112 protein-coding genes and 1 tRNA gene (1 of these 113 only partly in view) are annotated in these 109,859 nt (G+C 70.2%); 53 read left to right on the top strand and 60 right to left on the bottom strand.

Features of this window, described 5'->3' with window-relative positions:
- Positions 1-27, bottom strand: the start of a protein-coding gene (locus tag GN153_RS11015; protein ID WP_159902690.1) for an SLOG cluster 4 domain-containing protein. 441 nt of this gene lie to the left of the window's left edge; 27 of the gene's 468 nt are visible here — the first part of the coding sequence; its start codon is at positions 25-27; the stop codon falls past the left edge of the window.
- A gap of 74 nt (positions 28-101) precedes the next feature.
- Here GN153_RS11015 and GN153_RS11010 point away from each other — a divergent pair, with 74 nt between their 5' ends.
- Positions 102-1,400 carry an acyl-CoA dehydrogenase family protein gene (locus GN153_RS11010; RefSeq protein ID WP_159902688.1) on the top strand — a complete coding sequence of 433 codons (1,299 nt, stop codon included), beginning with the start codon at positions 102-104 and terminating at the stop codon, positions 1,398-1,400.
- Positions 1,401-1,412: 12 nt separating this feature from the next.
- On the opposite strand, the gene phaC is transcribed toward GN153_RS11010, so the two are convergent.
- Genes phaC through GN153_RS10990 form a run of 4 tightly spaced genes read right to left on the bottom strand, consistent with a single transcriptional unit; the run spans position 1,413 to position 4,281 of the window.
- Positions 1,413-2,864 (bottom strand): class III poly(R)-hydroxyalkanoic acid synthase subunit PhaC, encoded by a 1,452-nt coding sequence (gene phaC, locus GN153_RS11005; RefSeq protein WP_159902686.1) that lies wholly within the window; start codon positions 2,862-2,864, stop codon positions 1,413-1,415.
- Between the two features lie 2 nt (positions 2,865-2,866).
- The gene (locus GN153_RS11000) at positions 2,867-3,397 is read right to left on the bottom strand and encodes a poly(R)-hydroxyalkanoic acid synthase subunit PhaE (RefSeq protein WP_159902684.1); all 531 of its coding nucleotides are present in this window, start codon (positions 3,395-3,397) and stop codon (positions 2,867-2,869) included.
- Positions 3,398-3,434: 37 nt separating this feature from the next.
- Positions 3,435-3,983 carry a hypothetical protein gene (locus GN153_RS10995; protein WP_159902682.1) on the bottom strand — a complete coding sequence of 183 codons (549 nt, stop codon included), beginning with the start codon at positions 3,981-3,983 and terminating at the stop codon, positions 3,435-3,437.
- 1 nt (position 3,984) lies between these two features.
- A complete protein-coding gene (locus tag GN153_RS10990) occupies positions 3,985-4,281 on the bottom strand; it encodes an AbrB/MazE/SpoVT family DNA-binding domain-containing protein (protein WP_159902680.1) in 297 nt (98 codons plus the stop codon).
- A 239-nt stretch (positions 4,282-4,520) separates the two neighbouring features.
- On the opposite strand from GN153_RS10990, the gene GN153_RS10985 reads away from it, so the two are divergent.
- Positions 4,521-5,138, top strand: coding sequence for a MaoC family dehydratase (locus tag GN153_RS10985; RefSeq protein ID WP_159902678.1), 618 nt, complete (start codon positions 4,521-4,523; stop codon positions 5,136-5,138).
- Here GN153_RS10985 and GN153_RS10980 read toward each other — a convergent pair.
- The 3 genes from GN153_RS10980 to GN153_RS10970 are packed head-to-tail and all read right to left on the bottom strand — an operon-like array spanning position 5,135 to position 9,361.
- Positions 5,135-6,439: an oxidoreductase gene (locus GN153_RS10980; RefSeq protein ID WP_159902676.1), complete on the bottom strand. Its 1,305-nt coding sequence runs from the start codon at positions 6,437-6,439 to the stop codon at positions 5,135-5,137. The two genes, GN153_RS10985 and GN153_RS10980, sit on opposite strands and share 4 nt — an antisense overlap.
- 16 nt (positions 6,440-6,455) lie before the next feature.
- A complete protein-coding gene (gene cgi121, locus GN153_RS10975) occupies positions 6,456-6,944 on the bottom strand; it encodes a KEOPS complex subunit Cgi121 (protein WP_159902674.1) in 489 nt (162 codons plus the stop codon).
- Positions 6,944-9,361, bottom strand: coding sequence for an ATP-dependent DNA helicase (locus GN153_RS10970; protein WP_159902672.1), 2,418 nt, complete (start codon positions 9,359-9,361; stop codon positions 6,944-6,946). Before GN153_RS10970 ends, cgi121 begins: the two co-directional genes overlap by 1 nt.
- Before the next feature lie 460 nt (positions 9,362-9,821).
- Here GN153_RS10970 and GN153_RS10965 point away from each other — a divergent pair, with 460 nt between their 5' ends.
- Entirely contained in the window at positions 9,822-10,067 is a 246-nt protein-coding gene (locus GN153_RS10965) for a ferredoxin (RefSeq protein ID WP_159902670.1), read from the top strand.
- 10 nt (positions 10,068-10,077) lie between these two features.
- Here the strand turns inward: GN153_RS10965 and GN153_RS10960 are convergent, their stop codons facing one another.
- From GN153_RS10960 to hisB, 4 genes are all read right to left on the bottom strand, one after another.
- The gene (locus GN153_RS10960) at positions 10,078-10,449 is read right to left on the bottom strand and encodes a 2Fe-2S iron-sulfur cluster binding domain-containing protein (protein ID WP_159902668.1); all 372 of its coding nucleotides are present in this window, start codon (positions 10,447-10,449) and stop codon (positions 10,078-10,080) included.
- Positions 10,446-10,949 (bottom strand): amino acid-binding protein, encoded by a 504-nt coding sequence (locus GN153_RS10955; RefSeq protein WP_159902667.1) that lies wholly within the window; start codon positions 10,947-10,949, stop codon positions 10,446-10,448. The genes GN153_RS10960 and GN153_RS10955 overlap by 4 nt, the downstream gene beginning before the upstream one ends.
- 44 nt (positions 10,950-10,993) lie before the next feature.
- Entirely contained in the window at positions 10,994-11,461 is a 468-nt protein-coding gene (locus GN153_RS10950; protein WP_159902666.1) for a pyridoxamine 5'-phosphate oxidase family protein, read from the bottom strand.
- Positions 11,462-11,523: 62 nt separating this feature from the next.
- Entirely contained in the window at positions 11,524-12,108 is a 585-nt protein-coding gene (gene hisB, locus GN153_RS10945) for an imidazoleglycerol-phosphate dehydratase HisB (RefSeq protein WP_159902665.1), read from the bottom strand.
- Between the two features lie 430 nt (positions 12,109-12,538).
- On the opposite strand from hisB, the gene GN153_RS10940 reads away from it, so the two are divergent.
- Positions 12,539-14,221 carry an acyl-CoA carboxylase subunit beta gene (locus GN153_RS10940; RefSeq protein ID WP_159902664.1) on the top strand — a complete coding sequence of 561 codons (1,683 nt, stop codon included), beginning with the start codon at positions 12,539-12,541 and terminating at the stop codon, positions 14,219-14,221.
- 306 nt (positions 14,222-14,527) lie between these two features.
- Positions 14,528-15,853 carry a histidinol dehydrogenase gene (hisD, locus tag GN153_RS10935; protein ID WP_159902663.1) on the top strand — a complete coding sequence of 442 codons (1,326 nt, stop codon included), beginning with the start codon at positions 14,528-14,530 and terminating at the stop codon, positions 15,851-15,853.
- 39 nt (positions 15,854-15,892) lie between these two features.
- Here hisD and GN153_RS10930 read toward each other — a convergent pair whose 3' ends face one another.
- Both GN153_RS10930 and GN153_RS10925 read right to left on the bottom strand, forming a co-directional pair.
- Complete coding sequence (locus tag GN153_RS10930; RefSeq protein WP_201287877.1) at positions 15,893-18,013, bottom strand: PAS domain S-box protein; 2,121 nt, start codon at positions 18,011-18,013, stop codon at positions 15,893-15,895.
- A gap of 210 nt (positions 18,014-18,223) precedes the next feature.
- On the bottom strand, positions 18,224-18,832 hold the full coding sequence (locus tag GN153_RS10925) for a PaaI family thioesterase (RefSeq protein ID WP_159902661.1): 609 nt from the start codon (positions 18,830-18,832) through the stop codon (positions 18,224-18,226).
- Between the two features lie 144 nt (positions 18,833-18,976).
- Between GN153_RS10925 and GN153_RS10920 the strand changes: the two genes are divergently transcribed.
- The 4 genes from GN153_RS10920 to GN153_RS10905 all read left to right on the top strand — a co-directional run bounded on the left by GN153_RS10920 (position 18,977) and on the right by GN153_RS10905 (position 22,435).
- Positions 18,977-19,603 carry a class I SAM-dependent methyltransferase gene (locus GN153_RS10920; protein WP_159902660.1) on the top strand — a complete coding sequence of 209 codons (627 nt, stop codon included), beginning with the start codon at positions 18,977-18,979 and terminating at the stop codon, positions 19,601-19,603.
- A gap of 132 nt (positions 19,604-19,735) precedes the next feature.
- Complete coding sequence (locus tag GN153_RS10915) at positions 19,736-20,128, top strand: hypothetical protein (protein WP_159902659.1); 393 nt, start codon at positions 19,736-19,738, stop codon at positions 20,126-20,128.
- 133 nt (positions 20,129-20,261) lie between these two features.
- Positions 20,262-21,566 (top strand): MFS transporter, encoded by a 1,305-nt coding sequence (locus tag GN153_RS10910; protein ID WP_159902657.1) that lies wholly within the window; start codon positions 20,262-20,264, stop codon positions 21,564-21,566.
- Positions 21,563-22,435, top strand: coding sequence for a polymer-forming cytoskeletal protein (locus GN153_RS10905; RefSeq protein WP_159902655.1), 873 nt, complete (start codon positions 21,563-21,565; stop codon positions 22,433-22,435). Before GN153_RS10910 ends, GN153_RS10905 begins: the two co-directional genes overlap by 4 nt.
- 50 nt (positions 22,436-22,485) lie before the next feature.
- Here the strand turns inward: GN153_RS10905 and GN153_RS10900 are convergent.
- Both GN153_RS10900 and GN153_RS10895 read right to left on the bottom strand, forming a co-directional pair.
- Positions 22,486-22,591 (bottom strand) — tRNA-Gln (locus GN153_RS10900).
- Positions 22,592-22,616: 25 nt separating this feature from the next.
- On the bottom strand, positions 22,617-23,198 hold the full coding sequence (locus GN153_RS10895) for a homing endonuclease associated repeat-containing protein (RefSeq protein WP_159902653.1): 582 nt from the start codon (positions 23,196-23,198) through the stop codon (positions 22,617-22,619).
- A gap of 81 nt (positions 23,199-23,279) precedes the next feature.
- Here GN153_RS10895 and GN153_RS10890 point away from each other — a divergent pair, with 81 nt between their 5' ends.
- A complete protein-coding gene (locus GN153_RS10890) occupies positions 23,280-23,885 on the top strand; it encodes an IMP cyclohydrolase (protein WP_159902651.1) in 606 nt (201 codons plus the stop codon).
- A 43-nt stretch (positions 23,886-23,928) separates the two neighbouring features.
- Here GN153_RS10890 and GN153_RS10885 read toward each other — a convergent pair whose 3' ends face one another.
- Entirely contained in the window at positions 23,929-25,233 is a 1,305-nt protein-coding gene (locus GN153_RS10885) for an MFS transporter (RefSeq protein WP_201287876.1), read from the bottom strand.
- 162 nt (positions 25,234-25,395) lie between these two features.
- Here GN153_RS10885 and GN153_RS10880 point away from each other — a divergent pair, with 162 nt between their 5' ends.
- Together GN153_RS10880 and GN153_RS10875 are read left to right on the top strand one after the other, a co-directional pair.
- The gene (locus tag GN153_RS10880) at positions 25,396-25,602 is read left to right on the top strand and encodes a hypothetical protein (RefSeq protein WP_159902647.1); all 207 of its coding nucleotides are present in this window, start codon (positions 25,396-25,398) and stop codon (positions 25,600-25,602) included.
- 68 nt (positions 25,603-25,670) lie between these two features.
- On the top strand, positions 25,671-26,633 hold the full coding sequence (locus GN153_RS10875; RefSeq protein ID WP_159902645.1) for a D-2-hydroxyacid dehydrogenase: 963 nt from the start codon (positions 25,671-25,673) through the stop codon (positions 26,631-26,633).
- A gap of 53 nt (positions 26,634-26,686) precedes the next feature.
- Here GN153_RS10875 and GN153_RS10870 read toward each other — a convergent pair whose 3' ends face one another.
- Together GN153_RS10870 and GN153_RS17880 are read right to left on the bottom strand one after the other, a co-directional pair.
- Positions 26,687-27,307 carry a histidine phosphatase family protein gene (locus tag GN153_RS10870; RefSeq protein ID WP_236544794.1) on the bottom strand — a complete coding sequence of 207 codons (621 nt, stop codon included), beginning with the start codon at positions 27,305-27,307 and terminating at the stop codon, positions 26,687-26,689.
- Positions 27,308-27,382: 75 nt separating this feature from the next.
- Positions 27,383-28,963 carry a twin-arginine translocase subunit TatC gene (locus GN153_RS17880; RefSeq protein ID WP_159902643.1) on the bottom strand — a complete coding sequence of 527 codons (1,581 nt, stop codon included), beginning with the start codon at positions 28,961-28,963 and terminating at the stop codon, positions 27,383-27,385.
- A gap of 97 nt (positions 28,964-29,060) precedes the next feature.
- Here GN153_RS17880 and GN153_RS10860 point away from each other — a divergent pair, with 97 nt between their 5' ends.
- From GN153_RS10860 to GN153_RS10845, 4 genes are all read left to right on the top strand, one after another.
- Positions 29,061-31,295, top strand: coding sequence for a twin-arginine translocase subunit TatC (locus GN153_RS10860; protein WP_159902641.1), 2,235 nt, complete (start codon positions 29,061-29,063; stop codon positions 31,293-31,295).
- A 149-nt stretch (positions 31,296-31,444) separates the two neighbouring features.
- Positions 31,445-31,753: a putative quinol monooxygenase gene (locus GN153_RS10855; protein ID WP_159902639.1), complete on the top strand. Its 309-nt coding sequence runs from the start codon at positions 31,445-31,447 to the stop codon at positions 31,751-31,753.
- 149 nt (positions 31,754-31,902) lie between these two features.
- The gene (locus GN153_RS10850; RefSeq protein WP_159902637.1) at positions 31,903-32,079 is read left to right on the top strand and encodes a ribbon-helix-helix domain-containing protein; all 177 of its coding nucleotides are present in this window, start codon (positions 31,903-31,905) and stop codon (positions 32,077-32,079) included.
- A complete protein-coding gene (locus tag GN153_RS10845) occupies positions 32,069-32,791 on the top strand; it encodes a queuosine precursor transporter (protein ID WP_159902635.1) in 723 nt (240 codons plus the stop codon). The genes GN153_RS10850 and GN153_RS10845 overlap by 11 nt, the downstream gene beginning before the upstream one ends.
- A 30-nt stretch (positions 32,792-32,821) precedes the next feature.
- Here the strand turns inward: GN153_RS10845 and GN153_RS10840 are convergent, their stop codons facing one another.
- The gene (locus GN153_RS10840) at positions 32,822-33,595 is read right to left on the bottom strand and encodes an RlmE family RNA methyltransferase (RefSeq protein WP_159902633.1); all 774 of its coding nucleotides are present in this window, start codon (positions 33,593-33,595) and stop codon (positions 32,822-32,824) included.
- Positions 33,596-33,793: 198 nt separating this feature from the next.
- Between GN153_RS10840 and GN153_RS10835 the strand changes: the two genes are divergently transcribed.
- Positions 33,794-34,087 (top strand): UPF0175 family protein, encoded by a 294-nt coding sequence (locus GN153_RS10835; RefSeq protein WP_159902631.1) that lies wholly within the window; start codon positions 33,794-33,796, stop codon positions 34,085-34,087.
- Entirely contained in the window at positions 34,088-34,576 is a 489-nt protein-coding gene (locus GN153_RS10830; protein ID WP_159902629.1) for a hypothetical protein, read from the top strand.
- A 32-nt stretch (positions 34,577-34,608) separates the two neighbouring features.
- Here the strand turns inward: GN153_RS10830 and GN153_RS10825 are convergent, their stop codons facing one another.
- Together GN153_RS10825 and GN153_RS10820 are read right to left on the bottom strand one after the other, a co-directional pair.
- Positions 34,609-36,969 (bottom strand): heavy metal translocating P-type ATPase, encoded by a 2,361-nt coding sequence (locus GN153_RS10825; RefSeq protein WP_159902627.1) that lies wholly within the window; start codon positions 36,967-36,969, stop codon positions 34,609-34,611.
- A 60-nt stretch (positions 36,970-37,029) separates the two neighbouring features.
- Entirely contained in the window at positions 37,030-37,776 is a 747-nt protein-coding gene (locus GN153_RS10820) for a helix-turn-helix domain-containing protein (protein ID WP_159902625.1), read from the bottom strand.
- Positions 37,777-37,983: 207 nt separating this feature from the next.
- Between GN153_RS10820 and GN153_RS10815 the strand changes: the two genes are divergently transcribed.
- The 7 genes from GN153_RS10815 (at position 37,984) to priL (ending at position 44,633) form a co-directional block, all read left to right on the top strand.
- The gene (locus GN153_RS10815) at positions 37,984-38,769 is read left to right on the top strand and encodes an ABC transporter ATP-binding protein (RefSeq protein WP_159902623.1); all 786 of its coding nucleotides are present in this window, start codon (positions 37,984-37,986) and stop codon (positions 38,767-38,769) included.
- Positions 38,762-40,213 carry a hypothetical protein gene (locus GN153_RS10810; protein WP_159902621.1) on the top strand — a complete coding sequence of 484 codons (1,452 nt, stop codon included), beginning with the start codon at positions 38,762-38,764 and terminating at the stop codon, positions 40,211-40,213. Before GN153_RS10815 ends, GN153_RS10810 begins: the two co-directional genes overlap by 8 nt.
- Positions 40,214-40,308: 95 nt before the next feature.
- Positions 40,309-41,235 (top strand): hypothetical protein, encoded by a 927-nt coding sequence (locus GN153_RS10805; RefSeq protein WP_159902619.1) that lies wholly within the window; start codon positions 40,309-40,311, stop codon positions 41,233-41,235.
- A 54-nt stretch (positions 41,236-41,289) separates the two neighbouring features.
- Entirely contained in the window at positions 41,290-41,940 is a 651-nt protein-coding gene (locus GN153_RS17815) for a helix-turn-helix domain-containing protein (RefSeq protein WP_159902617.1), read from the top strand.
- Positions 41,941-42,029: 89 nt separating this feature from the next.
- The gene (locus tag GN153_RS10795) at positions 42,030-42,773 is read left to right on the top strand and encodes a DNA polymerase sliding clamp (protein WP_159902615.1); all 744 of its coding nucleotides are present in this window, start codon (positions 42,030-42,032) and stop codon (positions 42,771-42,773) included.
- 160 nt (positions 42,774-42,933) lie between these two features.
- Entirely contained in the window at positions 42,934-43,503 is a 570-nt protein-coding gene (locus GN153_RS10790; RefSeq protein WP_159902613.1) for a DUF7139 domain-containing protein, read from the top strand.
- Between the two features lie 71 nt (positions 43,504-43,574).
- Positions 43,575-44,633, top strand: a complete 1,059-nt coding sequence (gene priL, locus GN153_RS10785; protein ID WP_159902611.1) for a DNA primase regulatory subunit PriL — start codon at positions 43,575-43,577, stop codon at positions 44,631-44,633.
- A gap of 261 nt (positions 44,634-44,894) precedes the next feature.
- On the opposite strand, the gene GN153_RS10780 is transcribed toward priL, so the two are convergent.
- Complete coding sequence (locus tag GN153_RS10780) at positions 44,895-45,392, bottom strand: DUF7472 family protein (RefSeq protein WP_159902609.1); 498 nt, start codon at positions 45,390-45,392, stop codon at positions 44,895-44,897.
- 211 nt (positions 45,393-45,603) lie between these two features.
- On the opposite strand from GN153_RS10780, the gene GN153_RS10775 reads away from it, so the two are divergent.
- Entirely contained in the window at positions 45,604-46,227 is a 624-nt protein-coding gene (locus GN153_RS10775) for an SWIM zinc finger family protein (protein WP_159902607.1), read from the top strand.
- Between the two features lie 38 nt (positions 46,228-46,265).
- On the opposite strand, the gene GN153_RS10770 is transcribed toward GN153_RS10775, so the two are convergent.
- Positions 46,266-47,000 (bottom strand): hypothetical protein, encoded by a 735-nt coding sequence (locus tag GN153_RS10770; protein ID WP_159902605.1) that lies wholly within the window; start codon positions 46,998-47,000, stop codon positions 46,266-46,268.
- A gap of 181 nt (positions 47,001-47,181) precedes the next feature.
- Positions 47,182-47,700, bottom strand: a complete 519-nt coding sequence (gene hjc / locus GN153_RS10765; RefSeq protein ID WP_159902603.1) for a Holliday junction resolvase Hjc — start codon at positions 47,698-47,700, stop codon at positions 47,182-47,184.
- Between the two features lie 117 nt (positions 47,701-47,817).
- Between hjc and GN153_RS10760 the strand changes: the two genes are divergently transcribed.
- Positions 47,818-48,660, top strand: a complete 843-nt coding sequence (locus GN153_RS10760) for an ArsR/SmtB family transcription factor (RefSeq protein ID WP_159902601.1) — start codon at positions 47,818-47,820, stop codon at positions 48,658-48,660.
- Positions 48,661-48,750: 90 nt separating this feature from the next.
- Here the strand turns inward: GN153_RS10760 and GN153_RS10755 are convergent, their stop codons facing one another.
- On the bottom strand, positions 48,751-49,332 hold the full coding sequence (locus GN153_RS10755; protein WP_159902599.1) for a metallophosphoesterase family protein: 582 nt from the start codon (positions 49,330-49,332) through the stop codon (positions 48,751-48,753).
- Positions 49,333-49,428: 96 nt separating this feature from the next.
- On the opposite strand from GN153_RS10755, the gene GN153_RS10750 reads away from it, so the two are divergent.
- The 6 genes from GN153_RS10750 to GN153_RS10725 all read left to right on the top strand — a co-directional run bounded on the left by GN153_RS10750 (position 49,429) and on the right by GN153_RS10725 (position 55,950).
- Positions 49,429-50,448 carry a cation diffusion facilitator family transporter gene (locus GN153_RS10750; protein ID WP_159902597.1) on the top strand — a complete coding sequence of 340 codons (1,020 nt, stop codon included), beginning with the start codon at positions 49,429-49,431 and terminating at the stop codon, positions 50,446-50,448.
- Between the two features lie 52 nt (positions 50,449-50,500).
- Positions 50,501-51,232 carry a fumarylacetoacetate hydrolase family protein gene (locus tag GN153_RS10745; protein ID WP_159902595.1) on the top strand — a complete coding sequence of 244 codons (732 nt, stop codon included), beginning with the start codon at positions 50,501-50,503 and terminating at the stop codon, positions 51,230-51,232.
- 11 nt (positions 51,233-51,243) lie between these two features.
- Entirely contained in the window at positions 51,244-52,530 is a 1,287-nt protein-coding gene (locus tag GN153_RS10740) for a CaiB/BaiF CoA transferase family protein (RefSeq protein WP_159902593.1), read from the top strand.
- A 90-nt stretch (positions 52,531-52,620) separates the two neighbouring features.
- Positions 52,621-53,397 carry an SDR family NAD(P)-dependent oxidoreductase gene (locus GN153_RS10735; RefSeq protein ID WP_159902591.1) on the top strand — a complete coding sequence of 259 codons (777 nt, stop codon included), beginning with the start codon at positions 52,621-52,623 and terminating at the stop codon, positions 53,395-53,397.
- Positions 53,398-53,592: 195 nt separating this feature from the next.
- A complete protein-coding gene (locus tag GN153_RS10730; protein ID WP_159902589.1) occupies positions 53,593-54,663 on the top strand; it encodes an isocitrate lyase/PEP mutase family protein in 1,071 nt (356 codons plus the stop codon).
- A gap of 162 nt (positions 54,664-54,825) precedes the next feature.
- A complete protein-coding gene (locus tag GN153_RS10725; protein ID WP_159902587.1) occupies positions 54,826-55,950 on the top strand; it encodes a PAS domain S-box protein in 1,125 nt (374 codons plus the stop codon).
- Here the strand turns inward: GN153_RS10725 and GN153_RS17525 are convergent.
- Positions 55,947-56,123 (bottom strand): hypothetical protein, encoded by a 177-nt coding sequence (locus GN153_RS17525; RefSeq protein WP_201287875.1) that lies wholly within the window; start codon positions 56,121-56,123, stop codon positions 55,947-55,949. The genes GN153_RS10725 and GN153_RS17525 overlap by 4 nt on opposite strands.
- A 340-nt stretch (positions 56,124-56,463) precedes the next feature.
- Between GN153_RS17525 and GN153_RS10720 the strand changes: the two genes are divergently transcribed.
- The 3 genes from GN153_RS10720 (at position 56,464) to aceB (ending at position 58,945) form a co-directional block, all read left to right on the top strand.
- Positions 56,464-57,129 carry a helix-turn-helix domain-containing protein gene (locus GN153_RS10720; protein WP_159902585.1) on the top strand — a complete coding sequence of 222 codons (666 nt, stop codon included), beginning with the start codon at positions 56,464-56,466 and terminating at the stop codon, positions 57,127-57,129.
- Between the two features lie 74 nt (positions 57,130-57,203).
- Positions 57,204-57,551 (top strand): DUF7344 domain-containing protein, encoded by a 348-nt coding sequence (locus tag GN153_RS10715; RefSeq protein WP_159902583.1) that lies wholly within the window; start codon positions 57,204-57,206, stop codon positions 57,549-57,551.
- A gap of 83 nt (positions 57,552-57,634) precedes the next feature.
- On the top strand, positions 57,635-58,945 hold the full coding sequence (aceB, locus tag GN153_RS10710; RefSeq protein WP_159902581.1) for a malate synthase AceB: 1,311 nt from the start codon (positions 57,635-57,637) through the stop codon (positions 58,943-58,945).
- Positions 58,946-59,006: 61 nt separating this feature from the next.
- On the opposite strand, the gene GN153_RS10705 is transcribed toward aceB, so the two are convergent.
- From GN153_RS10705 to GN153_RS10695, 3 genes are read right to left on the bottom strand one after another with little or no spacing between them, the layout of a single operon-like run.
- On the bottom strand, positions 59,007-60,287 hold the full coding sequence (locus GN153_RS10705) for an oligopeptide/dipeptide ABC transporter ATP-binding protein (RefSeq protein ID WP_159902579.1): 1,281 nt from the start codon (positions 60,285-60,287) through the stop codon (positions 59,007-59,009).
- Positions 60,280-61,335: an ABC transporter ATP-binding protein gene (locus tag GN153_RS10700; protein ID WP_159902577.1), complete on the bottom strand. Its 1,056-nt coding sequence runs from the start codon at positions 61,333-61,335 to the stop codon at positions 60,280-60,282. Before GN153_RS10700 ends, GN153_RS10705 begins: the two co-directional genes overlap by 8 nt.
- Complete coding sequence (locus tag GN153_RS10695) at positions 61,332-62,543, bottom strand: ABC transporter permease (RefSeq protein ID WP_159902575.1); 1,212 nt, start codon at positions 62,541-62,543, stop codon at positions 61,332-61,334. The genes GN153_RS10700 and GN153_RS10695 overlap by 4 nt, the downstream gene beginning before the upstream one ends.
- 159 nt (positions 62,544-62,702) lie before the next feature.
- Between GN153_RS10695 and GN153_RS10690 the strand changes: the two genes are divergently transcribed.
- From GN153_RS10690 to GN153_RS10680, 3 genes are all read left to right on the top strand, one after another.
- A complete protein-coding gene (locus GN153_RS10690; protein ID WP_236544793.1) occupies positions 62,703-63,647 on the top strand; it encodes an ABC transporter permease in 945 nt (314 codons plus the stop codon).
- A 96-nt stretch (positions 63,648-63,743) separates the two neighbouring features.
- Entirely contained in the window at positions 63,744-66,053 is a 2,310-nt protein-coding gene (locus GN153_RS10685; RefSeq protein ID WP_268893126.1) for an ATP-dependent DNA helicase, read from the top strand.
- Between the two features lie 40 nt (positions 66,054-66,093).
- Positions 66,094-66,714: an HD domain-containing protein gene (locus tag GN153_RS10680; protein WP_159903781.1), complete on the top strand. Its 621-nt coding sequence runs from the start codon at positions 66,094-66,096 to the stop codon at positions 66,712-66,714.
- Positions 66,715-66,733: 19 nt separating this feature from the next.
- On the opposite strand, the gene GN153_RS10675 is transcribed toward GN153_RS10680, so the two are convergent.
- Positions 66,734-67,402, bottom strand: coding sequence for a helix-turn-helix domain-containing protein (locus GN153_RS10675; RefSeq protein ID WP_159902571.1), 669 nt, complete (start codon positions 67,400-67,402; stop codon positions 66,734-66,736).
- Positions 67,403-67,485: 83 nt separating this feature from the next.
- Between GN153_RS10675 and GN153_RS10670 the strand changes: the two genes are divergently transcribed.
- Complete coding sequence (locus GN153_RS10670) at positions 67,486-68,196, top strand: cupin domain-containing protein (protein WP_159902569.1); 711 nt, start codon at positions 67,486-67,488, stop codon at positions 68,194-68,196.
- Between the two features lie 87 nt (positions 68,197-68,283).
- Positions 68,284-68,910 carry a phosphoserine phosphatase SerB gene (gene serB / locus GN153_RS10665; RefSeq protein ID WP_159902567.1) on the top strand — a complete coding sequence of 209 codons (627 nt, stop codon included), beginning with the start codon at positions 68,284-68,286 and terminating at the stop codon, positions 68,908-68,910.
- On the opposite strand, the gene GN153_RS10660 is transcribed toward serB, so the two are convergent.
- Entirely contained in the window at positions 68,902-69,855 is a 954-nt protein-coding gene (locus GN153_RS10660; RefSeq protein ID WP_159902565.1) for an ArsR/SmtB family transcription factor, read from the bottom strand. The genes serB and GN153_RS10660 overlap by 9 nt on opposite strands.
- A 220-nt stretch (positions 69,856-70,075) precedes the next feature.
- Between GN153_RS10660 and GN153_RS10655 the strand changes: the two genes are divergently transcribed.
- Positions 70,076-70,375, top strand: a complete 300-nt coding sequence (locus tag GN153_RS10655; protein ID WP_159902563.1) for a hypothetical protein — start codon at positions 70,076-70,078, stop codon at positions 70,373-70,375.
- 33 nt (positions 70,376-70,408) lie between these two features.
- On the opposite strand, the gene GN153_RS10650 is transcribed toward GN153_RS10655, so the two are convergent.
- Positions 70,409-71,698: an O-acetylhomoserine aminocarboxypropyltransferase/cysteine synthase family protein gene (locus GN153_RS10650; RefSeq protein ID WP_159902561.1), complete on the bottom strand. Its 1,290-nt coding sequence runs from the start codon at positions 71,696-71,698 to the stop codon at positions 70,409-70,411.
- Positions 71,699-71,805: 107 nt separating this feature from the next.
- Positions 71,806-73,347, bottom strand: coding sequence for a DNA-directed DNA polymerase II small subunit (locus GN153_RS10645; RefSeq protein ID WP_159902559.1), 1,542 nt, complete (start codon positions 73,345-73,347; stop codon positions 71,806-71,808).
- A 79-nt stretch (positions 73,348-73,426) separates the two neighbouring features.
- On the opposite strand from GN153_RS10645, the gene GN153_RS10640 reads away from it, so the two are divergent.
- Positions 73,427-74,197: a S26 family signal peptidase gene (locus GN153_RS10640; protein WP_159902557.1), complete on the top strand. Its 771-nt coding sequence runs from the start codon at positions 73,427-73,429 to the stop codon at positions 74,195-74,197.
- Between the two features lie 37 nt (positions 74,198-74,234).
- On the opposite strand, the gene GN153_RS10635 is transcribed toward GN153_RS10640, so the two are convergent.
- On the bottom strand, positions 74,235-75,782 hold the full coding sequence (locus tag GN153_RS10635; RefSeq protein WP_159902555.1) for a Cdc6/Cdc18 family protein: 1,548 nt from the start codon (positions 75,780-75,782) through the stop codon (positions 74,235-74,237).
- 1,311 nt (positions 75,783-77,093) lie between these two features.
- Between GN153_RS10635 and GN153_RS10630 the strand changes: the two genes are divergently transcribed.
- The 4 genes from GN153_RS10630 to GN153_RS10615 all read left to right on the top strand — a co-directional run bounded on the left by GN153_RS10630 (position 77,094) and on the right by GN153_RS10615 (position 79,227).
- A complete protein-coding gene (locus GN153_RS10630) occupies positions 77,094-77,741 on the top strand; it encodes an Era-like GTP-binding protein (protein ID WP_159902553.1) in 648 nt (215 codons plus the stop codon).
- A gap of 2 nt (positions 77,742-77,743) precedes the next feature.
- On the top strand, positions 77,744-78,127 hold the full coding sequence (locus tag GN153_RS10625; protein WP_159902551.1) for a DUF2073 domain-containing protein: 384 nt from the start codon (positions 77,744-77,746) through the stop codon (positions 78,125-78,127).
- 2 nt (positions 78,128-78,129) lie between these two features.
- On the top strand, positions 78,130-78,870 hold the full coding sequence (locus GN153_RS10620) for an OapC/ArvC family zinc-ribbon domain-containing protein (protein WP_159902549.1): 741 nt from the start codon (positions 78,130-78,132) through the stop codon (positions 78,868-78,870).
- A gap of 87 nt (positions 78,871-78,957) precedes the next feature.
- The gene (locus GN153_RS10615) at positions 78,958-79,227 is read left to right on the top strand and encodes a hypothetical protein (RefSeq protein ID WP_201287873.1); all 270 of its coding nucleotides are present in this window, start codon (positions 78,958-78,960) and stop codon (positions 79,225-79,227) included.
- A gap of 107 nt (positions 79,228-79,334) precedes the next feature.
- On the opposite strand, the gene GN153_RS10610 is transcribed toward GN153_RS10615, so the two are convergent.
- The 3 genes from GN153_RS10610 to mdh all read right to left on the bottom strand — a co-directional run bounded on the left by GN153_RS10610 (position 79,335) and on the right by mdh (position 80,845).
- Positions 79,335-79,604: a DUF7123 family protein gene (locus tag GN153_RS10610; RefSeq protein ID WP_159902547.1), complete on the bottom strand. Its 270-nt coding sequence runs from the start codon at positions 79,602-79,604 to the stop codon at positions 79,335-79,337.
- Positions 79,601-79,828 carry a hypothetical protein gene (locus tag GN153_RS10605; protein ID WP_159902545.1) on the bottom strand — a complete coding sequence of 76 codons (228 nt, stop codon included), beginning with the start codon at positions 79,826-79,828 and terminating at the stop codon, positions 79,601-79,603. The genes GN153_RS10610 and GN153_RS10605 overlap by 4 nt, the downstream gene beginning before the upstream one ends.
- A gap of 102 nt (positions 79,829-79,930) precedes the next feature.
- Complete coding sequence (gene mdh / locus GN153_RS10600) at positions 79,931-80,845, bottom strand: malate dehydrogenase (protein ID WP_159902543.1); 915 nt, start codon at positions 80,843-80,845, stop codon at positions 79,931-79,933.
- Between the two features lie 94 nt (positions 80,846-80,939).
- On the opposite strand from mdh, the gene GN153_RS10595 reads away from it, so the two are divergent.
- Complete coding sequence (locus GN153_RS10595; protein ID WP_159902541.1) at positions 80,940-81,722, top strand: Sjogren's syndrome/scleroderma autoantigen 1 family protein; 783 nt, start codon at positions 80,940-80,942, stop codon at positions 81,720-81,722.
- A gap of 40 nt (positions 81,723-81,762) precedes the next feature.
- Here GN153_RS10595 and GN153_RS10590 read toward each other — a convergent pair whose 3' ends face one another.
- The 4 genes from GN153_RS10590 to GN153_RS10575 are packed head-to-tail and all read right to left on the bottom strand — an operon-like array spanning position 81,763 to position 87,602.
- Positions 81,763-84,315 carry a DEAD/DEAH box helicase gene (locus GN153_RS10590; RefSeq protein ID WP_159902539.1) on the bottom strand — a complete coding sequence of 851 codons (2,553 nt, stop codon included), beginning with the start codon at positions 84,313-84,315 and terminating at the stop codon, positions 81,763-81,765.
- Positions 84,316-84,372: 57 nt separating this feature from the next.
- Positions 84,373-84,945, bottom strand: a complete 573-nt coding sequence (locus GN153_RS10585; protein WP_159902537.1) for a dolichol kinase — start codon at positions 84,943-84,945, stop codon at positions 84,373-84,375.
- Positions 84,946-84,948: 3 nt separating this feature from the next.
- Complete coding sequence (gene glyS, locus GN153_RS10580) at positions 84,949-86,760, bottom strand: glycine--tRNA ligase (RefSeq protein WP_159902535.1); 1,812 nt, start codon at positions 86,758-86,760, stop codon at positions 84,949-84,951.
- On the bottom strand, positions 86,757-87,602 hold the full coding sequence (locus GN153_RS10575; protein WP_159902533.1) for a CBS domain-containing protein: 846 nt from the start codon (positions 87,600-87,602) through the stop codon (positions 86,757-86,759). The genes glyS and GN153_RS10575 overlap by 4 nt, the downstream gene beginning before the upstream one ends.
- Before the next feature lie 279 nt (positions 87,603-87,881).
- Between GN153_RS10575 and GN153_RS17520 the strand changes: the two genes are divergently transcribed.
- On the top strand, positions 87,882-88,049 hold the full coding sequence (locus tag GN153_RS17520; protein WP_201287872.1) for a DUF7556 family protein: 168 nt from the start codon (positions 87,882-87,884) through the stop codon (positions 88,047-88,049).
- A 99-nt stretch (positions 88,050-88,148) separates the two neighbouring features.
- Positions 88,149-89,738, top strand: coding sequence for a phosphoglycerate dehydrogenase (gene serA / locus GN153_RS10570; RefSeq protein WP_159902531.1), 1,590 nt, complete (start codon positions 88,149-88,151; stop codon positions 89,736-89,738).
- Between the two features lie 79 nt (positions 89,739-89,817).
- On the opposite strand, the gene GN153_RS10565 is transcribed toward serA, so the two are convergent.
- Positions 89,818-90,609, bottom strand: coding sequence for a hypothetical protein (locus GN153_RS10565; protein WP_159902529.1), 792 nt, complete (start codon positions 90,607-90,609; stop codon positions 89,818-89,820).
- Between the two features lie 107 nt (positions 90,610-90,716).
- Here GN153_RS10565 and GN153_RS10560 point away from each other — a divergent pair, with 107 nt between their 5' ends.
- Positions 90,717-90,917: a hypothetical protein gene (locus tag GN153_RS10560; protein WP_159902527.1), complete on the top strand. Its 201-nt coding sequence runs from the start codon at positions 90,717-90,719 to the stop codon at positions 90,915-90,917.
- A 36-nt stretch (positions 90,918-90,953) separates the two neighbouring features.
- Here GN153_RS10560 and GN153_RS10555 read toward each other — a convergent pair whose 3' ends face one another.
- The 4 genes from GN153_RS10555 to GN153_RS10540 all read right to left on the bottom strand — a co-directional run bounded on the left by GN153_RS10555 (position 90,954) and on the right by GN153_RS10540 (position 93,431).
- Positions 90,954-91,313 carry a hypothetical protein gene (locus GN153_RS10555; protein ID WP_159902525.1) on the bottom strand — a complete coding sequence of 120 codons (360 nt, stop codon included), beginning with the start codon at positions 91,311-91,313 and terminating at the stop codon, positions 90,954-90,956.
- 89 nt (positions 91,314-91,402) lie between these two features.
- On the bottom strand, positions 91,403-92,662 hold the full coding sequence (thrC, locus tag GN153_RS10550) for a threonine synthase (protein WP_159902523.1): 1,260 nt from the start codon (positions 92,660-92,662) through the stop codon (positions 91,403-91,405).
- Between the two features lie 77 nt (positions 92,663-92,739).
- The gene (locus tag GN153_RS10545; RefSeq protein WP_159902521.1) at positions 92,740-93,135 is read right to left on the bottom strand and encodes a helix-turn-helix domain-containing protein; all 396 of its coding nucleotides are present in this window, start codon (positions 93,133-93,135) and stop codon (positions 92,740-92,742) included.
- Between the two features lie 62 nt (positions 93,136-93,197).
- Positions 93,198-93,431: a hypothetical protein gene (locus GN153_RS10540; protein ID WP_159902519.1), complete on the bottom strand. Its 234-nt coding sequence runs from the start codon at positions 93,429-93,431 to the stop codon at positions 93,198-93,200.
- Between the two features lie 190 nt (positions 93,432-93,621).
- Between GN153_RS10540 and GN153_RS10535 the strand changes: the two genes are divergently transcribed.
- Positions 93,622-95,706, top strand: a complete 2,085-nt coding sequence (locus GN153_RS10535) for a halocyanin domain-containing protein (protein ID WP_159902517.1) — start codon at positions 93,622-93,624, stop codon at positions 95,704-95,706.
- 16 nt (positions 95,707-95,722) lie between these two features.
- On the opposite strand, the gene GN153_RS10530 is transcribed toward GN153_RS10535, so the two are convergent.
- Positions 95,723-97,324: a hypothetical protein gene (locus GN153_RS10530; protein ID WP_159902515.1), complete on the bottom strand. Its 1,602-nt coding sequence runs from the start codon at positions 97,322-97,324 to the stop codon at positions 95,723-95,725.
- A 145-nt stretch (positions 97,325-97,469) separates the two neighbouring features.
- Here GN153_RS10530 and GN153_RS10525 point away from each other — a divergent pair, with 145 nt between their 5' ends.
- Positions 97,470-98,231: a GTP cyclohydrolase III gene (locus GN153_RS10525; protein ID WP_159902513.1), complete on the top strand. Its 762-nt coding sequence runs from the start codon at positions 97,470-97,472 to the stop codon at positions 98,229-98,231.
- Between the two features lie 15 nt (positions 98,232-98,246).
- Here GN153_RS10525 and GN153_RS10520 read toward each other — a convergent pair whose 3' ends face one another.
- From GN153_RS10520 to GN153_RS10465, 12 genes are all read right to left on the bottom strand, one after another.
- Positions 98,247-98,765: an MOSC domain-containing protein gene (locus GN153_RS10520; RefSeq protein ID WP_159902511.1), complete on the bottom strand. Its 519-nt coding sequence runs from the start codon at positions 98,763-98,765 to the stop codon at positions 98,247-98,249.
- Between the two features lie 114 nt (positions 98,766-98,879).
- Positions 98,880-99,269, bottom strand: coding sequence for a hypothetical protein (locus tag GN153_RS10515; protein WP_159902509.1), 390 nt, complete (start codon positions 99,267-99,269; stop codon positions 98,880-98,882).
- A gap of 293 nt (positions 99,270-99,562) precedes the next feature.
- Complete coding sequence (gene argF / locus GN153_RS10510) at positions 99,563-100,462, bottom strand: ornithine carbamoyltransferase (protein WP_159902507.1); 900 nt, start codon at positions 100,460-100,462, stop codon at positions 99,563-99,565.
- Entirely contained in the window at positions 100,462-101,571 is a 1,110-nt protein-coding gene (locus tag GN153_RS10505) for a [LysW]-lysine hydrolase (protein WP_159902505.1), read from the bottom strand. Before GN153_RS10505 ends, argF begins: the two co-directional genes overlap by 1 nt.
- Positions 101,568-102,698, bottom strand: a complete 1,131-nt coding sequence (locus GN153_RS10500) for an aspartate aminotransferase family protein (RefSeq protein ID WP_159902503.1) — start codon at positions 102,696-102,698, stop codon at positions 101,568-101,570. The genes GN153_RS10505 and GN153_RS10500 overlap by 4 nt, the downstream gene beginning before the upstream one ends.
- Complete coding sequence (locus GN153_RS10495) at positions 102,695-103,555, bottom strand: acetylglutamate/acetylaminoadipate kinase (protein ID WP_159902501.1); 861 nt, start codon at positions 103,553-103,555, stop codon at positions 102,695-102,697. The genes GN153_RS10500 and GN153_RS10495 overlap by 4 nt, the downstream gene beginning before the upstream one ends.
- Complete coding sequence (gene argC, locus GN153_RS10490; protein WP_159902499.1) at positions 103,552-104,589, bottom strand: N-acetyl-gamma-glutamyl-phosphate reductase; 1,038 nt, start codon at positions 104,587-104,589, stop codon at positions 103,552-103,554. Before argC ends, GN153_RS10495 begins: the two co-directional genes overlap by 4 nt.
- The gene (lysX, locus tag GN153_RS10485; protein WP_159902497.1) at positions 104,586-105,461 is read right to left on the bottom strand and encodes a lysine biosynthesis protein LysX; all 876 of its coding nucleotides are present in this window, start codon (positions 105,459-105,461) and stop codon (positions 104,586-104,588) included. Before lysX ends, argC begins: the two co-directional genes overlap by 4 nt.
- Positions 105,462-105,492: 31 nt before the next feature.
- Positions 105,493-105,657: a lysine biosynthesis protein LysW gene (gene lysW / locus GN153_RS10480; protein ID WP_159902495.1), complete on the bottom strand. Its 165-nt coding sequence runs from the start codon at positions 105,655-105,657 to the stop codon at positions 105,493-105,495.
- A 228-nt stretch (positions 105,658-105,885) separates the two neighbouring features.
- Complete coding sequence (gene argH, locus GN153_RS10475; protein ID WP_159902493.1) at positions 105,886-107,382, bottom strand: argininosuccinate lyase; 1,497 nt, start codon at positions 107,380-107,382, stop codon at positions 105,886-105,888.
- Between the two features lies 1 nt (position 107,383).
- Positions 107,384-108,604 (bottom strand): argininosuccinate synthase, encoded by a 1,221-nt coding sequence (locus GN153_RS10470; RefSeq protein WP_159902491.1) that lies wholly within the window; start codon positions 108,602-108,604, stop codon positions 107,384-107,386.
- Positions 108,605-108,908: 304 nt separating this feature from the next.
- Complete coding sequence (locus GN153_RS10465; protein ID WP_201287871.1) at positions 108,909-109,754, bottom strand: hypothetical protein; 846 nt, start codon at positions 109,752-109,754, stop codon at positions 108,909-108,911.
- Between the last annotated feature and the right edge of the window lie 105 nt (positions 109,755-109,859).

Genomic DNA, 109,859 nt, shown 5'->3' with positions numbered 1-109,859 from the left:
CGACCCGCCGATGACGCTGACGCGCATACGCGGGGGTCGGGGCCGCCGGCAAAAACCCCACCGAGCGCGGGTTTATGTGCCCCTGTCACGTGGTCACAGGCATGATCGGCGCCGACACGTCACTGACGGCCGAGGAACGGACCTACCTCGAGGACTGCGTCGAGACGCTGCAGACGGAGGTCTTCACCGACGGGCTGGGACGGGAGCACTTCCAGGCGCTCGACGACAACGAGGAGTCGCGCGCGGACTGGGCGGAGTACGTCTCCCGGATGGGCGAGCGGGATTTCAACGGCGTCGCGGTCCCCGCCGACCACGGGGGCGGCGGGAAGGGCGTCGTCGAGACGGTGCTGACCGAGCAAGCGGTGGGCTACTGTGGCACCATCGTCCACGCCTGCCAGACCTCGCTCACCCAGCACATCGGGCGGACGCTGTACGACCACGGGAACGACCACCTCCACGAGCAGTACCTCGAACCGATGCTCGACGGCGAACTGGTGGTCTCACAGGCCTACACCGAACCCGGCAGCGGGACCGACCTCGCGAACCTGGAGACGACCGCCGAGAAGGCGGGCGACGAGTGGGTGATAAACGGCGAGAAGCGGTTCATCGACTTCGCGGCCTACGGCGACTTCTACTTCGTCCCCGTCCGCACCAGCGGCGCGGACGGCGACCGCGAGGGGGTCTCGCTGTTCGTCGTCGACGCCGACAGCGCGGGGGTCGACCTGCTGGAGGACCAGTCCGACTGGCACGGCTTCCGGGGGACCGGCGCCGCCTGGATGCGCTTCGACAACGTCCACGTCCCCGGCGCCAACCTCGTCGGCGAGGAGGGGGCGGCGTGGCCGTACATCACCGCAGAACTCAACCTCGAACACCTCACCGTCGCCCGCTACTGTCTGGGTGCCAGCCAGCGAGCCCTCGAGGTCGCGGCCAACTACACCATGGAGCGGGAGGTCGACGACCGACCGCTCTCGCGGCTCCAGGCGGTCAACCACGAGGTCGCCGACATGGCGACCCGCCTGGACGCGGCCTACCTGCTCAACACCCGCGCCGCACGGGTGCTGGACCGCGAGGGACTCGGTGCGGGGCGGATGGAGAGCGCGATGGCCAAGTGGTACGGCAACGACCTCGCCCACGAAATCGCCGACACCTGTATGCAGGTCGTCGGCGGGGTCGCGACCACCGACAAGTACCCCCTCGAGCGTCTCCAGCGCGACGTCCGTGTCGGGCGCTACCTCGGCGGGGCCAGCGAGGTGATGAAGAGTATCGTTCAGCACGACGCCTACGGCGAGCTCGCGGACGATTCCTTCGGGGGCAAGTACGTCGGGAACGAACTCGAGGGGCTCCCGTGGCTCGGAGGGGACGGGCGGACGGCGCCGGCCGCGAACGCGGACGACGACTGAAGCCGCAGGCAGTCAGACCTGTTCGAGCCAGTCGGCCGCGCGGGACTCGGTGGTCTCGGCGAGTTCCGCGAGTTCGGCGGCGTCGTAGTCGGCGAGGTCGCCGACCGTCTCGACGCCCGCCTCGCGGAGCCGCCCCGCGAAGGTCGGGCCGATCCCGTTGACGACCTCGACATCGGCAGCCCCGATACCGTCCTCGTCGACCCCTCCCTCGTCAGTTTCGTCGCTTCCGGCGTCCTCCGGGCTCTCGACCTCGATGTCGACGCCGTCGTCATCCTCGACATCGGCTCCGGTGTCGCTCTCGCCCTCGGCATGCTCCTCGCCCTCGGTCCCGAGGTCGGTCTCGACCATGTCGGTGTCGACCTCGGCGACCTCTTCGGGGGGCATGCGGTCGATGAACCACTGGGCGGCCTGCGGCCAGACCTCCTCGTGGGAGGCCGAGGAGACCGAGAGGCCGATGTGGCCCGTGGGGTACTCGATGGTGGTGGTGTCCGTGCTGGGGATCACGTCCAGAAACGGCTTCGAGGACTCGGAGGGGATGAGGTGGTCGTACTCGCCCATCAGCAGGAGGACGGGCATGTCGATCTTCGAGAGGTCGACGTGCTCCCCATCGAGTTCCATCTCGCCGTTGTACAGTTCGTTGTTCTGGTAGATCTTCTCGAGGAACTCGACGTAGGCCTCGCCGGCGACGTCGATCCCCTCGCCCAGCCACCGCTCCATCCGGGCGAAGTTCGCCGCGAAGTCGTCGTTGTCCATGTTGTCGTAGAAGCCGACGTACTTCGTGACGTAGTTGTCGACGGGGTCCATGACCGCGAAGCCGTCGTCGAGCATCTCCGCCGGGACGTTCCCCAGCGCGTCGGTGACATCGCTGGGGTCGTAGTAGTTGGCACTGCCCCAGTCTTCCAGCACCCCCCCGGTCTCGTCGAAGCAGAGGCCGGCGGCCATCAGCCCGAGATTCCTGACCTTCTCGGGGTACAGCGTGGTGTAGATCGCCATCATCGTCCCGCCCATGCAGTAGCCGAGGATGTTGATGCTGTCCTGGCCCGAGCGCTCGCGGACGACGTCGACACAGTTGTCGATGTAGCGGTTGATGTAATCCGAGAGGGTGAGGTGCTGGTCGAGCCGGGAGGGTTCGTTCCAGTCGACGAGATAGACGTCGTGGCCGGCCTCGAGCAGCCGGCGGACGACGCTTCGGTCTGGCTGCAAGTCCAGAATGAACGGCTTGTTGATCAGCGCGTAGGTGATGAGGATCGGAACCCCGTGTTGCTCGTCGGTCTGGGGCTCGTAGTGCAGCAGTTCGAGCTTGTTCTCCTCGTAGACCACCTCGGAGGGGGTCGTGCCGACCTCGATGGTCGCGATCTCCGAGAGCCGTTTCGGCAGCAGCTGACTCCGCTCGACGGCGTCGCCGGCCGCCTCGAGGGCTTCGGTCTGTGCGTCCAGCGCCGCGCTGAACAGGTTGTACGCCATGGCTACAGCTCCTCGAGGATCCGGTCGAGTTTCTTCTCGACGGCGTGCTGGCGCCGCTCGAGCTCGACCAGCCGCTCGCCGACCTCCTCGACGTCGTCGCGGGTGGCCAGCCCCGCCTGGGCCAGCGCGTCCTGGGTCGCCTCGTCGACGTCCCCGCGCATCTCCATCATCGACTCGACGAGCTGGCCGTTGGCCGCGGCGAAGGCCTCAGTCGAGAGCACTTCCTTGAACGCCTCGTTGGCCGACTGCAGCCAGATGTCCCGGAACTCCTCCGGGGCGACGTCCTCGCCCTCGGCGATGGCGGCGCTCCGGTCGGCCATCCGCTCGGCGGCGTCCATCCACACCTCGTAGGCGCGGTTGTACCCCTCGATGCCGTCGGCCACGACGTCCTCGTCGGGCACCGACCCCTCGACGGCCTCGGCCCACGACTCCACGAAGTCGGCCTGGGCGGCCATGTTCTGCTCGATCGACTCCGCGACCGCGTCGTTCATCTGCTCCATCATCTCGGTCCACTGCTCCTGTTGGTCGTTCATGGTCTGATAATATGTCCGGGTGTGGGAAAACGCTATCTCAGGCCTCGGCGGCTGCCGTGGCCTGGCTCTGCATCTCGCGGAGCTGTTCCTGCATCTCCTCGACGTCGTCCTGGAGCTTCTCGACCTGCGTGCCGAACCGGTCGGCGGCCTCGACGGACTGGGCCTCGAGTTCCTCGTGGGCCTCCACCAGGACCGAGACCTGCTCGTCGAGCGCGTCGAGGGCCCCGTCGACGTACTCGTCGGTGGCGTCGAGGCCGTTCTCGTACTCCGAGACGGCGCTGTCGAAGGCCTCGGCGTGGTTCTCCAGCAGCAGGTCGTAGCCCTCGTCGACAGTCCCGCGGAGCTCCGCGACGGCCTCTTCCATGCCGGGGAGGCCGGCCTCCACCGCGTCGAGGGTGTTGTGGGCGGCCTGCCGCGAGAGTTCGACCGTCCGGCGCTGGGCGGTCTCCGTGGTCTCCATGCCGTCGACGACGGCTTCGGCGAGCCGCCGCTGGGTCTCGACACCGCGCTCGAGGGCGCGGTGGCTGCTTTCGATCGTCTTGCGCTGCAGTTCGAACGTCGTCGTCACTGGGTTCGTGTAGTTCATGTTACTCCCTGTTGCGTTTGACTGGGATCACGACGGTCTGGACGATATCGCCCTCTTCGATGTCCAGCGCCTCGCGCTCGGCGTCGGGGATGCTGATGCGGCCGCCGCTCTGGACCCGCGTTTTGAACGTCGCGGTGTTGGTCATCGCGCCGAGGTCGTTCATGTCGACCCCGCCCGACATCCCCGCGAACATCCGCTTGAACAGCTCCTGCTGTTGCTCGACAGCCTGCTCTCCGGTCTCCTGAAACATCTCGAACATCGTCGGCGGCCACACCGGCCCGTCGCTATCCTCGGTCATCGGGCTGAGAGACGGGCCGTTGACAGATAAGCTTTACTTTGCATACCATCAGAAACCATCCAATACCGTCAAGTGGCTTGAGCGCGTACGGCCGGACAGAGTACCGATGGAGCAGCTGACTCTCGCCGGCCGGTGGCCAGTTGACCCGCCAGAATCCCCGGAGAACGGAGCCGTATCGCGGTTCATGTCTGATAACGACCCGCACAATTTAAGACGGGGTGCCGACAAGGGTGTTGGCGATGAGTTCTAAACAGACCGGCGCCACGCTGCTGGACACGTGGACGGAGACGTCCTCGTACGTGTTCGACAGCGTCATCGCCGCGAACCGGGCGGCCTTTGCGGCCTTCGGCGTCGAGCCGTCCGGCGACGAGGACGAGGAAGACGACGACGCCGGGGCGTCGACGGAGTCGGTCGAGGCCGCCGAAGACCTCGACAGCTGGGACGTGAGTCTGGCAGCGGAGGATGCCAACGACCTCGCCGTCGGCGACCGCTTCGAGTTCACGAAGACGATCTCCGAGGCGGACGTCGCCAGCTTCGCCGCTGCCAGCGGCGACACGAACCCGCTCCACCTCGACGACGAGTTCGCCGAGGAGACCCGGTTCCGGGGCCGGATCGCCCACGGCACCCTGGTCGGCGGCCTCATCAGCGCCGCGCTCGCGCGCGTGCCCGGACTGGTGATCTACCTCTCCCAGGACCTGGAGTTCCACAGCCCCGTCCGGATCGGCGACCGCGTCACCGCCGAGTGCGAGATCGTCGAGGACCTGGGCAACGACCAGTTCCGGCTCACTACCCGCGTCACGAACGGTGACGAAATCGCCATCGACGGCGAGGCCGTCATCATGGTCGACGACGCCTAATCCTTTCCTTCGTAGGCACCGTCGCGTTCGAGCCGACCACGCTCGCGGACGACCGCAGCCGTCCGACACCGGCCGGGCTCGCCGGTCACCTGCGGAACTGTGCAGTTGTTGCAACTCTCACACAGCGCCCGCTGCTCCCCGCCGTCGCCCTCCCGACCCCCACCACCGAGCAGTCGTGCCCCCAGCCGCGGCTCCGCGTAGAAGGGTCGACCCATCCCGGTCAGTTCGCAGGCCTCGCCGAGCAGGGACTCACACTGCCCTCGACCGCGGAGTCCACCCTCACAGAGCACGGGCACGTCCACCGCCTCGCGGACTTCCCGGCAGAAGCGGGCGTTCCATCCCGGCTCCGGCGGGTTCCGGTGTGCGTCCAGCCAGGTGAGCGCCTGCACCGTCCGCGCGCGCAGCCGGCCGCCGAAGGCCGCCGCGTAGTCGTCCTGCAGCCCCTCGGCGGCCCACGCCTGCGACGGATACCGCCCGCGGACGACGCTCGTGTCCCAGTAGACCGACACCTCCACCGGAACGACCGCGTCGAAACCCGCATCGGCGAGCCGGCGGGCGATGCGCCGCCCGTCCCGGCGGGACAGTGACCGCCCGACGAACGGCGGCGCGCGGGTCTCGGCCGGTACTTTGGTCACCAGCGGGACCGGCCCCGCCTGCGAGCGGACCGCGTCCCGCACTGCGAGGAGGAACTCGACGCCGTCGCCAAAGCGGTCCTCGCGGCGATTATAATGTGGGGAGAGGAACTGCTGGACGATCCCCATGTTCGCCCCCGAGAGGTGGACCCCGTCGTAGCCGGCGTCGGCGGCGTAACCCGCCGCCCGGCCGAAGGCCTCCGCGAGTTCCTCGACCTCCCGCGTCGAGAGCACGTCCGGCTTGAGGTCGACCAATCCTGTCCGGTCCGCCAGCCGGAGCTGCCAGGGCGGGCGCGAAACCGCCGGCTGCGGGCCGGCGTCGTGCTCGGCGTGCCACAGCCCCAGGCTCCGGATCCCGCCGTGGCCGAGCTGGATGAAGATCCGGCTGCCGTGGTCGTGTATCCGGTCGGTCAGCCGCTCGCAGCGCGCGACGAACTCGGGGTCGTGCACGCGGGTCATGTTCGGCGCGGCACAGCCACCCTCCGGCGTGACGATGCTTGCCCCCTGGAATATCAGGCCGACGCCCGAGGCGGCGGTCGGCTCCAGTTCCCGAATCAGCTGGTCGACCGCGCCGGGACCGTTGCCCGCACACTCAAGCAGCGGCGCGCGGTAGAGCCTGTTCGGCACCGTGACGCCTCCGATGTCGACGGGGTCGGTCAGCGCCGGCATCAGTCGCGCACCCCTCTCATCTGTTCACGACCAGCAGCGCCACTCGCTCCAGGACGACGTCGGCGAGGTCGCCCTCGGTGGCGGCCAGTTCGTCCTCGCTCACGCCGAAGAAGTCCCGGACGCGACCGGGGTCGTACGTCCCGAGCGTCTCCGCGGGCGCCAGCCACTCCCGGAGCGCGGCGGCCGCGCTCTCCTCGTCACCGCCGACGGCGACCGCGACCACGGGACACTCCCCTTCCGAGACGCCCATCTCCAGGGCGTCGGTGATCTGACGGCGGCCGGCAGCGTACAGGAGTATCTCGACGGCGGGGTCGTCGGCGACGGCCTCGCCGCGGTCGCGGGCCCGCCCGGCGAGCGCGACCGCCCGCTCGATGTGTTCGCGCCCGACGACGTAGCGGGCGTCGAAGGCCTGGACCGTCGACCCGTGCTCCTCGCCGACCGCCGCGAGCTCCTCGACGAAGGCGTCGACGTCCGCGACCGTCGCCTCCCCCTCGACGACCTCCATCAGAAGTCACCCAGGCTCGACTGGTCCTCGCCCGTCTCGTTCGCGTCGCGTCCGCTCCCGTCGCCCGTCTCGATACCCTCGAGGGAAACGCTCCCGTCAGGCTCTACACCGTCCATCGATGGGTCGCGGTGGCCGGCGTTCTCCAGGACGGTCTCGGCGGTCCGCCGGCGGCCACGGAGCGCCGCCAGGACGGTCGCCTTCTCGGCGTCCCGGAGGTCGGCTCGGCTCTCGATGCCCGCGTCGAACAGCCGGCGGGCACGCTTGCGGCCGACGCCGCGCACGCCCGCGAGGTCGACCAGCTCCGCCCGGACGCCGTGCTCGACCCGGGTCCGGGCCTCGCGGATGGCCGGCACGACCTCGAGCCCCTCCGAACCCGCCAGCGACTCGGCGGCCCCGAGCAGCCACTCCGCGGTCTCGACTTTCCCGCGGATGTCGCCGGGCCCCACGTCGTAGCGCTCGGTGATGGTGTCCTCGTCGACCTCGCCCGCCCAGTCCTCCAGCAGCCGGGCGGTCTTCAGCGCCGACAGCCAGTCCTCGAACTCCGCGGCGAACTCCGAGGGCGGCCGGCCCAGCAGCTCCTCCTCTCGCTCGGCGGCGAGCACGCTGTACTCCTCCTCGTCGCCCGACCGCAGGTAGAGTTCGTACATGTCGGGCGTGCGCGCGACGAGGTGGTACAGTCCAAGCGCCGAGACTTCCTCCGGGTCGACACCGGCGTCGCCGGCGCCCGCCCCGGCCGTCGGCTCGGCGCCGCCGGCCGTCCCGTCCCGGAGGTCACTCGCAGACTGGAAGGCGCCCTCGGCTGTCGGCTCCCCGTCCGTCTCCGTCGCGGCACCGGCACCGGCGCCGGACTCGCGGCCGGCCGCGCGCAGCCCGTCGAGGATCTCCGCGGCACTCATCGGGTCGAGGTAGAGCCGCGAGACGGTGTGGCCGAGGTCGGTCGCACTCAGTTCGCCGCCCTCGCGGTCGAGGAAGCCGTTCCGCTCCAGGTAGGTCAGGACGCGGTCGACGACCTCCGCGAGCCGGCCGCGCTCGGCGGTCTGGGTCGCGTAGAGCGTCCCCTCGAGGAAGTCGAGCAGCCCCTCCCGCGACCGGGCGAAGCCGGAGGCGACGGTCGCGAGGATGTGGGTCCGGAGGGCGGGCTCGGCGGCCAGCTTCGACTCGACGGGCTCGGGGTCGGCCCAGACGTAGCGCTCGAACAGCTCGTCGAGTTCGTCGTGGCTCTTGGCCGTGAGGACGGCCTCGCCGTACGGATCGCGCCCGGGGCGGCCGGCCCGCCCCATCATCTGGTGGACCTCCAGCACCGACAGGGGCTTCATCCCGCCGGCGGTACCGTCGTAGCGGCGCCAGTCCCGGACGACGACGCGCCGCGAGGGGGTGTTGACGCCCGCGGCCAGCGTCGGCGTGGCACAGACCACCTTGACCAGCCGGTCCCGGAAGGCCTCCTCGACCAGTGAGCGGTGGGTTCTTGCGAGCCCGGCGTGGTGAAAAGCCGCGCCGGACTCGACGGCGTCGGCCAGGTCGTCGCTGGTATCGGTGTCGCTGACCTCGCGGATATCGCTGGCGACCTCCGCCAGCCGCTCCCGTTCCTCGCTGTCGAGGAAGTCCGCTGTCGTCGATGCCAGCCGCCTGGCCGCCGCCTCGGCGTTGTTCCGGGAGTTGACGAACACCAGCGAGGAGCCGTCCTCCCCGAGCGTGTCGCGGACGACCCCCGCGGTCTGGTCCTCGCTGTTCCGCACTGCGACCCGCTTCTGGCTGCCGTCCTCAAGGTGGAGCGCGTCGCCGTAGTGCACTCCCTTTTTGAGTTCGATGGGACGCCAGTCCGAATCCACGAGCGAGGCATCGAGCCAGGTGGCGAGTTCGTCGGCGTTGCCGATGGTCGCCGAGAGCGCCACCGTCTGCAGGCCGGGGTTGATCTGGCGGAGTTTGGCGAGCGTGACTTCCAGCGTGGGTCCGCGCTCGCCGTCGTCGACGAGGTGGACCTCGTCGGACACCACACAGGAGAGGTCGTCCAGCCAGGGGGCGTCGTTGCGCACCAGCGAGTCGACCTTCTCGCTGGTGGCGACGATGATGTCCTTCCCCGCCAGCCACCCGCCCTCGGACTCGTAGTTCCCGGTGGAGACCCCCACGTCCAGCCCGTACTCCTCGAAGGCCTCGAACTCCCCGCGTTTCTCGCTGGCCAGCGCGCGCAACGGAACGATGTACAGGGCCTTCCCGCCGCGCTCGACGCTCGCGAGCATCGCCAGCGTGGCGACCAGCGTCTTCCCGCTGGCGGTCGGGACGGCGGCGACGAGGTTCTCGCCGCGCGTGACGCCGGCCTCGACGGCTTCGGCCTGTGGCGGGTACAGCGACTCGACGCCCTCCCCGCGGAGGTGGTCGGGGAGCCACTCCGGGACCGCCGGGATCTCCGCAACGTCCATTGGCGGTCCCTGGGGCGTCACCGGATTTAAACCCCCGCTCGCGGGTCGAGGTCAGCCTGTTCTCCTTCGTGTAGCGGATACCGGACTCTTCTCTGGCGCGCGCTGTCGCGGCCACGTGTCGCGACGATACTGTGCGAGGGATGAGCACCGCAGGAGCGAGCATCGCGAGCGACGAGGAGCGCAGTCGGCTGGGGGGGTGTGTGGCGTGCGTTGCGCGAGCGAAGCGAGCGCAACGGGGCAGCGAGCGGCGAAGCCGCGAGCACGGGTGGGACTGAAAGGGGCGAGGCGTTGCGGGAAGCACGCCGACGAAAGCACTGGACAGAGCGAACGCGGTGAGCGATGGAAGCGCGCAGCGAGGCGCGCGACCGCAACGCCTCGGGGCTTTCTATCCCTGCGAGACAATGACTCCCCGAACACCAGCGCCGCCAACACCATTACCCTCGCCGCCTCACACACAGCCATGCACGTCGAGTTCGACCGCGACACCTGTATCGGGATGTTCCAGTGCACCGCCGAGTGGGACGCCTTCGAGCGCGACGAGGACGACGGCAAGGCGGACCTGGTCGACAGCGAGGAGCGCGAGGAGGACATCTTCGTCCGCGAGGTCCCCGAGGGCGCCGAACTGGACGCGAAGTTCGCCGCCCGGACCTGCCCGGTCGACGCCATCGCTCTCTACGACGACGACGGCGAGCAACTGATCCCCTGACCGCAGCCGCTCATTTCTGGCTCCCGCCGGTCTCCCGCCCGCCCCAGACCAGTTTCTCGGGGACCTCGACCCGCATGTCGTCGGTCACGCGTATCTGACAGGAGAGCCGTGGGTAGCCGAAACGCGCCGCGAGGTCGTCGTGCCAGTGGTCGGGGACGGGCGCGTCCTCGACCCGGACCCCGCAGGTGGCACAGAGCCCGCGTCCGCCGCAGTTGAGCCGCCGACCCGCCCGGCTGTGCGGGGTCAGGTCCGCCGCGAACAGGGCGTCCCGGAGGACCGCTCCGTGGGGAACGGAGAGCCGCGTCTTCCCCTCCGGATGGGCGACGGTAACGGTGTGGGTGTCGTCTGGCGGGTCCCCGGACCCGCCCGCGTCGCGGCTCATTCGAGTTCGATCCGCCGGACGAACTCCAGTCCCTGGAGTTCGGTGATCAGGTCACCGGGAAGCGGCGCGTCGGTGATGACGTACAGCCGGGGCTCGTCGGTGAACTCGGGGTCCTCGCTGAGCACCTGCCGGACCGGGATCTCGCGGTCGGCGATCCGGCCGGTGACGGCGGCGACGATCCCGGACTCCTCGGCGTCCCGGACCGCCACCGTCAGTACGGTCATGTCGAGCACCGGCGCCAGGTCCATCAGGCTCGGGACCGCGGAGATGTTCCGGAAGATGGGGCGGAGTTCGTCGTCCGCGAGGATGGCGTCGGTGGTGGCGTTGACCACCCGCCGGTCGACGCCGGCCTCGCGGGCGATCCCCGTGTTCGGGATCTCGATCCCCCCCGAGACCACCCGCCCCTCCTCGTTGACGGAGAAGCCCCGCTCCAAAAGCAGCCGGATGACGCGCTGCTGGCTCGGGGAATCCGAGAACTTCTCCATGATCTCCTCGAACATACCACGACGTCGCCGGGCCAGGGGTATATGCCCGGCGGAGGATGTCACCGGTCCGGCCGGACCTCCATTCCGGTGACCCGGTCGGGCTCCAGCGCCCACCCCTGGACCCCACTGACTTCCTCGGCGGCGTCGAACGCCGGCGAGAACCAGTCGCTCCCCCCGAGGGCCGCGATGAGCGTCCCCCACCCCTCGCCGTCGCGGTCGACCGCCCGGACGGTCCCGGTGACGGCGACCGACCCCCAGTCGAACCTGGCGTTGACCCGGGTCGCGAGCAGGCGCGCCGGCTGGCCGTCACCGATGAACGCGAACTTCCTGTCGTCCGGACTCCGTCGCACCAGCAGGAAGTAGACCGCCTCGCCGTCGTAGCCGAAGGAGACGGGAATACTGTACGGCCGGTCGCCGTCGGCCAGCGCGAGGACGCCCCACCCGGCCGTCCGCAGCAGGTCGGCGGCGTCCGCGTCGGCCATCGCAGTCCCCGTCCAGGGGCCGAACGGGTCCGAGTTGTCTGGCATGTCTTGACATGACACCCCCGCGCTTTTCAATCCGGATGGCCGCTCCCAGCATGTGAGAACGCCTACAGCTCGCCTTTCGTGCTCGGAGCGTCCCCGCGGCGCTCGTCTATCCGGGTGGCGTCGTCCAGCGCCCGCGCCGTCGCCTTGAACAGCGCCTCGACCTCGTGGTGGGCGTTCTCCCCCCGGATCTCGGCGTGCAGGGTCAGCCCCGCGTTCGTCGCCAGCGAGCGCAGGAAGTGCCGGGCCATGTAGCTGGTCATCTTGCCGACCGACGCCTGGGAGAACTCGCCCTCGAAGGCAAAATAGGGGCGGCCGGAGACGTCGAGCACGACCTCGGCGCGGGCCTCGTCCATCGGGACCTGCCGGTCGGCAAAGCGGGCGATGCCGCGCTTGTCGCCCAGCGCCTCCGCGAGGGCCTCCCCGAGGGTGATGCCGACGTCCTCGACGGTGTGGTGGTCGTCGACCGCGAGGTCGCCGTCACACCGGACGGTCAGGTCGAAGAGGCCGTGAGTCCCGAAGGAATCGAGCATGTGGTCGAAAAAGCCCACGCCGGTCTCGACGGTCGTCTCGCCCTCGCCGTCGAGGTCGAGGGTCACCTCGACCTCGGTCTCGGCGGTCTCCCGCGCGACCGCGGCCGTTCGGTCCATACCTCCGGTGTGTGGGTCCCGCTATTTGGCGGTTGCGGGTGAAATTGGGGTGGTGCTTGGTTTCGCCGGTCAGGACTCGGGACAGAATGAAAGCCCCGAGGCGTTCGACTCGGGAGGCTCGCTGTGCTCCTCGCTCGCTTCGCTCACTGCGGTGCTTGCGTCGCCTTCCTTCGTCGAACGCCTCGCCCCTTTCAGACCCACCCGACACCACTCACCTCCCCAGCCGATTCGCTCACCCGGTCGCTTCGCTCCCGCGTTCGCTCATCCCTCGCACGGCGGCTGTCGCGCGAGAACACGCGCGACAGCGCGCGCCCGATGGTGAAGCCGGTCATCCACGCCGGTGGGACTGCCACGTTATTCCGGCCTCGGTCGACCGCTGCCGGTAGTGACGCCGAAGTGTTTTCGGGAGTCGCCGTCGAAGGCCCGGGAGATGGACCTGAGAGTCGACGGGGAGACCACCGCGGAGGAGGCAGAGAGCCTCGCCCGGGCCGTCGCCGAGTACGTCGACGCCGACGTCGACGAGGTCGCCGTCTACGGCGAGCACGGCGAGGAGCCCATCGCCGTCGTGGAGGTGCTCGGCCCGACCCACCGGGAGCGCCGGCTCCACGAGGAGATCGCCGAGATCATCGAGGGCGGCCCCGAGAAGTACAAGGAACGGCTGGCCGACCAGGGGAAGCTGTTCGTCCGCGACCGGATCGACCTCTGGTTCGGCGAGGTCACCTTCGAGGACGGTCGCTTCGCGGAGTTCGACGCCGACGACCGGCTACCCGCGGACGGACTGATCACCGGCGCGGCGAGCTTCGAGGGCCGGGACCTGCATTTCATGGCCAACGACTTCACCGTCAAAGCCGGCTCGATGGCCGAGAAGGGCGTCGAGAAGTTCCTCCGGATGCAACAGCGCGCGCTCAAGACCGGCCGGCCGGTGCTCTATCTGATGGACTCCTCCGGGGGGCGGATCGACCAGCAGACCGGCTTCTTCGCCAACCGCGAGGGGATCGGGAAGTACTACTACAACCACTCGATGCTCTCCGGCCGGGTCCCACAGGTCTGCGTCCTGTATGGCCCCTGCATCGCGGGCGCCGCGTACACCCCCGTCTTCGCCGACTTCACCGTGATGGTCCGCGGGATGTCCGCGATGGCGATCGCCTCCCCCCGGATGGTCGAGATGGTCACCGGCGAGGAGATCAGCCTCGAAGACCTCGGCGGGCCCGACGTGCACGCCCGCCACTCCGGCAGCGCCGACCTCGTGGCCGACGACGAGGACCACGCCCGCGAGCTGGTCGCCCAGCTGATAGGCTACCTGCCCGACAACGCCGACGAGCGCCCGCCCCGCCGCGATGGGAAAGCGCCCGCCCGCTCGCCCCGGGGCATCGACAGCGTCATTCCGGAGGGGCCGCGCCGGGGCTACGACATGCACCGGCTGGTCGAGCGGGTCGTCGACGCCGACTCCTTCCTGGAGCTCCAGCCGGAGTACGGCCCGGAGATCATCACCGGCTACGGCCGGGTCGACGGCCGGCCGGTGGGCGTGGTCGCCAACCAGCCCGCCCAGCGGGCCGGCGCCATCTTCCCCGACGCCGCCGAGAAGGCCGCCCAGTTCATCTGGAAGTCCGACGCGTTCAACATCCCCATCCTCTATCTCTGTGACACACCCGGCTTCATGGCCGGTTCGCAGGTCGAGAAGGAGGGGATTCTGGAGCAGGGCAAACGCTTCATCTACGCCACCTCCTCGGCGACGGTCCCCCAGCAGACCGTCGTCGTCCGGAAGGCCTACGGCGCGGGCATCTACGCGATGGGCGGACCGGCCTACGACCCCGAGAGCGTCATCGGTCTCCCCTCCGGCGAGATCGCGATCATGGGTCCCGAGGCAGCCATCCGGGCGGTCTACGCCAACGAACTCGACGCCATCGAGGACGAAGACGAGCGCGCGGCCCGCGAGCAGGAGCTGCGCGAGGAGTTCCGCGAGGACATCGACGTCCGCCGGATGGCGAGCGAGGTTGTCATCGACGAGGTCGTCCCGCCCTCCGAACTCCGGGCGGAACTGGAGGCTCGCTTCGCCTTCTACGAGGACGTCGAGAAGGAGCTACCGGAGAAGAAACACGGCACGGTGCTGTGAGTGGTGCCGTATTCGGGGAGAGCCCGAACCAGGCCTCCGGAGAGCATGAAGCCCCTGGTGGTCCCTCTTGGATCCCGCCCGGCCTGGCCAGCATCGGGCGCGCGCTGTCGCGGCTCCGGCCGCGACGAGCGCCGTGCGAGGTCCTCGGGAACGGCGAGGTCGTTCGAAAGACCGCGTAGCGGCCTCGGCGACAGCGAGCCGCGCGAGTGGGGCACGCGGAGGCGTTCCGAGTCCTGTAAGCCGGTTTGCCCACCCACAGAGCGAGCCGCGGTGACGTTTTGTCCCTCGGACGGGAACGGGTGTGGTATGGAGTACCTCAAATCGGCGGCCGACGCCTCACTGGAGATCCCCCAGGACGTGACGGAGTCGGTCAGGGAGATCGTCGACACCGTGCGCGCGGACGGCGACGCGGGCGTGCGGGAGCTGACCCGGCGGTTCGACGACGTCGAGCGCGAGGAGTTGCGCGTCTCGGAGGAGGAAATCGAGGCCGCCGCCGAAGAGCTGACCGAGGCGGAGCGCCGGACCATCGACAACACCATTCGAAATGTCCGCGAGTTCCACGAGGAGCAGTTCGCCCACCTGGAGGGGTTCGAGGAGGAGGTCGAGGACGGGGTCAGGCTGGGGACGCGGCTGGTCCCCGTCGAGCGCGCCGGGGTGTACGTCCCGGGCGGCCGGAAGCCACTGGTGGCGGCGCCGGCGATGACCATCGTCCCCGCGGTCATCGCGGGCGTGGACACCGTCGTCGCCTGCGCGCCCCCGCAGGCCGACGGGTCGGTCCAGCCCGCACAGCTGTACGCGATGGACCGAGCCGGCGCCGACGAAGTCTACGTCGCCGGCGGCGCACAGGCCATTGCGGCGATGGCCTACGGGACCGGGACCGTCCCCGGCGTCGACAAGGTCACCGGGCCGGGCAACGTCTTCGTCATCGAGGCCAAGCGCCAGGTCTACGGCCACGTCGGGATCGACTTTCTGGCTGGTCCCACCGAGGTCCTGATCATCGCCGACGGCTCCGCCGACCCCGAGCTGGTGGCGACGGACCTGCTCGCCCAGGCCGAACACGACCCGCGCTCGCGGGCGGCGCTCGTCTCGACCGACCGCGAGACGGCGGCGGCCGCGATGGAGGAACTCGGGAATCAGCTCCCAGACCTCCGCACCGAGGACGTCGCCCGCGAGGCCTGGCGCGAGAACGGGGAGGTGGTCGTCGTCGAGGGCCGCGACGAGGCCGCGGCGGTCGCCAACGACTGGGCGCCCGAGCACCTCCAGGTGATGGCCGACGAGCCCCGCGCGCTGATGGACGGGTTGCACAACTACGGGTCGCTATTTCTGGGGCATCACGCGCCGGTGGTCTTCGGGGACAAGGCCGTCGGCACCAACCACACACTCCCGACCCTGGAGGTCGCCCGCTACAGCGGCGGGGTCAACGTCAGCACCTATCTGAAGGTGCTGACCCACCAGGAGCTGACTGCGGGGGGTGCCGACGGCGTCGCGCCCTGGGCGGCCAAGGTCTGCGAGCTGGAGGGAACCCACGCCCACCAGATATCCGCCGAGAAGCGCATCGTCTCGGAGGCGGGCCGGGCCCTGGCCCGCGAGCTGGAACTCGATCCCGGCGGCGGTGTCGACCTCTCGGAGTAACTGCCCGCGGGAGAACCGTCCCGTCCCGGGGCGCTCGCCTCAGGCGACCTCGACGCCGGTGACCTCGAAGCGCGCGCCGCCGTCGGCGCTCTCGGTCACGGTGACCGTCCAGCCGTGGGCCAGGGCGACCTCGCGGACGATCGCCAGCCCGAGTCCGGTCCCGTCCTCCCGGGTCGAGTAGCCGCTCTGGAAGACCCGCTCGCGTGCCTCGAGCGGGACGCCGGGGCCGTCGTCGGCGACGTAGAACCCGTCGGGGAGGTCGCCGACCCGCACCGTCACGCCGTCGCCGCCGTGCTCGACGGCGTTCCGGAAGAGGTTCTCGAGAAGCTGCTGGAGCCGGATGGAGTCGGCTCTGACCACCCGACCGGTGTCGGTAATGAGCGTCGCCCGCGCCGTGTCGACGGTCCGCCAGCAGCCCTCGACGGCCCGACGGAGGTCGACCGGTTCGGTCCCCTCGACGGCGCCGTCCTCGCGTGCGAGCGTCAGGAGGTCGTCGACCAGCGCCTCCATCCGGTCGAGCGCGTGGACGACCGCGTCGAGGTGGACGCTGTCGGAGCCGTCCCGCGCCAGTTTGGCCCGGCCCTGTGCCACGTTGAGCGGGTTCCGGAGGTCGTGAGAGACCACGCTCGCCAGCTCCTCGAGGCGCTCGTTCTGGCGCTCCAGCCTCCGCTCGCGTTCCCTGGACTCGGTGACCTCCCGGGCGACGCCGACGACCCCCTCGGTCTCCCCCTCGACCGTCAGCGGCACGAGGCGGTAGGAGAGGGTCTCGGTCCCGCGTCCCAGAAACTCGCTCGTCACCCGGCCGCGGAACTGCTCGCGCTCGCCGGCGAGCAGCTCCGCATAGGGGTCACCGTCACTCTCCTCGCGAACCGCCGGAATGAGGTCGCTTTTCCGGCCACGGAGTGCCTCGCGCGTCGTTTCATAAAAGTCCGCCAGGTACTCGTTGACGACCACGAACCGGCCCTCCTCGTCGTAGATACAGGCAGCCTCCTGCATCGCGTTGACCATCCGCTCGTACCGGCGCAGGTCGCGCTCGCGGTCCCTGTGCTCGGTGATGTCGCGAACGACGCCGACCGTCCCACGGAACTCCCCGTCAGCCGAGGGGAGGAGGGCGAGGTGGTTCTCGACGACGACCTCCTCGCCCTCGGCGGTGACGTTCTCGAGCTCCCAGGTGACGCTCTGGCGGTCCTCGTCGGCGAGCAGCTCGCGGATGAGGTCGCTGCCGCGCTCGAAGGCCGGGTCGGGAATGATCAGCGAGGCGTGTTCCCCGAGCAGCTCCTCGCGCTCGTAGCCGAAGGTCTCGACGAGGGCGTCGTTGACGTACGTGTAGTACCCGTCGGCGTCGAGCACGTAGACCGGGTCGCCCATGGCCTCGGTCAGCCGTCGGTACCGGGTGAGCTCCTGTTCGCGCTCCTCGCGGCCCGAGACGTCCCGGACGGTGCAGACGAGTTCGCCGGCCTCGGTGGCCGACAGCACGTGGTCTTCGGGGAAGGTCGTGCCGTCGGCCCGGAGCCCGGTCGTCCGGCCGTGCCAGCGCCCCTCATCGCGGGCGGTCGGGACCACCTCCTCGCGGGCAAAGCCAACCTCGTCGTCCGGGTAGACCAGCTCCCAGTGCTCGCCGACGAGCTCCCCCGGCTCGTAGCCGTAGAGTGCGGCGTAGGTCTCGTTGACGTAGGTGAAGTGGCCGTCGGCGTCGAGGATGGCGATCCCCTCCTGGGCGGCCTCGATGGCCTCGAGCTGGCGACGGCGGGTCCGCTCGGCGCGGGCCCGGCCGACCGCGTTGACGACCCGGTTCGCCAGCAGCGCGTACTGGTCGGTCCCGCCGTCCTTCTGGAGGTAGTCGGTGACGCCCGCGGAGATGGCCTCGCCCGCGACCTCCTCGCTCCCCTTCCCGGTGAACAGGATGAACGGCAGGTCGGGGTACTCCTCGCGGACGGTCTCGAGGAACTCGATGCCGTTCTGGCCGGGCATGTCGTAGTCCGAGACGACGCAGTCGACCGTCCCGTCGGCGAGCACCTCGAGCCCCTCGGCGGCGCTGGTCGCGGTCTCGACGACCAGCGACGCCCGCTGGCGCTCCAGGATGTCGGCCGCCAGGTCGGCGAAGGCGGGGTCGTCGTCCACGTGGAGCACGCGGGTCTCCGGGTGGGCCGACGTGGCCATTGTCGCAGTATCGCGGATCGGTGGCATAACCGTTTGGGCCGGAGTATCAATCCTGGAACTGTCGGACAGGCGGCGTGTGCCCGGCCGGACGACTGCTGGACGGCAGTCCGACCGGCTCGGAGCCAGCGCCGCTCCCCGGATCCAGAACTGGGAAAGGGACCGGTCCCCGATACAGCGCAGGACGCAAAACGGTGTCCGGAGGCGAGGCTCTCACTCCCCCCCGCCCCGGTCGCCCCGCAACACCATGTAGGTGGTCGACAGCCGCGCGACCAGTTTCCCCGCCGAGTTGTGGACGTCACACTGGACCATCCCGATGGTCCGGCCGCGGTCGACGACCGTCGCCGTCGCCTCGAGGCGGTCCTCGAAGACCGGCCGCAGGAAGTTGATCTTCAGCTCGATGTTGGTGGTCGACTCCCCCTCGTCGAGGGTCGTCATGAACGCGAAGGCGGTGGTCGTGTCCGCGAGCGCGGTGATGACCCCGCCCTGGACCGGGCCGCCGCGGTTGGCGTGGCGGCTGCTCGCCTCCATCGAGAGGGTCGCCTCGCCGTCACCGACCGACTCCACCTCCCAGCCCAGCAGGCTGCCGACCGGGGAGTCCGACAGCGGCCCGAGCGGCGGCACGTCGATGGGTTCCTCGGCCTCGCCGGCCCGGCGCGTCTCGGCGGCGGCGGCCGCCTCCCGGACGCGCAACTCCCGCTCGAGCGCCCCCGCGAGCACCCCCTCGGGGTCGTCACCGAGCGCCTGCAGCCTGTCGTACTCGGCGTCGGAAAGCGACAGTTCCACCGTGTGTGTTCCGCCGTCCTCGTCGGTGTCGGCCATGCTCCCCCGCTACACCGGGTCGGCAGTTGTACGTTGGGACTCCGGCAGTCGTGCCGGACGGGACCACCGCGCCGGGACGGCACCGCCCGGTGGCGTCGAACGGGGATCCGTGACTTTAGCCGTGTGGGGGTCGTCGGGAGGAGTATGGACCCGGAGGAGACCCACCGCAGCTGGGCCGAGCGCTCGGGGGAGTTCTCCCCGACCTACTACGCCGAGATCGGGCCGAACGAAGTGAGCGAGACGCTCGCTGACGTGCTCTCGTACTACGCCGACGAGAGTGCGGCGGTCCTCGAAGTCGGCTGTAGCTCCGGGCGCCACCTCGCCCACCTTCTGGACAGCGGCTTCGAGAACCTCACCGGCGTCGACATCAACGACGAATCCTTCGAGGTGATGGCGGAGTACTACCCCGAGCTGGCCGAGACCGGTACCTTCCACACCGGTGCCCTCGAGGAGGTCGTCCCCGGGTTCGGGGACGGCCAGTTCGACGTCATCTACTCGGTGGAGACGCTCCAGCACGTCCACCCCGACAACGAGTGGGTGTTCGAGGAACTGGTGCGGGTCACGGACGACCTGCTCGTCACCGCCGAAAACGAGGGTAACAGCCCCGAGCGCGGCCGCCCGGGCAACGACGTGAGCTGCGTCCGCGACGACTTCCCGCTGTACTACCGTGACTGGGAGGCGGTGTTCTCCGGGCTGGGGCTCGCCCAGCTGGTCTGTGAACCCGGCAAGCGCGACACCGTCCGCGTCTTCCGGGCACCAACAGGCCACTGACGAACGCCCGGCGGTCCATGCTGGGAGATGTGCGACCGCACACGTGAGTGAACCTCAAGCGTCCCATCCCGCATTCCGACCGCCGCCGAGTGGGCCCGAACACATAATATCAATTGAAGTGAATACCTGGACATGAACGCCAAGACGCTCGGGCTGGCCCTGGCAGCCGGGACCGCCGCGTTCCTGCTCGTCGGCGTCGCCGTGACCGAGTTCGCCCAGCCGTGGGTCGAGTTCTCCCTGCTGCTCGGTATTCCGGCAGGGGTCGCTGCCGGCGCGTTCGCCGCGGCCGGGGTGTACCTGGGGCTGGCCGGCGAGGCGCCAGCCCGACGCCAGCGGGTCGCGGGAGCCTTCGGCGGATTCGGCGCCGTCTTTCTGTTCGCCCTCGTCGCCCTCGCCGGTCTGTTCAGGGTCGGGATCACCCTCGCGCTCGGGGTCGCCTTCGCTGTTGGGCTCGCCGCCGGAGTGGGCGCGTACCTCCGCGGACCGGCGGGCACCGAACCGGGCAGTGCTGCAGGCCCTCGCTGACCGGTGAACTCGAACCGCCAGGGGGAGCCCGGCACACGACCCGCGAGCCAGGATAGCGACGCCGTCCCGACCGGACACGCCCCCATCGCCTTTTATTACGTCTCGCTAACAAGAAGTGATACGGCGACCCCACATGGAGTTCGTCAGGCACGTCCGGGAGGGTCGGTGGACGACGGCGTTCGGGTACGTGCTGTTCGTCGCGCTGATGGTCGCCGGCTACTACTACAACATCACCTTCGTCCAGCTCGGGCTCATCGACCTCGGGACCCGCCTCGTCGGCCTCTCCGAGACGGCGGTGTCGGCGTGGATGGCCGTCCTCGCGCTGAGTACGCTCGTCGTCGCGGTCGCGACCGGCGTGGCGATGGACCGGGGCGGGTGGAACACCGCGCTCCGGACGAAACTCCGGGTGCTGTTCGGCGTCGTCTGTCTCCAGCTGGTGCTCACGCTCGTCGCCCCAAACGTTCGCTCGGTGTCCGCGTTCGGCGCCTGGGTCGTCGCCGCGTCGGTCGGGCTCGGGGTCGGCTTCCCCGTCTCGTTCTCGCTTGCTATCGACCTCGTCCCGGTCCCCGACCGCGGGTACGTCGCCGCCGCGGTCACGGCCATCGCCTACTTCGTCGCGAACGCGGTCCCGCTCTCGTGGTCGGTCGACGTCTTCAGCCGGGTGATGGTCGCCGCGATGGTCCCCGGTGCGCTCGTCCTCGGGGTGCTCTCGTTCGCCCGGGTCGACCGGCTGGACGCCCTGCTCGCCGAGCTGGGGACACAGCACCGCGCGTTCGGGACCGGCCGGTTCTGTCACCCCGAGATCCGGACACGGAGTCTCGCGTTCGTGGTACCCGTGGCCCTCATGTTCGGCGTGTTCTTCATCGACAGCCTGGGCTTTCTGCGGATCATCGACACCCCGTCGCTGCTCCTCAGTTCGTGGCAGTCCCCGGAGCTCTCGACGCGGCTGTTCATCGCCGTCGCGCACGTCGTCGGCGCGGTGATGGCCGGCGTCATCTACGTCAACTACTCGCTGTCCCGCGTGTTCCTCTGGACGTTCGCGCTGTTCGCGCTGACACACGTGCTTTACACCTCGGACCTGCGGCTCGCCGCGGTCTTCCCGTCGCTCGCGCAGGGGGGCGCGTCACCGCTCAACCCCGCCGTCTACGCGGTCGCGGTGAGCTTCTACACGACGCTGAACTTCGCCCTCTGGCCGGACCTCTCGACCGCGAGCACGGTCGGCACGCGGTCGGCGGTCGGCATCGGCGTCGCCGGCTGGCTGGCCACGTTCACGAGCACGGCGCTGGCGCTGTACTTCCAGGCGGCCGAGTTGACCCTCCTGTCACACCTCAACGTCGTCCAGGCGCTGTCCCTGCTGCTGCTGTTCGGCCTCGCGGTCGGGCTGTACGCCCACCGGATGGTCGAACTCGTTCGCGACGGGGGTGAGTCGGCGACGTGAGCCCGACCGACGCGATCCCGCTTCTGGTCGTCGTCCTGCTCATGATTTCGGTCGGTGGCGGCGAGGTCCAGCAGCTGTCGGTGACGTTCCAGGGGGACACCAGCCTCGAGACCCTCCAGGACGTGCACGTGGTCGCCGGCGGAACGACCACCGTGCCCGTCGGAAGCACTGTCAGCGGGGACGTCTACGCCATCGGCGGGACCACGCGGGTCGAGGGGGCGGTCGACGGCGACGTGACGCTGCTTGCCGGCAATCTCTCCGTCGCCGACGGGGCGACGGTGACCGGAACCGTCCAGACCATCGCCGGGGACTCGGTAGTCGCCGACGGCGCGACGGTCGGACGCGTCTCCGAGTTCGCGGCGCCGGTGCCGTCCGATTCCCCGGGCCAGCGGGTCGGCGGGTTCCTGCTGCAGTTTCTCGTGCTCGGAGCCATCGGGTGGTGGCTGGTCGGCCGCCACCCGGCCCTGCTCGAGAACGCCGGCAGCGCGGTCACGGACCACACGCTCGTCAGCGGCGTCGTCGGCGCTCTCGGGGCGGCGACGCTGCTGGTCCTGTTCGTGTACATGGCGTTCACCCTCGTGTTGATCCCGGTCGCTATCGTCGGGCTCGTCGCCGAATTCCTGGTCGTGGTCTACGGCCAGGTGGTCTTCGGCTACCTGGTCGGCACGCGCGTCCCGGTCGAGCGGGTGCAGGTCGCCACGGTTGCGGGGGTCGGGGTGTTCCTGGTCGCGCTGGAAGTTCTGGGGATGGTTCCCTACGTCGGGGGCCTCGTGCAGCTCGGGGTCGCTGCCGTCGGGTTCGGTGCCGTCCTGAACACCTACTTCGGCCTCAAGCGGTTCGAGCCCGTGACGATTCCAGAGGAGGGATGAGAGAGGGGCTCGAACGGTCCTGCCGGTCGGGGTTTCGGCGTCCAGAGTCATAGTCCCGGGAAGATTCGAACTTCCGTCGCGAGCCGTTTCCGCGCGGGAGAGGTGTTCTCGCCACGCTCCAGAAGCTCGCAGGATTGGCCGCTACCCCACGGGACTCTACATCACTCTTCGCGCTTTGCAACTAAACCCTGTCGCTTTCTGGCCGCGTCGGCGGTTCGTAGTGTTCCTTCCGGTGGCAATTCGCGCAGAGGACGACACATCGCTCCATCTCCGCACGGATGTTCTCCTTCGAGTGGCCACGGTTCGCGCGCCGGGAGACGCTGAACTCCTTGTCGGTCCCGTCGGGGTGATGAAACTCCAGACAGCCCGGGTGCTCCTCCCCGCACTCGCGACACTCGCAGTTGTCCCGTTTGTACTCGTAGACCCAGCGGACGAGTTCCCGTCGTCGCCGTCGCTTTCGCTCCCGCGAGTGGTCGAGGTTCTTCCGGTACCACCGCTGGTGTCCCGAGAGCGCTTCCCACTCCTCGTCGGTGAGGTCGACGTGGTCAGGCTTGGGACCCACCTCGGTTCCGCCGAACTGTCCGGCGTCGTACGTCTCCAGCCCGGCGCGCTCTTTGGCCTCGTTCCAGCCGCCACAGACACGGAGGATCGTCGACGCGGCGGGGGTCAGTCCCAGGTCCTCGTACTGCGCTTTGGTGGGCGACTCGCCCAGTTCCCGCGCGGCCGCCCGGAGCGCCGCCAGACAGTCTTCCTCGGTCGCCATGCCGACGCTGGGGCCGCCTCTGTACTTGAACGCTGTCCGGCAACCGACACCGATTTGCCCGCCGGCCGGCCAGTCGGGGGTATGTACGTCGGACGCTTCCTCGTGGTCGCGCCGGAGGTGGGCGCCTACCGCGTCTCCTCCCGGTCCTTCCCGAACCGCCGGGCCGTCGAACGCGACGGCGCCGTGACCGTCGAGCCGACGCCCGAGGCCCCGCCCAGTGACAACTCCTACATCTCCTACAACTGCCTGCGCCGGACCGACCGCGGGGTCGTGGTCGGCAACGGCTCCCACGTCGACCCCGTCGCCGAGAAACTCGCGCTCGGGACGCCGGCACGCGACGCCCTGGCGGGCCCGCTCGCGGCACTGGATTTCGAGAAGGACGACTACGACACCCCCCGGATCGCCGGTATCGTCGGGCTGACCGACGACCCCGCGGTCGACGAGGAGCCCGGTGCACTGGTGGGGACGGTCCGGCGGGACGCCCTGCTCGTCGAGCGGGTGACGGAGCCGACGCTCGTGGCGACCTACGAGCGTGACAGTCCGGAGCCGTTCGAGCTCGCGGCGACCGAGGCGGCGGGGGCGGCCCGGGAGCTGTACGAGCACCCCTTCGAGCACGCGGTCTGTGCGGCGGGTGTCTCCTTGACCGGCGAGGGGTTCGAGACCGCGGTCGTCAACGGCAGCGAGTAGCCGGCCGAGCGAGGCAGGCGCGGGGCCAGCAGACCGTCGACACTCAGGCGGTGTCGGAGACGACGTCGGTGACGTCGTACCGGAGCAGCGGGACCGCGACGATGGCCATGGTGGCGACGACGGCGGCCCCGTAGAGGTAGTAGCTGGTCCGGTAGCCCGGCCAGACCTCGACCATCGGCACCGCGAGCAGCGGGCCCAGCACCAGGCCGACGTCGCCCATCACATTGTAGACGCTGCCCATCCGGCCGATCTCGCTGCCGGGGGTGATGTCCCCGAGGATGGCGAGCAGGGCGGGGCCGGAGCCGCCGGTGCCGATGCCGACGAGCGCGACGCCGAGAAACAGCGCCTCGAGCGTGGGAAAGAGCCCGAGCAATGCGAGGCCGGCTGCCATGGCGACGAAGGCGGGGACGGTGATGACGACGCGGTTGTCAAGCCGGTCCGAGACCCGACCGGCGAGGACCATCGTCACCGAGGAGGAGAAGACGCCGGTCGCCAGCACCACGCCGCTGATGCCGCCCCCGGAGAGGCCGTACAGTTGCATGTTCGAGGCGGTGGCGTAGGAGGCGACCGTCGAGAGCAACACCCCACCGAACATGAAGCGGATGGTCATGTTGCCGACCCCGAGCGGGAAGATGCGGGGCTCGCGCCGGAGCATCGCCGGGATGTCCCGCAGCCGGGCCTGCTGGTCGGTCTCGGCTTTCACCTCGGGGAGGACGAGCGAGGCGACGACCCCGGCGACGAAGGCGAGCACGCCGGCGATCAGGAAGGCGGCCTCGGCGCTGTAGATGTCGGCGACCAGCCCCCCGAGCACGAGCCCGGTCGGGAAGCCGAGCGACTGGCCGCCGCGCAGGTAGCCCAGCCACCGGCCGCGGTTGTCGCTGGTGGTGACGTGGGTGATCGTCGCGAACGCCCCGAGGAAGACGAAGGCGCTCCCGATCCCCCACATCGCCCGTGCGAGCACGAAGACGACCCCGGGGTAGGAGACCGGCCCCAGCCCCGGGACCGTGAACACGCCCGGCGGGGTGTAGAGCCCGAGCACGTACCCGAACGGACCCAGCGCCTGGACGAACAGGCCGACGATCATCGGCCGGCGGGCGCCGTACCTGTCGATGATGTTGCCCGCGGGCGTGTTCATCAGCAGCCGGGAGATCCGGTTGGCGCTGAGGATGATCCCCAGCATCAGCGACGAGATACCCAGGATCCGGTCCAGAAGCGGGAGGGTGGGGAAGGCGACGCCGGTCGCGACCCCGCCGAACAGGACCCCGGCGATGATCGCCAGCGCGATCGTCCGGATCTCGCCCTCGGTGTACGTCGTCTCGTCGGTCGCCGTCGAGTCTGTACCTGACACCGTGTGTGCTCCCCCGGGGAGGGTCGAGTCCGGCTTCACGCACGACGACATTAACTGTTGTCTCTCGCTCCCGTCTCGCTGCCTTCCGGCACGTATCGGTCACCCCCGGACCGGTGCTGCCGGAACCTGACGACTGATATGCGAGGCCTCCGAAGACGCGGTATGGAGCAGACGAGCTTCCAGTGTGAGCGGTGCGGGACGGAGTTCCCGATGGCCACCGACCACACGGAGATCGTCCGCCGGGACTTCGTCGACCGACCCCGGCCCTCCCGCGTCGAGCGGCTCTGTCCGGACTGCTGGGAGACCTACGTCGAGGACTTCCTCGACGAGGACTTCGGTGCGGTGCTCGCGGGCTACCGACGCGAGTGAGCGGCGGCCCGCGGCGGACTACCCGTCCCGTCACAAGCGCTTTCCGGCCGTCGGTCGTGGAGCCGGACATGGCGGACCCGACCGTACTCGTCTCCCACACCGTCGACGCCGGCTACTGGTCCGACGTCGATGACTTCCGCACCGAGATCGAGGCCCGGGTCCCGGCGGTCGACCTCCGGGTCGCTCGCACACCCCCGGAGACGCGCGACCTCGCCGGCGAGGCCGACGCCCTGCTCGCCACCTACGTGTCGACGGACCTGCTCGATGCCGCGCCGGACCTGCGGTGGATCCAGGCGCTGTCCTCGGGCGTCGATTTCCTTGACCTGGAGGCCATCGAGGAGCAGGGGATCGCGCTGACCAACGCCGCGGGGGTCCACGCCGAGCCCATCGCCGAGCAGGTGCTGGGCTACCTGCTGACCTTCGAACGGGGGATCCACACGGGGATCCGGCAACAGGAGGAGGGGGTCTGGCAGCGCTACAGCGGCGGCGAGATCCGGGGGAAGACGCTCGGTATCGTCGGCCTGGGGGCCATCGGGAGCCGCGCGGCGGAGTACGCGGGGGCGTTCGGGATGACCGTGGTCGGGACGAAACGCGACCCCGACACAGTGCCGGAGGCCGTCGACGAGGTCTACCCACCCGACGGCCTGTTCGAGGTGCTCGGGCGGTCGGACTACGTGGTGCTGTCCTGTCCGCTGACGCCGGAGACCCGCGGGCTGGTCGGCCGCGAGGAGCTGGGCGCGATGCAGGGTGATGCGGTGCTGGTCAACGTCGCCCGCGGCGAGGTCGTCGACGAGGACGCCCTGGTCTATGCGCTCCAGCAGGGCGGCATCCGGGGCGCTGCGCTGGACGTCTTCGAGGAGGAGCCCCTGCCCCCGGAGTCGCCGCTGTGGGACCTGCCGAACGTCGTGGTCACGCCGCACATGGCCGGCTCGACCCCCCACAAGTTCGAGCGGATCGCCGGGATATTCGCGGCAAACTACGAGGCCTTCGCCGACGGCCGGCTGGAGGAGTTGAGAAACCGGGTCGTCTGAGCGGACGGCGTCGGCCACAGCCGCCCGCGAGGACCTCGCGAGTCGCGTCCCCGCTAGTCGGCGACGACGGTCTCGTTGTCCCGTGCGACGCGCATCTCCGCGGGCGTCGGGCCGCGGAACTCCGTGACGCTACAGTTCGAGAGCGAGCGGGTCTTGCTCGCCAGCAGGTCCGTCCCGGTGACGGCGCTGTAGACCATCTGGACGGGGCCGCCGTGGGTCACCACGAGAACGGTCTCGCCGGCGGCGTCGACACAGAGCCGGCCGAAGGCGTCGAGCACCCGCTCGCGCAGGTCGACGATGCTCTCCCCGCCCTCCGGGCGCGCCTCCAGCGAGAGAAAGCCGTTTGCGTAGTCGAACTCGGGGTGGCGCGCGAACAGTTCCTCGCGGGTGAAGCCCTGGTAGCGGCCCAGCCCCCGCTCGCGCCAGCCGGGGTCGAAGGTCGGCTCGGGTGCGACGCCGGCATCGCGGATGTGGGCGGTCGTCTCCCGGACCCGCTGGATGTCCGAGGAGACGACCCGGTCGAAGTCGTACTCGCTGGCGAGGTGCGTGCCGACCCGGCGGGCCTGTCCGCGACCCCGCTCGTTCAGGGAGACGTGTGCCCACCCCTGCATCCGGCTCGTCCGGTTCCACTCCGTCTCGCCGTGCCGGACGGCGACGACTGTGGTTTCGCTCACGTCCCCCCGGTGGCGGGCGGAGGATATCTACCTTGTCCCTGGCCTCCCGGAGGGTAGCTCCGGGCCGGGGTCGGGTCACCGCCCGGTCCACCGCAGCAACAGCAGCGTCCCCTCGAAGAGGAGGACCATGGTGAGCGCGACGATGAAGGGGGCCATCCCGGTCGGGTCGGGGCTGAAGATGAAGGCGATACCGGCGAAGGCCGCCCAGAAGTAGAGTCGCCGCGACTCCAGCCACCGGCGGCTGGTCACGCCCAGCAGGATAGCGAGCATCACGAACAGCGGGATCTGGAAGATCAGCGCGAACATCCCCAGCATCAGGATGATCAGGTTGAACGTCTCGGCGAGCCCGAAGGCGATGTTGGCGACGGGTTCGGAGTAGCCCAGGAAGTAGGTGAAGATGACGGGCAGGACGAGGAAGTACGCGAAGCCGATCCCGACCGCCGCCAGCACGAGGCTGGTCGGCACCGACGAGAGGTAGTAGCGGCGCTCGTTGGGGAACAGTCCGGGACGCATGAACAGGTAGGTCTGGTAGACGAACACGGGCAGGCCGACGACGAAGCCGGCCAGCGAGGCCATCTTCAGCCGCGCGAGCACGAGCGCGAGCGGCTGATAGATCCGGGGACAGGCCGCGTCGGTCGCCGCGGGACCCGGGGCCCCGGCAGTCAGGGTCGCGTTCCGGACCGTCCCGTTGGGGAAGGTGGCCTGGATGACGGTCCCGTTGGGGTAGCTGCGGTTCAGAAGCGTCGGGTCCGGCACGACTCCGCGGAGGGCCGTCCCGTTGGGGAAGGTGGCCTGGAGGGCGGTCCAGTCCGGCGCGTTCGCGAAGGTACCGGTGGCGTTGACTGTCCCGTTGCTCGCGTTGGCCGCCGCGGCCGCGAGCGGCCGGCAGGCCTCGACCGACCCCGGCAGGAAGGAGTACCACAGGAAGTTGATCAGCCGGTCGGCGAAGGGGAAGGCGACGGCGCTGACCAGCGCCATCACCACGATGACGACCGCAAGCCGGCGGACCATCTCCTCGATGTGGGCCGCGAGCGGCATCTCCTCGTCGTCGGGGGCCCCGCCGCCGCCACCGAGGACGCCACCGCCGTCGTCGCCGCCGGACCCGCCGGCGGCACCCACGCCGGCGCCGGCGGCACCGGCGGCGGGAACCTCCGCACCGACGCCCTCCTCCGGGTCCACGTCCTCCGGAGCCGGCGCGTCGCTGGGGCGTGCCCCGCCCGGGGCGTCCGGCACGTCGTCCGGACTCGGGCTCGCGATAGGTTGGTCGTCTGCCGTTCGGTCCCCGTCGTCCGCCTCCGGAACCTCGGGTGGGCCCGGCGTCTCGCCGGTCACCGACCCCGGGTCCTCGGCCCCCTCGGGCATCTCCCACCCGTTCCACTCGGTCGGGGTGTCGTCCTCGCCGTCGCTGGCGTCAGCCCCCGGTTCGTCGTCCGCTCCGGGGCCGCCGTCGTCTCCGGACTCCCCGTCGTCTTCGGGGCTCGTCTCGTCGGAGTCCCGTTCCCGTGACTGCTCGCCTTCCTCGTCGTGGTCGTCGGGATCGGGGTCGTGTGTCGGCTCCCCGTCCGACGTGGGACCCTCGTCGTCGTCGTGTCCGTCCGGGTCCCCGGCCGGTCCGTCGGGCGAACCGGCGTCCTCGTCGGGGTCCCCCTCGGTCATCGGGCGGCGGTTTGCGAGCGCCGCTTGTAAGCCTTCTCTTGCGCCCCGGGCGCGACGCAATAGATTGATAACGCACAGCCGGCAAGCCAGGACGAGAATGTCGGGTGCGCTCGACGAGGACACGGTCCGCACGGTCAATCGCGGTCGCGAGACCGTCGGTGCGGTGCTGTCCTCGGCACAGAGCCACCTCAAGAAAGTCTTCATCCTCTTCGTGCTCGTGCTCGTCGGGACCATCTGGGCGCTCCAGACGTTCGTCTGGGACCTGCTCAAGCAGGACCTGCTCTACGAGCAGATGGACCTGACGACCGCCGAGGCCACCGAGATCGTCGCGGTCACACCCTTCGACGTCATCCTGCTGCAGGTCAAAGTCGGGATCATCATCGGCGCAGTCGTCTCCCTGCCGGTGCTTCTGTACTACTCGCGGGGCGCGCTGCAGCGGCGGGGCTTCTGGCCGGACGAGCCGGTCGCCCGCTGGAAGCTCGTCGCGGCCGGCGGGCTCGCGCTGGCGCTGTTCGCCGGCGGGCTGGCCTACGGCTACGAGCTCTTTTTCCCGCTGATGTTCAACTTTCTGGCGGAGAACGCCGTTCAGGCGGGCTTCAGCCCCACCTACTCCATCGTCAAGTGGACGGAGTTCATCCTCTTTCTGACCCTCTCCTTCGGCCTGGCGGCACAGCTCCCCCTCGCGATGAGCGGCCTGGCCCTGCTCGGGGTGGTCCGCTACGAGACGTTCCGCGACAAGTGGCGCTACGCCATCCTGGGCATCTTCGTCATGGGAGCGCTGTTCTCCCCGCCGGACCCCTTCACCCAGATCATGTGGGCGGTCCCGCTGGTGACGCTGTACGCCTTCAGCCTCGGCGTGACAAAGTTCGTCGTGCTCACGGCCCGGGCAGGGGCGAACGTCCCGGTCCGGGCCGTGGTCCGCGACCGCTGGAACGTCCTCGCGGGCGTCCTCGTGCTCGCCGGCGGGGGGGCCTACGCGTACCTCACCCGGGGCGGGCTCGAGGCCACCAACGGCCTGCTCGCCCGGATCGGGTCGAACTACCGGTTCCCCACGGCGGGCGAACTCGGCGTCGCCGGGCTCTCGCCGGCCGCCAGTGCGGCCGCTCTCGCCGCCGTGGTCGCGCTGTTCGCCGGGCTGGTAACCCTCTTCTATCTCCGCATCAAGGCCCTGGAGTCTCACGCCGCCGGCGCGGACGCGCTCGGCCCCGGCGACGTTCCCGACGCCGAGGCGACCGCCGAGGAGACCGCCGCCAGCGTCGGCGAACCGGCGAACATCGACATCGACGCGCTGAGCGCACCGGCGGTTCGGGCGGCCCCGCCGGAGGCCTTCGCCGACCTCTCGGAGGGGGAGGCGCTGGAACACGCCGAGCGCGCGATGGAGGATGGCGACGCCGAGAAGGCCGAACTCATCCTCGAGCGGTTCGACGAGGCCGAGGAGCTCGAACCCGAGGCGGAGGCCGACGGGGAAGAGGAGGAGACGTCGAACCCCATCACCTCGACGGCGGCGGGGATGGCCGACGCGTTCACCGAAGACGAGACCACCGAGGACGACATCGGCGGCTACTACTACGACATCCGCTTCATCCTCGACTCGCTGACCTCGAAGGCTATCTGGATCGTCGCGGTGTTCATGGCCGTCCTGGGGGGTTCGTTCATCTACCTCTACTCCGGCGGGATCGGCGACATCAGGGACGCCTTCCTCAGCAGCATGCCCCCGGAGCTGGCAGCGGAGGTGGACATCGTCACCCTCCACCCCGTCGAGGCGCTCATCTTCGAGGTGAAGTTCTCGGCGCTTCTGGCCGTCGTGGCCGTTATCCCCCTCGTCGTCTACTTCGCGTGGCCGGCCATCGAACAGCGGGGGATCACGACCGGCAACCGCAGCATCCTGGGCGTCTGGGGCGGGACGATCATCCTCGCGCTGGTCGGCGGCACGCTGCTTGGGTTCTTCTACATCGCGCCCGCCATCATCGGCTTCCTGGCGACGGACGCGCTGACCTCCGCGATGGTGATCGCCTACCGGGTCAACAACTTCGGCTGGCTCGTCATCTTCACCACTGTCGGGGTCGGGGTCCTCGTCGAGATCCCCGTGACGATGATCCTCTTTCACCGCGGCCGGATCGTCTCCTACACCACGATGCGCAAACACTGGCGGGTGGTCGTGCTCGGCTTCTTCGCCGTCGGCGGCCTCGTCTCCCCGAAGGGCGTGTTCACGATGCTCATCCTCGCCATCCCCGCGTCCTTCGCCTACGGGATCGGGCTCGGGCTGCTGTGGCTGTACACCCGCATCACGGGCACCCGCACGCCCAAGGCCAAAGGCGAGGCCGCGGACTGACACCGGTGCCGCCAGCCGTCGCGACGGCCGGCAGTTCGCCCCGGCCCGTCGCGGCGGGCCGGACCGGGACGCGGGCCGGCGGACTGGCGGGTCGGGCGGCCGCTTGGACCCACGCCTTTTTCGTGGTGCCCCGCGACGGTCGGGACGCAATGCTCGTCATCCACGCCAGCATGCCGCTGGACCCCGAACACCGCGAAGAGGCACTCGAGCACATCCGTGACCTGGCCGAGACGGTCCGTGAGGAGGAACCGGGCGTCCTCGACTACCGCGCGACGACGGACGTCAACGACCCCAACGTCGTCCGCTTTTTCGAGCGCTACGAGGACGAACAGGCCCTGGCCGCCCACTCCCAGACCGACCACTACCAGGCCTTCGCGGAGGCGCTGCCGGGGTGGCTGGCCGGCGAGCCCGAGGTGGTGCGGTTCGACGTCGACGAGATGTCCGAACTGGACCTGTGACCGGCCCCACACCCCGGTAGCCCGAAAGCGGTGCTGTTTTGCCATCGGCCGGGATATTCTCCGGCGATGACTGTGCGAGCATCAGAGCCGAACGCCGGTGGCGTCGCCCGGAGAGCCTGCGACCGCGGTTCCCGGGGGAGGTGAGCCGAGTGCCCAAAATCAGCGTCGAGGTGCCACGCGAGCTGCTGGAGGACCTCGACGAGCACGTCGGCGAGGACGGGAAGTTCGTCAACCGCAGCGAGGCGGTCCGGGCCTCGGTCCGGAAGACCCTCGACATCCTCGACGAGGTCGACGCCCGCCACGGCCGGCTCGACGATGACGAGTGAGGAGTCGCCCACAAGCGGGGGACGGCTCCCGGTCCCGCAGCTGGGGCTGGTGGCGCTTTTCGTCACCGCGTTGGTCACCTCCCAGGTGACCGCCGCGAAGCTCGTCGGGGTGGAACTGCCAGTTGCGCTCCCGCTGGCGGGCGAGACGCTGCTCGTGCCGGCGGCCGCCTTCGCCTACGCGGTGACCTTCTTCGCCTCGGACTGTTATGCCGAACTCTACGGCCGGAAGGCGGCAACCAGGCTGGTGAACGTCGCCTTCCTGATGAACTTCGTCCTCTTGGGGCTGGTCTGGCTGGCCATCGCGGCCCCGGTGTTCGCACCGGCATCGCCGGTCGAACAGGCCCCCTTCGCGCGGGTGCTCGGCGCGAGTACGGGCATCGTGGCCGGGAGCCTGCTGGCCTACCTCGTCAGCCAGCACTGGGACGTGTTCGTCTTCCACCGGATCCGGGCGTACACCGGCGGCGAGCGGCTGTGGCTGCGCAACCTCGGCTCGACGCTCACGAGCCAGTTCATCGACACGGTCATCTTCATCACCGTCGCCTTCGTCGTCTTCCAGGGACTCCCGCCCGGGGAGGCGATCGGCCTGATCGTCGGCCAGTACGTCGTCAAGGTCGGGGTGGCCGTGCTCGACACCCCCTTCGTCTACGCCGTCGTGGCCGCGGTGCGCGCTCGCGAGGACGGGCCGGCCCCGGCGGCAGGGATAGGCGACTGACGGCGGTCACGACGCGGGGCCGGCGAGACGTTACTCCACCCGCTCGGCGAAGCCGTACCGCGGTTTCACGTCCGTCACTGCCACCTCGACGGTCTCGCCGGGGTCGGCGCCGGGGACAAAGAGCGTAAAGCCGTCGACCTTCGCGACGCCGTCGCCGTCCTCCCCCTCGTCGACCACGTCGACGGTCAGCCGGTCGCCGGTCCGGACGGGTGCGGTCAGGCGGTTCTTCGCGACGAGATACAGCTCCGAGGAGGAGTCCCGCGAGGCGTCGGGGCGGACCTGGCGGACGTACTCGAACTCCCCCTCCATGTCGGCCTGGAGGTCGTCGAGGTCGCGGCCGTCGAAGACCTTCACGGCGAGGTCCCCGCCCGCTTCCAGGAGGTCCTCGGCGATAGAGAAAGCCTGCCGGGCGAGGTGGACCGAGCGGGCGTGGTCGAGGTCGTACTCGCCGGTCATGTTCGGCGCCATGTCCGAGAGGACGACGTCGGCCTCGCCGCCGACGGCCTCGCGGACCCGCGCGACGGTCTCCTCGTCGGTGATGTCGCCGCGGACGTACTCGACCGTCGCTGCGGGCTCCTCCAGCGGGTCGATGGACTGGCGGTCGACGCCGACCACCCGGCCGCGTTCGCCCACCCGCTCGGCGGCGACCTGGAGCCACCCGCCCGGCGCGGCCCCGAGGTCGACCACCGTCCGGCCCTCCCCCAGCAGGCCGGCAGTCTCGTCGAGCTGCTGGAGCTTGTAGGCCGACCGGGCGCGGTAGCCCTGCTGTTTGGCCTTGTTGTAGTATTCGTCTTTTCCGGACATGGTCACCTCGCCGGAACTCTGAACGTGGGTCGGGCGGAGACGGTCACCGAACTCGGAGTCATACCGGAACGCACGCCACGGAACCGGAAAGGGACATCGAAGAGTGCCGGACCCGAACTCACCCCCTCTCGGTGCGACCACGGGCGTTCCCGACTGCCGTTACAGCTATGGCGTATCGTAACGTACTCGGTCGTAACGATGAAGACGGTGACCACGCGCATCCCGGAGGACGACGAGGAGGCACTCGCCGAACTCGAGGAGGAGATGAGTGCCGACCGGTCGGAGGTACTTCGGCGTCTCATCCGCCAGGGGCTGGACGATTGGCGCAAGGAACGGGCGCTCGACCAGCTCCGCGACCACAGCATCACGCTCCGGAGGGCGGCGGAACTCGCAGACGTCCCGTATGTCGAGATGCTGACCCTCGCCGCCGAGGAGGGCATCGACGTCGGATACACGACCGACGATCTCGAGCGCGACCTCGACCGCATGTAGATGGTTGTCGTCGACTCTTCCGCGCTGATTCCGCTCGCGTGGGTCGGCCGGCTCGACCTCATCCCGACCGCCTTCGACGAGATTCGAACGACTGAGGAGGTACGAGAGGAAGTCCTCGCCGAGGGAAAGCGTGGTACCGTGACACTCGAGAAGTTTCTGGCGGACGTTGCCGTTCACGACACGCCGGCCCGGGCCGCGGAGGTTGCGTCGATGGAGGGGATCGCGGTGGCCGACGCGTCCGTGATCCTGCTGGCGGAGGCCGACGAGGAGGTCCTCCTCGCCAACGACAGGGGACTGGTCGAGGTCGCCCGGAGCCACGGCGTCGACTGTTGGTGGGTGACGACGCTGTTGCTCAGTTGTACCAAGAACGGTGACCTGACGGCGGACGGGGCGACCGACCTCCTGTACGACCTCGTGGACGAGGGGATGAACCTGCATCCGAAGGTCTACTCGCAGGTGCAAAAGCGGCTCCGCGAGCTCGGGGACTGACCGGGAGAACCCGCTCCGTCATCCCGCCGGATTCAGGCACCGAAAAGCCGGTCGGGCTTCATCCGCGACAGCCGCATCGCGTTGCCGGTCACGCCGAGGCTCATCCCCATGTCGCCGACGACGACCGCGAGGGCGACGCTCACCAGTCCCAGCGGGACGCCGAGCGCGAGCAGTGCCTTCACGCCGAGGCTCCCCCAGATGTTCTGACGGATCACGCCGTTTGCCTTGTGCGACAGCGCGTAGAGGTACGGCAGCTTGCCGATGTCGTCGCCCATCAGCGCGATGTCGGCAGTCTCGAGGGCGGTGTCCGTCCCCGCGGCACCCATCGCGACCCCGACGTCGGCGGTCGCCAGCGCGGGCGCGTCGTTGATCCCGTCGCCGACCATCGCGACCTCGCCGTACTCCGCCTGCAGCGCCTCCACGGCGTCGACCTTCTCGTCGGGAAGCAGTTCGGCGCGGTACTCGTCGACGCCGACGCGCTCGGCGATGGCGCGGGCCGTCCCCTCGTTGTCGCCGGTCAGCATCACCACGTGCGCGACGCCGAGGTCGTGCAGCCGCTCGACCGCCCGCTCGGCGCCCGCTCGCACCTCGTCGGCGATGGCGACGATACCGACCAGTTCGGTGTCCGTCCCCACGAGGACGACCGTCTTCCCCTCGGCCTCGAACCGGGAGAGTGCGCCGCTCTCGATGTCGGCGCAGTCCTCGCGCTCGCACTCGTCGGCCACCTCGGCGGCCGCGCCACCGTCGGTACGGAGGTGGGCGTGAGACAGGTCAAAACCCAGTTCCTCGAAGAGGGCAGGTTTGCCCGCGTAGTACGTCTCGCCGTCGACAGCCGCGCGGATCCCCTTCCCGGTGATGCTCTCGAACGTCTCGACCGGCGGCAGGTCGCCGACGTCTTCGTCTTCGGCCCGGGCGAGGACCGCTTGGGCGATAGGGTGTTCGCTGCGCCGCTCGAGCGCGGCCGCGTACCGGAGTACCTCCTCGTCGCTCGCACCGTCGAGCGCCACCACGTCCGTGACGGCGAGTTCGCCCTTCGTGAGGGTGCCCGTCTTGTCGAGGGCGATAGCGTCCACGTCGCCCATCGCTTCGAGGTGGTTGCCGCCCTTGACCAGGACGCCGTTCCTGGCGGCGCTGGTGATCCCCGACACCACGGAGACGGGCGTCGAGATGACGAACGCACACGGGCAGGCGATCACCAGCAGGGTGAGTCCGCGGATGAACCACGTCTGCCAGCTCCCGGTGAAGGTGTGCGAGAGGCCGGCGAGACTGACGGTGGCTCCCCCGCTGATGAGCAGCGGCGGGAGCGCGGCGGTCAGGAGCGCCAGGACGACGACCGTCGGGGTGTAGTAGCCCGCGAACCGGTCGACGAACTGCTCTTTCTCCGTTTTCTTCTCCTGTGCGCCCTGCACCATCTCGATGACCTGCGAGAGCGTCGACTCCGAGGCGGGCGCGGTGACCTCGAACTCGAGATACCCTTCCTCGGTGATGCTGCCGGCGTACACCTCGTCGCCGACGGTCTTGTCGACGGGGACGCTCTCGCCGGTGATCGGCGATTCGTCGACGGCGCTCCCGCCCTCGACGACGGTGCCGTCGAGCGGTATCTCTTCGCCGGGGCGGACGACCACGGTCTCGCCGACCTCGACCTCGTCGGCGGGGACGGTCACCTCGTCCCCATCGCGGCGGACGGTGGCCTCGTCGGGCGACAGCTCCATCAGTTCGCGCAGGGAGTCACGCGCCCTGTCCATCGCGTAGTCCTCCAGCAACTCGGCGATGCTGAACAGGACCGCCAGCGTCGCGGCCTCGACGAAGTAGCCGATACCGGTCGCGGCGATGATCGCCGTCCCCATCAGCAGGTCGATGTCGAGGCTCAGGTTTCTCGCCGAGTAGTAGCCGCCGCGGACGACCGGGTAGCCGCTGACGGCAGTCGCGCCGAGAAACAGGACGTCGGCGAGGTGGAGGGGGTAGTCGAGAACGGTCGCCACGGAGACGTTCTGCCCGGTGAGGACGAACTCGAAGAGGAGGCCGAGTACGACCAACACCGCACCGGTCCACGTCTTGAGGGCGCGCGGACTCGTCCAGATCTCCGACGGGGGCGCGACCTCCGGACCGGCATCCGACGACGCGTCGTCCCCGCCGACGACCTCGTAGCCCGCGTTCTCGATGGCCCGGACGACGTCGGCCTCGGCGACGCGGTCGGAGTCGTAGGTGACGGTGGCCGTGCCGGTGGTCGGCTGGAGCGTGGCGTCGACGACGCCGTCGACGCGCTGGAGGCTCCTGTCGACCTTCTGTGCACACGAGGGACAGTCCATCTCGGGGACGGCGAGGCGGGCAGTCAGCTCCCGTCGCTGTCCGCCCCCGCCCGTCTGCCCCGCGGCGTCCGGGTTCTCTGTCATCACGTGGGGGTAGGAACGGGAGTTCGATATCTCTTTGTTGGAATATTCCAAACCGGGACCTCAGAGCGAGACCGGCGGCTCCTCGACCCCCTCGCCTGCGACGTGCTGTTTCGCCAGCTGCTCCTCCGCCCGCCGGAGTCGGTAGGTGAGCGTCGACCGCGGGACGCCGAGGTGCTCGGCCAGCTCGCCGACGTCGACCTCCCGCGGGGACTCGTAGTAGCCGTGCTCGACGGCGGCACGGAGCGCGGCCTCCTGTGCCGGGGACAGCCCGCTCGGGCCCCCCTCGCCCGCCCCTGCCGGTGCGCTCGTCTCCGCGGTTCGGAGCATCTCCATCCGGGCGCACTCCCCGACGGCCGCCTCGAGGTCGTCGAAAAACGCCGTCACGTCGCCCTCGCCGGAGTGGATGAGCCGCCACGTGTAGTGGCGGCCCTCGTGGCGGGTCTCGAACAGCACCCCGTCGCCGAGGTGGTCGCGGGCGATGTGGGGAACGGATTCGCAGGTGGGCGTCCGCTCCCAGTGGGAGTACAGGACGAGCGTGTCGTCGGTCCGGTCGAGGACGCGGGTCGTCTGGGTCGCGCCGCAGTCCTCGGCCGCGAGACAGTCCGCGTAGTAGTCGCTGTTGAGGAATGCATCTTCGACCGCTTCGAGGGACTCGGGGGTCCCGGTCGCGTGGTCGACGCGCCAGAGGCTGTCGGCAGTCGCGTGCAGCGAGAGCGAGCGGACCCGGACGGCCGGGTGGTCGGCGAGGGTGTCCGCCACCCGGTTACAGCCGGGGGTGTACTCGAGGGCGAAGACGAGTTCGCGCATGGGCGCTCTTGGCGCCGGCGAGGCATAACACGTCGGGCCGCCGAGGGCCGGCCCCTGTCGCCGTCAGCCCGCGACGCGAGCCAGGAGGGAGAGGCCACGGGTCGTTACGGCTGGTGGGCGACACGCGCTTCGGCGCCGCCGGCGACGCCGGCTCTGTGGAGACGCGTGTTTTTATATCGGCCCCGGCCCGACGCTACCGGAAGTACCGTGCCGGCGATCCAGACCGACTCCCTGCGGAAGGCGTACGGGGACGTGACCGCGCTCGACGGGCTCTCGCTCTCGGTGGCGGAGGGCGAGCTGTTCGGGCTGCTCGGCCCCAACGGCGCCGGCAAGACCACCACGATGGAGGTGCTGACCGGTCAGGTCGACCCCGACGGCGGAACGGCGAGCGTCCTGGGCGTCGACCCCGTCGCGGAGCCGACGGCGGCCCGCGAGGGAGTGGGGATCCTCCCCGAGAAGGAGTCCCCGCCCAGCTTCATGACGCCGCGGGAGTACTTCCGGTTCGTCGGCGCCGTCCGCGGGCTCCCCGACGAGACCGTCGACGAGCGGGTCGAAACCTGGGCCGACCGGCTCGACGTCGCCGGGAAGCTCGACACCCTCGCGACCGACCTCTCCCGGGGACAACAGCAGAAGGTGATGGTCGCCGCCGCCTTCCTCCACGAGCCCGCCCTCGTGTTCATCGACGAGCCGCTGGCGAACCTCGACCCCATCGCACAGGAGGGGGTCAAGCGGTTCCTGTCGGGCTACCGGGAGGCCGGCAACACGGTCGTCCTCTCGACACACGACGTGAGCGTGGCCGCGGAGCTGTGCACCCGGGTGGGGGTCGTCCACGGCGGCGACCTCGTCAGGGAGGTCCGACCCGCCGACCTCGATGACGGGACGACGCTGCTCGACGTGTTCATGGACGCCGTCGGAGTGGGGGCCGACGGTGCGGTTGAGGCGGGACGGGACGACATCGGGGCCAAGCGGACGGAGGACGCGACTCATGACTGACGGGCGGACCCGCCGGGTGTTCGTCGAGATGTTCCGCGAGGAGTGGCGCCTGCACAGCCGGCTGTTCGGCGGCGGCCGGTTCGCGGCGTTCCCGCTGCTCGTGGCCGCGCTCGTGGCGGCGACGACCGAACTGCTCGTCGTCACCGGCACCGCCCCCGACACCGTCTTCGCGGGGCTCCACGCACTGGCCTTGGTCTTCGGGCTCCACACCGGCTCTATCGGCCTCGTCGGCCGGGACGCGCTCCGGGGACTGCTGGGCGACCTGACGCTTCTGGTCTTCTCGGCCCGGACGCTGCCGCTCTCCCGGGGGCGGCTGCTCGGCGTCTTCGTCGTCAAGGACGTCGTCTACTACACGGCGCTGTTCCTGCTGCCGATGGCGCTCGGCACGCTGCCGGCCGTGCTCGCGGGGGAAGGTGGGGCGACTGCCGGCGCCGCCGGGGCTGGCGGGGTCGCGACATCGGTCCTGCTGGTGTGGGCGACGCTGACGCTGACCTTCGTGCTCGGCATCGGGGCGACGCTTGCCGGCTTGGGGCTGTCCCGGCTGGGGCTGCCGGGCTGGGCGGGCCTCGCGGCCGCCGGCGCCGCGGCCGGGGCCGCGTGGGTCGGCGGGGTCGACGTCGTCGCCTACACGCCCTACGGCGTCTTCCTCGCGCCGGCGCTCCCGCGGGCCGCCGGGGCGGCCGCCCTCGTCGCCGCGGTCTTTCTGGTCGGCGCGCTCACCTTCGGACCGACGACCCGGCCGGAGACCCGCACCGTCGGACCGGCCTTCCGGCGCTGGCTGGGGCGGGTCGGCGACCCCGTCGCGGCGAAAACCCTGCTCGACGTCCACCGCAGCGCCGGCGGGGTGGGAAAAGTGCTCTTCTCCGGCGCCATCCTCTTTGGCGTCACCGCCGCGCTCGTCGACCTCGCCGGCCGGATCACCGGCGTCTCCCCCTCGGTCGGCGTCTCCTTCGGGGCCGTCCTCGGCCTCTCGGGCTTCACGACCTACAACTGGCTGACGCAGGCCGAGGACGTCGACTCCTACCTCGCCCACCCCCTGGGCGTGGGCGACGTGTTCGCGGGGAAGCTCCGGGCGTTTCTCCTGCTCGGGCCGCTGGTCGGACTGGGCTTTTACGCGCTGGCGCTGGCCTGGCGCGGGGGCCCGCCCCTGGAGGCGGCCGTCGGTGCCGCCCTGCTCGTCGGCGTGGCCTGCTACATCTTCGGCGTGACCGTCTACCTGACCGGGCTCTCCCCCGACGAGTTCCTCTTCGACACCGCCCTCTACGCGGTCTTCGGGGCCGCCATGGTCGTCCCGCTGGTGCCCGTGCTCCTCGTGGGGTTTGCCGTCGACCTGTCCCCGCCGGTGCTGGCTGGGCTGGCCGCCGGGAGCCTGCTGCTGGGAGCGGTCGGCCTCGGACTGTTCCGGCGGTCGGTCCCGAGGTGGGAGCGCCGCTACCGGGAGTGAGCGGCGGCGCACGGTGACAGGCAGCGGTCGGTCGTACTTAAACGGGCGGAACCTGCCGCCTGAACGGTCTTACTCGGTCGGTCCAACTGGGCCACATGAGCGACGCGGCGACGGGAGCCACACACGACCCGGCCGACGCAGCCACCGACCGTCCCCGGGGCGGGATCGACGTCTTCGACTCGCTGCTGGTCCGCCAGCCGGTCCGGCCCGGCGAGACCGGGGCCGTCCGGGACCTGATCGCGGAGTGGGCACGGGAACACAGCGACGGCGACGCCCGGACGCTGCTGCCGGTCGCGGGCGTCAATCTGGTCACCCTCTTTCTGGACCGGGGCGGGTTCGGCGTCGGCGGGCCGGGCGGCGACGCCGGTAGCGGCGAAGACGCCCTCGTCTGGTACGTGGAGGTGGCGGACGACGACGACGGGCCGTGGACCGACCCCGGCGCGGCAGTGAGGGGATCGCCGCTGTTCGCCGCGGGGCTGGAGGGGCTGCTCGAGGATTCGGGCACCGTCTACGCCGATGGCCGGGACGGCTGCCGGCTGGTGACCCACGCCACGAACCCCCACCGGAGCGAGCGGTACGTGGAGGCCGTCGGACCCCCCCTGGTCGCGCCCGTCGCCGGCGAGGAGCTGCCGGTCCCGGTCGTCGTGGTGTCAGTTCCACTGAGACCGGGACTGCGGAGCCGGGTCGTCGCCCGCCTGGTCGACGTCGGGAACTGGCTGAAGCGGTTCGGCCGCGTCCACGCCTGGCTCCGCGACCAGACCGACACCCTGGAAGCGGAGGCGATGTACACCGAGTCGCTCCTGCTCGAGCCCGTCGGGAACCGGCTCGTCCTGCACTACTACATGGAGGCCGAGGACATGGACCGCCTCTACGAGGCCTACGAGGCCTCGGACAACTGGGAAGTGCGGTTCTCGGACTGGGCGATGCGGCGGGTCTTCGAGGACCCCGGGGAGGTTCTGACGCCGCCCCTGGAGTCCGACTGCGAGGTGCTGGTCCACGCCGTCGACCCCGACCGCCCCTGAACGCGAAGCTCCACCGGCCCTGAACGTGAAGGTCGCTCGCGCCCACCACGGCGTATGCACACGGCCCGCGTCGCGCTGGAGATCCCGGAGGAGTACCTCCACCCGATGCACGCCTTCGTCTGCGAGTCCCCGGCAGTCGACCGCGAGACGATCCTCGAACGCGACGCCCGGGGCGAGGTGACGACCCTGCTGCTGTACGTCGACGGCGACCGCGAGGCCTACGAGCGGCGCCTGCGTGCGGTCCCGCAGGTCGAGGAGTGGACCACGGAGGGCGACGGCGGCGAGGGCTTTTATCTCTACGTCCGGACGGACCTCCGCGAGCGCGAGGCGGGCTACCGGGAGGCGCTCGACCGGGACTCGGTGCTGGTCGTCCCGCCGGTCGAACTCCGAGCGGACCGGACAGTCCGGCAGACGATGGTCGGCCACAGCGACCAGCTCACCGCGGCCCTGGAGGGGCTCCCCGGGGAGGTCGGCGTCGAGGTCCTCCGGACGGGGTCCTACGAGCGCGAGGACGGCGCACCGCTGAGCGGGCGCCAGCGCGAGGCGGTCCGGGCGGCCTGGGCGGCTGGCTACTACGACTTGCCCCGGACCGGCGGGCTGGCCGACGTGGCCGACAGGCTGGGGTGTGGCACGTCGACCGCCTCGGACCTGCTCCGGCGGGCCGAGCGCCGGCTGGTCGCGGCGGCCCTCGGCGAGCGGGGCTGAGCCGATGACAGCACTGCCGTAGCGGCGCGCACGCCGGCGAAGACGAGACGGCGGGGTTTTTAATGGATGCGGGCGTACCTCGCGTCAAGATGTTCAACGCCATCGTGAGCGCGGACACGCTCCAGGCGACGCTGGGCTCCGTGGGCGTGCTGGTCGAGGAGTGCAAGATCCACCTCGAGGAGGACGGGCTGGAGATCCGGGCCGTCGACCCCGCCAACGTGGGGATGGTCGACCTCACCCTCGATTCGGCGGCCTTCGAGTCCTACGAGACCGACGGCGGGCTCATCGGCGTCAACCTCGCCCGGCTCCAGGACATCGCCGGGATGGCCGACGCCGGCCAGCTCGTCCACCTCGAACTCGACGAGGAGACCCGCAAACTGCATATCTCTATCGACGGCCTGGAGTACACGCTGGCGCTGATCGACCCCGAGTCGATCCGGGAGGAGCCCGACCTGCCGGACCTCGACCTGCCGGCGGAGATCGTCATCGAGGGCCGCGACATCGACCGCGCCGTGACTGCCGCGGACATGGTGAGCGACCACATCGAGCTCGGCGTCGACGAGGAGGCGGAGGTCTTCTACGTGAAAGCGGAGGGCGATACCGACGACGTCCACCTCGAACTCGACGAGGAGGACCTCATCGACCTGACCGTCGGCCCCGCCTCCTCGCTGTTCTCGCTCGACTACCTGGACGACATGAACTCCGCCATCCCCGGCGACGCCGAGGTGACCATGGAACTGGGCGAGGAGTTCCCCGTCAAGCTCCACTTCGACATCGCCGAGGGGCAGGGCACGGTCACCTACATGCTCGCCCCCCGGATCCAGAGCAACTGACCGCCCGCATACTCCCCAGCTCCCAGCCACGCCCGCGCCGCCGGGTCCGCGCTCGCGGCTTCTCCCCTTTTGTACCCCGTCCAGCCACGCACACGCCCGACGCGAGCCGTCGCACGCGCGTCTGACGCACCGTTTTGTACGTGGATGGTAACTGTCGGGTATGCAGCGTCTCGACGAGGCGTACAGCCGGACGCCGACCGACCGGGAGCCACACCGGGTGCTCGCCGGCGCCGCCCTCGGGGCCGCGGGCGCTCTCGCGGTGCTCGTCGCCATCCTGCTGGTGGCGGTCGCCGGCGAGTCCTACGCCGCCCGCCGGTACGCCGGGCTCTGTGCCGGGCTGGGCATCCCCGCGATGCTCCTGGCGGTGGTCGTCGTCCTCCCCGCGAGCACGCGGGCCCGGCTGGGCGTCGTCGCCGGCAGCGCCCTCACGCTGGCCGGCGTCGGGCTGTTCTGGACCGCCTACCCGGCGCGGTGGACCGGTCCCGGCGGAATGGCCTTCGAGACCACGGCCGTCTACGCGCTGGGCGGGGCGGTCGCACTCTCCTTCGTCTTCTCGGCGGTCGCCACCTTCCGGCGGCGCAACAGCCCCGCGGGGACGGTCACGCTGGAGGTGACTCGCGACGGCGGCACCGAAACGGTGGAGGTGAGCCGACGGGAGTACCGCCGCGTCCGCCAGGCCGTGGGCGACGGCGGGGAGAGCGAGGTCCTCGAGGACCTGCTCGAGGAGTAACCCGCCAGCCCCGCGGCATGCAGGCCGCTCACCGGGAGGTTTATTCGCCGCCGCGCGCAAGCAGGTGGCCGATGGAGCCGCTGCACGCGCGCTACCCGTTTCTGGGCGAGTCCCGCGCCGCCGTCGAGGAGGCGGGGGTCGACCTGGCGGCGCTGGTCACGGAGGGCGGCCCGCCCGTCGAGCGCGCCGTCGAGCGCGTCGAGTACGCCCTGGAGGAGGGGTCGGTCGGCGACACCCACCGCCGGCCGCGCGTGGAGCTGCTCTCCTATCCCGTCGCCCGGGTACTGGTCTCGCTGGTCGACGAGCACGTCCTCACGCGCAAGTACGCCCGCGCGGAGGCGCGGACGGCCCACGAGCGGTTCACCGCCGACTTCGCGACGGAGACGGAGTTGCGCTCGACCGCCGACACCAGCCTCACGCGGGCGGAGCTGCTCGCGGAGTTCGACCTGACCGGCTCCGTGCGGGCCGTCGGCGGGGAGTACCGGGTGTCGGTAGGCACGTACCTCCAGCTGGCGGCCGACCAGCGCGACGACGAGTGGCGGCTCGTCAACCGCGAACTCCGGGACGGCGAGGTCCCACTGGAGGAGGGTGAACTCGACGTGCTGCTCGAGGCGGCGGTCCGCGCTCGGGTCACCGAGGGGCTGCCGCTGTCGGTCCCGGAGCCCATCGCCGAGGAGCTGTCGGGACCGGTCGAGTATCTGGAGGAGCTGCTCGCGGACCTTGATTTCACCCGGGACATCGACACCGTCGTTCCCGAGCTGTTCCCGCCGTGTATGCGGGCGCTGCTCGACCGAGTCCAGAAGGGCGAGCACCTCGAACACCACTCCCGCTTTGCCATCGCCTCCTTCCTGACGAGCATCGGGATGTCGACCGACGACATCGTCGACCTCTTCGAGGTCAACCCCGGCTTCGGCGAGGAGGCCACCCGCTACCAGGTCAACCACATCCGCGGCCAGACCAGCCCCACCGAGTACTCCCCGCCCTCCTGTGCCACGATGCAGTCCTACGGCGACTGCGTCAACATGGACGACCGGTGTGAGACCATCGCCCACCCGATGGCCTACTACGAAGACGCGCTGGACGACGCCGACGAGGAGGAGGTCACCGACTGGCGAGAGGAGCGAGACTGAGTCGCGGCGCGACTCAGTCTCGGGAATGCGAGCGGCGATAGCCGCGAGCAGCGGGAGTGACAAGCGAACAAAGTGAGCGAGTCACTCCCGGAACAGCGAGCGGGGAGCGCGAGGCTCGAACGGAATGAGAGCCTCGGAACTCCGAGCGGCGACGGTCGGGAGCCGCGGGGAGGAACGACCCGTGAGCAGCGAGAGACGTGACCGCTGGTCACGTCAGTCTCGGAGAAGCGGAGCGGTAAAGCGGGTGGCCGGAAGGAGCGGTCAGTCGTCCTGCCGGGAGAGCCAGACGCCGCCGGCTGCCATCAGGAGGATGAAGCCGGCGATGAGCGCGACGATCAGGACGCCGCCGGTCTGTCCCAGGGAGACGGTGCTCGCGGTTCCGTTCACCCGGCCGTCGAAGCGACCCTCGAAGGTCCCGTTCGAGAGTGTGCCCGAGACCTGGCCCTCGATCTCGCCGGTCACTTCCCCGGAGATGTTGCCCGAGAGCTGGCCGTCGAAGTCGCCGGTCTCGTTGACCGCCCCGGAGAGCGTGCCGTCGACCGAGCCCGCGAGGGGGCCGTCGAACTCGCCGTCGAACTCCGCCTGAACGAGCCCGGGACCGGAGGCGTTGGCGGTTCCGGTCAGCTGACCGCTGACCTCCCGGTCGACCGCTGGAGGGGCCCCGAAGACGGTGCTGGCGGCCGACACCGCGAGAATGAAAAGGAGCACAGCGCCGACCGACAGCCCGACCTGTCTGACCGTCTCCGAGTCTACGTCCATGCCGCCGGCTTTCACAGGGAGTAGGAAAAGCGCTTCGAAGCGCCCGTTCCGGGAAATCGCCGGACTCGATGGCCCCAGAGCGATGACGACGGAGCGACGGGGCAGCAGACGTGCGGGCCGAACGGAGCCGACCAGCCCGAAGACTCATCACCGCCAAACACCTACGTTTCGACTGGACACAGCCCGAAAAACAAGCCGTGTCCGGACCGCTATGACCGATATCGAGCCTTCCGCAGCCGACCGCAAGACTGCACTCGCACCGGACCTCCGGGCGATGCCCGACCGTGCCGCCCGCGCCTGGGCCGAGCGCATGGCCGTCCGCCCGCTTCCGGACGGGAGATACGCCGTCGACAGCGAGAGCGGCGCGACCTACGTCGTCGACCCCGACGCGGGGAGCTGTACCTGCCCCGACAGTACCCTCCGCGGGGCGACCTGTAAACACCGCCGGCGGGTCGCGATCGAGGTGACGACCGGGCGGGTTCCGCCGCCGGGCCGGCGCCGCGGGACCTGTCCCGTCTGTGGCGAGGCGGGGTTCGTCCCCGCCGACGGACCGCCGCTGTGCCCGGCCTGCGAACTCGAACCCGGGGAGGTGGTCCGGGACCGCGAGACCGGCGACCGGCTGGTCGTCGAGCGGGTTCGCGACGAGCGGGCCGACGAGGTGGTCGTCCCCGACGCCGGGACGACCGTGGCCGGCTACCCCACGAACGAGGGCTACCCGGCCGGGGACCCGGTGGTCGAGGCGGTCTATCTGCGGGCCTGGCGCGAAGAGGAGCCCCGCGTCTACCGGTTTCCCCACTCCCGGCTGTCGGCGACCGGAACGGCGATGCTCGAGTGACACCGGCGGGCGTGTGAGGCGGGCGTTGCGGTGACTGGTCAGTCGGTGACCGCCTCGCCGACGAGCGCCCCCGCCCCGCCGAACACCAGCGGGTAGACGACGCCGACGAGGAGGTGTGCCCGGACCGGGTCCGGGACCGAGGCCCGGAGCGTGACGCCCGCTACGGCCGTCGAGAACGCGTCGGTGAGTGCGTCCGCGACGACGTTGTTGAACAGCCAGACCACCGGAAGGATGGTCAAAAGCGCCATCGCCGCGTAGCCGACGGCGACCGCTACGACGGCCTCGACGAGCCCCCCGCCCCGCCGACGGCGCGCGAACCCGGCGTACACCAGCAGCGCCGGCGGGAGCAGGTAAAACAGCTGGGCGAGGTCCGGCGGGAACAGCAACGCGGGGTCGACGGGAACGACCCCGCGGGCCGTCCCGGGGGCCACCGTGCCGGCCTGGCCCGTCACGAGCGAGGCCAGGTCGTCGTTCAGGGCCGCCGAGGACGTCACCACCACGCCGGTCCCGTGGACCGCGACGAACAGGAACGTCGCGTAGAACAGCCCGACGAAGAGAGCGAAGAGCGCGCCCACCGCCAGCAGGAGGAGGATGGCGCCGCTCGTCTCCGGGCGGTAGGCTCCCGTCTCCGAGGCCAGCCCGAGCGCCCGCGCCGCCGGCCCCAGCAGCCGCAGGAAAACGAAGAGCGCGTACAGCAAGAACACCACGCGCAGCCCGAGCCAGTAGACGCTGGCGCCGGTCGCGGTCCCGGTGTCGGTCGCGCTTGCTCCCATCAGCCGTCACCCCGGGACCGACTGTCGTTTCTCGCCGGAGGGTTGGTTCGTCCGTGGTACATGACAACATACCACTCCTCCAGTGGTTGAGATCGACGTTCCCCGGCTTAAGCGTTGTCGACCGGGAGGAACTCCGGGTGAACCGGCGCCCCGGCGGGTCGGCCTCACGAACGGGGCGCGGTCACTCCAGCATCGCCGCCGCGTCCTCGAGCGAGATGTCGCCGCGGTCGAAGGCCTCGAGCACCTCGCGGACGCCACCGTCGTCGTCCTCCTCCTCGCGTGCGGCCTCGGCGAGGGTCGTCCGCTCGGAGTGGCCGGTCAGCTCCGCGAAGTCGGTCCCCTCCGCGAGCGCCGTCTCCTTCTTGACGCGGTAGTTGCCGCCGTCGGTGGTGTGGCAGTCGTCGGGGTGAAAGAAGTACCAGTCCTCGCGGTCGAACCGGACGCCGATGCGGGGGGCGGCGCCGAAGCTCCGCGAGAAGTAGACCAGGGCCTCTACCTCCTCACCGGTGAGGTAGATGGGGTCGCCGGCGGAGGACTTGGCCTCGATGGCGTAGAAGGTCTCGCCGTCGCCGGCCAGCACGTCCGGGAGGTCCCGCTCGGTCGCGCTCCCGCTTGCGGGCGCGCGCATCACCGCGAAGCCGGCCCCGTCGAGCGCGTTGACGAGTTCCCGCTCGCGGCGGTCCCCTTTCGCGTTGGACATACCCCGACTGGGAAGTGGCCGGTCTTGAATCTGTGGCGTCTCCCGCGGCGGTCAGCGCCGGCGGTCCGCGGCGAACGGAGACAAAACTGATAGCGGTCGACGCGAAATGGGGGAGTGATGTCGCTGTTGCCCTCCGAACCCGACACCGAGCCCCCCGACGCGGGCCCCCGCGTCATCGGCGTCGACAGCGAGGACGCCGAGGACGTCCTCGCCGCGCTCTCCTCCGGTACCGCCCGCGAGTTGCTGTCGGTGCTCCACGAGGAGCCCGCCCCGCCCTCCCGGCTGGCCGACGAGGTCGACACCTCGCTGCAGAACGCCCAGTACCACCTCGAGAAACTCGAAACGGCGGGCGCGGTCGAGGTCGTCGACACCGCCTACTCCGAGAAGGGCCGGGAGATGGACGTCTACGCGCCGGCCGACCAGCCGCTCGTCATCTTCGCCGGTGACGAGGGGGAGTCGACGCTCCGGTCGGCGCTCTCGCGGCTGCTGGGTTCGGTGGGTGTGCTCGCGGTCGCGAGCCTCGCGGTCCAGGCGCTGGTCGGCGAGGGGGGGCTGCTCGACTCCCCGACGGGGGCCGGCGGCGCCGGGGCAGCGGGCGGAGGCAGCGGCGGCGACGGAGGCGCCGCCCCGAACGGCGGCGACGCCGCGGTCGCGGAGGACGCCGCCGGAGCGACCCCGACTCCGGAGCCGGCGACCACGGATGGCGCGGGGGGGTTCAACGCCCAGTCCATCGAGGAGACGACGACGGAGACGCCGGTCGAAGCCGTCGCGGACACCGCGGCGACCGCCGCGAGAAACGTCACGGAAACCGTCACCGAGACCGTCAGCGGGACCGCCCCGCCCGAGGAGGTCACCCGGACGGCCGCGGACGGCGTCGCGTCCCTCCCGCCGGGGCTGCTCTTTTTCGCCGGCGGGCTGGTCGCGGTCGGCGTCGTCGCCGTGGCGCTTTCGGTCAAGTAGCTCAAATCGGCGTTTGAGTTTCCGCCGTCTACTTTTTATCCCCCCGCATAGGAACGGATGCGTCGGCCCCGCGGACGCTTCGGCCCTCCCTCATCTCACCCCTCGGAGCACGTCGCCGGCCGGCGAGCGCAACTCGACGTCCACCGTTCCTGCCCGGCGGTGGACGCGCGCGTACGCCGGCTGGCCGCCCCGCGGGTCGGCGTGGCTGCCCGGATTGACGACCGTCAATCCACCCTGTTGTTCCCCACCCCCGTTTTCGGACCCTTCCCCACTCCGGTTCCCCTGCGCGACACCCGAGCCCCCGAGCCGCGTCACCCCGGGCTGGTGGGTGTGTCCCACCACGGCCAGGCCGGCCCCTTCCTGCCGTGCGAGCACGGACAGGCGCGTCCGGTCGTGCTCGTGGCCGTGGACGAGCAGGAACCGTTCGCCGAGTGCCTCGACCGTCCGGACCGCCGGCAGGTCGGCCCGGACGGCGGCGCTGTCGCTGTTGCCGTGGACCGCGGCGAACGCGAAGCCGTGGTCGTCGGCCAGGTCGCGAAACGCGGCGAGCGTCGCCGCCGCGGTGAAATCGCCGGCGTGGACCACGGCCTCGGCGTCCCGGAGCGTCGCCCGGAGGTGGTCGGTCAGCGGCGGGTCGCCGGTGGCATGGGTGTCCGCGAGCGCGACGAGCACGGGGCCGCGTACGCACCTGCGGGACAAAAGCGGATTGTGGTGTCACGGCGGTCACGGACCCCCGGCCTACTTGGGAGCGGCGGCCGAGAGCCCGGTATGGCCGGGAGCACGTCGGTCGTCGTCGCGGCGCTGATAGCGAACGGGGCCATCGCGGTCCTGAAGTTCGTCGGGTTCACGCTGACGGGGAGCCCGGCGATGCTCTCGGAGACCTACCACTCCATCTCCGACACCGGCAACCAGGTCTTCCTGCTGATCGGGATCCGGTACAGCGGACAGAGCGCCGACGACCGCCACCCCTTCGGCTACGGGAAAGCGCAGTTCTTCTACAGCTTCCTCGTGTCGGTCCTGCTGTTCGGGATCGCGGGCTGGGAGTCGACGAAACACGGGTTCCACGAGGTCCAGGTCGCGCTGGGCGGGGCGGCCGAACACGGCGGCGCCGAGTCGGTGACCCTGTTCGGGCAGACGTTTCCCCCGGTGTACGTCAACTACGCCGTCCTCCTCGGCGCGATCGTCTTCGAGACGTGGGCGCTCTGGAAGGCCCGCGCGGAGATGAAACGCCAGATGGCGGCGCACGACTGGTCGGGCTACCGGGAGGCTTTCCGGAAGACCGCCGACACCACCACGCTCACGGCGCTCACCGAGGACACCATCGCGCTGGCCGGGGCCGGGCTGGCGCTCGTCGGCGTCTTCCTCACCCGGACGCTCGGCGACCCCATCTACGACGCCGCCTCGGCGCTGCTGATCGGGTTCATGCTGATGGGCTTCGCGGTCGCGCTGGCCTGGGAGAACAAGCGGCTGCTGCTGGGGGAGAGTCTCCCCGACGACGTCGAGGCCGACCTTCGGGGGGCCGTCGCAGGGGTCGCCGACGTCGAGCGGGTGGTCGACCTCCGGACCGTCTACTTCGGGCCCCGGAGCGTCCTCGTCACGGTCGACGTGGCGTTCCGGACCGGTATGTCCGGCCGGGAGATCGACGACCGCATCGACGAGGTCGAGGCCGCAGTCAGGGAGGTCGAACCCGACGCCAAGACCGTCTACGTCGAGGTCGAGAAGGACGGCGAGCCGTCGGCCGGCGGGGCCGGTGGCGCCGCCGGCGGGAGCCCGTCCGGCGGGGCCTGAGCCGGGACCGGCGAGACGGAGCCTCTAAAGGGTCGCTCCCCGAACGCCGCGCATGAAACTCGCGCGCGCCGAGACTCCCGACGGAGTCCGTACCGGCGAGTACGACGACGGGGCCCTGCACACCGGGACCGGCAGCTACGAGGTCAGCCCGGAGGACCTGCTCGCGCCCTGCGAGCCGGGTACCTTCTACTGCGTCGGCCGGAACTTCGCCGAGAAGATCGACCAGATGGACTACGACGTGCCCGACCGGCCGGACTGGTTCATCAAGCCAGCGGTCTCGCTGCACCACCCCGGCGACCCCATCGTCTACCCGGAGTGGACCGAGGAACTGACCTACGCGGGCGAACTCGCCGCCGTCGTCGACGAGGAGTGTACGGACCTGGAGGGGGAGAGCGAGGTCAGGGATGTCCTCCGCGGGTGGACGGTGCTGAACGACCTGGACGCGCTCGACCAGGAGCGCCGGACCGCCCGGAAGGCCTTCGACGGGTCGGCGCCGCTGGGGCCGGTCATCGAGACCGACATCGACCCCCGCGGGATCGACATCGAGACCTACGTCGGCGGCGAACTCCGCCAGGACGCCACCACCGACTGGATGATCTTCGACCCCTACGAGACGGTGGCCTTCCTCTCCGAGCGGTACACCTTCCGGCCCGGCGACGTGATTTCGTTCGGGAGCCCCGCCAACCCCGGCCTGCTGGAGCCCGGCCAGGAGGTCGCCATCACCTACGAGGGGGTCGGGACCCTGCGCAACACCGTCGTCGCACCCGGAGACGGGGGCGAGTGAGGAGAGACGGTATGAGTGAGCGAGCGGAGACGGCACGGCGGGGCCGCGAGGCGGGGCCGCTTTCGGGCGTGACCGTCGTCGACGCCGCATCGCTGTACGCCGGGCCGCTGGCGGCCACCTACCTGGGCGACTTCGGCGCGGAGGTCGTGAAGGTCGAACACCCGGAGGGCGGGGACCCGCTCCGGCAGTTCGGCGGCGACGGCCGCTCGTGGGACTGGGTCGGGCGAAACAAGCAGTCGGTGCCGCTCGACCTCAACGACGAGGCGGGACGGGAGGCCTTCGCCGACCTCGTGGCGGAGGCGGACGTCCTCGTCGAGTCCTTCCGGCCCGGCACGCTGGAGGAGTGGGGGGTCGGCTGGGAGACGCTTTCCGAGCGGAACCCGGGCCTGGTGATGGTGCGGACGACCGGCTTCGGCCAGACCGGCCCCTACAGCGACCGGCCCGGTTTCGGTTCGCTTGTCGAGGCCATGTCCGGCTTCGCGTACTCGACGGGGCAGGCCGACGGGCCGCCGACGCTTCCCCCCATCGCGCTCGCCGACTCGGTGTGTGCGCTGCACTCCGCGTTCGCGGCGGTGGCCGCGCTGTACTGGCGCGACGCCGGCGGGACCGGCCAGTACATCGACGCCTCGATCCTGGAGTCGATGTTCGCGCTGATGGGCGACGTCGTCACGCGGTACCACGCCAGCGGCGACCGCTACCGGCGCAACGGCAACACCTCGCGGATGACCGTCCCGCGCAACACCTACGAGACCGCCGACGGCCGGTGGGTCGCACTGTCGGGGAGCACGGAGGCCGTCGCCCGCCGCATCCTCCGGATCGTCGGCGGCGACGACCTCGTCGAGCGGTACCCGGACATGGAGAGCCGGCTGGCAGCCACAGCGGAGATCGACGCCCGGATCGCGGAGTGGGTCGGCGAGCGCACCCGCGAGGAGGTCGTCGAGACCTTCGAGGCCCACGAGGCCGCGCTCGGCCCGGTCTACGACATGGCCGACATCTTCGAGGACGAGCACTTCGACGCCCGCGACGCCGTGGTGGTCGTCGAGCGCGAGCGCGCGGGCGGAAACGAGGGAGCGACGGAGGACAGCGGGGGAAGTGAAAGCGAGGAGGTGGCGATGCGCGGGGTCGTCCCGAAACTGAGCGAGACGCCGGGACGGGTCGACTATCCGGGGCCCGAACTGGGCGCCCACGCCCGCGCGGTCCTGCGCGAGCGGGCGGGGCTGAGCGACGGGGAGATAGACGCACTGGTCGAGGAGGGCGTGACGGCGGTCGCCGATGGCCGCGGTGGCGGGGGCGAGTAGCGACCCGGCAAACGGCCGGGGCGGAGGGGGTACCGCGTGGCGACCGAAACGGGGCGGTTTTATGTGGGCACCGGCCGGTGGTGTGGGCGTATGCGCGAACAAAGCGTCGGAGAAAAGGTCGACTTCACGGGAGACGCCGCCGTCGTCACGGGCGGCGCACAGGGTATCGGCAAGGCGATCTGCGAGTCCTTCGCGGCCAGCGGCGCGAACGTGGGCGTCGCGGACGTCCAGGCCGACGAGGCCGAAGAGACTGCCGCAGAGGTCGCCGAGGAGTACGGCGTCGACGCCGTCGGCATCGAGTGCGACGTCACCGAGTACGAGGACGCCGAGGCGATGGTCGAGACGGCCGTCGACGAGTTCGGCGCACTCGACTACCTCATCAACAACGCGGGCGTCGGCACCCCGGCCCCGAGTTTCATGGAGTCGGACCCCGAACAGTGGGACACCGCCGTCGGGGTCTGTTTCTACGGGACGATGAACTGTACCCACGCCGCCCTGCCGCACATGACCGAGCGCGGCGAGGGCGCCATCGTCAACTTCGCCAGCGACTCCTACAAGGGCAACGACCCCGGCCTCGCGGTCTACGGCGCCGCGAAGGCCGCAAACGTCTCCTTCACGGGCACGGTCTCCCAGGAGGTCGGCGAGGACGGCGTCCGGGTCAACTGCGTCTCGCCGGGGACCACCCGCACCCCCGCCACCGAGGAGTGGATCGAGGAGTACGAGGAGAAGATCCTCGAGAGCTACGCGATGGACCGGCTGGGCGAGCCCGAGGACATCGCCGACGCCGTCACCTTCCTCTGTAGCGACGCCGCCTCCTGGGTCACCGGCCGCGTGCTCAGCGTCAACGGCGGCTACAACCGCAGCTGACGGGCCGGGACCCCCGGACGCCGACCCACCCCGCCCGGCGGCCCACGCCACCGCGTCGCACGGGTGTGAACCACACTCAATTTAGGACCCTAAACCGATTAGAAAGAATATTATCATTATAGTTCATAACATTTTTCTACGACAGGGGATTCTCCCCGAGTGCATCAGACGCGACCCGATCGCGGTCTCTCAACCATGACACAGGACGATTCCGGAACCGACGAAGTTGCGAGCCGAGTCAAGAGCACGGACCCCTACATCCGCGACGTGGACAACGAAGCGGCACGGGAGTTCCGGGACATGCTGAACAACCAGGACTACGTCTTCGCGCCGGGCACCTACGACGCGCTGGACGCCCGGCTGGCCGAGATGGCCGACCTCGACGCCGTCTACATGTCCGGCTACTCGACGGTGCTGGGCCAGTTCGCCTTCCCGGACCTGGAGATGGTCGACATGCGCGAGATGGTCGAGAACGCAAAGCGCCAGGTCGAGGCGACGAACCTGCCGGTCATCGCCGACTGTGACACCGGCTACGGCGGCGTCCACAACGTCCGCCGCGCGGTGCGGGAGTACGAGAAGGCCGGCGTCGCCGCGGTCCACATCGAGGACCAGACCACGCCCAAGCGATGCGGTCACATCGCCGGCAAGAAGATCGTCTCCCGCGACGAGGCCGAGGCCCGCTTCCGTGCGGCCGTCGACGCCAAGCAGGACGAGGACACGGTCATCATCGCCCGGACCGACGCCTACGGCTCCGCGAACGGCGACTGGGAGGAACACCTCGAGCGCGGCCGGCTCTACGCCGACGCCGGCGTCGACCTGGTCTGGCCCGAGATGCCCGACCCCTCCCGCGAGGACGCCATCGAGTACGCCGAGACGCTGCACGAGACCCACCCCGACGTGAAGCTGGCCTTCAACTACTCCTCCAGTTTCGCCTGGAGCGAGGAGGAGGACCCGCTCACGTTCCAGGAGCTCGGCGACATGGGCTACAAGTACATCTTCATCACGCTGTACGCCCTGCACTCCGGCGCCCACGCCATCTACGAGGACTTCACCAACATCGCCGAGAACGACGAGCAGGCCCAGTTCGACCTCGAGGACCGCTACCTCGGCCACCCGACCGAGAGCCACCACGAGCTCTCCTTCGTCCCGCGGTTCCAGGAGATCGAGGCGAAGTTCGACCCCGAGGCCCAGGCCCGTCAGGAGGAGTCCGCCGGCTTCACCGAGGAAGGCGACTCCGTGCTGACCAGCGAGACCGACGACGACTGACGACGTCCTCGCCTTTTTTGCGGCGCGCGTGACCGGACAGCAGCGGCCGGACCGGCCCGGCTGCGGGACACAGGCCACAACGCCGCCACACGACGCCGTCGCCGGTCGCGCCCGACCCGATGTCCTGTCTTATTTATTACGCGGTGGCGTACGGCCGCCGAGATGGGAGAGCTACCGGCGGGCGAGCTGACGGCCGAGCAGTACCGGGCGCTGATCGGCCACACCTCGGACGTCGTCACCGTCGTCGACGAGGACGGGACCGTGCGCTACCAGTCCCCGAGCTCCGAACGCGTCAAGGGCTGGCGCCCGGAAGAGATGCGCGGGGAGAACATCCTGGAGTACGTCCACCCCGACGACCGGGACCGCGTGGCGGAGCGGTTCGGGGCCCTCGCCGAGGAGACCGGCCACATCGACGAGGAACTGGAGTTCCGGTTCGAGACGAAATCCGGGGAGTGGATCTGGCTGGCGGTGACGGGGGCGGCCGCGGACCCCGACGGTCCCCTGGAGGGGTACATCACCACGAGCCGGGACATCAGCGAGCGCGTCAGGTCCACCGAGCGCCTGGAGGAACAGCGGGACGGCCTGCGGCTGCTCAACGAGGTGGTGCGCCACGACATCCGCAACGACCTCCAGGTGGTCACCGCGTACGCGGAGCTTCTGGCCGACCGGGTCGACGAGGAGGGCCGCGGGTACGTCGAGACCCTGCGCGAGCGGGCCGACCACGCGGTCGACCTCACGCGGACCGCGCGGGACATGGCCGACGTGATGCTCTCGGCGGGCAGCCAGCGCCAGCCCGTCGACATCCGGGCCACCCTGGAGCGGGAACTCGACGAGGTCCGGTCGACCTACCCCGGGGCGCTGGTCACCGTCGACGGGGCAGTCCCCTCGGTGACGGTGCTGGCCGACGACATGCTCGACTCCGTCGTTCGCAATCTCCTGAAAAACGCCATCCAGCACAACGACGCGGACGTGCCGGAGGTGACTGTCTCGGTCGAGGCCGGCGAGGAATCCGTGGTCGTCCGGGTCGCGGACAACGGCCCCGGCGTCCCCGACGACCGGAAAGAGGAGGTCTTCGGGAAAGGCGAGAAGGGCCTGGAGAGCGAGGGGGCGGGACTGGGGCTGTATCTCGTCCGGACGCTGGTCGACAGCTACGGCGGGGACGTATGGGTCGAGGACCGCGAACCGGGGGCCGGCGACGACGGGGCGGTGTTCGTCCTCGAACTGCCGGTGGCCGAAGACGGGGACGAACCCGGAGAGGGGACACGCCAGGGCGCGAGCGGGGTCTAGTCGCCGCGCTCGACGACGGTCACGACCACGTCCCAGTCGGGGTGGCCGTCGTCGCCATCGACCTCCCAGCCGCCGTCGACGGCCATCCCGTTGGTGTGTGCAATCTTGACCAGCGCCGCGAGGACGCTCTCGAACGTCTCTTCGTCGGTCACGTCAGTAATATCAGGTGCCATAGATACTCCCGGAACGTGCAGCGACTCGCGTTACGTTGGAGACCGGCTGTCGCGGTGCCCGGGGCCGTAACGGCCAGTGTACAGGGTCCGTACGTAACGGTGGGCGTGAATACGTAAACCGGTACCGATACGCATGGTATGCCAGATATAAAACGTGCGTTCGTTGTGCTCCTCCTGTTTTGTACGTTCGGCAGACCTCTGTGAACAGACACGCGACTCTATGATCGTCTGTCAGTTCTGTCGGGTGAGCCGACGAAGGTTTGTGACACGGTAACATAGCTTTGTACACCAAGGCATCATGCTTTGTTCCTCGGTTCAGAATCGGGAGGCGTAGCCGTTTATGAGTGTCATCGTGGAACTGGAGGTCGCGGCCCACGAGTTCGACCTGGGCCGGATCCTGCAGGTGCCCGCGGGTACGCATATCGAGATGGAGGCCGTCGTGCCGGCTGCGGAACGGACGATTCCGCTGTTCTGGGTCTACAGTGCCGACATCGACAGCGACACCTTTGAGGCGTCCATACGGAGCCACAAGTCGGTCAACAGTATCACGGCGGTCGATATCTTCGAGGACCGGGCGCTGTACGCCATGGATTGGGCGGTCGGCTCGGACCAATTTTTCCAGGCCGTCGTGGGAAACGAGGGAAGCATCCTGAACGCGACCGGTTTCGCCCGGGAGTGGGACTTCGAGGTGCGGTTTGCTTCCCACGACGACTTGGGGTCGTTCCGGGCCGACCTCGACGACGACGGCGTGACCTTCGAGGTGATGCGGGTCTACAACCCCACCAGACCCGACGCCGGGCCGTGGTACGGGCTGACCCCGAGCCAGCGCGAGGCGCTCGTGCTGGCCGTCGAGGCCGGCTACTACGACATCCCGCGAACCTGCACCACCGTCGAACTCGCCGACAAACTGGGCATCTCCGACCAGGCGGTGACCGAGCGGCTCCGGCGGGCCATCGTCAACGTCGTCTCCAACACGCTGCTGGCCGCCGAGGACAAGAAAGACTGACCGCCGGCCGCAGCCTGGTGTATCAGGCGACATCGATTTTCCCGGACGCCTCGGACGGGAGACAAACAGCCAGGATGGAAGAACGCGAAAACGGGACGGGGGCGACGAAGCGGGGCCGAGCCGGCGGGCTCGGGGTCCGGCTGGCCCTGCTCGCGGACCCGGACGCCCGGCCGCTGGTCGACGAACTGGCCGGCACCCGCGGGGAGTCGCTGTCGGTGCGCGGGCTGGCCGAGCGGGTCGCGGGCCCGGACGGACGCACCCACGAGGTCGACGCGCTGCGCGTGAAGCTTCATCACGTCTTCCTCCCCAAGCTGGCGGAGATGGGGGCGGTCCACTACGACCCGGAGGACGGCCAGGTAGTCTACCGCGGCGACGACCTGCTGGAGCGGTGTCTGTCGGCCATCGAGGCCGTCGACCCCTGACCGGCGGTTCGGCCGGCAGGGCCGCGCTGGAGTCGATCCGGTGGGGTTTATTACTCGCCGGCCGCTCTCACCGAGTGACTCTCATGAGTGTCGACGAGCGCATCCACGACCGGAAGTTCGTTCGGTCCTTCTTCACCACGCCGACCGCCGTCGAGGGCGAGGAGGACACCGCGAAGATGCTGCGACAGGCCGCCGGACTCCGGGGGATGGAGGCCCCGGACGTCTGGGTCCCGGACAACGAGGACGCCACCGCGCCCAACATGCGCGACGAGGGCGCACAGAATATCATCGACGTGCTCGCCGAGGAGGGCGCCGACTTCCCCGGCGAGGTCCACCCCCGCGTGGTCTGGCACCGCGACAGCCCCGAGACCCGCTACCAGGGCTTCCAGCACATGCTCGAGATCGCCGACCCCGCTAACGGGGCCGTCGAGAACCTCGACGGCTTCGTCATCCCCGAGGTCGGCGACATCGACGACTGGAAGAAGGCCGACGAGTTCTTCACCATCGTCGAGAACGAGCACGGCCTCGAGGAGGGCAGCCTGAAGATGTCGGTCATCATCGAGAGCGGCTCCGCCGAACTCGCGATGGGCAAACTGCGCGACGAGATCGGCAAGCCCACCAACAACCTCCAGCGGATGTTCCTGCTCGTCGACGGCGAGGTCGACTACACCAAGGACATGCGCGCCATCACCCCCACGGGCGAGCTCCCGCCGTGGCCGGAACTCCGCCACAACACCTCCCGGGGAGCCAGCGCCGCCGGCCTCATCGCCGTCGACGGCCCCTACGACGACATCCGCGACATCGAGGGCTACCACGAGCGGATGACCGACAACCAGGCCAAGGGGATGCTGGGCATCTGGTCGCTCACCCCGGGCCAGGTCGTCGAGGCCAACAAGTCGCCGCTCCCGCCCGCGGAGGGGTACTGGACCATCGACGCCGACGGCCGCGAGGTCGAACTGGAAAGCGAGGACGGCGTCGAGGTCTACGCCGGCGACCGGATCGAACTCGAGGAACTCGGCGATGACCGCTACGAACTCGAGGTCGGCGGCGACGAGCGCGAGGTCACCGGCGAACAGCTCCAGGAGGAGCTGCTCGACCTGGTCTCCTACGTCCCGAGCATGGACGACATCGTCGACTCGATGGAGGAGTTCGAGGCCGCCAAGGAGGCCGGCAAGGGCGCCATCGCGATGACCCAGGCCGCCACCGTCCGGGTCGACGGCGTCGAGGTCGAGGTCAGCCGCGACCGGATGTGGGACGAGGCCACCTACCAGGCGCTGCAGACCCCGATCACGCTGTTCCAGGACGTCTACGAGAACCGCCCCGACCAGCACGACGACCTCGCCGACCTGTACGGCGCGGAAGTCGTCGAGCGGGCGACCGACGTCGGGCAGTAACCCCCCACCGCGGTCCGCTTTTTCGCGCCGCCCCCCGAACGCGGAGCGGCCGCGCTCCCCGTCACCGCGGCCGTGGCTCGCCGGCCATCTCCGGGTCGTAGCGGTGACAGGCGACCGGCCGGCCCTCCACCTCGACCTCCTCGGGGACGGCCTGCGCGCAGACCGTCGGGAGCGCCTCCGCCAGCCGGTCCGCGGCGGCCTCGCGGTCCCGCTCGCCGTCCTCGCGGTCGAGCGCGGCGAGCGCGTCGGCGACCGCCGCCTCGACGTCCCCGTCGGGGACCGGGTCGGGAAGGTCGAAGGCCGCCCGCAACGGTGCCGGCCCCTCCGCGGCGGGGAGGTCGCCGGCCGCGACCGAAAAGCGAAACGCCGCGAGCGAGCGCCACAGCGACTCCGGGAGGTCGAGGTCCTCGGGGGGGATCACCGCGGGACACCGGGTGTGGAACCGACAGCCGTCGGGCGGGTCGGCGGGCTCGGGCATCGTCTCGGTCAGCGGGCGCGCGACCGGGTCGGCCGCCGGGTCCAGGCTGGGCACGGAGTCGAGCAGCACCCGCGTGTAGGGGTGGGCGGGCTCCGCGAGGACGGCGTCGACGGGCCCTCTCTCGACGAACTCCCCGAGGTACATCACCGCCACCCGCTCGCAGAACTGCCGGACGACGTCGATGTCGTGGCTGACGACCAGCATCGCGACGCCGAAGTCCCGGCGGACCCGCTCCAGCAGGGCGAGGATGTCGGTCCGGGTGCGGCCGTCCAGCGCGCTCGTCGGCTCGTCGAGCACGAGCAGGTCCGGGTCGAGCACGAGCGCCCGCGCGATGGCGATCCGCTGTTGCTCGCCCGTGGAGAACTCGTGGGGGTACTGGCCGGCGTCCGCCGGGTCGAGCCCGACCCGTTCGAGCAGGTCCGCGACGATGGTCTCGCGGCGGTCGGCGTCGTCGACCCCGTGGACCGCGAGCGGCTCGGCGACGGCCTCGCCGACGCGCATCCGGGGGTTGAACGCGTCGGTGGGGTCCTGGACGACCAGCTGGGCGCGCCGGCGGAAGGTCCGCAGGGCCGCCCCCGAGCGCTCCCCGACCGCCTGACCGTCGAAGCGGACCTCGCCGGCGGTGGGCTCCTCCAGACCCAGCAGCGTGTGCGCGAGCGTCGTCTTGCCGCTCCCCGATTCGCCGACCAGCCCGAACGCTTCCCCGCGCCCGACCCGGAAGCTCACGCCGTCGACCGCCCGGACCCGGCCGACCTCGCGGCGGAGCCAGCCCTCGGTGACGGGGTAGTGGGTCTCCAGGTCCTCGACGGCGAGCAGCGGGTCGCCGTCCCCGTCGCGCCCGGCGCCGCTCGCGCCGTCAGTCATCCCCCTCACCCCCGGACAGCGAGGCGCTGTCCGCGAGGACCCGCGCGGGATCCCGATCAGGACCGTAGTAGACACACGAGGCGGCGTGGCCGTCGCGGTCGGCCGGAGCGGCGGCCCCGTCGACAGCGTGGAAGGACGGCTGGTCGCCGCCGGCACACGCCTCGACGGCGTGGGGGCACTCCCCGCGGAACCGGCAGCCGTCCGCGGGGAGGTCCTCCCGGGCGCGGGCGTCGCGGTCGGCCGCGGGTTCCGCCGGTGGGCCCCCGCCAGTCCGGAAGCTGTCGAACAGCGCCTGGGTGTAGGGGTGGGCGGGCGCCTCGAACACCCGTCCGACGGGGCCGCGCTCGACGACGGTGCCGCCGTACATCGCGAGCACGCGGTCGGCGAGGGCGGCCACCACCCGGAGGTCGTGGGTCACGAGCAGGAGGGCGGTCCCGTCGGCGGTCACGTCGCCGAGCAGTTCCAGCAAGCGGGCCTGGACGGTCACGTCGACCGCAGTGGTAGGCTCGTCGGCGACGACGAGGTCGGGGTCGGCCGCGAGTGCGACCGCGATGGCGACCCGCTGGCGCATCCCGCCGGAGAACTCGTGGGGGTAGTCGTCGACCCGGACGTCCGCCCGGGGGATCCCCACGCGGTCGAGCAGGTCGACCGCCCGCTCGCGGGCGGCCGCGTCACCGACGTCGCGGTGGACGGTCAGCGCCTCGGCGACCTGGGCGCCGACGGTGTAGACCGGGTCCAGCGCCTGCTGTGGGTTCTGGAAGACGTGGGCGACCCGGTCACCGCGGACCCGCCGCAGCGTCGCCGCGCCGGCGCCGACGAGTTCGGTCCCGTCGAACCGGACCGACCCCCCGGTGACCTCGACCGGCGGCCGGACCAGCCCCGTCAGCGACTGACAGGTCAGCGTCTTTCCGCTCCCCGATTCGCCCACCAGACAGACCGTCTCGCCGCGCCCGACGGTGAAGTCGACGCCGTCGACCGCCCGGACCGTCCCCCCGTCAGCCGGGACGGTCGTCTCCAGCCCCTCGACGGCGAGCAACGGGTCGGTCATTCCTCACCACCCCGCGGGTCCAGCGCGTCCCGGAGGGCGTCGCCGAGCAGCTTCAGCGAGAGCATCGTCGCCGCCAGCGCCAGCGCCGGGAACGTCGACACCCACCAGATCCGGTAGGCGGGCACCTGCGCCCGGTTCTGGACCTGGCCGGCCACCACGGCGTTGAGCCCCTCGCTTATCGTCGCGCCCCAGGAGTAGACCTGGATGTCGTGAAAGCCCAGAAAGGCCACGCCGGCCTCGACCAGCACCAGCAGGGCGAGCAGCTGGAACACCGCCGGGACGACCGTGCTGGTGACGTTCGGGAGGACGTGTCTGCGGGCGATGTAGGAGCGGGAGGCCCCCAGGCTCTCGGCGACGGTGACGTAGCCGCTCTCGCGGCGCTGGAGCACCTCGCTGCGGACCAGCCGGGCGATCCCGCCCCAGCTGAAGAGGCCGAAGGCGACCACGAGCAACAGCAGCGAGGGGCCCAGGTAGACGAAGCCGATGAAGTAGACCATGACCGCAGGGACAGAGATCTGGACGTCGACGTAGGCCATCAGGAGGTCGTCGACGAGGCCGCCGCGGGTGCCGGCGACGAGACCGGTGAGCACGGCCACGGGGACGACCAGCGCCGCCGTCACCAGGAGCACGTTCAGGGCGGTCCGGGCGCCGTTGACGAGCAGGTGACCCACCGGGTGGCCCCGGCGGTTGGTTCCAAGCGGAAACTCCATCGTGCCGTGACACCGCTGTTCGAACACCGAGCCGGTCGTCTCGCCGACACACTGGTAGACGTCGACCCCCGTCGAGAAGCCCACCGGCGGGTGGAAGGCATGCTGGAACTGGAGCCGGGGGCGGGAGAGGACGACCGGTCCGAGAAGCGCGACGAGCGCGAAGAGGGTCAGGAAGGCCGCGGCGGCGAGGGCGGCCGGCCGCGAGCGGAGCCGGCCGAGCACCCGCCGGAGCCCGGCCCGCCGGCGCAACACCGGGACCAGCCCGTAGGCGAGCAGGACGACCGCCGAGACCAGGACGCCCCACTCGATCTGCGAGACGTCCCAGCCGGCGGCGAGCGTCGGCGGTTCGACGGTCAGGTCGTACGCGAGCAGTGCCGCGACGGCGGCCAGGCCGGCGACGAGGACGGCCCGCTCGGCGGTGAGCAGCCGGCGGGGCGGCTCGACCTCGTCCCACGGGACCTGCTTGAACTCCGGAGGGTCGGCGGACGGGGAGGGCATGGAGGGATACACGGGGGGAGTGGCCAACACCCTAAACGTTTTTTGTCACCGTGGCTACCGGTATGGATGCATTTTTTTGAGCGTCGGGTGACAGACACGCGGTATGCCCTCCAGAGAGCGTGCACGCACGGATGTCCGTCCACGGCGTCGGTGGTCGCTGTGACCGTCGGGGGCGTGGTCGCGAAGCGGGTCGGTCTGGGACTGGTGGCCGTCTGGGGCGTGCTGACGACGGTGTTCGCCCTCTTCACGCTGACGGGCGACTGGGTGTTACAGGAAGAGGTCGGGCTGGCCAGGTGGAGTGGCGCCTCGGAGACGTCGGTCGAGACCCTCCGCCAGGAGTATCTGGCCTCCCGCGGGCTGGACCGCCCGCTGCTTGACCAGTATCTCGACTGGCTCGGCAACATGGTGACGCTGGACTGGGGACCGTCGTTTGCCACCGGCGAGCCCGCGTTCTCGCTCGTGGTCGACGCCGCGACCCGGACCGCGATGTACGTTCTCCCGGCGGTCGCGCTGGCGGTCGTGGCCGGCCTGCTCATCGGGCTTTACGCCGCGTTGCGCCCCGAGGGCCGGCTGGCGAGCACGGGGATGGGGACGGCCTACCTCGTCTTCGCGCTGCCGAACTTCTGGGTCGGGGGGATCGTCCTCTCGCTGGCGCTCGACGGCGTCGTCGGGGAGTCGGCGCTGGTCTTCGAGCACCTCCTGCCGGTGCTGCTGACGACGACGGCGCTGCTGGGCGGGTACGCGAGTTACACGCGGGCCTACGGCCGGGAGTACGCGACCGCGGAGTTCGTCGACCTGGTGCGCGCGAAGGGCGCGAGCGAGCGCCGGGTCGCGGTCCACGTGCTCCGCAACGCCGCCATCCCCGTGGTGTCGATGCTCTTCACCGAGGTGCTCACGCTGCTCGTGCTCGCGGTCTTCGTCATCGAGGCCCTGTTCGGCATCGAGGGGCTCGGGCTCGTGCTCGTCAGGGCCATCGAGAGCCGTGACCTCCCGGTCGTGCTCGGCGGAACGGTCGTCATCATCGGCGTCGGGGTCGTCGGAAGCGTCGTCCAGGACCTCTCCTACCGGGCGCTGGACCCGCGGGTCGACACCGGCTCGCGGTGACTCGGGAGAGCGAAGCCCCGGCCCGACACCCGCTCCGGGGGCGTCCACATCCGCCCCGGGGCCGGAGTTTATATCCGGGAGCGCACAACCCCCGGTGTGTCAGAGACCTCGGGGCCCCCGGCGGGCTCGTCGCCCTCCTACCTGCGCTTTTTCCCCTACGACGAGCCCTACGACCACCAGCGGGAGGCGATGGGGACCATCCACGAGGCGCTGGAGGCGGGGACGGACGTCCTCTTCGAGGGGGCGACCGGGACCGGGAAGACGCTGGCGGCGCTGGCTCCCGCCCTGGAACACGCCCGCGAGACCGACAAGACGGTCGTCATCACCACCAACGTCCACCAGCAGACCCGTCAGTTCCGCCGGGAGGCCTCGGCCATCGCCGACGCGACCGACCTCCGGGCGGTCGTCTTCCGCGGGAAGGCATCGATGTGTCACATCGACGTCGGCTACCAGGAGTGTCAGGCGCTGCGGGATACCACCCGCGAGCTGGTCGAGACCGAGCGCGACCAGGCCGAGCTCGAGCGCAAACAGCGCGAACTCCTGGAGGAGAGCCAGGCCGGGGACAGCGAGGCCGGCGAGGCCCGCGGCGCCGTGATGGACGAACTCGAGGCCGTCGAGGAGGAACTGGCGGACTTCGGCGACCGGGCGACCTGCGATCACTACTATCAAAACCTGACCGCCGACACCGACGACTTCTTCGCGTGGCTGTACGACGACGTCCGCACCCCCGACGAGATCTACGAGTACGCCGAGGGGGCGGGGATGTGCGGGTACGAACTCCTCAAGGAGGGCGTCGAGGGAGTCGACCTCGTCGTCTGCAACTACCACCACCTGCTGGACCCGGTCATCCGCGAGCAGTTCTTCCGGTGGCTGGGCCGGGACCCCGAGGACGTCATCGCGGTCTTCGACGAGGCCCACAACGTCGAGGACGCCGCCCGCGAGCACGCCCGGCGGACCCTGACCGAGACCACGCTGGAGGAGGCACTCGACGAGCTGACCGGCGTCGAGGACCCCCGCCGGGAGGCTGCCGAGAACGTCCTCTCGACGTTCCGGGACGCGCTCGCGACGGCCTACGGCGAGGCGCTCTCGGGGCCCGAGAGCCCGGCCGAGCGGACGGTCGGCGAGGACTGGGAGGACCTCGCGGTCGACAACGAGGAGGGCCGGGACGAGCTCACGCTGGCCTTCCTGCGGGCGTACACGGGGCCGGGCGTCGAGGGGGAACTCGACCGGGCGGTCGAACTCGGCCGGGAGCTCGACGAGCGCTACGAGGACGCCTACCGGTCGGGGGAGACGAGCGTCCGCAAGGAGTGTCAGACCCTCCAGGCCGCCCGGTTTCTGGCCGCGTGGCTGGAGGAGGGCGACGCCGCCGGGACGTATCCCGTGGTGAGCGTCCGGCGAGAGCAGGGCAGCAGGGGCGGAGACGCTGCCGGCACCGGCGGCGACGGCGGTGGGCCGGACGGGGCGGGAAGCGAGGGCGGCCGGAGTGGGGGGGAGGTCTACGGCCGCGCCGAACTCTACACCTGCATCCCGGAGGAGGTCACGAGTTCGCTGTTCGGGTCGCTGCACGCGAGCGTGCTGATGAGCGCGACGCTGCGGCCGTTCGCGGTGACCGAGGACGTGCTGGGGCTCGAGAGTCCCGAAACGCTGGCCTACGGCCCGCAGTTCCCCGAGGGTCGGCGGCGGACTTACGCGGTCGACGGGCCCGCCCTGTTCGCGAGCAGGCGCGACGACCGGCGCGTCCAGGAGACCGTCACGGAGGTCCTGGAGGACGCCGCCCGGATGACCCCCGGGAACACGCTCGCCTTCTTCCCCTCGTACGCGGAGGCGGCCCGCTACCACGAGCGGGTCTCCGTCGGGACCCGGTATCTCGACGAGGCGGGCACGCCCGCGCGCGAACTTCGCGAGCGCTTCGCCGGGGACGACGACGGAGTCCTCTTCACGTCGCTGTGGGGGACGCTGGGCGAGGGGGTCAGCTTCGACGGCGACGACGCCCGGACCGTCGTCGTCGTGGGCGTCCCCTACCCCCACCTCGACGAACGGATGGAGGCCGTCCAGGAGGCCTACGACGGGGCCTTCGAGGTCGGCGAGGACGAGGCGGTCGGCGCGACCGTCGCCGGCGAGGACGCCGGCTGGCACTACGCCGTCGAGGTCCCGACGGTCCGGAAGACCCGCCAGGCGCTGGGCCGGGTGGTCCGCTCGCCGGAGGACTTCGGGGTGCGGGTGCTGCTGGACGCCCGCTACACCGAGCGCGCGGAGGTGGAGATGGGCGAGTACGCCGTCCGCGGGGCCTTCCCGCCCGAGGAGCGCGCCGAAATGGTCGACCTCGACCCCGGGAAACTCAAGTTCGCGATGTTGAATTTCTACCAGGACATGGACGGCTACGAGGGGGATCCACCGGCACCATGACGCCGTCCGGGAGGTGCGCGCGGTGAGTCTCGTCGGCGACATGCGGGCAGTCGCGCGGTCGTACTTCGAGAGCGTGAGCCCGGCGCACGACTGGCACCACGTCCAGCGCGTCGAGGCGCTCGCGGAGCGGCTGCTGGCCGAGCACGAGGGAGACGCCGACCCGGAGACGGTCCGGCTGGCGGTCCTGCTGCACGACATCGGGCGGTCCCGGGAGGACCGCGGGGTCGTCGACGACCACGCCGAGTGGGGTGCACGGGAGGCCCGGCGGCTGCTCGAGAAACGGAGTGTCGACCCGGAGCGGGTCGACGCAGTCTGTCACGCGGTCCGGGTCCACCGGTACTCGAACGACCACGAGCCCGGGAGTCCGGAGGCGAAACTGGTCTGTGACGCCGACAACCTCGACGCGCTGGGGGCGGTCGGGCTCGCCCGGTGTTTCACCTACGGCGGGGAGCGCGGCGAAGTGATCCACGACCCCGACCGGCCACCGACGGACGACGACACCGCCGAGGGGGCGACCCAGTACAACCACGTCCACAAGAAGCTGCTCGACCTGCCCGACCGGATGTATACCGACGCGGGCCGCCGGATCGCCGCGGACCGGGCGGCGTTCCTGCGGGCGTTCGTGGCGCGGTTCGACCGCGAGGTCCGCGGCGAGCGGTAGCGCGGGCTCCGGTCGGTCACTAGCGCGGCCGCAGGTCGTCGAGAGCCGCGCGGACGAGTTTGGCCTCGGCTTTCTGGAGGTGGTCGCTGGCCGTCGCCGGCGCACATCCCAGCCGGTCTGCCACGTCCTCGTGAGTCGCGCCGCGTGGCTGGTCGTAGTAGCCGGCCGCCAGCGCCGCCTCGACGGCCTCGCGCTGGCGGTCGCTCAGGGCCGCCACGGGGGCGTCCGGCGCTCCGCGGAACCGGCCGACTGACTCCACCTCGACGTCGACTCCTCCGGGAGCCGCCTCGAGTGCCGCCTGCAGCGGCGCCGGGTCGCCGACCACCCGGAAGTGCATGGCCCCCTCGCGGTAGACGATGGGCTTGCGGACGACCAACCCCGGCCGGCTCCGGGCCCGGCGGACGGCGTCGAAGGTCTCGGTCTCGGCGGTTCGGACCTCCACGAGCGCGTGGGTCCACTCGGGCCCCGCTGTGGCGGTCTCGACGGACGCGACAGCGGGCGCCTCGGGGGCCGCCTCGGTGAACGGCGTCGCGTCGCCACGGATGGCGTAGAGGACGGTGTCCCGGTCGGCAGCGGTGTTCCAGTCCAGCAGCCGGGTCTCCGTGATCCCGGGCGAGTTCGCCAGCAGGTCGAAAAACGCCGGCGCCCGGTCGGGGTCGACGCTGGCGGTCACCCGGAGCTGTTTCACGGGCGGGCTATCGCCGGGACCCTTGTAAATCCCCCTCCCATACCCCACAGAAGCGTCTCCCGAACGGTGGTCGTAGCCCGGGTATGAGTCAGACGCGGACGCACGAGCGAAACGGGGAGGCGGCCACGGTGCGGACCGGGCGGCCACTCGACGGCGACGGCGAACCGGTCGCGGGGCCAGTGCTGAACCTGGACCCCGAGGGCCGGGCTGCCGCCCTCTTCCGGCGCTCGTCGGCCCCGCTGGTCTCGGACCCCGCCGGGCGGAGCTGGGCCACCCTGCTGGAGCGTGGCGAGCGTCCGGAGCTGCTCCAGTGGCTCGCGCCCGACGCGGCCCGGCCACCCGCCCACGTCCACCCGACGGCGGAGACGTTCACCGCCGTCGAGGGGGAGCTGACCGTGGTCGTCGAGGGGGAGCCGACCCGCCTCGCTTCCGGCGAGACGGCGACGGTCGAGCCCGGCCGCGAACACACCTTCCGCAACGACACCGACGGGGTCGTCGCGTTCCGGGCCGAGGTCCCGTCGATGCTGATGGTCGAGGGGCTGTACACGGCGTGGGGAGCTACCCACGAGCGCGGCGGTGACGGGGAGTACGGCAGCCCGGGCGCGCTCCGGGCGCTGCTGGTCGGCGCGGATATGCACGACGAGACGACGATGACGGCTGCGCCGGTCGGGCTCCAGCGGGCGCTGTGGGCGACGGTCGGACGCGTCGCGCGCCTGCTCGGGCGGGACGGCGTCGAGAAACGGTATCTGGAAGGGTCGTTCTGGCGGCGCCACGTCGAGCAGCCCGGGCTGTAGAGCCGGGCCGCGAGCGACGGGACGCGACGGTCCGCGGACCCCGCCGGGAACCGCCGGCTTTGAATCCCCTGGCCGCGAACCCGGCCCATGATCGTCGCCTTCGACTTCGACGGGACGCTCTCCGATTCCGAGATGACCGTGTTGCTCGGCCAGCGGTGTGGCGTCGCCGACGAGATGGAGCAGATCACGGAGCGGGCGATGAACGACGAGATCGCTTATGCCGAGAGCCTCCGGGAGCGGTGTGCGCTGCTGGAGGGGCTGGACGACGCCGACGCGGAGGCCGCCTTCGAGGAAGTCCGCCTGCGCCCCGGCGCGGCCGAGGTCATCGAGGCGTTCCGTGAGGCGGGGGTCTACGTCGCCATCCTCACCGGGGGATTCGAGCGCGGGGTCGAGGCGGCACTCGCCCGCGAGGGCGTCGAGGTGGACGCGGTCGTGGCGAACCGGCTGCCGGTCGCGGACGGCGCACTCACGGGCGAAGTCGAGGGGCCGCTGATCGAGGGGACCAAAGACGACGCCCTGGAGGTGTTGCGGGCGGTCGTCGGCGACGACGAGACGGTCGCGGTCGGCGACGGCGCCAACGACCTCCCGATGCTGGAGGTCGCGGGCCTGGCGGTGGGGTTCGAGCCCAAGCCCAACGTCGAGCCCGCCTGCGACGTGGTCGTCGGCTCGATGGACGAGCTGCTGGCGCTGTTCGAGAGCCGGGGCCTACTCTGAGCGTTCGGCCTCGACGACCTCGAGGTCGTCGTCGACGACGAGGCCGAGCGTGTCGCCGTCGACGTCGAAGGTGAAGCGGGCGCGGAAGGGGTCCCGGGAGAGCAGTTCCTCCTCGTAGTCCCCGTGTATCTCGTTGACCTGCCGGATCGAGTCGGGGACGACGGGGTTGAGGCCGTGGTCGGTGAGCAGGTCCAGCAGGTGCGTGTTCGAGACCAGGTTGATACTGAAGATGCCGCCGCTCCCGAAGATGCAGTTGGTACAGGAGACCGTGAGCCGGACCGCCTGCCGGCCGCGACACTCCGCGCAGAGCCCGTCGCTGGCGTCGTGGTCCTCACAGACCCGCAGCGTATGGTCGACAGTGGCCGAACACCGCGGGCAGATCCCGGCCGAGATGGCGAGGATCTCCAGGTTGCCCCACGTCCAGGCCGCGCGCAGCACTTCCGTCGGCGTGCGGTCCCGGAGCCCCGCCGGCGGCAGGGGGAGCCGGCCGAGATACCCCTCGTCCGCCCTGCGGCCGGTCCGGTCCTCCCCGTAGGCGTGGCTGTAGCGGCCGGCACACTCCGTGCAGTACATGGCGATGCTCCCCCCGTCGCGGGCCACCTCGATGGGGGCGCCACAGAGCTCGCAGGTCTCCTCGACCCGCGTCCGGTCCAGGTCGGGGGCATCGGTCACCGCACCCGAGAGCACCGCCTCCACGACCCGCCGGCCGGCCCGCCGGAGCTGGTAGCCCTCGTCGGTCTTCCGGACGAAGTGCCCGACCAGCTGCTCCAGGTGGTAGTTGAACTGCCCCGAATCCGCAACGCCGACCCGGTCGCGAAGCTCCGAGAAAGAGAGGTCCTCCCCCGCCCGCCCGAGCGCCTGGAGGATCCCCAGCCGGGTCTCGTTGCCCAGCGTGGCGAAGGCGTCGTCGGGGGAGAGCCGCTCGCTGTCACCGTCGCCTGACATGCATCCCGATATGCCGACCGGCTACCTAAACCCGGCGGCGGTATCAGTTCCACGAGAGGAATATCGCCCGGGCGTCGAAGGAACTGCCACACGTCCCAGCCAGCGGTCGAACCGAGTCCGTCGAGCAGTCATAACTCTTACAGAAAGACGTTTCAGAAAACGCGCTTACAGAAATGTTCTTCAGATTATGATTAAGTGGGTCGGGACGCTCCGTGTAGATATGCAGAAAGACCTCTCGAACGCAGCCCGGACCCGCGGGCCCGGCCGACCCTCCCTCGCGGGGAGCCTCGCCGTGCTCGCCATCCTGCTGGCGACCCTCGCGGTCGCGAGCTACCCCCGCGTCGCCGTAGGCGCCGCGGCCGGCGCCGCCGTGACGGTGTTGCTCCGGGGATGGTACACTCGGGCCGGCGCTCCGGACGCGCCCGCGAGCCGGCGAGCGCCGCGCGCCCGCAGCAGCCCCGGTGGCGAGCGCACGGGAACCGAACAGCAGGACGCCCGGCTGGCGAACGGCCAGGGGTGAGTCGCTGACCCGGTCTCCTGTCGTCGACCGGTTTCAGGTCGCGGACTCGATGGCCTGGTCGAGGTCGGCGAGGATGTCAGCGGGTGACTCCAGCCCGACCGAGAGCCGGACCATGTCGGGGGTGACGCCCGCGGCGCGCTGTTCGTCCTCGGTGAGCTGCTGGTGGGTGGTCGAGGCCGGGTGGATGACGAGCGTCTTCGCGTCCCCGACGTTCGCGAGCAGCGAGGCGAGTTCGGTGTTCTCGACGGTGGCCTGCGCGGCGTCGTATCCGGCTTCCAGCCCGAAAGTGATCATCCCGCCGTAGCCACCCTCCAGGTATTCGCTGGCGAGGTCGTGGGTCTCGTGGTCGTCGAGGCCGGGATAGGTGACCCAGGCGACTTCCGGGTGGTCCTGGAGGTGCTCCGCGACGGCCATCGCGTTCTCGCAGTGCCGTTCCATCCGCATCGGCAGGGACTCGACACCCTGCATCGTCTGCCAGGCGTCGAAGGGGGACTGCTGGTTGCCCAGGTCCCGGCAGCCGCGGGCGACCGCGGCGTAGGTAAAGGCGGCCTCGCCAAAGCGCTCCCGGAAGTTGACGCCGTGGTAGGCGGGGTTGTCGGCGGCGACCTCGGGGAACCGGTCGGCGTGCTCGTCCCATGGGAACGACCCCCCGTCGACCAGCGCGCCGCCGACCGTCGTCCCGGAGCCGTGGAGCCACTTCGTGGTGGACTCCCAGACGAGGTCCGCGCCCCGCTCCAGGGGCCGGCAGAGGTAGGGCGTGGCGAAGGTGTTGTCCACGAACAGCGGGACGCCGTGGTCGTGGGCGATGTCCGCAATGCGCTCGATGTCGGGGGTCACCAGCGCGGGGTTGCCGATTGTCTCCAGGTGGACGTAGGCGGTGTCGTCGTCGATGTTCTCGGCGTAGGCGTCGTAATCGAGCGTGTCGACAAAGCGGGCCTCCACGCCCTGCCGGGGGGCGGTGTGGGTGTAGTATGTGTAGGTCCCCCCATAGAGTGAGGAGGCGGTGACGACGTTGTCGCCGGCGTCCGCGAGCAGGAAGGTCGCGAGGTTAAGCGCGGCCATCCCGGAGGCGGTGGCGACGGCCCCCACACCACCCTCGAGGGCCGCGAGCCGCTCCTCGAGCATCGCGTTCGTGGGGTTCATCAGCCGCGAGTAGATGTGCCCCGGCTTCTCGAGGGCGAACTGGGCGGCGGCGTCCTCCGCGTCCTCGAAGACGTAGGAGGTGGTCTGGTAGATGGGCGGCGCGCGCGCGCCGGTGGCGGGGTCGGGCTCTTCCTGGCCAACGTGGAGTGCGCTCGTCGCGAAGTCGTAGTCGTCGGACATACACGCCCCTGGCGGCGCCGCCCGAAAAGTCTTCACTCGGGCGGCACGCTCTGCCGGCATCTCGGACGGCGCTCGCGGCCGGGGCTGCAGGCGCCGGTGTAACCGGCTCAGACGAACTTCCGTACTGTGAGGTCGAGCGTCTGGAGGTCGACGATGGGGGCGTAGCCGACGTCGGGGTCGAGGTTGACGCTCTCCTGGAAAGCGGTCTGGGACTGCCAGCACGCGGAGTTGACGGTGAGCACGCCGTGATACTTGCCGTAGCCCAGCTTGTGGACGTGGCCGGCGTGGAAGACGTCGGGCACCTCCTCGATGACGAGGTGGTCCTCCTCCTCCGGGGCCAGGCGGGTCCGGCCGCCGTACTGCGGTGCGACGTGGCGTTTCCGCAGGAGCTGGTACATCGCCTCGTGGGGCCGGTCGTAGCTCGCGGCCTCGTCGGGGAGTTCGGCGATCACCTCGTCCAGCGAGACGCCGTGGTACATCAGCACGGTCACCCCTTCGACGGTGACGGTGGCAGGGTTTGCCGCTATCTCGGCGTCGTGAGCCGACATGATAGAGCGGAGTTCCTCGTCGAAGGCCGGCTGGGGCTCGGCCAGCCGGACGGCGTCGTGGTTGCCGGGGATCATGACCACCTCGAGGTCGCCGGGCACCGACTTGAGGTGCTCGCTGAACCGCTCGTACTGGTCGTAGATGTCCACGATGTCCAGCTCCTCGTCCTGGTCGGGGTAGACGCCGACGCCCTCGACCATGTCCCCCCCGACGAGGAGGTACTCGACGTCTTCGGCCTCTTCGGTGTGGAGCCAGTCGGCAAAGCGCTCCCAGGCGTCGGCCCGGAACTCCTGGCTGCCGACGTGGACGTCCGAGACCAGCGCGGCCCGGACCGGGCGGTCGGCCGTCGAGGGGGTGTGGGTCCGGGGGATATCGGGGAAGTAGAGGTCGTCGACGAAGAGGATCCCGCCGTCGTCGGCCAGCGTCCCCTCGACGGCGACGACCTCGTCGTACAGCAGTTCCCGGACGTCGTCGGCGAAGTCGCGGTCGCTCATCACCAGGCAGGGGAAGGTACCGGTGGTATCCTCCAGTTCGACCAGCCAGTGGCCCCCGGCCGTCGAGCGGATGTCCGAGACCAGTCCGACCAGGGCGGCGTCGCTACTGGGACTCATGTCGGCGATGGTGGCCGCGGGCCGGTGGTTGACCCGACTCCGGAGGTGCGCGGAGAGTTTCTCGTAGCGGTCCCGGAAGACCGCGAGGAAGTCGCGGTACTCCCCGGTGCCCGTACTCGCGATGTCCCCGCTGGTCTCGACGACCGCCGACCCCTTCGTTTCGACTGGAACACCCCGCCCACCGTCGCGCGTGTTTTCTCGGTCGGTTCCAGTCGAAATGGAGGGGGTCGAGTCCGGGTCGGCAGCGCCCGTCGGCCCCTCACTGGCGTCGGCCGGCGTGGGCGGAGAACCGGAGGACTGCGCGCCGTCGAGCGCCTCGCGGACGTGGTCGGTCGAGAGTTTGAGCGCGTCGTCGGGGGCCTGTTCGACTGCGCGCTCGAGGGCGGTTTCGGGGTCCGGAGCGTTCGCCAGCAAGGTGACGGCCTCGCGGTCGGCGTTGTACCCCCGGCTGGCGAGTTCGCTGACGACCCTGGCGGCCCCCTCGAGTGACACACCGGTAGGTCGGGGCAGGCGGTCAAAAGGGTATCGCGTTCCAGAAGATTGATTCGACGCTGCCCCGGACGGGGCTGTGATGAGAGGCCCCGGCGAGGGAGACGGGCGAGGCGGGGGGAGAGACGGTTCCCCGGCCGGAGGACCCCGGTCCGGCCCCGCCGACTCCGGGGAGCGAGCGCCGGAGAACGTCGAGTCCGGGGACCGGGCCCGTCGGCCGGTCGGGGACCGGCGGGGTGGCCCCGACCCGCCGGACCCCGAGCCGGGTACGAACGGCGGCGGGAACGGCGGCTGGCGGCTGTTCGTCCGCGACGTCGCGAGCAGCGTGTTCGCGGTGGTGCTCGTCGGCTTTTTCCTGTTCGCGGTGAGCGGCGTCTGGCCGCCGCTGGTCGCCGTCGAGAGCGGGAGCATGCTCCCGAACATGGAGCGCAACGACCTCGTGTTCGTGATGGAGGAAGAGCGGTTCCCCGGGGAACGCGCGGAGTACGGAGTCGTCACCGCGCGCGTGGGCGCGGAGACCGGTTACACGAAGTTCGGCAACCCGGGTGACGTGATCGTCTTTGCGGCCGACGGCGACCGGGGCGGGACACCGATCATCCACCGGGCGATGTTCTGGGTCGAAGAGGGTGAAAACTGGTGTACGGCCGCCGATTCGGCGTATCTCGGCGCGCTGAGTCCGAACGACCCCCGGTGTGTCGCCGACCACGCCGGCTTCATCACGAAGGGTGACAACAACCCCAGCTACGACCAGGCCACGGGGCTGACCGGGCCGGTCAGACCCGCGTGGGTCGTCGGGACCGCGGAGTTCAAGATCCCGGGGCTGGGCTGGATCCGGCTGCAGTCCGCAGGATAGGGGAGCGCGGGGAGGCCGCCCTCCTCCCGTCGCGAGTTCAGCTGTCGAAGCGGGCCTGGACGAACGGCTGGACGTCCTCGATGTCGCCGAGCCGGGAGTCGGAGAGGAGCACGGCCTCGGTCTCCTCCAGGGGTACCGAGAGGCTGATCTCCTTCGTGCGGCCGTACCGGCCCTTCGAGACGACGACAGCGTTGACGATCCCGAGCATGTCGAGCTCGGAGATGAGGTCGGTCACCCGGCGCTGGGTGAGCACGTCGGTGTCGATCTCCTCGCAGAGCCGCTTGTAGATGTTGTACACCTCGCCGGTGTTGATGTTGTGGACCCCCTGTTTCTCGAGCAGGATGATCGAGAAAAGCACCAGTTTGGACTGCTGGGGGAGCGTCCGGACGACCTCGACCACCCGGTCGAGTTCGATCTTCTCCTGGGCCTTGCGGACGTGGGCCTCCTCGACGCCGTCGGTCTGGTCGCGCTCGGCGAGTTCGCCGGCGGTCCGCAGCAGGTCGAGCGCCCGGCGGGCGTCGCCGTGTTCCTGGGCGGCGAAGGCCGCACACAGCGGAATGACGTCGTCGGTGAGCGCGTCCGGCTCGAAGGCCTCCTCCGCGCGGTGCTCGAGGATGTCCCGAAGCTGGTTCGCGTCGTAGGGCGGGAAGACGATCTCCTCCTCGCCGAGGCTGGATTTGACACGCGGGTCGAGGAAGTCGGTGAACTTGAGGTCGTTGGAGATCCCCATGATCGACACCCGGGAGTTCTCGAGTTCGGAGTTCATCCGGGAGAGGTTGTAGAGGGTGTCGTCGCCGGACTTCTCGACGAGTTTGTCGATCTCGTCGAGCATGATCACCACCACGCGCTCGCGGTAGTCGACCGCGTCGAAGAAGGAACTGTAGACCCGGTCGGTCGGCCACCCGGTCATCGGCACCTCCTCGAAGCGGTCGCGGGCGTCCTCGAGTTCCCCGATGCGCTGCTCGACAGCTTGGGGGGAGTCGTAGCTCGACCCCGCGAGGTCGCCGCCCTCCTCGCGAAGCGTCTCGAGGTCGGCGAGTTCGTCGTCGATGGACTCGCGGTTTTTCTCGATGAACTTGTTCGCGAGCTGGGCGAGCACGCGGTACTGAGTGTCGGTCACCTCGCAGTTGATGTACTCGACCTCGCAGGGGACCTCGTACTTCTCGGAAGTGGACTCGAGTTCGTCGGAGACGAACTTCGCGCTCGCGGTCTTTCCGGTCCCCGTCTTCCCGTAGATGAGGATGTTCGAGGGCGTGTCCCCGCGCAGGGCCGTCACGAGGATCGTCGCCATGTTGTTGATCTGCTCCTCTCGGTGGGGGAGCTTCCGGGGGGTGTAGGACGGGCGGAGTACCTCCTTGTTCTCGAAGATGGGCTGGCCGCTCAGCAGGTCGTCGAACAGCCCCTGGGAGGCCTCGTCGGCGGACTCCTCTTCGGCGAGGACGTCGTCGAGCGTCGCTTCGGGTGGAGTCGACTCCGAGGAGGGTGAGGCGACAGAGTCGGCAACTCCTTCCGATACACCGGTGAATTCGGGGTCGTCACTGTCGACGTCGCCCGTGCCATCCCGCGGTTCGTCCGCGTCTGTCATGTCGTGGGAAACCCCTTCGTTTCGATTGGAGATGGGCGCTTCGCGCCCCGCGTACGGGTCCACATCGCCGAGAACGCCCCTGACGGCCCCGTTTCCCGTTCCGGCGTGTGTCCACCTGAACCACAAGAACCCCCGGTTGAGAATCTATTAAAGATTTCGGTTGTGAAAGGATACCACAGTACCCGTCGCAGTCGGGGGTCGGTGTGGCGCGCACTCGAAAGAGGGGGGCGGTCGTGGTGTGTCGGTAGAGGCGGGGTGCGCGGGATCGGGGTGCGCAGGGTGGACGGCTGGGCACGGCCGGAGGCGGAGGGCGGACCGAGCAAAACGCGAGGAGCGAGGAAGGGCAGAGGAGAGGAGAGAGGAGTAGATGAGGGAGGGATGAGAGAGGAGAAAAAGAGAAGAGAGATGAGAGGAAGAGACCTGAGAGGAAGAGACCGGGGAAGCAGAACAGATGAAGGGGGAGAAGGAGAGAAGAGGGGACGAAGGGGGATGGAGAGGAACTGTCGAGCGGGAGAGGGCACACCGGAAAAAAACAAGGGGAAAAGGAGAGGGGGAGGCGAGACAGAGAGAGGTCGCCCCGAACCCCCCCACCCCTTTGTTTCGGGTGGAACGACCAAGAGAGGGGCGGGGGGTCAGCCCTGGATCCGGCCTTCTAGTTGGAAGGATTTAAGTATGATAGATGATAACCGTATCCGCACTAGAAAGAGCTCATTCTTCTTTCGGGTAGGGTTTCGGGTAGACTAGTGGAGACAGCTAGTGTGAGGCTACTCGTCTAGTTTGATCGACTCCTCCGTTTACGACTCCTCGAGACGGCCGTTCGCCACACTCTTTCTCCACTTTCTCCGGGGTTTGGACTTCCGTGACCCCGGTCACCTCACTTTCCCCTGCCCGTTCCTCGCTGGTGTTGCAGTTGAAACGAAGGGGTGGGGGGGGACGAGAAGGATGGGAGAGGTGGAGGGGTGGGAGAGGATAGCAGGCGTAGGAGAGCGGTGGTGACAGGAGGGGACAACAGAGGCGGGAGAACGGTGGGGAAATCCGGCCCGGTCTTCGATGCCCGAGTCCCGGCCGCTCTCGTCCGTCTCCGTTCTCTTTCCTCCCGACTCCTGTTTCTCTCCCCCTGAAGACAGGTTCACTCCCCTCGAAATATCTGTATCTTTGCACTTATCTCGCGGAGAGCGGCAGGGATACCACGCTCTCCGGTCGTTCTGTCGGCCGTTCCGGAAATGTGGTTGAATTTATATATGTCTGACGCACAATTAAGTGAGTCGGGTCGGGTAGTTCTCCCAAGCCCTCACAGGGCCGGGAGATAGGATGGGACTACTCACAGACCTCAAATCCAGCATTTCACGCGCAGCATCGACGCTGTTCTCGGCGGAGGATCCCAAACGGATCGGGATCTACGGGCCGCCCAACGCCGGGAAGACGACCCTCGCGAACCGCATTGCGCGGGACTGGACCGAACACGGCGACGCGGTGGGACCGGAGAGCCACGTTCCCCACGAGACCCGCCGCGCCCGCCGCAAGGAGAACGTCGAGATCGAGCGCGACGGCAAGACGGTCACCATCGACATCGTGGACACGCCCGGCGTGACCACGAAGGTCGACTACACGGAGTTCCTCGAACACGACATGGAGAAGGAGGACGCCGTCCGGCGCTCCCGGGAGGCCACGGAGGGCGTCGCCGAGGCGATGCACTGGCTCCGGGAGGACGTCGACGGGGTCGTCTACGTCCTCGACTCCGCCTCGGACCCCTTTACCCAGGTCAACACGATGCTCATCGGCATCATCGAGAGCCAGGACCTCCCGGTCCTGATCCTCGCGAACAAGATCGACCTCGAGGAGTCGAGCGTCCAGCGGATCCGCAACGCCTTCCCGCAGCACGAGACCGTCGCGGTCTCGGCGCTCGAGGGGGACAACATGGACGAAGTGTACGACAAGATCGCGGAGTACTTCGGATAACCATGGCAGAAGTCAAGGACCCCCAGGACGGCGTGCAGATCGACCTCATCAGCGGCGAACGGCTCGCCAGCCAGACCTCGATGGAGAAGATCCGGATGATCCTCGACGGCGTCCGGGAGGGCAACATCGTCATCCTCGAGGAGGGACTCTCGCCCGACGAGGAGTCCCGCCTGATCGAGGTGACGATGACCGAGATCAGCCCCGACGAGTTCAACGGCATCGAGATCGAGACCTACCCGCGCTCGGAGACCGCCGACGCGAGCTTCCTCGACCGGCTGATGGGCCGGGAGTCGACCAAGAAGCTCACCGTCATCGGCCCGGCAAACCAGATCGAGACCCTCCACAAGGACGAGACGCTGATCCAGACCCTCGTCTCCCGCAAGTAAGGATGCCCCACCAGTGCACGGACTGTGGCCGCACGTTCGCCGACGGCTCCAAGGAGATGCTCTCGGGCTGTCCCGACTGTGGCGGCAACAAGTTCCAGTTCCGGCCCGACGGCGTCGACAGTCCGGACCCGGACCCGGACGCAGAACCCCCGGAGCCGCCGGAACCGGCCGCCGACGGCGTGACGCGTGCCGTCGGCTCGGCCGCGACCGCGGTCCGCGACCTGGTTAGCTCTGACCCGCCCGAGCCCGAGACAGAGGCCGGGTCCGATCCGACCGGATCCGCTCCCGGTGTGACCCGTCCAGACCCCGCGCCGGCGTCCGACCCGCAGGGCCGAACCCCGAAGGACGCGAGCCCCGGAGACGCCACCGAGGCGACCACGGAAGACGCCGCGCAGGCAAGCGCCCGCACGGACGTCGTCCCGATGGAGGACCTGCCGAGCGGCACGTCCAGTCCCGCCGAGGGCGAGGACCACCCCACACCGGTGCTCGACGACCACAGCGAGACCGCGAAACACGGCGAGAGCCCGACGACCGCCGAGCGGACCCGCCAGGACCGGCCCGACCTCGCCGACCTCCGCGAGGAGCTCAACGACCAGTTCGAGTCCATCCGCGTCCTCGAGCCCGGCCAGTACGAGCTGAACCTGATGGAGCTGTACGACCGCGAGGAGTATATCATCGCGCTCCAGGAAGACGGCAAGTACACCATCCAGGTGCCGGAGCGCTGGAAGGGCGGCGAGGAGTGACGCTGCGGTCCGTGCGCCGCCCCGTCCGGGTCCCGTGACCACACTCTTTTTGCGGCACGGGTCTTCTCCCTTCGCAGGCACCCGCTCATGGAACGGCCGAAACTCATCGTCGTCGGGCTGGTCATCCTCCTCCTTCCGGCACTGGTTCTCGCGTTCGTGCTCGCGTTCCTGCAGTTCACCGAGGCACTCGTGGCGGCCGAACTCTCGACGCTCGAACTCGTCGAACTCTACATCATCGAGCTGGTCGTCTTCGCTGTCGCCATCTACCTGCTGTACCGGGCCGGGCTGGGGGTCCTCGGTCCGCCACCCGAGGAGCGGAATGGCGACGAACCGGGCCGTTCAGACGGGGAGCACTGACGGGAAGCGGGCGGGTCAGAACCGGGACACTGGACCTCTCACGACCGCGCGGAAGTCCGTCCCCGGTAGCCTGTCCCGAGTGCAGCGCCGACCCACACCTCGCGCTGCTACTCCCTCGCCGAGACGTACCACGTCGTCCCGTTCGTGTAGGCCCACGCCTCGACTGCAGGCCCCTCTTCGCACTCCTGCAGCCGGCGCATGAACGCCCCCACCTCCTTCGCCGAGAGGTCGAGGTCCTCCGCGACGAACCGGCTTTTCACGTAGAACGCGCCCTCCTCGCGAACCCGCGAGCGGAGGTACCCCACAAGCGGCTGGGCTTTCGCCGGCAGGCGTCTCACCTCCGGGGTCGGGTCCGAGGGGGCGGTCTCCGGACTCATCGGTCGGGGGAGTGACCGTGGCCGGCCAGCAGACAGACGGCGTTCAGCGCCAGCAGGCCAGCGACGAGCAGCGGCCGGTCGCCGGCCACCCCGGAAAGCAGAGGGACGTACGCGAACGGCAACAGGACCGACCCCCAGAAGGCCAGACGCCGGACCTGGCTGGCGACCGCGGGGGCGGGGGTGTCCTCGACGCTGCTCGGGAGGGGGACCGGTCGGGAACTCATGGCTGTTTGGACCGTCGTTCGCCTCGATAAAGACACTCCCGGAGACTCAAATGACGGTTTGACCACCCGGAGACGGTACGGCGGGCCGCGGACTACCCGGATTCAGCTGATCGTCTCGTACTGCTCGCCCAGCTTGTCGGCGGCCTCCTGCATCTGTTCGCGCTCGAACTCGTCCAGGTCCCACTCGACGACCTCCTCGACGCCGTCGCTGCCGAGTTTGACGGGGACGCCGAAGGCGACGCCCTCGTGGCCGTACTCGCCCTCGAGCGTCACGGAGCCGGGGAGCACCTCGCCGGTGTCCCGGAGGACGGCCTCGACCATGTGGGCGACGCCGCGGGCGGGGCCCCACTCCGTCGCGCCCTTGCGCTCGATGACGTTCATCGCCGACTCCTGCAGGTCGGCGAGGATCTCCTCTTTCTCCTCGTCGGAGAAGGTCATGTCCTTCCCGTCGACGCGGACCTTCGAGAAGACGGGGACCTGGGCGTCGCCGTGCTCGCCGAGGATGGTCGCGTCGACGTTCTGGACGGGGACGTCGAAGCGCTCGGAGAGGACGTAGCGAAAGCGCGCCGAGTCCAGGCGGCCGCCGAAGCCGACGACCTTCCCGCGGTCGCGGTCGCCGGTCTCGTAGAGGTGGCGGTTCAGGAGGTCGACGGGGTTGGAGGTGGTGATCGAGACGAAGTCGTCGTTGTGCTCGGCCAGTGACGCCCGGATGTCCTCCATGATCGGGGCGTTGTCGTCGGCCAGGTCCAGCCGGGTGTCACCCGGCGACCGGGGCAGGCCGGCGGTGATGACGACGACGTCCGAGCCCTCGGTGGCGGCGTAGTCGCCCTGGTAGACCTCGGTGTTGGCGTCGTACGCGATCCCGTGGTTGGCGTCGGCGGCCTGCCCGACGGTGGTGTCCTCCTGTTCGGGGATGTCTACGAAGACGAGTTCGTCCGCGATGTCGCGGAGTGCGATGCTGTAACCCGCTGCGGCGCCGACGGTGCCCGCGGCGCCGACGATGCTTACCTTTGCCATGTCACATACGCCCTTCGGACCGACGTTAAACATGTCGGAACGCCCCGGGCAGGCTCCCGCAAACCCTTTTCCTCGCGCTCGCTTCCCTCCGTGTATGAGTGACTTCGACGAGGAAGCCGAACGCGAGCGCCTCCGCGAGAAGTACGAACAGGAACAGCAGGACCGCCAGGCCACGGAGAAGATGAGCGAACTCCTCCTGCAGGGGGCGACGATGACAAACGCCCACTGCTCGGACTGTGGGGACCCGGTCTTCCGGTACGAGGGCCAGGAGTTCTGTGCCACCTGCGAGAAGGCCATCGACCGCGGTGACGGCGCCAGCGGGGAGGACGACAGTGACAGCGAGGACGGGGACGCCGGCGACGACGGCGCCGCCGGGGAGCGCGACGGCGACGGAGCGGACCGGACGGACGGCGAGGCTGGGGGCCCGGACGACGAGCACATCCAGGTGACGTCCCCGGACGAGACCCGCGTCCAGTTCGGCAGCGGCGGCGCCGACGGCGAGACCACCCGGTCGGAGTCGCCGTCCCAGCCGGACCGAACCCCCGACGAGCCCGAGCACGACACCGGCCGTGACCCCCGGGACCGCTCGACGCAATCCGCTCGCGACGCCGACGGCCGGCAGCGGGAACCGGCCCCCGAGCGGGTGCCGAGTGTCGACCCGTCCCCGGCCGCCGGTACCGGCGGCGGTTCCCCCGACCGCGATGCCGGCACCACCGAGCGGCAGGGCAGCACGCTCCCCGAGGCCCGCGCCTCGCTCGAGCGGACGCTCGCGCGGCTGACCCGGCAGGCCGAGGCCGCCGAGGACCCCACGCAGGCCCGGGAGTATCTCGCTGCCGCGCGGGAGGCCGCGGAGACGCTGGCGGCGCTGCGGCAGTAGCGTCGCGTTCGGCGGCTGCTGTCCCGTCCTCTGACCCGCCCTATCCCTCGTAGTCGCTGCCGGTCACCTCGCGGACCCGCTCAGCGGTGACCTCGCCGACGCCCTCCGCCTCCCGCAGGGCCTCCTCGTCGGCGGTCATGACCGCCTCGACGCTGCCGAACTCCTCGAGCAGCGCCCGCGCGGTGACGGGGCCGACCTCCGCGATGGCGGCGACGACGTACTCCTGCTGTTCGGCCAGGGTGCGGGACTGCTTCTCGCCGTGGACGGAGACCTCACGGTCGCTTTCGACCTGTTCGCGCTCGGCGACGACCTCCAGCAGGTCGGCGGTCTCGCCCTCGTCGGCCGTCCGGAGCACGCTGGCGCCGAAGTCCACGGCCAGCGATGCCAGCGCCCCGTGGATGGCCTTCGGGTGGACGTTGCGCTCGCCGTACAGGCCCTCGCCCTCGATGACGACCACCGGCCGCTCGTAGTGGCGGGCGGCGTCCCCGACCTGCTCGAACAGCGAGCGGTCCCCGCCCGTGAGGGTGTCCAGGAAGTCGGCGACGGTCTTGCGCTCGACGACCACCCGGTCCGAAAGGACGTAGTCCCCGACCGCCAGCGTCTCCAGGCGGGTCTCGACGCCATCCCGGGTCGAGAGGTCCCGCGCGATGGTCGAGTCCAGTTCCCGCTGGTCGGCGACGACCTCGACCGCCTCCCCGTCGGGTTCGGCTGCCGCCACGACGCCCTCAGCGTCTGCTGTGTCGCCCGTTTCCGTGTCGCTGTCGTCGCCGGGACCGCCGCCGCCCGTCGTTTCGTCCGCGCCAGCCGCCGCTCGCTCGCCCGACTCGCCGGCGAACGCGCCCAGCCCCGCCTGGCCGTCGTCGTCACCGTCGGCAGTGCTCGACCCGGCGCTGTCGCCGCTGGTATCGCTGCTGGCGGTCTCGTCGCCGGAGCCGGCGTCCACCCCCACGCCGTCGGCGTCCGTACCGCCGGTGCCGTCGCCGTTGCTATCCGTCCCCTCGTTCGCGTAGGTGTCCAGCCCGGCCTGTTCGAGGCGGGCCTCGATAGTCCCGGCGGCGTCCTTGAGATTCCGGAGTTCCTGTTCCATCTCCTTCTGGTCATTTCGAGCCTTCCAGAAGTAGGCCTCGTCGCGGGTGTCCTCGGCGAGCAGCACCGTCACCGCGCCCTCGGTCTGGCGGCCGGTCCGACCCTTGCGCTGGATGGCGCGGATCGCGGTCGGGACGGGCTCGTAGAAGAGCACGAGGTCGACCTCGGGGACGTCGAGCCCCTCCTCGGCCACGGAGGTCGAGACCAGCACCTCGAACTCGCCGGCGCGGAACCGCTCGAGGGTGTCCTGTTGTTCGGTCTGGGTCATCCCGTCGCTGCCCTCGGTATCGGACTGGCCGACGAAACGTTCGGTGCTGAAGTGCTCGCCCAGAAAGTCCGTCAGCGTCTCCGCGGTATCCCTCGATTCGGTGAAGACGATGACGCGCTCGCCGCCCTGGATGCCCAGCGTCTCGGCGATCTTCATCCGCGCCCGGCGGAACTTCGGGTGGAGGTCGTCGTACTCCCGGGCCAGCCGGACTGCCTGCCTGACCTTGGGTTCGGAGACCAGCCGCTGGTCGGCCTTCGAGGCCCCCGAGGAGCGGGCGGCCTCCCGCTGACGTTCCATGTACTGGCGGAAGGACTCGACGCTCTGAGTCTCGACGTAGGTGACGGCCGTCCGCAGTTTGCGGACCTCCGCCAGGAGGCTCATCCCCTGGTACCCCTCCGACTGGTCGTTGTCCATCAGGTCACGGAGCCGGCCCTGGATCTTGTGGATCTCCCGCTCGGAGACGTCGGGCTGGGTCGTGGAGGTAACCCCGAGTTCCTTGAGCTGGGTCAGCCGGTCGCGGATGACTTCCTGGAGCGCGTCCCGGACCTCCTCGACGGTCTCGGGCAACTCGACGCGCTCCCACTCGACGCTGGTGTCGTGGGTGTACTCCGCGACGTCGGCGTCGTCCTCGGTCATCACCTCGACGCTGCCCAGGCCGAGGTTCTCACAGACCTGGAGGATGCTCTCCTCGTCGTCGCCGGGGGAGGCGCTCATCCCCGTCACCAGCGGGTCGTCGGCCTCGGCGTGGTAGCGCTCGGCGATGTAGTTGTAGGCGTAGTCGCCGGTCGCCCGGTGACACTCGTCGAAGGTGCAGTGGGTGACCGCCGACAGGGAGACCCGGTTGCCGACGAGGTCGTTCTCGACGACCTGCGGGGTGGCGACCACGACTTGAGCGTCCTCCCACAGCGTTGCCCGGTCGTCGGGGCTGACCTCGCCGGTGAACACCACCACGTCGTCGTCAGGAATATCGAGCGCCTCCCGGTAGAAGTCGGCGTGCTGGGTGACGAGCGGTTTCGTGGGGGCGAGCAGCAACGATTTGCCGCCGGCCTCGTGGAGCCGCCTGGCGGTCACGAGCAGGCTCACCGCCGTCTTCCCCAGCCCCGTTGGGAGACAGACCAGCGTGTGGCCGCGGGCGGCGGCCTCGGCCAGCCGGAGCTGGTAGGCCCGCCGCTCCAGGGCCCCGGGGACCACGAGCGGGCGGTCGACCGTCTCGGTGTCGCGCTCGGCACCGGTCGCCATTCGGGCCTCCGTAACCGGCCGGCGGGGTTAAGCGTGCGGGTAGCGGGGTGAAAGTGGTCAGACGAGCGGCGGGAGGTAGGTCGCGAGCAGCCACGCCGTCACGGCCGCGCCGACCGGGATCGAGAAGTTGTCGTCGATGACGAAGCCGTAGACCCGGGGTTTGAGCGCGTCGGCGGCCACGACGACGGCCGCCACAGGGAGGACGGCCCGCGGGGGGAGGAAGGGCAGGGCGATGAGGACACAGACCGCGAAGGTGACCATCATCACCCCGTACGATTTGCGGGTGTCGGGCCCCTCGGCTTCCGAGAGGACGCCCGCGAGCGGGTCGGCGATCGCCAGCAGGAGCATCGCGGCGACGGCGATGGCCGGCTCGAAGACCCACGCGACGATGGCCGCCGAGACGACCGCGAGCGCGTAGCCGGCGGGGTTGTCCTGCTCGTATTCGCGGGTGAGCCGGTCGTAGACCACCCAGTCCAGCCCGACGAACAGCCGGACGAACTCCAGGACGACCGCGACGGCCGCGCCCGCGGCGACCAGGTACCTTATCGTCCGCCACTCGACGAGACCGATCAGGTACAGCCCCGGCACGGCGACCCCGCTGACGTGTGCGAGCCGGCGGCCGTAGTCCATCCCTCAGCCGATCTCTCCGAACTCGAGGCTCCCGTCCCGGAGCGCCCGCAACGTCCCGGACAACTCCTCGACGGCGACCCGGTGTTGGGCGGTCGTGTCCCGCTCCCGGACGGTGACCGTCCCCTCGAGTTCGGGGCTGTCGCCCTCCCCGAGGGTGTCGTAGTCGACGGTCACACAGAAGGGGGTGCCGACCTCGTCCTGCCGGCGGTAGCGGCGACCGATCGCGCCGGAGTCGTCGTAGGTCACGGACAGCCCCGCCTCCCGCAGGTCCGCGGCGACCTCCCGGGCCCGTTCGCCCAGCCCGTCGCGGTCCATCAGCGGGAACACGCCCACCGTGGTCGGCGCCAGCGCGGGGGGCAAGGAGAGGTAGGTCCGCTGCTGCCCGTCGACCTCGTCGGTCTCGTAGGCGTGTGCGAGCACCGTGTAGACGAGCCGGCCCACGCCGAAGGAGGGCTCGACGACGTGTGGCGTCACCCGCTCGCCGGCCTCGGTCACCTCCTCGACCGCGAAGCCGGTCTGCTCGACGGGCACGGCGTACGCCTCGCCGTCGACCTCGACGGTCACCGTCCCGTCCTCAGTCCGGAAGGCGTCGGGGTCCCGTTCCGCGAGTTCTTCGAGCGCCGCCGCCACGGCCTCCGCCTCGCCGCCGAATTCGGGGCCGAGTTCGCTCATGTCGGGGTCGACGGTCGGGCGCTCGACGGTGACCGGCTCGTCGTACTGCTTGAAGACGTCGTAGTCCTCGCCGGAGTGGGCGGCGTGGTTCGTCAGGTCGTAGTCACCGCGGTAGGCGAAGCCGGTGACCTCGACCCAGTCGCCGTCGATCTCCGTCTCGGCGTCCCAGGTGTCCGAGGCGTAATGGGAGAGCTCGCCGGGGAGGTGCTGGCGGTACCGGAAGCGGTCCATGTCGACGCCGACCCGCTCGTACCACCCCTTGGCGAGCCCCAGGTAGAAGGCGACCCACTCGCTCTCGACGACGCCCTCGTCGACGGCCTCGCGGACGGTCATCTCGACCGGCTCGCCGGTGTCGTCGCCGTCCCCGCCCTCGCGTTGCTGTGCGTCGGCGGAGTACAGCGGGAGTTCGACGTCCGCGACCCGCTCCAGCGGCGGCTCGTCGGTCTCGGGGTCGACGAAGTGCTCGAGTTCGGCCTGGGTGAACTCCCTGACCCGGACCAGCGACTTCCGGGGGCTGATCTCGTTGCGGTAGGCCTTCCCGACCTGCGCGACGCCGAAGGGGAGCTGGTTGCGGGCGTACTCCGCCAGCTGGGGGAACTCCACGAAGATGCCCTGGGCGGTCTCGGGACGCAGGTAACCCGGCGCGGAGTCGCCCGGCCCGATGTTGGTCCCGAACATGAGGTTGAAGTTGTCGACGGGCTCGTCGGCCAGCGACTCGCCACAGGAGGGACAGCCGATGTCGTTGTCGGCGATGACTTCCATCGCCTCCGCGTTCGCCATCGACTCCGCCTCCTCGATGTCCGTGGCGTCCTCGATGAGGTGGTCGGCCCGGTGGGTCGCGCCACACGCCGGGCACTCGACGATCATGTCGTCGAAGGTGTCGAGGTGGCCGGAGGCCTCGAAGACGGCCTCGGGCATCACGTCCGGGGCGTCGACCTCCATGTGGCCCTCCCGGGTGACAAACCGGTCCCGCCAGGCCTCCTCGAGGTTGGTCTTCAGGGTCGCCCCCTGGGGGCCGTAGGTGTAGAAGCCGGCGACGCCGCCGTAGGCGGCGGAGCTCTGGAAGAAAAAGCCCCGCCGCTTTGCGAGTTCGGTCAGCCGCTGGCCCTCGCCGCCTGCGGTCTCGCCTTCGCCCTCGCTCATAGCGCCTCCAGGAGGTCGATGTCCCGGACGACGCCGTAGAGCTCGTCGCCGGTGACGACGGGGATCTGCTCGATGTCGTGTTCGAGCATGAGCTGGGCGGCGTCCCGGACCGTCCGCCGTTTCCCGACAGTCACCAGGTCGGGGGTCATGAACTCCTCGACGGACTCGGCCGGGAGCTCCACGTTCCGGGTGGGCATGTAGCGGTTGCCGACGGCCTTGATCCCCTCCCAGGCCCAGTCGTCGTCCTGGTTCGCGATCGACTCGCCGGTGTCGGCCTCGCCCTCGACGACCCGGGCGACCTCGAGCACGTCCACCTCGGTCAGCATTCCAGTCAGTTCCCCGTCCCCGTCGAGCACGACGGCGTAGGGGACCCGCGCGAAGGAGAGTTCGCGCTCGGCGACGGGCAGCGGCGTGCCGGCGTAGACGCAGTTGACCTCCCGGCCGGCGACGGCGTCGACGGTCGTGTCGCCGGGCAGGTCGTCGTTGGCGATCGCCCGGACGACGTCGGTGACGGTGACGATCCCCTCGAGCCCGCCGTCGACGACGGGGACCCGGCGGTCGCCGGTCTCGACCATCTGCCGGGCGACCTCCTCGATGGCGGTGTCGGCGGTCGTGGTCGTGACCTCCTCGGCGAGCAGGGCGAGCTGGTCCTCGTCGGGCCGGTCGATGAGGGCGTCCCGGGTGACCAGCCCCCGATACTCTTCGCCGTCCGCGCCGTCCTTGACGACGGGGACCGAGGAGAAGGAGCCATCCTGGAGGTACTCGAGCACGTCGTCGCGGGTACCCGGAACCTCCACCGTCACGGTGTCCTCCCGGGTCGTCATGACGTCTGCGACGTTCATATTGGCCACTACTCCACGCCGCACCCACTAAGTCCTTACACTTCGGCGAGCCGACTGCGAGTCGCCACAGCCGCCGCTGGCGCCCACCTTCGGGTCCGACACTCACAGACCAGTGGGGGTGACGACGGACTCCGGCGGACCGACCGGGCCGGGACCGGACTGACGGGGCGGCGTGTCGCAGTGGGCCGGCGCAGTCACGCGCGTGCGGGCACGCCCTCGGGCGGTCGAGCCCCGCCGCGTTCCGGAGGGTTTATGTATGGGTGTTACATGTTGACACACATGGAGCCGGACACCATCCCGGCGTCGGAGGCGACGACCGACGCGGAAGTTATGGCTGCCGTCGAGGACGGCCCCGTCCAGACGTTCGTGATCGCTGATGTCAGCAAAGACGACGCCTATCTGACACTGCCGCTTTCCGACGCCGCCTCGCTGCCGGCCTGGCGGTAGCCGCGTCCCGTCTTCTCCTCGTCCTGTCCGGAGTGCCGTCCCGCACAGCGGCGCCCTCCGAAAGACAACCGTTTTCACCGGCCGCTGACTCCCCCCGGTATGAAGGTACTCGTCACCGACCCCATCGCGGACGCGGGGATCGACCGGCTCCGGGCGGCCGGTCACGAGGTAGAGACGGCCTACGACGTCGAGGGTGAGGCGCTGCACGCGGCGGTCGCGGACGCCAACGCCCTGATCGTCCGCTCGGGGACGACTGTCGACGCCGCGCTGTTCGAGGCGGCTCCCGACCTGGTGATCGTCGGCCGGGCCGGCATCGGCGTCGACAACATCGACATCGACGCCGCCACCGAGCACGGCGTCATCGTCGCCAACGCCCCGGAGGGCAACGTCCGAGCGGCCGCGGAACACACCGTCGCGATGGCATTCGCGACCGCCCGGTCGATCCCCCAGGCCCACAACCGGCTGACCGGCGGCGAGTGGGCCAAAGGCGACTTCCTGGGGACGGAGGTCAACAACAAGACGCTGGGGATCGTCGGCTTCGGTCGCGTCGGCCAGGAGGTCGGCAAGCGGCTGGCCTCGCTGGGGACGGACCTGGTGATCTTCGACCCCTACATCAGCGAGGAGCGCGCCGAGCAGTTCGGCGCGGAGCTGGTCGACGACCTCGACGCCTGTCTCGAGCGGTCGGACTTTCTGACCATCCACACGCCGCTGACGAGCGAGACCGAGAACATGATCGGCGAGGCGGAGCTCGCAAAGCTCGAGGGCGGCTACGTGGTCAACTGCGCCCGCGGGGGGATCGTCGACGAGGCGGCGCTGGCCGCGGCCGTCGAGGACGGAGTGCTCAGGGGCGCAGCCGTCGACGTCTTCGCCGAGGAACCCGTCTCACCCGATAACCCCCTGCTTCACGTCGACGACGTCATCGTCACACCCCACCTCGGTGCGTCGACGGAGGCCGCCCAGGAGAACGTCGCCGTCTCGACGGCCGAGCAGGTGCTCGCCGCCTTCGAGGACGAGCCGGTCGTGAACGCCCTGAACGCCCCCTCGGTCGACGAGAGCGCCTTCCCCGCGATCGAGCCCTACATCGAACTCGCCGAGACGGCGGCGAAGGTCGCCGTCCAGATGTTCGACGACCGCGTCGAGCGGGTGGAGGTCACCTACGCCGGCGAGATCGCCGAGGAGGACGTCGACCTGGTCACGGCGTCGGCGCTGAAAGGCGTCTTCCAGCCCCTCGAGTGGCAGGCCAACGCCGTCAACGCTCCCGGCATCGCCGAGAAGCGGGGGATCGACGTCACCGAGTCAAAGACCCGCCAGTCCGAGGACTTCCAGTCGCTGGTCACGGTGACGGTCGGGGACGGGGACCGCGAGGTCAGCGTCTGTGGCACCCAGTTCGCCGGCGGCGACTCGCGGATCGTCCGGATCGACGACTACCGGATCGACGCCATCCCCCACGGCCACATGCTCGCGGTCCGTAACGAGGACAGCCCGGGCGTCATCGGCTTCATCGGCACCGTGCTCGGCGAGCACGACCTCAACATCGCCGGGATGTTCAACGGCCGCGAGACCATCGGCGGCGAGGCGCTGTCGGTCTACAACCTCGACCAGCCGGTCCCCGACGAGGTGCTCGCACAGCTCGAGGCCGACGAGCGGGTGATGAAGACCACCTACATCTCGCTGGACAACGGGGAGTGAGCCGACGCCGGGGGTTGTGACGCCGGCAGCGGGCCGGAACGTCCAGGCCGGAACGCTCGGACCGGCGGAACTCGCCTGCTCAGTCGCTGCGGTCCTCGACGCCTGCCTCCGTCTCGCTGCCGCGCGCGACCTCGGCGCTCCGCTCGCCGCTGCCCCGCCAGGTCGTCCAGTCGTACATCCGCTCGACCTCGCCGCCCTGCTGGCGGATGGCCACCGCCGTCGTGAACAGGAAGGTCCCGACGATGACAGTCCCCACCAGCCAGACGGCGTCGACGACCCCCGCGTAGCCGAGATACCGGCCGACGATGTCGGCGAAGACCACGCCGGCGGTGGCGATCACGGCCGGCAGGAGGTTTCGAACGAGCGCGGCGATGCTGGTCCCCTCGTGGGTCCGGACCGCGAGCAGGCTGTAGTACAGCGCCCACAGCGAGGCCCCGACCCAGCCGGCGACGACCACCAGCCTGGTCTCGCCGCTGAGCAGGAAGCCGAGCCACCACGAGCCGACGAAGACCGCGAGGACCGCGTAGTCGAGCCACTGGGGGAGGGCGGTCGTCGACCGGTCCCGGCGGGACAGCGCCAGCCCCCTGATACCGAGCGCGACGCCGAGGATGAAAAACAGCGTCGCGCCCTCGGCGAAGGGGCCGAGCCACGCGGCCGAGACGAGCGTGTCGGCGATGTTGGCCACGCCGTAGACGACGCCGGCGCCGATCCCCATCGCCAGCGGCCACATGTCACGCAGGTCGATCTCGACCACCACGTCCCGGGCGTAGACGTACAGGTACGCGAGCAACACCGCCGACCCGACCGTCACGACGCCCGAGGCGAGCAGGGTCGCGACCTCGACGGTTCCGGCGGCAGTCGACAGGAGCATACCTGCGGTAGGACCCCGGTGGATAAAATGCCCCCGGCCGTTCCTGCCGGTCGGGAACGTGGCCGACCGACCCGGGGACATATTCGTCCGGACCGCATAGGCCCGCTATGGGACTGCGCGACCGGATCCTCGACTACGTCGCGAAGGTGTTCATGCCGGTCCCGGACCACCCCGCACGCGGGGGAATGACTGGCGAGCCCGCCCCCGACGACGAGGACGACGCCGCGGAGGACGCCGAAGGCAGCCGCGGGACCGGGGGGACGGTCGGGGAAGAGACGGCCGGGGAAGGGACCGACGGAACCCGGTAGCCCGGCCGGCCGCCCGGCCACGCGCCGGAGCCCGAGCTACCGCCGGCCGTCCGTGACCGCGCTCTCCGCGCCGCGCTCCTGGAGGATGCTCTCGTACCGCGCGACCACTTCGTCGAGACGTTGCCGCTCGCGTTCGAGCTCGTCGCCGAGCCGGTCGACGGCCGCCTCGAGGGCGATACACCGGAGCCGGTAGTACGCGGCGAGTTCGCCGCCGGTTCGCGAGGCCGGCGGGACCCGCAGTGCGGTCGCGGCCGTCGACGCACACCCCGCGCTCTCCCCCCGGCGTGGCCCGCAGTCCCCGCGCTCCCGGACCACGGCCACGCCCGGTGGACACCCGTGCCCGCCGTCCGGCTGGCGGTCGATCGACTCGCGTGTCTGGCTGGCGTTGTCGGACATCAGACGGGATGGATAGTTGTCGGTGGATACACATAACCACCCGTCAGACGGGCGTCTGTCGCCCGGCGCCCGGGCCGCGGCGACCCCGTTCAGCCCTGCAGGTGGGCGAGTACGCCCTCGGTGTCGCCGGGGACGGGCTCGGGCTCGCTACCGGCCTCGACGGCCGCGTCGGGGTCTTTCAGCAGGTGGCCGGTCGTGAGACAGACCACCCGCTCGTCGGCAGTCACGACGCCCCGCTGGCGGAGCGTCCGCAGGCCGGCAATCGAGGCGGCGGAGGCCGGCTCCACGCCGACGCCCTCCTCCGCGAGGTCGCGCTGGGCGGTCTGGATGGCGTCGTCGGAGACGGCCACGGCGGTCCCGCCGGTCGCCCGGATCCCCGGCAGCGCCTTCGGGGCGTTGACGGGGTTGCCGATCCGGATCGCCGTCGCCTTCGTCTCCACGTTCTCCCACCGTTCGGTGTGGTCCCAGCCGTGCTCGATGGCCTCGACCATCGGGGCCGACCCCTCGGCCTGGACGCCGGTCAGCGCCGGGACCTCCTCCTCGGGGAGCGCGCCGCTGCGGACGAGTTCGCGGAAACACTTGTACAGCGCCGCGGTGTTACCGGCGTTGCCCACCGGGAGGACGACCCGGTCGGGGTAGGCACCCTCCTCGTCGCGGAACTGCTCTAAAATTTCGAGGCCGATGGTCTTCTGGCCCTCCAGGCGGAACGGGTTCAGCGAGTTCAGCAGGTAGGCCTCCCCGCGCGCGGCGAGGTCCTGGACGATGTCCAGACAGGTATCGAAATTGCCGTCGACCTCCAAGATGCGGGCGCCGTGGAGGCTGGCCTGGGCGACCTTGCCGGCGGCGACCTTCCCCGCGGGCAACAGGACGAGCGTCTCCATGTTTCCGCGGGCGCCGTACGCTGCGAGCGCCGCGGAGGTGTTGCCCGTCGACGCGCAGGCCAGCCGGTCGACGCCCACTTCCTTCGCGACGCGGACGCCGACGGTCATCCCGCGGTCCTTGAACGACCCGGTGGGGTTCATCCCCTCGTGTTTCACCCGGAGCCGTTCGAGGCCGGTCTCGGCCTCCAGGCCGGGCACGTCGTGCAACTGGGTGTCGCCCTCCGGCAGCGAGACCCCCTCCTCGAAGGGGAGTGCGGCGGCGTACCGCCAGACGCCCCGGCGGTCCTCCCGGAAATCGCCCCAGGTCGGCAGGTCGGCGTAGCGGACCTCCAGCAGCCCGTCGCAGTCGTCACAGGTGTACCGGACGTCCGCGAAGGGCGGGAACGTCTCGCCACACTCGATGCAGGCCAGCCAGACGCCGTCGGTGGCGACGGCGGGCTCCGCGCCGGTGAGCTGGAGGTCGGCCATTACCGGGGCGGACGGTCCGGGCGGGCAAAAGTGGGACGGTTGGAGTGTGGTGGTCGGCCGCGCTGGCGCGGATGGGCTCACACCTCGGGAACCGACTCGGGGCCGAACTCGTCGATCCGCTCGTGGACGTAGGCGGTCCACTGGTCGAGCGTCTCGTGCATCAGCTCGCGGGCCTCGGGGAGCGGCGTGGCGGTGTACTGGTAGACGTGCCCGCCGTCGTCGAGCAGCCGGCGCTCGCGCCGCGCGAGCTCCTTCTCCCGGAGCGTCGACAGCGACCGGTTGACGTTCGACCGGTCCCGGTCCAGCCGGTCGGCCAGCTCGGCGACGGTGCTCCCCGGCGTCTCGAGCAGGACCAGGTAGGTCCGCACCTCGTGGTCCTGGACGTCGAACACGCAGGCCAGCACGTCCGCAAAGCCCGGCTCGTCGTCCAGCATGAGTTCGCGGAACCGCTCGGGCGACGGGTCGCTCTCCATACTCCCCGTTCGGCTGCCACCGGAATAAATCGCCGTGTTACCCGCGGTTCACCCCGCTCCCGCTACTCGGCGTAGCCCTGGTTCACGATGCACTCGCGCATCTCCTCGGCGGAGTCGTGGGTGTGGAGCCGCGTGGGGGTGTCACAGTAGTAGGTTCCGCCGTCCAGGCGCAGCGTGACGGTGTGCTCCGAGCCGAGAAACTCCGTGTTCACGACGACGCGCCGACCCGCCTCCAGGGTCTCCAGCAGTTCCTCGGCTCCCAGCTCGCCCGCGTCGATGACGAGTGGCTCGCTCATCGTCCCCGCTTACCGGGGCCACCGTAATGAGCCTTCGTTCGCGCGCTCGCGCCCGCCTGCCGCACACTCGCACGAACGGGTGACGGTTATATACGCGACCGCCACGGGACCAATAAACCGACTCCCCGGTGTGCCGGTCCCGCGATAGCGGCGCGGGTATAATCCCCCGGTCGGGGTAGTCCCGCCCGTCATGCCCCGACACAGACGCGAGTTCCTCCTCGGAAGTATCGCTGCCGCCGCGGCGCTTGCGGGCTGCTCCGGTCCGACCGACGGCGGCGACGCCACTCCGACGGCTGCCGACACGCCGGCGGACACGCCCGCCGACACGCCGGCGGCCACCGCCACGCCGACCGCCACCACGGGCGGCGCCGAGGTCGACTACGGCGACTGGTTCGCCGACACCGAAAACTACGACGGGACGACCGTCGACGCCCGCGGCGAGTCGACGGTGACGGTCCGGGTGGGCGTCGAGGCCAACGGCGGCGCCTTCGGCTTCGGCCCGCCGGCGGTGTGGGTCGACCCCGGGACGACCGTCCGGTGGGAGTGGACCGGCGAGGGCGGCTCGCACAACGTCGTCGCCGCCGACGACTCCTTCCGCAGCGGCGACCCGGCCGGCGGTGCCGACACGACCTTCGAACACACCTTCGAAGCGGAGGGGACGACCCGCTACTTCTGCTCGCCGCACCGCGGGGTGGGAATGAAGGGCGCGGTGGTCGCCGGTCAGCCCGACGCTGGCGGCGAGACCCGGGCGTACGGCTGGGAGGCCGCGACCTGGGACTCCTACTGGTACTCGCTGTACAACATGAGTACCAACATCGCGATGAGCGGCAACGGCGTGCGCTTTCCCCACAACGAGCAACAGCAACAGGCCTTCGAGCAACGCCTGCCGGCCATGCTGGCGAACTCGGAGGCGGACAAACCGCCGATCCGGAACCCCTGGCTCAACATGGCGGCGTTCACCGAGGGGGACCCTCACTTCACACAGCAGCCGGATTTCGGCGGCCAGGACGGCCGCCCGAACGCCGCGACCCTGCGCTGGGACCCCGAAGCGTCCTCGCAGGTGGTCAGCCCCTCCTCGCTGGCCTGGACACACCTCAAGGGCGTCACGTGGGCGAAGAACTTCCAAACGCATTTCGACATCCTGCCAGCGGCGCTCCGTCCCCAGTTCCGTGCGCAACTGCTCACGACGCTGGCCCAGGTCGGCGTCAACGCGGCGCTCCTCCAGGGCGGGCCCGAGAGCAACGGAGCGCTGACGAGGGGCGAGAGCCTGGAACTGGTCTCGGAGTTCCGCCCCGGTCCCTCTGCCTACACCGACGACTCACCCTACACCCCGCCGGAACCGGGCTACCCCGACCGGACGCCCCGCCCCCACCACCACGCGGCGATGCTGTGGTTCCTCTCCGACCTCAACAGCCTCGCACGGGGCGGTTGGTTCGGCTACGTCAACCCCGAGCCGCTGGTCCCGGCCCGGCGCATCCAGCAACTGACCGACGGGCTGGCCGCGGCGACGATGAACGCCTTCCCGGCGGGCGACCTCGAGTCGACTCGGACCGCCGGGCTCCTGCTGGCCGCCGTCGGGTACTACGGGCCACAGGCCGGCGGGTCGGAGCAGGTGTCGCGAGCGGCCGGGTACGCCAACACCCTCGCGGACGCCATCGAGGCGAACACCGACAGCAGCGGCCGCGTCGCCGGCGGAGCCGCGAACCAGGCCGCAACCCAGGGGATCGCCGGCCAGGGCCTGCTCTGGGCCACGGAGGGACTAGACGGCGTCGACCGCACCGGGACAGCAGAATCCGTGCTGGGGTATCTCGCCGAGGACCTCTGGGCCGGGGACGCCGGGATATTCGCTGCCGGGACCGACACGAGTACACACACCTACACGGCCCGGGACGCCGGCGACATCACCGGCGGGGTCAACGCCGCCGAGGCGGTGCTGGGGATCGAGGGCGTGAAACCGAAGTACGCCCGGTGGTTCGACAACACGTTCAACCGCGGGCTGCTCCAGCGGGCACAGCGGCCGAACTCGGTCGACGACAGCGACAGCCCGCGGCCGCCGCTGCCGCCGATGGCCGGCGGTGAGTTCGGGCAGGCGGCCGTCTACAACGCCGAAGTCGAGTACGACGCCGGGGCCGACGAGTGGTCGGTCACCGACGACCGCTTCGACACGGAGTGGGCGCTCTATCTGGCCAATCAGGACATCTGGGTCAGCCAGTGGGCCGGGGAGTTCTACCGGGGCCGGGGCGTCCCCGGCGAGTCCGACGAGCCGCCGCAGTAGCCGACCGCTGCCCCGCTCACCGGCTGATCGACCGCGTGAGCGTGAACACGAACAGCGCGATGATGAATCCGCCGAGAAAGCCCTCGAACGCGAGGACGAAACTCAGCGCCGAGCCGGTCACGCGCGGGAGCCCGAGGATGAGCGAGACGAACCCCTCGGTGCTGAACGTCAGGTACCCGAACGGCTCCGCGTACGTGATCGGCGCGTCGAGGGCCGCGTACACGACGGCGAACACCACGATCAACACGAGCGAGAACAGTACTGGACGGAACGGCCGCTCGCCGTACCCACATGTGACGCCAAGTGACTTGTTGGACAGCCAGCGGCCAGCCGCACGCAGCCGCTGCCCGAGACTTCCCTCTCCCAGTGCCCGGCGTCTGTGGCCGGCCTTCCGGTAGGTCATTTCCTTGATGAAAAACTCCGCGGCAGCCCGCGTCTCACCGACGGCGGACGCACCGTTTTTTGCGCGGAGATAGAGGTTTTCGATTTCCTCCGGCTCCACTCCCCCGTCTGTCTCCCCGTGGAGCCGCCAGTTCCGCGCTGCGAGCTCCCGCTTGTACGCACCGAAATCGAAGCCGCTGAACGTCGTCTTCTCGAACCGCGTGGCGGAGAACCCGCCGTCACCCAGCTCGAGTTCGCCGACCTCGGCGTCCGTCAGGTCACAGGTCACCTCCCCGTCGACCGTCCCCTCGATGACTGCCGACCCGCTACAGTCGACGACCGTCTCGCCGGTCGTCGAAACCTCTGTACACCGGAGGTCGCGGCCGAGGTCGCTATCGGTGAACCGCACATCGCCGCCGAGTTCGGTCCCGACCAGCCGGAGGTCGCGACCGCAGGTCACCCCAGCTATCGACAGGGCGACACCGGCTATTGTTTCCCGCTCGGACCGCGGGCTGCCGCTGGCGGATTCGAGGCGCACCGCTGGCCCGTCGATGGTCCCCTCGTTGAACTGCGCGTTCCCCTCGAACGTCGAGCTGTTGAAGACCGCTCCAGCACGGAAGGTGGTCCGGTAGAAGTTGGCGACGTCGGCGAAGTACGTGTTGAGGAAGTCGGCGGCAGCGTGGAAGGTTGCGTCGACGCCGTAGATACCGCGCCGAAAGCGAGCGACCCGTGCGTAGACCGCCCCCTCGAATGACGCGTCGCGGATGTCGAGCCAGGACTTGAACTCCGCCATCCGGAGGGAGACCCGTCCCTCGAAAGTCGTCTCGCCGAAGTCTACACGCCGCTCGAACGTCGCATCCTCAACGTCGAGGCGGGCGAGCGAGGCACCCTCCAGCCGGAGCGGGCGCTCGACCGTCGCGTACCGTGCCGAGAACTCACCCGAGAGGTGGGCATCCCTGAGGTCTATCGGGTGGTTGGACCGTCCACTGAGCAACGCGTAATCGAGGTCCAGCGCCCCGAGACGTGCGCCTACGAGTCTCAGTGCTCCCTGCTCGTTGCGGACCGCTTCGAGCAGGGACTCGCGCACGGTCGCGTCGTCGGTGCTGTCGACCGGGGCGTGGAACACACAACGGTCGCCGTCGGCCACCGCCTCGCGGGTACAGACCCAGGTGCCGCCTGCCATGTCGGCGAACCGTTCGGTCGAGACATCGTGTGTGTACCCACACTCGTCTGGCATGGACTGGCTCCACACTGGCCGTGGAAAAATCTGCCGCGCTTTCGGCGCCGCGGCTGACACGAAGACAGCTCTTCAAGATCCCCGCCCGTCGATACCTGCCAGTCTTCAAAACACCCATATCGGCCCCTCACGAAGCGGGGGTACCGTGACGAACACGCAGGTCACCCTGATCCAGATCGACAACTACGGCCCGTGGACGACGACCCCGGAGCCGCGCCGCGAGGTCGACCTGCAGACGCTCCAGTCGCGGCTCTACGCCGACATCTCCCAGCTGGTCGGCAACCGCGAGGGGTATGCCTTCTTCGCCCGCTTCGATAACATGCTCACCGTCACCAACGGGCTCGGGATGGACGCCCACCGGCTGATCCAGGAGTCCATCGCCAACCGTTACCCCGTGACCGCGAGCATGAGCGTCGCCGCCGGCCCTTCCCCCATCGAGGCGCTGGGGCGGGCCTCCGACCGGCTCCAGGACGCCGGCTCCGCCCAGGACAGCGAGCGCCGGGAGATCCTCCGCGGGGAGACCCTCGCCGAGGCCGACCGCAGCGACGAGGATGTCCAGATCGCCCACTTCGACGTCGACGACGCCACCGGGAAGTACACCGACCAGCTCAACGAGTTCGACACCTTCATCCACATCGAGCAGGGCTACGCCGAGCTCATGCGGTACATGCGCCGGGCCCACGACTCGCTCGCCTTCTTCGTCGGCGGGGACAACGTCATCGCGGTCTGCTCGGACGTCGAGGAGGCCGGCTACCGCGACGCGGTCGCCCACGTCGAGGACGCCGTCGGCGTCGAGCTCAAGGTCGGCGTCGGCCGCGCCCGGACCGCCCAGACCGCCGGGATGGACGCCAAACACGCCCTGGAGGACTGCCGGGAGAACGGCTCCAGCGTCGAACTCGGCTGGTAGGCCGCGCTCGGGGCTTTACTCCTCTCTCTCGTACCGCTCCCGGATCGCCGCGGCCAGCTTCTCCGGCTCGTCGTAGCGCTCCTCCACGACCAGTTCGTCCCCCACAGCTACGTCGCCGCCCTCGACTACATCTGCACAGACCCCGCCGCGTTCCTCGCCCAGCGCCTCCGCCACGCCCGCCTCGCCGGCGACCTGCTCGACGTGAGCACAGGGTGGCCGCCGCCGGGTCCCCTCGAAGACCGCCCCGCCCACGCGAAAGCGGACCTGCAGGAGGTCTACCACGTCCGCGTCGACGACGACGTTGCGGCGGTGGCGCCCGTCGGTCAGGTCGATGCCGTACTCCTCGTCGATGCGGGCGAGCGCCCGGCTGTCGACGAAGGTGACCTGACAGACGTCATAGGGCGAGTAGTAGCCCTCGCCGGTGAAGTAGCGGTCGCCGCGCAGGCCGCCGTTTGCGACCGCGGTGACCGAGTCGCAGGCCTCCATCGGCTCCCCTCCCGCCGGCGCGGTCCAGAGCTGTCTGACTGTGGGCATACTCCTCTCTGGTGTCGAGCGGGCAAAAGGGTGGGCGAAAGCGGGGGTTGCTTCTGAGGTGTGTTTCCGCTCCGGGACCGGTACGCGGCAGAAGCATACGGCCATCGAGACAGCCTATCCCGCTTGAAGAAGGAATTTGATGTTTCGAGTGTCGTCTATCTGCACCCAAAGCGGCGCGAGCTGGACTGTGGGGTCGGTCCACTCGAACGTCTCGCTCGGTCCGCTCTCCACAGCCACCTCGACGGTGTAACCGCTGGTGTTGGTCGGGAGTTTCCCGGAGTTCACCGGGTCAACGATCTCCCCCGGAGCGATGTCCAGCGTTCTGTCGGTATGCGGCTCCTCGGCGTTCGTGTCCGTGACCGTGACCGAGACTACCCTGCTTTCGGATGCGACGTTGTGGACGACCACGTCCGTCGCGCCACTGTCTCCGACCCCGCCGCGGTCCAGAAACGACGAACATCCCGCGATACTCGTCGTACCAGCCGCCACCATCGCGGCGAGCATCTGACGCCGTCCGAGACGGCCCGAGAAGCGGTGTTCCATACCAGCAAAGAGCCGCGAGAGACGTATATCCGTTGGCGTAAGTCAAATCCGCGGTTTAGTATGCGACGGGGAGCTGGCACAGAGACGCTCGCTCACGACCGTTCTGCCAGCCACACGAGCAGCCCGTTCTGCGCGTGCATCCGGTTCTCGGCCCGGTCCGGCAGCCACCTTTTTGCCGCGGGGGCTCTCGCTCGCTGCGCTCGCTTCGACCCCCGCGGCAAAAACGTGGGTGAAAAAGCGCTCGTTCGCTCCGCTCACGACCGTTCTGCCAGCCACACCAGCAGGCCGTTCTGCGCGTGCATCCGGTTTTCCGCCTGGTCCCAGACGATGGCGTTGTCGCTCTCCAGGGCCTCGTCGGTGACCTCCTCGCCGCGGTGGGCCGGCAGGCAGTGCATCAGCGGCCGGTCGCCCAGCAGTTCGGTCGTCACTTGGAAGCCCTCGAAGGCCCGGAGCTTCTCCTCGCGTTCGTCCTCCTGGCCCATCGAGACCCAGACGTCCGTGTAGACGACGTCGGCGTCGGCCACGGCGGCTTCGGGGTCGGTCGTGCGCTCGGGCGGATCCCCGAGTTCGGCCGCGCGCTCGTAGACGGCGTCGTCGATGCCGTACCCCTCGGGGGTGGCGACGGTCACGTCCAGCCCGACCATCGCCGCCCCGAGCACGAAGGACTGGCAGACGTTGTTGCCGTCCCCGACCCACGCGACGTGGCTGTCGAAGCCGAACTTCTCGCGGACGGTCAAAAGGTCCGCGAGCGTCTGGCAGGGGTGGGCGTCGTCGGTCAGCCCGTTGACCACCGGGACGGTGGCGTACTCCGCCAGTCCCTCGACGTCCGTGTGGTCGAACACCCGCGCCATGATGAAGTCGGCGTACCGGGAGACCGCGCGGGCGGTGTCCCTGATCGGCTCGCCGTGGCCCAGGTGGATGTCGTCGGGACCAAGGAAGATGGCGTGCCCGCCCAGCTGGGTCATGCCGGTCTCGAAGGAGACACGCGTTCGCGTCGAGGGTTTCTCGAAGATCATCGCCAGCGTCTGTCCGTCGAGGGGCTGGCCGGCGCTCGTCCCCGCCTCCGGGCCGCTTCCGGCCTTCAGTTCGGCCGCGCGGTCGAGCACGGCGCCCAGGTCCGTGACGCTCAGGTCGTCGATGTCTACCAGGTCCATCATTCCTCCAGCAGGCGCTCGGTGACGTCCTCGAGGATGGCCACGGTCTCGTCGTACTCGGCCAGCCCGAGGTGTTCGTTCGGCGCGTGGTCCAGGTCGGAGTTACCGGGGCCGTAGGTGACCATCGGACAGTCCCAGTGCTGTGCGTAGACGTTCATGTCGCTGGTGCCGGTCTTGCGGAGCAGGCGGGGGTCCCCCCCGCGCCCGCGGATGGCCGCGCGGAACGCCCGCGCGACGGGGGTCCGGGGGCTCTGCATCACCGGCTCCACCCTGTCGTCCCAGTTGACCGTCCCGAGTTCGAGGTGACCGTCCGCGATCTCGCGGACCTCGTCGGTGGTGAACTCCGGGGGGACCCGGAGCTGGACGTCGATGGTGGTCTCCACGGAGAGCCCGTCGTCGGTCATCCCGCCCTCGAAGGAGACGGGCTTGGGCGTCACGCGCTCGAAGACGGGGACCCACTCGTCGTGGCCGAACTCCTCCTCGACGCGGTTCCACCACGCGATCCCCTCCTGGATGGCGTTCGCGTCGGGCCGCGAGGAGTGACCGGACTCGGAGGTGGCGACGTAGGTGCCCGCGAGCAGGCCCCGGTACCCGAGGGTGATCCCCTCCCAGCCGGACGGTTCGCCGTTGATGACGGCGTCGGGGGCCGGGCGGTCCTCGACGAGGTGGCGCCCGCCCCGGGAGTCGACCTCCTCGCCGACGACGCCGGCGAAGCTTGCGCCCGTCCGGACCGCGGCGACGGCCATCGCAGCAAGCGGGCCCTTCGCGTCGACGCTCCCCCGGCCCCAGAGCACGTCGACCGTGCCGGTACCCTCGATGCCTTCCGGTGGTTCGTCGCCACCCCAGCGGACGTCGACGTGGGGCATCTCCTCGACCCGGACGGGGATGTCCCCGGGAACGGTGTCGATGTGGGAGGTCAGGAGGACGCCGTCGTCGGCGGGCGCCCGGAGGTTCCCGACCTCGTCGACGTATGCCTCCCGGCCGTGGCGCTCGAAGTACCCCTTCAGCTGCTCGGCGCAGGCCCGCTCGTCGCCGGTGACCGAGGGGACCGAGACCAGCTTCTCCAGCAGCTCCCGGGACTCGGTCGCCGCGCGCTGGGCGGTCGTCATCCGACCACCTCCGCCATCGCCTCGACGATACGGTCGGCGTGCTTCCGCTCGAGGGTCAGCGGCGGGAGCAACCGGACGACGGTCCGGCCCGCCGGCAGCGCCAGCACCTGGTGGTCCATGGCAAGCTGCTTCAGATAGCGGTTGGCGCCCCGCTTGACCTCGACACCGACCATCAGCCCCTCGCCCCGGACCTCGCGGGCGTTTTCGAGCGTTCCCGCCAGCTCCTCGCGGAGGTACGCCCCCACGTCCGCGGCGTGGGCGGGCAGGTCCTCCCCGCGGACGGTCTCGACGGTCGCCTTCGCGGCCGCCGAGATGACCGGCCCGCCGGAGAAGGTGGAGGCGTGGGAGCCGTAGTCCTCCGCGACCCAGTCCCGGCACAGGGTGGCGCCGACGGGCAGGCCGTTGCCCAGCCCCTTCGCGGTGGTGAGCATGTCCGGGACGACGCCGGTCCACTCGGCGGCCCACAGCGTCCCCGTCCGGCCCATCCCGGTCTGGACCTCGTCGAAGACCAGGGCCGCGCCCGCCTCGTCGGTCGCCTCGCGGGCGGCCTCGAGGAACTCCTTCGTGGGGGGGTTGATCCCGCCCTCCCCCTGGATGGGCTCGACGATCACCGCGGCGGTCTCGTCGTCGACGGCCTCCCGGACCGCGTCCGCGTCACCATACGGAACGAAGTCGACGTCCCCGACCAGGGGCTCGTAGGGTTTCTTGTACTTGTCCTTCCAGGTCGTCGACAGCGCTCCCATGGTGCGGCCGTGAAAGCCCTGCATGGTGGCGATGATCTTCGTCTGCCCCTCGCCGGTGGCGGCGCGGGCGAACTTCAGCGCGGCCTCGTTCGCCTCAGTCCCGGAGTTACAGAGCCAGGTCTTCCCGATGTCGCCGGGGGCGGTGTCGGCCAGCAGCTCGTACAGCTCGGTCCGGACTCCGACGGGGTAGGAGGCCTGGACGTAGGTCAGCCGGTCGAGCTGGTCGCGGACGGCCGTCTGGACGGCCTCGTGGCCGTGGCCCAGCGGGACACAGGCGTAGCTGGCGCCGGCGTCGAGGTACTCCGTCCCCGAGTCGTCGTAGAGGTAGACGCCGTCGCCCTCCTCGATCCGGATGGGCTTCTCGGCGAAGACGAAGCCGCTCATGTGTCCCCCTCCAGGGCGTCCGGATAGATATGTGTCCCGTCTCCCTCCAGGGCGGTCATCACCGGCCGGTCGAGGTTCGCGTCCGCGACCACCACTTCGGCGGCGCCGCCCTCCAGGGCCTCGCCGGCGGCCATCACCTTCCGGCCCATGCCTCCCTCCGCGAGTGACTGCAGGTGGTCCCACTCCGCGGGCTCGTCGACCTCGCGGACCAGCGTGCTCCGGTCGTCCGGGTCCTCGAGGATGCCGGGGACGTCCGTCAGCAACAGCAGGGTCGCGTCGAGCGCGCCGGCGATGGCCGCCGCCGCGCGGTCGGCGTCCGTGTTGACCGGCGTGATTGCGTCGTCATCAGCGCCGGCCATCGGCGGGCTCACGACCGGGGTGTAGCCGTCGGCGACAAGCCCGGCCAGCAGGTCGGCGTTGACCTCCCTTGGCGTGCCGGAGTGGTCGCCCCGGCGGACCTTCCGCTTGCCGTCCTCGACGACCCGGACCGCCGACTTCCGGGGGCCGTGCAGGAGTTTGCCGTCCACACCCGAGAGCCCGACGGCGTCGACGCCCTCGCTTTGCAGGCTGGCGACGAGTTCGGTGTTCACCAGTCCGGGCATCACCATCTCGAAGACCTCCATGGTCTCCTCGTCGGTGAACCGACCCTTGACGCCCGAGGGAGTCTCGACGTACTCCGGCTCGATGCCCAGCCGCTCGAGGGTCTCGTCGACGGCCGTCGAGCCGCCGTGGACCACGACCACGTCCTCGGCCTCGTGGTCCCCGCCCTCCGCCTCGCTTTTGACGAGCGCTGCCACGTCCGCGAGCGCGCCCGCGGGGTCGACCGCGCGGGCACCCCCGATCTTGATGACTATCATGGTGCGCCGACAGGGTGCAGCCCGCGGAAGTCCAGGCCGGCCGTCTCCTCGACCCCGAGCGCGACGTTGGCGGCGTGGACGGCCTGGCCCGCGGAGCCTTTGAGCATGTTGTCTATCGCGGCGAAACAGACGATACGCTTGTTCGAGGGGTCGAGCTCGAAGCCGACCTCCGCGCGGTTGGTGCCCGCGACGGCCTTGGGCTCGGGGTAGCGGTACACCCCCCCGCCGCCCGCGACCAGCTCGACGAACGGTTCCTCCTCGTAGGCGCCCCGGTAGGCGCCCCACAGGTCCCCTTTCGAGACGGGCTCGCCGGGGAAGACGTGACACGTCGCCGACGCGCCCCGGGTCATGTCCACCGCGTGGACGGTAAAGGAGACGTCGAGCCCGAGGAAGGCCTCGATCTCGGCCTCGTGGCGGTGGCCCGTCGGGGCGTACGGTCTGACGACGCCCGAGCGCTCGGGGTGGGAGGCGGCCTCGCCGCCGCCCGCGCCACCCTCGCTGGAGCCCACCTTCACGTCGACGACGACCTGCTCGTCGCCGGTCAGCACGCCCTCCTCCACGAGCGGCATGAGCCCCAGGATCGTCGCCGTCGCGTTACAGCCCCCTGCGGCGATCAGGTCGGCGCCGGGCAGCGCCTCGCGGTTGAGCTCCGGCAGGGCGTACACCGACTCCTCCAGGAGTTCGGGCCGCTCGTGGCCGTCGTACCACTCCTCGTACTCCGCCTCGGTGTCGAGCCGGAAGTCCGCCGAGAGGTCGACGACCGTCTCGGCCGCCTCGCGGAACCGGTCGATCTCGCCCATCGAGACGCCGTGGGGGGTGGCGGCGAAGAGCACGTCTACCGACTCCAGCTCTTCGGGATCGGAGAAGCGCAAATCGAGGTGCCGGAGGTTGGGATGCGAGTACCCGACCGTCTTGTTGGTGCGCGAGCGGCTGGTGGCCTGGACGACCTCGAACTCGGGGTGACCGTCCAGCACCCGCAGCAGCTCGCCGCCGGTGAAGCCCGACCCGCCGACGACACTTGCGGTGTAGGTCATGCGTGCACCTCCGGCACGGTCTCCAGCCAGTCGACGACCCGCGCGGGGACGTCGGCGTCGACGGCGTCGTTCAGGGCCTTGAACTCGACGGTGTGGTTGACCTCGTGGACGGTGTAGCCCGTGGGCTCGCCGCTCTCGTCGACCCCGGTTTCCATCAGATCGACGCCCAACAGCCCACCGCCGACGGCGTCGCTGGCCCGCGCGACCAGGTCGCGGGCCGCCTCGTCCAGCTCGAAGGGCTCGACGTCGGCGCCCTTGGCGGCGTTCGTCAGCCAGTGGTCCGAGGAGCGGACCATCGCCGCGACGGGCTCGCCGTCGGTGGCGACCACGCGGATGTCGCGGCCGGGCTTCTCGACGAACTCCTGGACGTAGAAGACCTTGTGCTCGTAGTGGCCCAGCGTCTCCTTGTGCTCGAGGACGGCCTCGGCGGCCGACCGGGACTCGAGTTTCGCCATCAGCCGGCCCCACGACCCGACGACGGGCTTGAGCACGCACGGGTAGCCGAAGTCCTCGACGATCTCCAGAGCCGTGTCCTTGGTGAACGCGACCTCGGTCCTCGGCGTGGGAACGCCCGCCCCCGCGAGCGCCAGGGAGTTCTCGACTTTATCCGCACAGATCCGGGCGGTCTCGGCGCCGTTGACGATGGGGATCCCGTAGGCGTCGGCAAAGCGGGTGACGTAGCGGCTCCGGCTGGTTGCGAGACACCGGTCGACGAGCACGTCGACGCCGGCCATGTCCGCCGGCGGCTCCTCGAGGCCGAAGCGCTGGCGGCGGACGTCGACCTTGGCGACCTCGTGTCCCCGGTCGCGAAGCTCCCCGAGCAGGAGTTTCTCGTCTTTCCGGATCCGGGAGTAGCAGAGTCCGACTTTCATGCTGTCCTCCTGGTCGCGCGGGCCGCGGTGCTCACTCGCCCCAGTCCTCCTCGAGTTCGGGCGCCGTGTCGAGCTCGACGGGGTCGACCCCGACGACCTCGAGTTCGGCACCGCAGGTGGCGCAGTCGACGATCTCTCCGACTTCGAGGTCCTCGTGCAGGGAGACCTCGGCCCCGCACTCGATGCAGTCTGCCATTGTACTCCCCCCTCGCGCGCCTACTTACTTAAAGCCTTCGAACCTATCAGAAAGAATTGGTGACTCAGACGCCACTCTGACGGTGCCTGACGGCCTCCGTAGCCTCTTCCGTTTCAGTATATACTATTTCTGGTAATTCGTCCCCGGGGAGGGGACGGCGGCAGCGGCGGTCGCGGCTGCGGGCGGGGCTGACCCTGTTGGGCGGCCGGCCCGGCGACGCTGCCTGTCTCAGACATACGTCGCCACCTCCGCGTTCAGTTGCTCGCCTGCGTCCTCGACGCGTTCGCGGCGCCGCCCGAGGGCCTCGCGGTCCTCGGCGAGCCCCTCACGGGCCCGCTCCAGGTGGGCCTCGACGGCCTCGGGGGCGGGTCCGCCCCGCGAGTCACGCATCGCGACGTTCGCGGCGGGGTCGAGCGCCCCGGCCAGCGCCTCGCGGTCGACGCGGCCGGTCACCGGCTCGCCCATCACCGCCTCGCCCGCCGCGTCCAGCGCGTCGATGCCGGGCGCCGACTCCCCGGGGGCCATCCCCTCGGCGGCCCGCGCGACGACCTCGTGGGCCGTCCGGAAGGGGACGCCAGCCTGGGCCAGGAGGTCCGCCGCGCCCGTCGCCGTCGAGAAACCCTCGCCGGCCGCTTCCTCCAGCGTGTCGGCCGGCCACTCGGCGGTCGCGACGGCGCCGACGGCCACCTCGACGCTCCCGGTCGTGCTGTCGATCACGTCCCAGGCGTGCCGGCCGGCCCGCTGGAGGTCGCGGTTGTACGCGCGGGGCAGCCCCTTCAGCGTCGTCAGCAGGCCCTGTAGCCCCGCCACGGCGTCGCCGGTCCGGCCCCGCACCAGTTCGAGGGTGTCGGGGTTTTTCTTCTGGGGCATGATGGAGGAGGTCGAGGCGTAGTCGTCGTCCAGTGCGACGTGACCCTTGCTGGCCATCGTCACCAGGTCCTCTGCAAGCCCCGACAGCGTCGTCGCCAGCCCGGCCATCCCCGCCGTCGTCTCGACGAGGAAATCGCGGGCGGAGACCGCGTCGGTGGCGTTCTCGACCAGCCCGTCGAATCCCAGCAGCCCGGCGGTCCGCTCGCGGTCGACGTCGAAGCTCGTCCCGGCGAAGGCCGCCGCGCCCAGCGGCGACCGGTTGACCCGGTCGTAGGCGTCGACCAGCCGTGCGGTGTCTCGCGCCAGTGCCTCCTCGTAGGAGCACAGCCAGTGGGCGACGGTGGTGGGCTGGGCCGGCTGGAGGTGGGTGTAGCCGGGCATCACCGTTTCCGTGTGTCCGCCGGCGGTCTCCAGCAGCTGCTCGCGGGCCTCCACCAGCGTCGAAAGCGTCTTGAGCAGGTCCTCGCGCAGCCGGTAGCGGATGCAGGCGGCCACCTCGTCGTTGCGCGAGCGGGCGGTGTGCATCCGCCCACCCGCGGGCCCGACACGGTCGATGACGGCCGTCTCGATGGCCTCGTGGACGTCCTCGCCGTCGGGCAACGCGGCGTGACCTGCGTCCCCGATTTCGGCGAGCGCCGACAGGATGGCCCCGGCGTCCTCTCCCTCGATGATCCCCTGTTCGGCGAGCATCACGACGTGGGCCCGGTCCACGGCGAGGTCGGCGGCGAAGATGCGCTCGTCGTCGGCAAGTGAGGAGAGGAAGGCACGGGCGGGGCCACCGGAGAAGCGGTCCCGGCGGACGACGCTCTCGCCGTCCGCCCCGGGTCCGTCGTCGTCCGCACCTTCCCCCGTCATCTCACTCCTCCCCGTCCGTGCCGCGCGCGTTCTCGATGGCGCGGTTGGCCAGCCGCGACTGGAAGCCGTGGTACTTGGCGACGCCGGTGGCGTCCTCCTGGGTGATGCCGCCGGTGACGTCCTCCTCGTCGAAGGAGGCCGCCGACTCCGAGTACACCGCGTACTCGCTCTCGCGGGCGACCGGCCGGCAGTGCCCGCCCTCCAGTTTCACGGTGACGGTGCCGGTGACGCGCTCGTTGGTCGTGTCGATAAAGCCCTCCAGCGCATCCACGAGCGGCGCATCCACGAGCCCCTGGTACCCCTTCTGGGCCCACTGGGCGTCGACCTGCTGTTTGAACTGGCGCTCCTCCTGGGTGAGCACGAGCTGTTCGAGGGCCTCGTGGGCCGTCAGGAGGACGGTCGCTGCGGGGTGTTCGTAGTTTTCCCGTACCTTGAGCCCGAGCATCCGGTCTTCCATCATGTCGGTCCGGCCGACGCCGTGGGCACCGGCCCGCTCGTTGAGCGTCTCGATCAGTTCGACCGGTTCGACCCCCTCGCCATCCAGCGCGACCGGCTCGCCCTCGGCGAACTCGACCTCGACGAGTTCGGCCGCCTTCCCCCCGGGGGTCTGGGTCCAGTCGTAGATGTCGTCCTCGGGGATGGTCGCGGGGTCCTCCAGCTCCGAGCCCTCGATCGACCGGCTCCAGAGGTTGGTGTCGATGCTGTAGCGGCCCTCGCTGCCGCCCTCGACGGGCAGGCCACGCTCGGCGGCGTACTCCTGCTCCCAGTCGCGGGTCAGGCCGAGTTCGCGGACGGGCGCGACCACATCGAGCGGGGAATCCCGCCAGACGGCCTCGAACCGGAGCTGGTCGTTGCCCTTCCCGGTGCAGCCGTGGGCGACGGCGTCACACCCCTCCCCGAGGGCGACGTCGAGGATCGCTCCCGCGATGACCGGGCGAGCGAGCGCCGTCCCCAGGGGGTAGCCCTGGTAGGTGGCGTTTGCCTTCACCGACCGCAGGCACAGGTCGGCGAACGCCTCGCGGGCGTCGACGACGTAGTGCTCGACGTCGAGCGCGGCGGCGGTCTCCTCGGCCTCGTCGAACTCCTTGCGGGGCTGGCCGACGTCGACGGTGACGCCGACCACCTCGTCGTAGCCGTACTCCTCTTCGAGCAGCGGTACACAGACTGTGGTGTCGAGCCCGCCCGAGAAGGCGAGCGCGACGCGGGATGGTTCCTCTGGCATGTGTGCGGTGTGTTTTGGGGTGTGGTGTGTGATTCCGGTGTCGGGTGTCGACTGAACGGCTGACCGCCCAAGGACCCGACGGTGGGCGGCGGTCGGACGGTTCGGGACTGGGGGAGTGGATGAAGCGGGCCTTACCGGCCCGGTCGTCGCACTCGGAGAAGGGCGGACCCGCTGGCGGGTCGGGCGTGACCGGACGCGCGGGTCGGCGTCATGTGGCTACTCCTTTCCGGTGTGTCTTCAAATATCTTCCGAGAATCAGCCGGCCTGTGAGGAGTTCGCAGGCTCCGGCTCGACCGCCGTGACGCTACGTCCCGGAGCGCTCGCCGCCCCGGGTGTCCGTCCCGTTCGCCGTCGCGGTGCCGTCCCGGCTGCCGGACGCGCCGTCCCCGTCGCTTCCCTGCCCGCCGGGCCCAGCGGTGGTGTCGCCGTCGCTTCCCTCGGTCGCGTTGCCGTCCGACGCCACGGTCGCGTTGCCGTCGGGCGTTCCGGTGGCGTTCCCGTCGGGTGTCTCGGTCACGTCCCCGGGCACCCCCGGCGCTCCCGGCGGACCGCGCGGGGCCTCGGCCGGTCTGCCGACGCTCGGTCCGGCGATCGACCGGGCGATCGCCGCGACTTCGGGCCCGGTCAGGTTCCCGGCCGCCTGCCGTAGCTGCTGGATCGCCGTGACGTTCACGCCGTTCGCCTCGAGCACTGCGGTCGGGAGGCTGCCGGCGGTCTCGCTGGTCCGGTTGGCCAGCTCCGCAGCCGTCCCCCCGCGGACCGCGAGTTCGCTCACGCGGGCCCGGAACTCGCCCTCGCTCATCGAGCCGTTCGCCCGGGCTTCCTCGAGGGCAGCCTTCCGGCGTTGGACAGTTTCGACCTGTTGCTGGACGTTTCCGAGTTGCTCCCGGACGACCGCAGCGCGGGCATCCTCGGAGGCGGCACGGGCGACCTGCAGGCCGAAGCTCCGCGTCTCGACCTCCCCCTCGAGTTCGGCCCCCTGGACGCCGACGACGCCGGAGAGGCGCTCGCCGGGGCTGGTCGCGTTCGTCGTGTTCGTCGCGTTGTCGGCCTGGGCCACCGGCCCGCTGCCGGCCGTCGCTGCCCCCACGGCGGGGACCGCGACCAGGGCGGCGACGACGGCGACCGCGAGCAGGGTTGTGCGTCGCATCGTGTCTCCCCGTTGTCCCCGCCTCTGCATATAAGACCCAAACCTCGAACGCCGATCAGCGTCGATCAAGCCGGATTAACGCGGATTTATCCGGCTTCTGTCCTG

It is taken from the genome of Salinirussus salinus, from assembly GCF_009831455.1.
Lineage (GTDB): Archaea > Halobacteriota > Halobacteria > Halobacteriales > Haloarculaceae > Salinirussus > Salinirussus salinus.
Note: the sequence above shows the minus strand (reverse complement) of the source record. Positions and strands in the feature narration are given on the sequence as shown.

Bases quoted from the DNA above. Each gene is read 5' to 3' on its own strand.
- GN153_RS10615 (WP_201287873.1), top strand. From the start codon at position 78,958: ATGGAACGGCCGAAACTCATCGTCGTCGGGCTGGTCATCCTCCTCCTT.
- GN153_RS10715 (WP_159902583.1), top strand. From the start codon at position 57,204: ATGGAAGAACGCGAAAACGGGACGGGGGCGACGAAGCGGGGCCGAGCC.
- aceB (WP_159902581.1), top strand. From the start codon at position 57,635: ATGAGTGTCGACGAGCGCATCCACGACCGGAAGTTCGTTCGGTCCTTC.
- GN153_RS11010 (WP_159902688.1), top strand. From the start codon at position 102: ATGATCGGCGCCGACACGTCACTGACGGCCGAGGAACGGACCTACCTC.
- GN153_RS11000 (WP_159902684.1), bottom strand. From the start codon at position 3,397: ATGAACGACCAACAGGAGCAGTGGACCGAGATGATGGAGCAGATGAAC.
- GN153_RS10990 (WP_159902680.1), bottom strand. From the start codon at position 4,281: ATGACCGAGGATAGCGACGGGCCGGTGTGGCCGCCGACGATGTTCGAG.
- GN153_RS10465 (WP_201287871.1), bottom strand. From the start codon at position 109,754: ATGCGACGCACAACCCTGCTCGCGGTCGCCGTCGTCGCCGCCCTGGTC.
- GN153_RS10610 (WP_159902547.1), bottom strand. From the start codon at position 79,604: ATGAGTCCGGAGACCGCCCCCTCGGACCCGACCCCGGAGGTGAGACGC.
- GN153_RS10825 (WP_159902627.1), bottom strand. From the start codon at position 36,969: ATGACAGAGAACCCGGACGCCGCGGGGCAGACGGGCGGGGGCGGACAG.
- GN153_RS10775 (WP_159902607.1), top strand. From the start codon at position 45,604: ATGACCGATATCGAGCCTTCCGCAGCCGACCGCAAGACTGCACTCGCA.
- GN153_RS10680 (WP_159903781.1), top strand. From the start codon at position 66,094: ATGCGGGCAGTCGCGCGGTCGTACTTCGAGAGCGTGAGCCCGGCGCAC.
- GN153_RS10605 (WP_159902545.1), bottom strand. From the start codon at position 79,828: ATGAGTTCCCGACCGGTCCCCCTCCCGAGCAGCGTCGAGGACACCCCC.
- serB (WP_159902567.1), top strand. From the start codon at position 68,284: ATGATCGTCGCCTTCGACTTCGACGGGACGCTCTCCGATTCCGAGATG.
- GN153_RS10595 (WP_159902541.1), top strand. From the start codon at position 80,940: ATGAGTGACTTCGACGAGGAAGCCGAACGCGAGCGCCTCCGCGAGAAG.
- GN153_RS10955 (WP_159902667.1), bottom strand. From the start codon at position 10,949: ATGTTCGAGGAGATCATGGAGAAGTTCTCGGATTCCCCGAGCCAGCAG.
- GN153_RS10555 (WP_159902525.1), bottom strand. From the start codon at position 91,313: ATGTCCGACAACGCCAGCCAGACACGCGAGTCGATCGACCGCCAGCCG.
- GN153_RS10670 (WP_159902569.1), top strand. From the start codon at position 67,486: ATGAGTCAGACGCGGACGCACGAGCGAAACGGGGAGGCGGCCACGGTG.
- GN153_RS10875 (WP_159902645.1), top strand. From the start codon at position 25,671: ATGGCGGACCCGACCGTACTCGTCTCCCACACCGTCGACGCCGGCTAC.
- GN153_RS10575 (WP_159902533.1), bottom strand. From the start codon at position 87,602: ATGAACGTCGCAGACGTCATGACGACCCGGGAGGACACCGTGACGGTG.
- GN153_RS10740 (WP_159902593.1), top strand. From the start codon at position 51,244: ATGAGTGAGCGAGCGGAGACGGCACGGCGGGGCCGCGAGGCGGGGCCG.
- argH (WP_159902493.1), bottom strand. From the start codon at position 107,382: ATGACGGGGGAAGGTGCGGACGACGACGGACCCGGGGCGGACGGCGAG.
- thrC (WP_159902523.1), bottom strand. From the start codon at position 92,662: ATGGCCGACCTCCAGCTCACCGGCGCGGAGCCCGCCGTCGCCACCGAC.
- cgi121 (WP_159902674.1), bottom strand. From the start codon at position 6,944: ATGGAGGTCGTCGAGGGGGAGGCGACGGTCGCGGACGTCGACGCCTTC.
- GN153_RS10795 (WP_159902615.1), top strand. From the start codon at position 42,030: ATGTTCAACGCCATCGTGAGCGCGGACACGCTCCAGGCGACGCTGGGC.
- priL (WP_159902611.1), top strand. From the start codon at position 43,575: ATGGAGCCGCTGCACGCGCGCTACCCGTTTCTGGGCGAGTCCCGCGCC.
- argF (WP_159902507.1), bottom strand. From the start codon at position 100,462: ATGGACCTGGTAGACATCGACGACCTGAGCGTCACGGACCTGGGCGCC.
- GN153_RS10880 (WP_159902647.1), top strand. From the start codon at position 25,396: ATGGAGCAGACGAGCTTCCAGTGTGAGCGGTGCGGGACGGAGTTCCCG.
- GN153_RS10590 (WP_159902539.1), bottom strand. From the start codon at position 84,315: ATGGCGACCGGTGCCGAGCGCGACACCGAGACGGTCGACCGCCCGCTC.
- GN153_RS10835 (WP_159902631.1), top strand. From the start codon at position 33,794: ATGAAGACGGTGACCACGCGCATCCCGGAGGACGACGAGGAGGCACTC.
- GN153_RS10720 (WP_159902585.1), top strand. From the start codon at position 56,464: ATGAGTGTCATCGTGGAACTGGAGGTCGCGGCCCACGAGTTCGACCTG.
- GN153_RS10820 (WP_159902625.1), bottom strand. From the start codon at position 37,776: ATGCGCGAACTCGTCTTCGCCCTCGAGTACACCCCCGGCTGTAACCGG.
- GN153_RS10910 (WP_159902657.1), top strand. From the start codon at position 20,262: ATGGAGTTCGTCAGGCACGTCCGGGAGGGTCGGTGGACGACGGCGTTC.
- glyS (WP_159902535.1), bottom strand. From the start codon at position 86,760: ATGAGCGAGGGCGAAGGCGAGACCGCAGGCGGCGAGGGCCAGCGGCTG.
- GN153_RS17525 (WP_201287875.1), bottom strand. From the start codon at position 56,123: ATGGCACCTGATATTACTGACGTGACCGACGAAGAGACGTTCGAGAGC.
- GN153_RS10735 (WP_159902591.1), top strand. From the start codon at position 52,621: ATGCGCGAACAAAGCGTCGGAGAAAAGGTCGACTTCACGGGAGACGCC.
- GN153_RS10505 (WP_159902505.1), bottom strand. From the start codon at position 101,571: ATGACGACCGCCCAGCGCGCGGCGACCGAGTCCCGGGAGCTGCTGGAG.
- GN153_RS10625 (WP_159902551.1), top strand. From the start codon at position 77,744: ATGGCAGAAGTCAAGGACCCCCAGGACGGCGTGCAGATCGACCTCATC.
- GN153_RS10830 (WP_159902629.1), top strand. From the start codon at position 34,088: ATGGTTGTCGTCGACTCTTCCGCGCTGATTCCGCTCGCGTGGGTCGGC.
- GN153_RS10495 (WP_159902501.1), bottom strand. From the start codon at position 103,555: ATGATAGTCATCAAGATCGGGGGTGCCCGCGCGGTCGACCCCGCGGGC.
- GN153_RS10845 (WP_159902635.1), top strand. From the start codon at position 32,069: ATGACGAGTGAGGAGTCGCCCACAAGCGGGGGACGGCTCCCGGTCCCG.
- GN153_RS10655 (WP_159902563.1), top strand. From the start codon at position 70,076: ATGCAGAAAGACCTCTCGAACGCAGCCCGGACCCGCGGGCCCGGCCGA.
- GN153_RS10760 (WP_159902601.1), top strand. From the start codon at position 47,818: ATGTCGCTGTTGCCCTCCGAACCCGACACCGAGCCCCCCGACGCGGGC.
- argC (WP_159902499.1), bottom strand. From the start codon at position 104,589: ATGACCTACACCGCAAGTGTCGTCGGCGGGTCGGGCTTCACCGGCGGC.
- GN153_RS10925 (WP_159902661.1), bottom strand. From the start codon at position 18,832: ATGGCCGACACCGACGAGGACGGCGGAACACACACGGTGGAACTGTCG.
- GN153_RS10705 (WP_159902579.1), bottom strand. From the start codon at position 60,287: ATGACTGACGGCGCGAGCGGCGCCGGGCGCGACGGGGACGGCGACCCG.
- GN153_RS10750 (WP_159902597.1), top strand. From the start codon at position 49,429: ATGGCCGGGAGCACGTCGGTCGTCGTCGCGGCGCTGATAGCGAACGGG.
- phaC (WP_159902686.1), bottom strand. From the start codon at position 2,864: ATGGCGTACAACCTGTTCAGCGCGGCGCTGGACGCACAGACCGAAGCC.
- GN153_RS17815 (WP_159902617.1), top strand. From the start codon at position 41,290: ATGCACACGGCCCGCGTCGCGCTGGAGATCCCGGAGGAGTACCTCCAC.
- GN153_RS10840 (WP_159902633.1), bottom strand. From the start codon at position 33,595: ATGTCCGGAAAAGACGAATACTACAACAAGGCCAAACAGCAGGGCTAC.
- GN153_RS10805 (WP_159902619.1), top strand. From the start codon at position 40,309: ATGAGCGACGCGGCGACGGGAGCCACACACGACCCGGCCGACGCAGCC.
- GN153_RS10725 (WP_159902587.1), top strand. From the start codon at position 54,826: ATGGGAGAGCTACCGGCGGGCGAGCTGACGGCCGAGCAGTACCGGGCG.
- GN153_RS10560 (WP_159902527.1), top strand. From the start codon at position 90,717: ATGGGACTGCGCGACCGGATCCTCGACTACGTCGCGAAGGTGTTCATG.
- GN153_RS10950 (WP_159902666.1), bottom strand. From the start codon at position 11,461: ATGCCAGACAACTCGGACCCGTTCGGCCCCTGGACGGGGACTGCGATG.
- mdh (WP_159902543.1), bottom strand. From the start codon at position 80,845: ATGGCAAAGGTAAGCATCGTCGGCGCCGCGGGCACCGTCGGCGCCGCA.
- GN153_RS10855 (WP_159902639.1), top strand. From the start codon at position 31,445: ATGCTCGTCATCCACGCCAGCATGCCGCTGGACCCCGAACACCGCGAA.
- GN153_RS10635 (WP_159902555.1), bottom strand. From the start codon at position 75,782: ATGACAGACGCGGACGAACCGCGGGATGGCACGGGCGACGTCGACAGT.
- GN153_RS10650 (WP_159902561.1), bottom strand. From the start codon at position 71,698: ATGTCCGACGACTACGACTTCGCGACGAGCGCACTCCACGTTGGCCAG.
- GN153_RS10585 (WP_159902537.1), bottom strand. From the start codon at position 84,945: ATGGACTACGGCCGCCGGCTCGCACACGTCAGCGGGGTCGCCGTGCCG.
- GN153_RS10965 (WP_159902670.1), top strand. From the start codon at position 9,822: ATGCACGTCGAGTTCGACCGCGACACCTGTATCGGGATGTTCCAGTGC.
- GN153_RS17520 (WP_201287872.1), top strand. From the start codon at position 87,882: ATGGAGCCGGACACCATCCCGGCGTCGGAGGCGACGACCGACGCGGAA.
- GN153_RS10695 (WP_159902575.1), bottom strand. From the start codon at position 62,543: ATGCCCTCCCCGTCCGCCGACCCTCCGGAGTTCAAGCAGGTCCCGTGG.
- hisD (WP_159902663.1), top strand. From the start codon at position 14,528: ATGGAGTACCTCAAATCGGCGGCCGACGCCTCACTGGAGATCCCCCAG.
- GN153_RS10980 (WP_159902676.1), bottom strand. From the start codon at position 6,439: ATGCCGGCGCTGACCGACCCCGTCGACATCGGAGGCGTCACGGTGCCG.
- GN153_RS10985 (WP_159902678.1), top strand. From the start codon at position 4,521: ATGAGTTCTAAACAGACCGGCGCCACGCTGCTGGACACGTGGACGGAG.
- GN153_RS10810 (WP_159902621.1), top strand. From the start codon at position 38,762: ATGACTGACGGGCGGACCCGCCGGGTGTTCGTCGAGATGTTCCGCGAG.
- GN153_RS10630 (WP_159902553.1), top strand. From the start codon at position 77,094: ATGGGACTACTCACAGACCTCAAATCCAGCATTTCACGCGCAGCATCG.
- GN153_RS10470 (WP_159902491.1), bottom strand. From the start codon at position 108,604: ATGCCAGAGGAACCATCCCGCGTCGCGCTCGCCTTCTCGGGCGGGCTC.
- GN153_RS10915 (WP_159902659.1), top strand. From the start codon at position 19,736: ATGAACGCCAAGACGCTCGGGCTGGCCCTGGCAGCCGGGACCGCCGCG.
- GN153_RS10860 (WP_159902641.1), top strand. From the start codon at position 29,061: ATGTCGGGTGCGCTCGACGAGGACACGGTCCGCACGGTCAATCGCGGT.
- GN153_RS10895 (WP_159902653.1), bottom strand. From the start codon at position 23,198: ATGGCGACCGAGGAAGACTGTCTGGCGGCGCTCCGGGCGGCCGCGCGG.
- GN153_RS10700 (WP_159902577.1), bottom strand. From the start codon at position 61,335: ATGACCGACCCGTTGCTCGCCGTCGAGGGGCTGGAGACGACCGTCCCG.
- GN153_RS10540 (WP_159902519.1), bottom strand. From the start codon at position 93,431: ATGAGCGAGCCACTCGTCATCGACGCGGGCGAGCTGGGAGCCGAGGAA.
- hjc (WP_159902603.1), bottom strand. From the start codon at position 47,700: ATGTCCAACGCGAAAGGGGACCGCCGCGAGCGGGAACTCGTCAACGCG.
- GN153_RS17880 (WP_159902643.1), bottom strand. From the start codon at position 28,963: ATGACCGAGGGGGACCCCGACGAGGACGCCGGTTCGCCCGACGGACCG.
- GN153_RS10515 (WP_159902509.1), bottom strand. From the start codon at position 99,269: ATGCTCGCCGCGATGGTGGCGGCTGGTACGACGAGTATCGCGGGATGT.
- GN153_RS10890 (WP_159902651.1), top strand. From the start codon at position 23,280: ATGTACGTCGGACGCTTCCTCGTGGTCGCGCCGGAGGTGGGCGCCTAC.
- GN153_RS10930 (WP_201287877.1), bottom strand. From the start codon at position 18,013: ATGGCCACGTCGGCCCACCCGGAGACCCGCGTGCTCCACGTGGACGAC.
- lysX (WP_159902497.1), bottom strand. From the start codon at position 105,461: ATGAAAGTCGGACTCTGCTACTCCCGGATCCGGAAAGACGAGAAACTC.
- GN153_RS10660 (WP_159902565.1), bottom strand. From the start codon at position 69,855: ATGTCAGGCGACGGTGACAGCGAGCGGCTCTCCCCCGACGACGCCTTC.
- GN153_RS10520 (WP_159902511.1), bottom strand. From the start codon at position 98,765: ATGCCCACAGTCAGACAGCTCTGGACCGCGCCGGCGGGAGGGGAGCCG.
- GN153_RS10535 (WP_159902517.1), top strand. From the start codon at position 93,622: ATGCCCCGACACAGACGCGAGTTCCTCCTCGGAAGTATCGCTGCCGCC.
- serA (WP_159902531.1), top strand. From the start codon at position 88,149: ATGAAGGTACTCGTCACCGACCCCATCGCGGACGCGGGGATCGACCGG.
- GN153_RS10940 (WP_159902664.1), top strand. From the start codon at position 12,539: ATGGACCTGAGAGTCGACGGGGAGACCACCGCGGAGGAGGCAGAGAGC.
- GN153_RS10530 (WP_159902515.1), bottom strand. From the start codon at position 97,324: ATGCCAGACGAGTGTGGGTACACACACGATGTCTCGACCGAACGGTTC.
- GN153_RS10640 (WP_159902557.1), top strand. From the start codon at position 73,427: ATGAGAGGCCCCGGCGAGGGAGACGGGCGAGGCGGGGGGAGAGACGGT.
- GN153_RS10960 (WP_159902668.1), bottom strand. From the start codon at position 10,449: ATGAGCCGCGACGCGGGCGGGTCCGGGGACCCGCCAGACGACACCCAC.
- GN153_RS10995 (WP_159902682.1), bottom strand. From the start codon at position 3,983: ATGAACTACACGAACCCAGTGACGACGACGTTCGAACTGCAGCGCAAG.
- GN153_RS10745 (WP_159902595.1), top strand. From the start codon at position 50,501: ATGAAACTCGCGCGCGCCGAGACTCCCGACGGAGTCCGTACCGGCGAG.
- GN153_RS10565 (WP_159902529.1), bottom strand. From the start codon at position 90,609: ATGCTCCTGTCGACTGCCGCCGGAACCGTCGAGGTCGCGACCCTGCTC.
- hisB (WP_159902665.1), bottom strand. From the start codon at position 12,108: ATGGACCGAACGGCCGCGGTCGCGCGGGAGACCGCCGAGACCGAGGTC.
- GN153_RS10970 (WP_159902672.1), bottom strand. From the start codon at position 9,361: ATGGACGTTGCGGAGATCCCGGCGGTCCCGGAGTGGCTCCCCGACCAC.
- GN153_RS10545 (WP_159902521.1), bottom strand. From the start codon at position 93,135: ATGGAGAGCGACCCGTCGCCCGAGCGGTTCCGCGAACTCATGCTGGAC.
- GN153_RS10620 (WP_159902549.1), top strand. From the start codon at position 78,130: ATGCCCCACCAGTGCACGGACTGTGGCCGCACGTTCGCCGACGGCTCC.
- GN153_RS10790 (WP_159902613.1), top strand. From the start codon at position 42,934: ATGCAGCGTCTCGACGAGGCGTACAGCCGGACGCCGACCGACCGGGAG.
- GN153_RS10770 (WP_159902605.1), bottom strand. From the start codon at position 47,000: ATGGGAGCAAGCGCGACCGACACCGGGACCGCGACCGGCGCCAGCGTC.
- lysW (WP_159902495.1), bottom strand. From the start codon at position 105,657: ATGGCAGACTGCATCGAGTGCGGGGCCGAGGTCTCCCTGCACGAGGAC.
- GN153_RS10500 (WP_159902503.1), bottom strand. From the start codon at position 102,698: ATGAGCGGCTTCGTCTTCGCCGAGAAGCCCATCCGGATCGAGGAGGGC.
- GN153_RS10780 (WP_159902609.1), bottom strand. From the start codon at position 45,392: ATGGACGTAGACTCGGAGACGGTCAGACAGGTCGGGCTGTCGGTCGGC.
- GN153_RS10920 (WP_159902660.1), top strand. From the start codon at position 18,977: ATGGACCCGGAGGAGACCCACCGCAGCTGGGCCGAGCGCTCGGGGGAG.
- GN153_RS10730 (WP_159902589.1), top strand. From the start codon at position 53,593: ATGACACAGGACGATTCCGGAACCGACGAAGTTGCGAGCCGAGTCAAG.